The sequence below is a fragment of the Streptomyces sp. NPDC041205 genome (assembly GCF_055591765.1).
Genome location: NZ_JBVIZH010000014.1, coordinates 1 through 115343 on the forward strand (window position 1 = coordinate 1; position 115343 = coordinate 115343).

At 72.7% G+C, this 115343-nt stretch carries 86 protein-coding genes (1 of these 86 running past the window's edge); 34 read left to right on the forward strand and 52 right to left on the reverse strand.

What is annotated here, in order from left to right; genetic code table 11:
- Positions 1–3 precede the first annotated feature (3 nt).
- Positions 4–21093 (forward strand): non-ribosomal peptide synthase/polyketide synthase, encoded by a 21090-nt coding sequence (locus ACZ6BG_RS36525; RefSeq protein WP_469010239.1) that lies wholly within the window; start codon positions 4–6, stop codon positions 21091–21093.
- A 19-nt stretch (positions 21094–21112) separates the two neighbouring features.
- Here the strand turns inward: ACZ6BG_RS36525 and ACZ6BG_RS36530 are convergent, their stop codons facing one another.
- Positions 21113–21571 (reverse strand): SsgA family sporulation/cell division regulator, encoded by a 459-nt coding sequence (locus ACZ6BG_RS36530; RefSeq protein WP_469009967.1) that lies wholly within the window; start codon positions 21569–21571, stop codon positions 21113–21115.
- A 207-nt stretch (positions 21572–21778) separates the two neighbouring features.
- On the opposite strand from ACZ6BG_RS36530, the gene ACZ6BG_RS36535 reads away from it, so the two are divergent.
- A complete protein-coding gene (locus ACZ6BG_RS36535; protein WP_469009970.1) occupies positions 21779–23005 on the forward strand; it encodes a cytochrome P450 in 1227 nt (408 codons plus the stop codon).
- A 47-nt stretch (positions 23006–23052) separates the two neighbouring features.
- On the opposite strand, the gene ACZ6BG_RS36540 is transcribed toward ACZ6BG_RS36535, so the two are convergent.
- The 8 genes from ACZ6BG_RS36540 to ACZ6BG_RS36575 form a co-directional block, all read right to left on the reverse strand.
- Positions 23053–24330 carry a cytochrome P450 gene (locus ACZ6BG_RS36540; RefSeq protein ID WP_469009972.1) on the reverse strand — a complete coding sequence of 426 codons (1278 nt, stop codon included), beginning with the start codon at positions 24328–24330 and terminating at the stop codon, positions 23053–23055.
- On the reverse strand, positions 24327–24944 hold the full coding sequence (locus ACZ6BG_RS36545; RefSeq protein WP_469009973.1) for a GTP-binding protein: 618 nt from the start codon (positions 24942–24944) through the stop codon (positions 24327–24329). The genes ACZ6BG_RS36540 and ACZ6BG_RS36545 overlap by 4 nt, the downstream gene beginning before the upstream one ends.
- Positions 24925–25281 carry a DUF742 domain-containing protein gene (locus ACZ6BG_RS36550; RefSeq protein WP_469009975.1) on the reverse strand — a complete coding sequence of 119 codons (357 nt, stop codon included), beginning with the start codon at positions 25279–25281 and terminating at the stop codon, positions 24925–24927. Before ACZ6BG_RS36550 ends, ACZ6BG_RS36545 begins: the two co-directional genes overlap by 20 nt.
- Entirely contained in the window at positions 25278–25715 is a 438-nt protein-coding gene (locus tag ACZ6BG_RS36555; RefSeq protein ID WP_468454522.1) for a roadblock/LC7 domain-containing protein, read from the reverse strand. The genes ACZ6BG_RS36550 and ACZ6BG_RS36555 overlap by 4 nt, the downstream gene beginning before the upstream one ends.
- A gap of 188 nt (positions 25716–25903) precedes the next feature.
- The gene (locus tag ACZ6BG_RS36560) at positions 25904–28315 is read right to left on the reverse strand and encodes an ATP-binding protein (RefSeq protein WP_469009977.1); all 2412 of its coding nucleotides are present in this window, start codon (positions 28313–28315) and stop codon (positions 25904–25906) included.
- Between the two features lie 498 nt (positions 28316–28813).
- The gene (locus tag ACZ6BG_RS36565; protein ID WP_469009979.1) at positions 28814–29542 is read right to left on the reverse strand and encodes a DUF4232 domain-containing protein; all 729 of its coding nucleotides are present in this window, start codon (positions 29540–29542) and stop codon (positions 28814–28816) included.
- 66 nt (positions 29543–29608) lie between these two features.
- Complete coding sequence (locus ACZ6BG_RS36570; RefSeq protein ID WP_469009982.1) at positions 29609–30316, reverse strand: response regulator; 708 nt, start codon at positions 30314–30316, stop codon at positions 29609–29611.
- A complete protein-coding gene (locus ACZ6BG_RS36575; RefSeq protein WP_469010240.1) occupies positions 30313–31386 on the reverse strand; it encodes a sensor histidine kinase in 1074 nt (357 codons plus the stop codon). The genes ACZ6BG_RS36570 and ACZ6BG_RS36575 overlap by 4 nt, the downstream gene beginning before the upstream one ends.
- A gap of 348 nt (positions 31387–31734) precedes the next feature.
- Here ACZ6BG_RS36575 and ACZ6BG_RS36580 point away from each other — a divergent pair, with 348 nt between their 5' ends.
- The 4 genes from ACZ6BG_RS36580 to ACZ6BG_RS36595 all read left to right on the forward strand — a co-directional run bounded on the left by ACZ6BG_RS36580 (position 31735) and on the right by ACZ6BG_RS36595 (position 36937).
- Complete coding sequence (locus ACZ6BG_RS36580; protein ID WP_469009984.1) at positions 31735–32589, forward strand: class I SAM-dependent methyltransferase; 855 nt, start codon at positions 31735–31737, stop codon at positions 32587–32589.
- Between the two features lie 209 nt (positions 32590–32798).
- On the forward strand, positions 32799–33746 hold the full coding sequence (locus ACZ6BG_RS36585) for a dihydrodipicolinate synthase family protein (protein ID WP_469009987.1): 948 nt from the start codon (positions 32799–32801) through the stop codon (positions 33744–33746).
- Between the two features lie 162 nt (positions 33747–33908).
- On the forward strand, positions 33909–34628 hold the full coding sequence (locus ACZ6BG_RS36590; RefSeq protein WP_469009990.1) for a GntR family transcriptional regulator: 720 nt from the start codon (positions 33909–33911) through the stop codon (positions 34626–34628).
- Positions 34629–35050: 422 nt separating this feature from the next.
- Positions 35051–36937: a collagenase gene (locus ACZ6BG_RS36595; RefSeq protein WP_469009993.1), complete on the forward strand. Its 1887-nt coding sequence runs from the start codon at positions 35051–35053 to the stop codon at positions 36935–36937.
- 148 nt (positions 36938–37085) lie between these two features.
- On the opposite strand, the gene ACZ6BG_RS36600 is transcribed toward ACZ6BG_RS36595, so the two are convergent.
- From ACZ6BG_RS36600 to ACZ6BG_RS36620, 5 genes are all read right to left on the reverse strand, one after another.
- Positions 37086–38102 carry a TIGR03842 family LLM class F420-dependent oxidoreductase gene (locus ACZ6BG_RS36600; protein ID WP_469009996.1) on the reverse strand — a complete coding sequence of 339 codons (1017 nt, stop codon included), beginning with the start codon at positions 38100–38102 and terminating at the stop codon, positions 37086–37088.
- Positions 38103–38150: 48 nt separating this feature from the next.
- Positions 38151–39554 (reverse strand): dihydropyrimidinase, encoded by a 1404-nt coding sequence (hydA, locus tag ACZ6BG_RS36605; protein WP_469009998.1) that lies wholly within the window; start codon positions 39552–39554, stop codon positions 38151–38153.
- A gap of 88 nt (positions 39555–39642) precedes the next feature.
- Positions 39643–40926 (reverse strand): aspartate aminotransferase family protein, encoded by a 1284-nt coding sequence (locus ACZ6BG_RS36610; RefSeq protein ID WP_468454507.1) that lies wholly within the window; start codon positions 40924–40926, stop codon positions 39643–39645.
- Positions 40923–41765, reverse strand: coding sequence for a nitrilase-related carbon-nitrogen hydrolase (locus ACZ6BG_RS36615; RefSeq protein ID WP_030361840.1), 843 nt, complete (start codon positions 41763–41765; stop codon positions 40923–40925). The genes ACZ6BG_RS36610 and ACZ6BG_RS36615 overlap by 4 nt, the downstream gene beginning before the upstream one ends.
- Before the next feature lie 206 nt (positions 41766–41971).
- Positions 41972–43564, reverse strand: a complete 1593-nt coding sequence (locus ACZ6BG_RS36620; RefSeq protein WP_469010007.1) for a hypothetical protein — start codon at positions 43562–43564, stop codon at positions 41972–41974.
- A 469-nt stretch (positions 43565–44033) separates the two neighbouring features.
- On the opposite strand from ACZ6BG_RS36620, the gene ACZ6BG_RS36625 reads away from it, so the two are divergent.
- Positions 44034–45215 (forward strand): Cmx/CmrA family chloramphenicol efflux MFS transporter, encoded by a 1182-nt coding sequence (locus ACZ6BG_RS36625; RefSeq protein WP_469010011.1) that lies wholly within the window; start codon positions 44034–44036, stop codon positions 45213–45215.
- 22 nt (positions 45216–45237) lie between these two features.
- Here the strand turns inward: ACZ6BG_RS36625 and ACZ6BG_RS36630 are convergent, their stop codons facing one another.
- Positions 45238–45489 (reverse strand): helix-turn-helix domain-containing protein, encoded by a 252-nt coding sequence (locus ACZ6BG_RS36630; protein ID WP_468454501.1) that lies wholly within the window; start codon positions 45487–45489, stop codon positions 45238–45240.
- Positions 45490–45539: 50 nt separating this feature from the next.
- On the opposite strand from ACZ6BG_RS36630, the gene map reads away from it, so the two are divergent.
- Positions 45540–46307: a type I methionyl aminopeptidase gene (map, locus tag ACZ6BG_RS36635; protein ID WP_469010013.1), complete on the forward strand. Its 768-nt coding sequence runs from the start codon at positions 45540–45542 to the stop codon at positions 46305–46307.
- A 174-nt stretch (positions 46308–46481) separates the two neighbouring features.
- On the opposite strand, the gene ggt is transcribed toward map, so the two are convergent.
- Entirely contained in the window at positions 46482–48380 is a 1899-nt protein-coding gene (gene ggt / locus ACZ6BG_RS36640; RefSeq protein WP_469010018.1) for a gamma-glutamyltransferase, read from the reverse strand.
- A 104-nt stretch (positions 48381–48484) separates the two neighbouring features.
- Between ggt and ACZ6BG_RS36645 the strand changes: the two genes are divergently transcribed.
- The 3 genes from ACZ6BG_RS36645 (at position 48485) to ACZ6BG_RS36655 (ending at position 52321) form a co-directional block, all read left to right on the forward strand.
- Complete coding sequence (locus tag ACZ6BG_RS36645) at positions 48485–49246, forward strand: hypothetical protein (protein WP_469010020.1); 762 nt, start codon at positions 48485–48487, stop codon at positions 49244–49246.
- A gap of 150 nt (positions 49247–49396) precedes the next feature.
- Entirely contained in the window at positions 49397–50608 is a 1212-nt protein-coding gene (locus ACZ6BG_RS36650) for a L,D-transpeptidase (protein ID WP_469010022.1), read from the forward strand.
- A gap of 117 nt (positions 50609–50725) precedes the next feature.
- Positions 50726–52321: an alpha/beta fold hydrolase gene (locus ACZ6BG_RS36655; RefSeq protein ID WP_469010023.1), complete on the forward strand. Its 1596-nt coding sequence runs from the start codon at positions 50726–50728 to the stop codon at positions 52319–52321.
- 47 nt (positions 52322–52368) lie between these two features.
- Here the strand turns inward: ACZ6BG_RS36655 and ACZ6BG_RS36660 are convergent, their stop codons facing one another.
- The 6 genes from ACZ6BG_RS36660 to ACZ6BG_RS36685 all read right to left on the reverse strand — a co-directional run bounded on the left by ACZ6BG_RS36660 (position 52369) and on the right by ACZ6BG_RS36685 (position 56714).
- On the reverse strand, positions 52369–53265 hold the full coding sequence (locus tag ACZ6BG_RS36660) for an amino acid ABC transporter permease (RefSeq protein WP_469010025.1): 897 nt from the start codon (positions 53263–53265) through the stop codon (positions 52369–52371).
- Positions 53262–53906 carry an amino acid ABC transporter permease gene (locus tag ACZ6BG_RS36665; RefSeq protein WP_469010027.1) on the reverse strand — a complete coding sequence of 215 codons (645 nt, stop codon included), beginning with the start codon at positions 53904–53906 and terminating at the stop codon, positions 53262–53264. Before ACZ6BG_RS36665 ends, ACZ6BG_RS36660 begins: the two co-directional genes overlap by 4 nt.
- A gap of 9 nt (positions 53907–53915) precedes the next feature.
- A complete protein-coding gene (locus ACZ6BG_RS36670; protein WP_469010030.1) occupies positions 53916–54824 on the reverse strand; it encodes a glutamate ABC transporter substrate-binding protein in 909 nt (302 codons plus the stop codon).
- A 13-nt stretch (positions 54825–54837) separates the two neighbouring features.
- Positions 54838–55581, reverse strand: a complete 744-nt coding sequence (locus ACZ6BG_RS36675; protein WP_469010032.1) for an amino acid ABC transporter ATP-binding protein — start codon at positions 55579–55581, stop codon at positions 54838–54840.
- Positions 55582–55702: 121 nt separating this feature from the next.
- A complete protein-coding gene (locus ACZ6BG_RS36680) occupies positions 55703–56143 on the reverse strand; it encodes a DUF6278 family protein (RefSeq protein WP_469010035.1) in 441 nt (146 codons plus the stop codon).
- A 127-nt stretch (positions 56144–56270) separates the two neighbouring features.
- Positions 56271–56714: a DUF3093 domain-containing protein gene (locus ACZ6BG_RS36685; protein ID WP_469010037.1), complete on the reverse strand. Its 444-nt coding sequence runs from the start codon at positions 56712–56714 to the stop codon at positions 56271–56273.
- 258 nt (positions 56715–56972) lie between these two features.
- Between ACZ6BG_RS36685 and ACZ6BG_RS36690 the strand changes: the two genes are divergently transcribed.
- Entirely contained in the window at positions 56973–58787 is a 1815-nt protein-coding gene (locus tag ACZ6BG_RS36690; RefSeq protein ID WP_469010039.1) for an SGNH/GDSL hydrolase family protein, read from the forward strand.
- 186 nt (positions 58788–58973) lie between these two features.
- Here the strand turns inward: ACZ6BG_RS36690 and ACZ6BG_RS36695 are convergent, their stop codons facing one another.
- The 4 genes from ACZ6BG_RS36695 to ACZ6BG_RS36710 form a co-directional block, all read right to left on the reverse strand.
- The gene (locus ACZ6BG_RS36695; RefSeq protein ID WP_469010043.1) at positions 58974–59753 is read right to left on the reverse strand and encodes an exodeoxyribonuclease III; all 780 of its coding nucleotides are present in this window, start codon (positions 59751–59753) and stop codon (positions 58974–58976) included.
- An 84-nt stretch (positions 59754–59837) separates the two neighbouring features.
- A complete protein-coding gene (locus ACZ6BG_RS36700; RefSeq protein WP_469010244.1) occupies positions 59838–60470 on the reverse strand; it encodes an MBL fold metallo-hydrolase in 633 nt (210 codons plus the stop codon).
- 81 nt (positions 60471–60551) lie between these two features.
- Complete coding sequence (gene pcaDC, locus ACZ6BG_RS36705) at positions 60552–61847, reverse strand: bifunctional 3-oxoadipate enol-lactonase/4-carboxymuconolactone decarboxylase PcaDC (RefSeq protein ID WP_469010045.1); 1296 nt, start codon at positions 61845–61847, stop codon at positions 60552–60554.
- 96 nt (positions 61848–61943) lie between these two features.
- Positions 61944–65228 (reverse strand): AfsR/SARP family transcriptional regulator, encoded by a 3285-nt coding sequence (locus tag ACZ6BG_RS36710; RefSeq protein ID WP_469010049.1) that lies wholly within the window; start codon positions 65226–65228, stop codon positions 61944–61946.
- Between the two features lie 132 nt (positions 65229–65360).
- Here ACZ6BG_RS36710 and ACZ6BG_RS36715 point away from each other — a divergent pair, with 132 nt between their 5' ends.
- Positions 65361–66350: an ornithine cyclodeaminase family protein gene (locus ACZ6BG_RS36715; RefSeq protein ID WP_469010051.1), complete on the forward strand. Its 990-nt coding sequence runs from the start codon at positions 65361–65363 to the stop codon at positions 66348–66350.
- A gap of 16 nt (positions 66351–66366) precedes the next feature.
- On the opposite strand, the gene ACZ6BG_RS36720 is transcribed toward ACZ6BG_RS36715, so the two are convergent.
- The 8 genes from ACZ6BG_RS36720 to ACZ6BG_RS36755 form a co-directional block, all read right to left on the reverse strand.
- Positions 66367–67629 carry a sulfite oxidase gene (locus tag ACZ6BG_RS36720; protein ID WP_469010053.1) on the reverse strand — a complete coding sequence of 421 codons (1263 nt, stop codon included), beginning with the start codon at positions 67627–67629 and terminating at the stop codon, positions 66367–66369.
- A gap of 267 nt (positions 67630–67896) precedes the next feature.
- On the reverse strand, positions 67897–68505 hold the full coding sequence (locus ACZ6BG_RS36725; RefSeq protein WP_468454465.1) for a sugar kinase: 609 nt from the start codon (positions 68503–68505) through the stop codon (positions 67897–67899).
- Positions 68506–69663, reverse strand: coding sequence for an ROK family glucokinase (locus tag ACZ6BG_RS36730; RefSeq protein ID WP_030361870.1), 1158 nt, complete (start codon positions 69661–69663; stop codon positions 68506–68508). It abuts the gene before it with no gap.
- Positions 69664–69922: 259 nt separating this feature from the next.
- On the reverse strand, positions 69923–70765 hold the full coding sequence (locus ACZ6BG_RS36735) for an ATP-binding cassette domain-containing protein (RefSeq protein ID WP_469010057.1): 843 nt from the start codon (positions 70763–70765) through the stop codon (positions 69923–69925).
- Positions 70762–71832, reverse strand: a complete 1071-nt coding sequence (locus ACZ6BG_RS36740) for an ABC transporter permease (RefSeq protein WP_469010061.1) — start codon at positions 71830–71832, stop codon at positions 70762–70764. Before ACZ6BG_RS36740 ends, ACZ6BG_RS36735 begins: the two co-directional genes overlap by 4 nt.
- Positions 71829–72842 (reverse strand): sugar ABC transporter substrate-binding protein, encoded by a 1014-nt coding sequence (locus ACZ6BG_RS36745; protein WP_469010063.1) that lies wholly within the window; start codon positions 72840–72842, stop codon positions 71829–71831. Before ACZ6BG_RS36745 ends, ACZ6BG_RS36740 begins: the two co-directional genes overlap by 4 nt.
- Before the next feature lie 178 nt (positions 72843–73020).
- Positions 73021–74013, reverse strand: coding sequence for a sugar ABC transporter substrate-binding protein (locus ACZ6BG_RS36750; RefSeq protein ID WP_469010064.1), 993 nt, complete (start codon positions 74011–74013; stop codon positions 73021–73023).
- Positions 74014–74125: 112 nt separating this feature from the next.
- Entirely contained in the window at positions 74126–74875 is a 750-nt protein-coding gene (locus tag ACZ6BG_RS36755) for a GntR family transcriptional regulator (protein WP_469010249.1), read from the reverse strand.
- A 140-nt stretch (positions 74876–75015) separates the two neighbouring features.
- On the opposite strand from ACZ6BG_RS36755, the gene ACZ6BG_RS36760 reads away from it, so the two are divergent.
- Entirely contained in the window at positions 75016–76035 is a 1020-nt protein-coding gene (locus ACZ6BG_RS36760) for a Gfo/Idh/MocA family protein (protein WP_469010066.1), read from the forward strand.
- Between the two features lie 54 nt (positions 76036–76089).
- Here the strand turns inward: ACZ6BG_RS36760 and ACZ6BG_RS36765 are convergent, their stop codons facing one another.
- The 5 genes from ACZ6BG_RS36765 to ACZ6BG_RS36785 all read right to left on the reverse strand — a co-directional run bounded on the left by ACZ6BG_RS36765 (position 76090) and on the right by ACZ6BG_RS36785 (position 81406).
- Positions 76090–76554: a PaaI family thioesterase gene (locus ACZ6BG_RS36765; protein ID WP_469010068.1), complete on the reverse strand. Its 465-nt coding sequence runs from the start codon at positions 76552–76554 to the stop codon at positions 76090–76092.
- 47 nt (positions 76555–76601) lie between these two features.
- A complete protein-coding gene (locus ACZ6BG_RS36770; RefSeq protein ID WP_469010069.1) occupies positions 76602–77270 on the reverse strand; it encodes a response regulator in 669 nt (222 codons plus the stop codon).
- A gap of 50 nt (positions 77271–77320) precedes the next feature.
- The gene (locus tag ACZ6BG_RS36775; protein WP_469010072.1) at positions 77321–78736 is read right to left on the reverse strand and encodes a hypothetical protein; all 1416 of its coding nucleotides are present in this window, start codon (positions 78734–78736) and stop codon (positions 77321–77323) included.
- Positions 78733–79968: a hypothetical protein gene (locus ACZ6BG_RS36780; RefSeq protein ID WP_469010075.1), complete on the reverse strand. Its 1236-nt coding sequence runs from the start codon at positions 79966–79968 to the stop codon at positions 78733–78735. Before ACZ6BG_RS36780 ends, ACZ6BG_RS36775 begins: the two co-directional genes overlap by 4 nt.
- 163 nt (positions 79969–80131) lie before the next feature.
- On the reverse strand, positions 80132–81406 hold the full coding sequence (locus tag ACZ6BG_RS36785) for a sensor histidine kinase (protein ID WP_469010077.1): 1275 nt from the start codon (positions 81404–81406) through the stop codon (positions 80132–80134).
- 181 nt (positions 81407–81587) lie between these two features.
- On the opposite strand from ACZ6BG_RS36785, the gene ACZ6BG_RS36790 reads away from it, so the two are divergent.
- Positions 81588–81794 (forward strand): hypothetical protein, encoded by a 207-nt coding sequence (locus ACZ6BG_RS36790; RefSeq protein ID WP_469010079.1) that lies wholly within the window; start codon positions 81588–81590, stop codon positions 81792–81794.
- 44 nt (positions 81795–81838) lie between these two features.
- Here the strand turns inward: ACZ6BG_RS36790 and ACZ6BG_RS36795 are convergent, their stop codons facing one another.
- Positions 81839–82264 carry a guanyl-specific ribonuclease gene (locus tag ACZ6BG_RS36795; protein WP_469010081.1) on the reverse strand — a complete coding sequence of 142 codons (426 nt, stop codon included), beginning with the start codon at positions 82262–82264 and terminating at the stop codon, positions 81839–81841.
- 143 nt (positions 82265–82407) lie between these two features.
- Positions 82408–83016: a dihydrofolate reductase family protein gene (locus ACZ6BG_RS36800; protein WP_469010083.1), complete on the reverse strand. Its 609-nt coding sequence runs from the start codon at positions 83014–83016 to the stop codon at positions 82408–82410.
- Between the two features lie 244 nt (positions 83017–83260).
- Between ACZ6BG_RS36800 and ACZ6BG_RS36805 the strand changes: the two genes are divergently transcribed.
- Positions 83261–84001, forward strand: a complete 741-nt coding sequence (locus ACZ6BG_RS36805; RefSeq protein WP_469010085.1) for an SDR family oxidoreductase — start codon at positions 83261–83263, stop codon at positions 83999–84001.
- A gap of 233 nt (positions 84002–84234) precedes the next feature.
- On the opposite strand, the gene alc is transcribed toward ACZ6BG_RS36805, so the two are convergent.
- Positions 84235–85356: an allantoicase gene (alc, locus tag ACZ6BG_RS36810; RefSeq protein WP_469010087.1), complete on the reverse strand. Its 1122-nt coding sequence runs from the start codon at positions 85354–85356 to the stop codon at positions 84235–84237.
- A 5-nt stretch (positions 85357–85361) separates the two neighbouring features.
- Positions 85362–86699 (reverse strand): allantoinase AllB, encoded by a 1338-nt coding sequence (gene allB, locus ACZ6BG_RS36815; RefSeq protein ID WP_469010089.1) that lies wholly within the window; start codon positions 86697–86699, stop codon positions 85362–85364.
- 321 nt (positions 86700–87020) lie between these two features.
- Between allB and ACZ6BG_RS36820 the strand changes: the two genes are divergently transcribed.
- Complete coding sequence (locus ACZ6BG_RS36820) at positions 87021–87821, forward strand: IclR family transcriptional regulator (protein ID WP_469010091.1); 801 nt, start codon at positions 87021–87023, stop codon at positions 87819–87821.
- A 290-nt stretch (positions 87822–88111) separates the two neighbouring features.
- Positions 88112–88324: a hypothetical protein gene (locus tag ACZ6BG_RS36825; protein WP_469010093.1), complete on the forward strand. Its 213-nt coding sequence runs from the start codon at positions 88112–88114 to the stop codon at positions 88322–88324.
- Between the two features lie 118 nt (positions 88325–88442).
- Here ACZ6BG_RS36825 and ACZ6BG_RS36830 read toward each other — a convergent pair whose 3' ends face one another.
- Complete coding sequence (locus tag ACZ6BG_RS36830; RefSeq protein WP_469010095.1) at positions 88443–88760, reverse strand: DUF5955 family protein; 318 nt, start codon at positions 88758–88760, stop codon at positions 88443–88445.
- A 185-nt stretch (positions 88761–88945) separates the two neighbouring features.
- Between ACZ6BG_RS36830 and ACZ6BG_RS36835 the strand changes: the two genes are divergently transcribed.
- From ACZ6BG_RS36835 to ACZ6BG_RS36845, 3 genes are all read left to right on the forward strand, one after another.
- Positions 88946–89569, forward strand: coding sequence for a nucleotidyltransferase family protein (locus ACZ6BG_RS36835; protein ID WP_469010097.1), 624 nt, complete (start codon positions 88946–88948; stop codon positions 89567–89569).
- Positions 89570–89855: 286 nt separating this feature from the next.
- On the forward strand, positions 89856–91487 hold the full coding sequence (gene aceB, locus ACZ6BG_RS36840) for a malate synthase A (RefSeq protein ID WP_469010100.1): 1632 nt from the start codon (positions 89856–89858) through the stop codon (positions 91485–91487).
- Positions 91488–91670: 183 nt separating this feature from the next.
- Positions 91671–92819, forward strand: a complete 1149-nt coding sequence (locus tag ACZ6BG_RS36845) for a serine hydrolase domain-containing protein (RefSeq protein WP_469010103.1) — start codon at positions 91671–91673, stop codon at positions 92817–92819.
- Positions 92820–92855: 36 nt separating this feature from the next.
- Here the strand turns inward: ACZ6BG_RS36845 and ACZ6BG_RS36850 are convergent, their stop codons facing one another.
- Both ACZ6BG_RS36850 and ACZ6BG_RS36855 read right to left on the reverse strand, forming a co-directional pair.
- On the reverse strand, positions 92856–93170 hold the full coding sequence (locus ACZ6BG_RS36850) for an Rdx family protein (RefSeq protein WP_469010107.1): 315 nt from the start codon (positions 93168–93170) through the stop codon (positions 92856–92858).
- Positions 93167–94081, reverse strand: a complete 915-nt coding sequence (locus ACZ6BG_RS36855; protein ID WP_469010110.1) for a HipA family kinase — start codon at positions 94079–94081, stop codon at positions 93167–93169. The genes ACZ6BG_RS36850 and ACZ6BG_RS36855 overlap by 4 nt, the downstream gene beginning before the upstream one ends.
- A gap of 70 nt (positions 94082–94151) precedes the next feature.
- Here ACZ6BG_RS36855 and ACZ6BG_RS36860 point away from each other — a divergent pair, with 70 nt between their 5' ends.
- Together ACZ6BG_RS36860 and ACZ6BG_RS36865 are read left to right on the forward strand one after the other, a co-directional pair.
- The gene (locus ACZ6BG_RS36860; protein WP_469010114.1) at positions 94152–95441 is read left to right on the forward strand and encodes a VWA domain-containing protein; all 1290 of its coding nucleotides are present in this window, start codon (positions 94152–94154) and stop codon (positions 95439–95441) included.
- Positions 95441–96226: a hypothetical protein gene (locus ACZ6BG_RS36865; protein WP_469010119.1), complete on the forward strand. Its 786-nt coding sequence runs from the start codon at positions 95441–95443 to the stop codon at positions 96224–96226. Before ACZ6BG_RS36860 ends, ACZ6BG_RS36865 begins: the two co-directional genes overlap by 1 nt.
- 212 nt (positions 96227–96438) lie before the next feature.
- Here the strand turns inward: ACZ6BG_RS36865 and ACZ6BG_RS36870 are convergent, their stop codons facing one another.
- Positions 96439–97086: a winged helix-turn-helix transcriptional regulator gene (locus ACZ6BG_RS36870; protein WP_469010122.1), complete on the reverse strand. Its 648-nt coding sequence runs from the start codon at positions 97084–97086 to the stop codon at positions 96439–96441.
- Positions 97087–97170: 84 nt separating this feature from the next.
- Here ACZ6BG_RS36870 and ACZ6BG_RS36875 point away from each other — a divergent pair, with 84 nt between their 5' ends.
- From ACZ6BG_RS36875 to ACZ6BG_RS36885, 3 genes are read left to right on the forward strand one after another with little or no spacing between them, the layout of a single operon-like run.
- Positions 97171–98382 carry a pyridoxal phosphate-dependent aminotransferase gene (locus ACZ6BG_RS36875; RefSeq protein ID WP_469010125.1) on the forward strand — a complete coding sequence of 404 codons (1212 nt, stop codon included), beginning with the start codon at positions 97171–97173 and terminating at the stop codon, positions 98380–98382.
- Positions 98383–98403: 21 nt separating this feature from the next.
- Complete coding sequence (locus tag ACZ6BG_RS36880) at positions 98404–99045, forward strand: cysteine peptidase family C39 domain-containing protein (protein WP_469010127.1); 642 nt, start codon at positions 98404–98406, stop codon at positions 99043–99045.
- Between the two features lie 48 nt (positions 99046–99093).
- Entirely contained in the window at positions 99094–100311 is a 1218-nt protein-coding gene (locus ACZ6BG_RS36885; RefSeq protein ID WP_469010252.1) for an FAD-dependent monooxygenase, read from the forward strand.
- A 131-nt stretch (positions 100312–100442) separates the two neighbouring features.
- On the opposite strand, the gene ACZ6BG_RS36890 is transcribed toward ACZ6BG_RS36885, so the two are convergent.
- Positions 100443–102098, reverse strand: a complete 1656-nt coding sequence (locus ACZ6BG_RS36890) for a glycine/sarcosine N-methyltransferase (RefSeq protein ID WP_469010130.1) — start codon at positions 102096–102098, stop codon at positions 100443–100445.
- A 135-nt stretch (positions 102099–102233) separates the two neighbouring features.
- On the opposite strand from ACZ6BG_RS36890, the gene ACZ6BG_RS36895 reads away from it, so the two are divergent.
- The 3 genes from ACZ6BG_RS36895 to ACZ6BG_RS36905 all read left to right on the forward strand — a co-directional run bounded on the left by ACZ6BG_RS36895 (position 102234) and on the right by ACZ6BG_RS36905 (position 104410).
- A complete protein-coding gene (locus ACZ6BG_RS36895; protein WP_469010133.1) occupies positions 102234–102827 on the forward strand; it encodes a histidine phosphatase family protein in 594 nt (197 codons plus the stop codon).
- A gap of 350 nt (positions 102828–103177) precedes the next feature.
- Positions 103178–103828, forward strand: coding sequence for a hypothetical protein (locus ACZ6BG_RS36900; protein ID WP_469010136.1), 651 nt, complete (start codon positions 103178–103180; stop codon positions 103826–103828).
- 123 nt (positions 103829–103951) lie between these two features.
- Positions 103952–104410: an acyl-CoA thioesterase gene (locus ACZ6BG_RS36905; protein WP_469010139.1), complete on the forward strand. Its 459-nt coding sequence runs from the start codon at positions 103952–103954 to the stop codon at positions 104408–104410.
- Between the two features lie 122 nt (positions 104411–104532).
- On the opposite strand, the gene ACZ6BG_RS36910 is transcribed toward ACZ6BG_RS36905, so the two are convergent.
- Positions 104533–105213, reverse strand: coding sequence for a S1 family peptidase (locus tag ACZ6BG_RS36910; RefSeq protein ID WP_469010140.1), 681 nt, complete (start codon positions 105211–105213; stop codon positions 104533–104535).
- Between the two features lie 256 nt (positions 105214–105469).
- On the opposite strand from ACZ6BG_RS36910, the gene ACZ6BG_RS36915 reads away from it, so the two are divergent.
- Both ACZ6BG_RS36915 and ACZ6BG_RS36920 read left to right on the forward strand, forming a co-directional pair.
- Entirely contained in the window at positions 105470–106699 is a 1230-nt protein-coding gene (locus ACZ6BG_RS36915) for a Cmx/CmrA family chloramphenicol efflux MFS transporter (protein WP_469010143.1), read from the forward strand.
- 10 nt (positions 106700–106709) lie between these two features.
- Positions 106710–107291, forward strand: a complete 582-nt coding sequence (locus ACZ6BG_RS36920; RefSeq protein ID WP_469010145.1) for a TetR/AcrR family transcriptional regulator — start codon at positions 106710–106712, stop codon at positions 107289–107291.
- Between the two features lie 20 nt (positions 107292–107311).
- Here the strand turns inward: ACZ6BG_RS36920 and ACZ6BG_RS36925 are convergent, their stop codons facing one another.
- Positions 107312–109147, reverse strand: coding sequence for an alpha-L-fucosidase (locus tag ACZ6BG_RS36925; RefSeq protein ID WP_469010147.1), 1836 nt, complete (start codon positions 109145–109147; stop codon positions 107312–107314).
- Positions 109148–109398: 251 nt separating this feature from the next.
- Here ACZ6BG_RS36925 and ACZ6BG_RS36930 point away from each other — a divergent pair, with 251 nt between their 5' ends.
- Together ACZ6BG_RS36930 and ACZ6BG_RS36935 are read left to right on the forward strand one after the other, a co-directional pair.
- Positions 109399–110022: a hypothetical protein gene (locus ACZ6BG_RS36930; RefSeq protein ID WP_469010149.1), complete on the forward strand. Its 624-nt coding sequence runs from the start codon at positions 109399–109401 to the stop codon at positions 110020–110022.
- Between the two features lie 153 nt (positions 110023–110175).
- The gene (locus ACZ6BG_RS36935) at positions 110176–112410 is read left to right on the forward strand and encodes an alpha-N-acetylglucosaminidase (RefSeq protein WP_469010151.1); all 2235 of its coding nucleotides are present in this window, start codon (positions 110176–110178) and stop codon (positions 112408–112410) included.
- A 90-nt stretch (positions 112411–112500) separates the two neighbouring features.
- Here the strand turns inward: ACZ6BG_RS36935 and ACZ6BG_RS36940 are convergent, their stop codons facing one another.
- Entirely contained in the window at positions 112501–113142 is a 642-nt protein-coding gene (locus ACZ6BG_RS36940) for a DUF4360 domain-containing protein (protein ID WP_469010153.1), read from the reverse strand.
- Between the two features lie 374 nt (positions 113143–113516).
- Here ACZ6BG_RS36940 and ACZ6BG_RS36945 point away from each other — a divergent pair, with 374 nt between their 5' ends.
- Positions 113517–114386: a chitosanase gene (locus ACZ6BG_RS36945; RefSeq protein WP_469010155.1), complete on the forward strand. Its 870-nt coding sequence runs from the start codon at positions 113517–113519 to the stop codon at positions 114384–114386.
- A gap of 118 nt (positions 114387–114504) precedes the next feature.
- Here the strand turns inward: ACZ6BG_RS36945 and ACZ6BG_RS36950 are convergent, their stop codons facing one another.
- Positions 114505–115343, reverse strand: partial view of a nucleobase:cation symporter-2 family protein gene (locus ACZ6BG_RS36950; RefSeq protein WP_469010157.1) — the 3' portion only. Its footprint extends 649 nt past the window's final position; only the last 839 of its 1488 coding nucleotides appear in the window; its start codon lies off the right edge, out of view — the gene reads right to left on this strand; it ends in the stop codon at positions 114505–114507.

A 115343-nucleotide genomic window follows, 5' to 3' on the forward strand; every position in this document is an offset into this window, starting at 1 on the left:
GCGATGGTCCTGGACCTGCCCGAAGGCATCAGTGCCGAGCAGCTCACGGCCACCCTCTCGGCCGTGTTCGACCGGCATGACCTGCTGCGGGCGCGCCTGGTCGAGGACGGCGGGGGTGGTCTGGAGGTCGCCGCGGCCGGGAGTGCCGATGCCGCCTCGCTCCTTACGCGGGTGGAGTGTGACGGGGAGTGGGCGAGCGAGGCCTGGCACGCCTCTGTGATGGCCGAGCTCGACGCGGCTGCGGCCTCGCTGGACCCCGAGAGCGGGGTCGTCGCGAAGTTCGTGTGGTTCGCCCCCGCCGACGACGGCGCCGGGGCGGGCAGGCCGGGGCGGTTGCTGGTGGTGTTGCATCACCTGGTGGTGGACGGGGTGTCCTGGCGGATCCTGATGCCGGACCTGGCCGTGGCCTGGGAGCAGGTCCGTGGCGGGCGCACCCCGCGGCTCGCGCCGGTGGCGACCTCGATGCGGGCCTGGGCGCATGCCCTGGCCCAGGAAGCCGCCAGCGACAAACGGGCCGCGGAGCTGGAGTTGTGGCAGAAGATCGTGGAGGGCCCCGACCCGGTCCTGGGCACACGCCGTCTGGATCCGGCCGTGGATGTCATCGCGACGCTGACCAAGACCCGCGTCCAGCTTCCCGCTGCCCTGACCGAGGCGCTCCTCACGAGTGTTCCGGCGGCGTTCCACGGCGAGGTCAACGACGGCCTCCTGGCCGGTCTGGCTCTGGCGCTGGCCCAGTGGCGCCGCACCCGCGGCACCGAGGAGTCTTCTTCCCTGATCCGCCTGGAGGGCCACGGGCGTGAGGAGGCCGCCGCGCCGGGCGCGGACCTCTCCCAGACCGTGGGCTGGTTCACCAGTGTCTTCCCCGTCCGCCTCGACCTCGCCGGCGCCGACCTCGATGACGCCTTCCGTGGCGGCCCCGCCGCCGCCCGCGTCCTGAAAACCGTCAAGGAACAGCTGCGCGCGATCCCGGACAAGGGCATCGGCTACGGGCTGCTGCGCCACCTCAACCCCGACACCGCGCCGGTGCTGTCCGCGCACGGACACGGCCAGGTCGGCTTCAACTACCTCGGCCGTTTCTCCGCGCACAGCGACATGCCCGCCCACGCCCAGAACCTCGGCTTCACCCAAGCCACCGACGTGGAGGAACTCGCGGAACTCGACGCCGCGCAGGACCAGGCGATGCCTGCCCCGGCCGAGATCGACATCAACGCCTCCGTCACCGACACCCCCCAAGGCCCCCAGCTCACCGCCCTGTTCACCGCCCCCGCCGGCATCCTCACCCAGGAGGAAGTCCGCGAACTCGCCGGCCTGTGGTCCGCCGCCCTGGAAGGCCTAGCCCGACACGCCACCCAGCCCGGCGCGGGCGGCCTGACCCCCTCCGACATCCCCCTGGTCACAGCCACCCAGAGCGACATCGAAACCTGGGAAGAGCACTACCCCGGCCTCTCCGACGTCTGGCCCACCTCCCCCCTCCAATCCGGCCTCCTCTTCCACACACTCATGGCCGACGACACAGAGTCCTCCTTCGACGCCTACCAGGTGCAATACGCCCTCCAGCTCTCCGGCCGGATCGACCCGGCACGGATGCGCGCCGCCGGACAGGCCATGCTCGACCGCCACCCCGCCCTGCGCACCGCCTTCGTCAACGACGCATCCGGCGACCTCGTCCAACTCGTCGTCGACGGCATCGAGCTGCCCTGGCAGGAGGTCGACCTCAGCGGCCCCGACCAGACCTTGGAGGACTTCCTCGCCGAGGATCTGAAACACCACTTCGACCCGCTCCGACCGCCGATGCTGCGGCTCTCCCTCGCCAAACGGGACGAGGAGCGGCACGAGCTGGTCCTCACGGCGCACCACGCGCTGTTCGACGGCTGGTCCCTGCCCCTGCTCGTCCAGGACCTGCTCAGGTGTTACGCCGACGACGGCACCGGCCCGACGGAGCCGCCCGCACGGACGTACCGCGACTATCTCGCCTGGCTCGCCCAGCAGGACCCCGAGGTGTCCGCCGAAGCCTGGCGGCGCGAGCTGGACGGCGTCGACGAGCCGACCCTGCTGGCCCCCGGCGTCCGGGCAGGAGCCGACAGCGCCGGGATCGGCCAGGTCTCCGTACCGCTGTCCGCGCCGCGGGCCCGGGAGTTGGCGCGGCGGGCGGCCGAGGCGGGCGTCACCCTCAACACCGTGGTGCAAGGCGCCTGGGGCATCCTGCTCGGCCAGTTGACGAACCGTCAGGACGTGGTGCTCTCCGCCACGGTGGCGGGGCGGCCGCCCTCCATGCCGGGGGTGGACTCGATTGTCGGGATGTTCCTCAACACCCTTCCCGTACGCGTCCGTTGTGCCCCGGCCGACAGCTTCGCCGATCTCCTGACCGGCCTCCAGGACCGGCAGGCCGCCCTCCTGGACCACCACCACTACGGCCTCACCGAGATCCATGAGGCGACCGGCCTCAAGGCACTGTTCGACACCCTCGTCGGGTTCGAGTCCTTCCCGATGGACCGGGCGGGCATCGCCGAGGCGAGCGCGGCGGCGGGGATCACCGTCTCCGGAATCCGCGCGTTCACCGCGAGCCACTACCCGGTGGCCGTCTTCGTCTACCCGGACGGGGAGCACCCACGGCTCGACGTCCAGTACCAGCGGAGCGTCTTCGACCGGGAGACGGCCGACGACCTCGCCGCCCGCTTGGCCCGTGTCCTGCGGCAGTTCGCGGCGGACCCCGCCCTGCCGGTCGCCGCCGTGGACGTCCTGGAGCCCGCCGAGCGCCGCCGCGTGCTGGAGCGCGCCCGCGCGGCCACCGAGCCGGTGCCCGACCGCACGGTGCCGGGGCTCGTGTCCCGGCAGACGGCTCGTACGCCCGAAGCGGTGGCGGTGGCCTGCGGCGACGTGACGTACACGTACCGGGAACTGGACGCGCGGGCGGACCGGCTCGCGCGGGAGCTGATCGCCCGGGGCGCGGGCCCGGAGACCGTCGTGGGGCTGGCCCTGCCGCGCTCCGCGGACCTCGTCGTCGGCATGCTCGGCATCCTCAAGTCCGGCGCCGGATACCTGCCGATCGACCCCATGTACCCGAGCGCGCGCCTCGGCTTCGTCCTCGCGCAGGCGCGGCCGCGGCTGCTCCTGACCGACGCCGGGACCGCCGCTGCGCTGCCCGCCTCCGACGTACCGCGGCTGCGCCTCGACGAGCTGGCCCTCGACGGCACCCCGACAGCGCCGGTCACCGACGCCGACCGGCCCGCGCCGCTCGGCCCCGACCACATGGCGTACGTGATGTACACGTCGGGCTCCGCCGGTACCCCCAAGGGTGTCGTCATCACGCACGCCAACGTGGTCAACGGCGTGACGCAGTTGGCCGCGCGGGTGGGCTGCGGTGCGGGGGTGCGGGTGCTCGCGGGGACGTCCGTGAACTTCGACGTGTCGGTGTTCGAGACGTTCACGACGCTCGCCATCGGCGGCACCGTCGAGGTCGTCCGGGACGCCCTTGCCCTGGTCGAGCCCGGCGCGCCGGCGGTGGACGTGGTCAGTACCGTGCCGTCGGTCTTCGCCGAGATGGCCGACCGGATCGCCGAAGGGACGGTGGCCGGGGGCGCCTCCGACGGGCCGGGCGCGGGCGGGCGCGCCCCCCGCTCCGTGCCGGACACGCTGGTGTTCGCCGGTGAGTCGCTGCCCGCGTCCCTGGTGCGCCGGGTCCGCGAGGCCATGCCCGGCGTGACGGTCGTGAACGCCTATGGCCAGAGTGAGACCTTCTACGCCACCGTCTTCGTGCTCGCCGCCGACGCCGAGTGGCAGGGCGTGGGCGGCGCCCCGATCGGCACACCGCTCGGGAACATGCGCGCCTACGTCCTCGGGCCGACCCTCAGGCCCGTTCCGCCGGGTGTGGTGGGCGAGTTGTACGTGGCGGGCAACATCGGCCGCGGCTACCACGGCCGGGCCGCGCTCACCGCGGACCGCTTCGTCGCGGACCCGTACGGCCCGGCCGGTGACCGCATGTACCGCACCGGGGATCTGGCCCGCTGGAACGCCGACGGGCAACTGGAGTACCGGGGCCGCGGCGACACGCAGGTCAAGGTGCGCGGCTTCCGCATCGAGCCCGCCGAGGTCGAGGCGGCCCTCACGGCCCACCCGGAGGTGGCGCAGGCGGTCGTGGTCGCCCGCGACGACGGAGGTCCCGCGGGGCGGCGCCTGATGGCGTACGTGGTCCTCGACGGCGACGCGGCGTGCGCGAGGGACGGCGCGGCGGGGCTGCGGGACTTCGTGTCGGGCAGGCTGCCCGGCCATCTCGTGCCGTCGGCGTTCCTGGCCCTGGAGCGACTGCCGCTGGGCCCGAACGGGAAGGTGGACCGGGGCGCGCTGCCGGAACCCGAGTTCGCGGGTGCCGGGTACCGTGCGCCCCGCACCCCGCGCGAGGAGGCGCTGTGCGCCCTGTTCGCGGAGGTCCTCGGCGTACGCCGGGCCGGGATCGACGACGACTTCTTCGACCTCGGCGGGCATTCGCTGCTCGCCGCCAAGCTCATCAGCCGCATCCGCACGGTCCTCGGCGCCGAGGTGGCGCTGCGCACCCTCTTCGCCCACCCGTCGGTGGCGCGTCTCGCCCCGGCGCTCGCGGACGGGCCGGACGCACGGGTGCCACTGGTGCCCGCCGCGCGGCGGCCGGAGCTGCTGCCGCTGTCGTACGCCCAGCAGGGGCTGTGGTTCCTGCACAAGCTCCAGGGCCCTTCGGCGACGTACAACATGCCGTACGTCCTGCACCTCACCGGCGCGCTCGACGTCCCGGCCCTGGAGTCGGCGCTCGGTGACCTCGTCGCCCGCCACGAGCCGCTGCGCACCCTCTACCCGGCGATCGGCGGCAAGCCCCACCAGCGTGTCCTCGACCCGCGGGAGGCCAAGGCCGGCCTGCCGGTGGCGGAGGTCGGCGAGGAGGAACTGGCCGCGGCGGTCGCCGAGGCCGCGCGGCACACCTTCGACCTGTCCGGCGAAGTACCGCTGCGGGCGCGCCTGTTCACGCTCGGCGCGGAGCGGTCGGCGCTGGTGCTCGTGTTCCATCACATCGCCGTCGACGGCTGGTCCCTCGCGCCGCTCGCCCGGGATCTCAGCACCGCCTACACCGCCCGGCTCGCGGGCGCCGCGCCCGACTGGCCGCCGCTGCCAGTGCGGTACGCCGACCACACGCTGTGGCAGCGCGAACTCCTCGGTGACGCGGACGCCCCCGACAGCCTCCTCGCCCGGCGGCACGCCTACTGGGCGGAGCAGCTCGCGGACCTGCCCGAGCAGGTCACCCTGACCGGCGACCGCCCGCGCCCGGCCGCCCTCGCCCACACCGGCGACACGGCGACGTTCACCCTCGACGCCTCGCTGCACCGCGGGCTCGTCGACCTGGCCCGGTCGTCGGGCGCCACGCTCCACATGGTGCTCCAGGCCGCAACGGCGGCGCTGCTCACGCGGCTCGGCGCCGGTACGGACATCGCCGTCGGCAGCGGCAGCGCGGGCCGCGCCGACGACCAACTCACCGATGTGGTCGGCATGTTCGTCAACACGCTGGTGCTGCGCACGGACACTTCAGGCAACCCGGCGTTCGCGGACCTTCTCGCCCGGGTACGGGAGACGAGCCTGGCCGCGTACGCCCACGACGTGCCCTTCGAGACCCTGGTCGAGCGGCTGAACCCGCGGCGCTCGACGTCGCGGCACCCGCTGTTCCAGGTCGCGCTCACCTTGCAGAACAACGAGGAGGCTCGGTTCGAGCTGCCGGGGCTGCGGGTGCGCGCCGAGACCGTCGGCACGGGGACATCGCGGTACGACCTGCTCCTCAGTGTGTCCGAGGCCTTCGCGGGGGCGGGAGCGGGGGGCTCGGTGGCTTCGAGGGATTCGGGGGGCTTCGAGGGCCGCGGGACGCCCGCCGGGGTCACCGTGGACGTCGAGTACTCCACGGAGCTGTTCGACGCGGCGACCGTCGAGGCGTTCGTGGACCGGTGGCGGCGGTTCCTGACGGCCGTGGTCGCCGACCCCGGGGTGCGCGTCGGTGCGGTCGACCTGCTGACCGGGGCGGAGCGGCGCCTGCTGCTGCCGCCCGTGGAGGAGGGGCCGCACTCCGATGCGGCGGCCCAGGACGCGGCGACACCCGGCGTGATGACGCTGCCGGAGCTGTTCGAGGCGCGGGTCCTGGCCCACCCGGACGGCGCGGCGGCCATCGACGGCCAGCACTCACTGACGTACCGGGAGTTGAACGAGCGCGCCAATCGGATCGCGCACTGGCTCATCGGGCGGGGCGTCGGACCCGAGCAGGTGGTCGGGGTCGTCCTGCCCCGCTCCTGCGAGCAGTTGGCCGTCGTCCTGGGCATCGCGAAGGCGGGCGCCACGCACCTGCCGGTCGACCCCGCGTACCCGGCCGACCGCATCGCTTTCCTCGCCGAGGACGCGCGACCGGCGCTGATCCTGACGGACCGGGCCACGGCCGAGGAGCTGCCGCCGGGGCTGCACGGCACCCTCGGCGGCGCGGGGGGACCCGGTGAGCCCGGTCCACCCGGTGGGCCCGACGGCCTCGGTGGGCCCGACGGCCTCAGCAACCGTGGCGGCTTGGGCGGCCTCGTCACGATCGACGCGCCCGACGTCCGCACGGCCTGGCAGCAGGCGCCCGCCTCCGACCCCACGGACGCCGACCGCACCGCGCCCCTCACCCCCGCGCACGCCGCGTACCTCATCTACACGTCGGGCTCCACCGGCCACCCGAAAGGCGTCACCGCCACCCACACCGGCCTCGCCGGGCTCGGCGCCGCGCTGGCCGAGCGCGCCCGCGTGACCCCCGGCAGCCGCGTCCTCCAGCTGTCGTCGGTCAGCTTCGACGCGTCGGTCCTCGAACACGCGATGGCGTTCCGCGCCGGTGCCGCCCTGGTCATCCCCGTCCAACCGCGGCTGGTCGGCGATGAGTTGGCCCACGTTCTGGCCGACCAGCGCATCACCCACGCCTTCATACCGCCCTCCGTCCTCGCCACCCTCCCGCCCGAGGCCCCGGCCGCCCTCACCGATCTGCGCGACCTCGTCGTGGGCGCGGAGGCCTGCCCGCCGGACCTGGTGGCCCGCTGGTCGCCGGGGAGGCACCTCCTCAACGGCTACGGGCCGACCGAGATCACCGCCCTCGCCACGATCAGCCGCCCCATGACGGGCGACCGCGTCCCCATCGGCTCGCCGCTCCCCCGCACACGCCTGCACGTCCTCGACGAACACCTCGCCCCCACCCCGCCCGGCACCCCCGGAGAGCTGTACGTCGAGGGCGCCGGGCTGGCCCGCGGCTACCTCGGCCGGACCGCGCTCACCGCATCCCGCTTCGTCGCCAACCCTTATGGCGCCCCCGGATCCCGCCTCTACCGCACCGGCGACCTGGTCCGCCGCGCCCCCGACGGCCAGCTCGAACACCTCGGCCGCAGCGACGAACAGGTCAAGGTCCACGGCATCCGCATCGAACCCGGCGAGATCCAGGCCGCGCTGACGGCACATCCCGGGGTGGCCCAAGCGGTCGTGACCGTGCGGGAGGGCAACGGGAACCGGCAACTGGTGGGCTACGTGGTGCCGGTGGGGTCGTCTGGAGCGGCGGGATCGTCGGCATCTGTGGAGCACCAGTACCTCAGCGGCCTGGACGTCGACCTGGCCACCGTGGTCTCCAGTCGTGACCTGCGCCGCTTCCTCGCCGCACGGCTGCCGGAGTTCATGGTGCCCGCGGTGTTCGTGGTCCTCGACGGGCTGCCGCTGACTCCGAACGGCAAGGTGGACCATCGGGCCCTGCCCGAGCCGGAGTTCACCGGCGGCGACCACCGTGCGCCGCGCTCGACGGCGGAGAAGGTCATCGCCGGGGTCTTCGCCGAGGTCCTCGGCCTGGACCGGGTCGGCATCGACGACGACTTCTTCGCCGTCGGCGGCGACTCCATCCGTTCCATCCAGGCCGTCTCGCGGGCCCGCGCCCAGGGTGTCGAGATCACGCCGAGGCAGATCTTCGAGTGCCGCACGGTGGCCGAGCTGGCCGACGCCGCGGCGGCGCGTGAGGGCTCGGGCGTCGGTACGACCCCGGCGGACCTGGAAGTTCTGGAGAAGCTGGCGGAGCTGGAAGGGGGCGGTGTCGGCTGGATGCCGCTCCTGCCCGTCGCCCGCTACATGACGGCCGAACTCGGTTCCCACATCGGCCGGTTCTCCCAGTCCACCGTCCTCGACCTGCCCGCGGGCATCGACGAGGCGGGCCTCCTCGCGACCCTCACGGCCGTTGTCGACGCCCACGACGTGCTGCGCTCACGCTTGATCACCGAGGGCGAGGGGGGCCTAGTGGTCGCTGCGCCCGGTTCGGTCGACGTGGCGCCGCTGGTGCACCGGGTGGAGTGCGACGGCGAGTGGTCGGCGGAGGCCTGGCAGCGGCTCGCCGCCGCCGAACTCGACGCCGCCACGGGCCGGTTGAACCCGGCGGCGGGGGTGATGGCGCAGTTCGTGTGGTTCGACACCGCGGGTGTCGAGGCGGCCGGGCGGCTCATCGTCGTGCTGCACCACCTGGTGGTGGACGGTGTGTCCTGGCGCATCCTGGTGCCGGACCTGGCCGCGGCCTGGGAGCAGGTCAAGGCGGGCAGGGCGCCGGAGCTCGCACCCGTGGCGACCTCGCTGCGCCGCTGGGCGCACGCCCTGAAGGACGAGGCGCACAGCGAGACCCGGACCGCCGAACTCCCCTTCTGGCAGAGCGTGTTGGACGGCCCAGACCCCGACCTGGGCGCGCGCCCCTTCGACAGCGCCGTGGACACCGCGGCCACCGTGGACCACCTCTGGGTGGAGCTGCCGGTGGCGGTGACGGAGTCGCTCCTGACGACCGTCCCGGCCGCGTTCCACGGCGGCGTCAACGACGGCCTGCTCGCCGCGCTCGCCCTCGCGGTGTCGCGCTGGCGGGACGAGCGGGGCGTGTCGGAGTCCTCGACGCTGATCCGCCTCGAAGGCCACGGCCGCGAGGAGCACATCGTTCCCGGCGCGGATGTGTCCCGTACCGTCGGCTGGTTCACCAGCATGTTCCCGGTACGTCTGGACGTGGCGGGGCACGACGTGGCGGAGGCGTTCGCGGGCGGCAGGGCCGCGGGGTCGGTCGTCAAGGCGGTCAAGGAGCAGCTGCTGTCCGTACCGGACAAGGGCATCGGCTTCGGCCTCCTGCGCTACCTCAACCCGGACACGTCCCGCGTCCTGGAGGGGCGGCCGACGGGCCAGATCGCCTTCAACTACCTGGGCCGGTTCTCCGCCGACGACATGCCCGAGGAACTGCGCGGCCTCGGCTGGAGCATCGCCCCCGACACCGACGCGCTCATCGCCGACCTCGATGCGGAGATGCCCGCCCTCGCGACGGTCGAGCTGAACGCGTACGTCACGGACGGCGCGGGCGGCCCCCGCCTGCGTGCCCGGTTCGGCTTCCCTACCGGTCTGCTCGCCGAGGACGAGGTGCGCCGCCTGGCGGACCTGTGGTGCGAGGCCCTGGACGGCCTCACCCGCCACGCCGCCACCCCGGACGCGGGCGGCCTCACGCCGTCCGACGTGCCGCTGGTCGGTGTCGAGCAGTCCGACATCGAGGTCTGGGAGGCGGCGTACCCCGGCCTCACGGACGTATGGCCGCTGACCCCGACGCAGTCGGGCCTGCTCTACCACAGCATGCTCGGCGACACCGAGCACGACGCCTACCAGGTCCGCCTGGTGCTCCACCTGTCCGGGCAGGTGGACCCGCGGCGCATGCGCGCGGCGGGGCAGGCGCTGCTGGACCGGTACGCGAACCTGAGGTCGGCCTTCGTGCACGACTCGGCGGGCGAGCCGGTCCAGCTCATCGTCGACGGCGTCGAACTCCCCTGGAGCGAGGCCGACCTGAGCGGACTGCCCCCGCACGAACGCGAGGCCGCCCTCGAAAGGCTCCTCGCCGAGGACCAGGTCACCCACTTCGACCCGGCCACCGCGCCGCTGCTGCGGATGTGCCTGGTCAAGCTGGACGACAACCTCTCCGAGCTGGTCTTCAGCGCCCACCACGTGCTGTACGACGGCTGGTCCTTCCCCATGCTCATCCAGGACCTCCTGCGCCTGTACGGCTCCCACGGCGACCCCGCGGACCTGCCGCGCGTGCGCAGCTACCGCGAGTTCCTGGCCTGGCTCTCGCAGCAGGACCGGGGCGAGGCGGCCCGGGCCTGGGCCCAGGAGCTGGACGGGGTCGAGGAGCCGACGATGCTGGCTCCGGGCGCCTCGGAGGAGCAGGGCGGCCTGGACATGGTCGAGGTGCCGCTGCCCACCGAGGACGCCCGCACCCTCTCGCGGCGCGCCTCGGAGCTGGGCATCACCCTCAACACCCTGGTGCAGGGCGCCTGGGCACTGACCCTCGGCCAGTTGACGGGACGCCAGGACGTGACCTTCGGCGCCACCGTCTCCGGACGCCCTCCCTCGGTCACCGGCGTCGACACCATGGTCGGCCTGTTCATCAACACCCTGCCCGTCCGCGTCACGGCCGACCCCGGCCAGACCCTCGCCCAGCTCCTCACCGGCCTCCAGGACCGCCAGGCCGCCCTCCTCGACCACCACCACTACGGCCTGTCGGACATCCAGCAGGCCGTCGGCCTGGACTCCCTGTTCGACACCATGATCGGGTTCGACTCCTATCCGATCGACACCGTCTCCCTCGCCGACGCGTACTCGGCGGCGGGTGTCGCGGTCACGGGTCTCAGCGCGGTGAGCGGCACGCACTACCCGCTGACGGTGGTGGCCGACGCCGAGCCCCGGCTGCGCCTTCTCCTCCAGTACCAGCACCACGTGTTCGACCGTGCCGCCGTGGTCGCCGTCGCCGAGCGGTTCGCCCGGGTCCTGCGGCAGTGCGCCGACGACCCGCAGCTGCCGGTGGGGCGCCTGGACACGCTGTCGCCCGCCGAGCGGGAGCGGGTCCTGCACGAGTTCAACGACACCGGTCTGCCCGTACCGGAATTGACGCTGCCTCAGCTGTTCGACCGGCAGGCGGCGGCCACGCCGGACGCGGTCGCCGTCACGCACGGCGGCACGTCGTGGACGTACCGGACGCTCGCCGAGCACGCGAACCGTGTCGCGCACTGGCTGCTCGCCCAAGGTGTCCGCACCGATCAGCTCGTGGGGACCGCCCTGCCCCGCTCGGCCGAGCTGATCGCGGTGCTCCTCGGCATCGCCAAGGCGGGCGCCGCCCATCTGCCCCTCGACCCCGATTACCCGCCCGACCGCATCGCCCACCTGATCGCCGACGCCCGCCCGGCTCTCACCCTCACCACCCGCGCCACCGCACCCGGCCTGCCCGAGGGCCTGCCCACCCGGGTCGTCGCCGTGGACGCGCCGGACGTGCGGGCGGCGTGGGAGCGGGCGGCCGCGACGAGCCCCGGTGACGCCGACCGCAGCGCGCCCCTCACCACCGCCCACACCGCGTACGTCATCCACACGTCGGGCTCGACGGGGCGGCCGAAGGGTGTCGCCGTCACCCACGCCGGGCTCGCGGGCCTCGGTACGGCCCTGGCCGCGCGGGCGCGGGTCGCCCACGGCAGCCGGGTGCCGCAACTGGCGTCCGCCGCCTTCGACGCCTCCGTCCTGGAGTACACGATGGCGCTGTGCGGGGGCGCCACCCTGGTCGTACCCGAGCAACCCCGGCTCGTGGGCGAGGAGTTGGCGCGCTTCCTGGTCGAGCAGCGCGTCACGCACGCCTTCATCCCGCCCTCGGTCCTCGCCACCCTGCCCGCCGACGCCCCGCGTGCCCTCACCGAGCTGCGGGGGCTCATGGTCGGCGCCGAGGCGTGCCTGCCCGACCTCGTCGCCCGCTGGGCGCCCGGACGACGGCTCCTGAACGCCTACGGCCCCACCGAGGCCACTTCGGTGGCCTCCCTCAGCGAGCCCCTGACCGGCGAGAGCGCCCCCATCGGCACCCCACTGCCCCACACCCGTCTGTATGTGCTCGACCCTCGGCTGAACCTCACCCCGCCGGGAGCGCCCGGCGAGCTGTACATCGAGGGCGCCGGACTGGCCCGCGGCTACCTCGGCCAACCTGCCCTCACCGCAAGCCACTTCGCCGCCAACCCCTACGGACCACCCGGCTCACGCCTCTACCGCACCGGAGACCGCGTCCGCCTCGCTCCCGACGGACAACTCCACTACCTCGGCCGCACCGACGACCAGGTCAAGATCCGCGGCTTCCGCATCGAACCGGGCGAGATCCAAGCCGCCCTCACCGCCCAACCAGCGGTTGAACAAGCAGTCGTGACTACTCATCAGGCCGAAGCGGGCGACCTGCGGCTCGTCGCGTATGTAGTGCCCGCTCCGTCGGCGGATCTGTCCGTGGCCGCGCTGCGCGACGCGCTGACGGAGCGGCTTCCGGCACCCATGGTCCCGTCGGCGTTCGTCACGCTCGACGCGATCCCGCTGACGGTCGGCGGGAAGGTGGACCGGAGTGCGCTGCCCGCGCCCGAGCGGGCCTCGGGCGGTGCGGGGCGGGCGCCGCGCTCGCCGCGCGAGGAGACGTTGTGCGCGCTGTTTGCGGACGTCCTGGGCGCGGCGGCCGTGACCGTCGACGACAGCTTCTTCGACCTGGGCGGGCACTCCCTGCTCGCCACGAAGCTCATCAGCCGCATCCGGACGGCCCTCGGCGTCGAGGTGGCGCTGCGGACGCTGTTCGCGCACCCCACGGCCGCGGAGCTCGCCGCCGCGCTGGGCGACGGCGGTCCGTCCCCGGCGCAGCCGCCCCTGGCGCGTGCCGACCGGCGGCCCGCGCGGCTTCCGCTGTCGTTCGCGCAGCGGCGCCTGTGGTTCCTGCACCGGCTCGAAGGGCCGTCGGCGACGTACAACATGCCGTTCGTCCTGCGCCTCGGCGGTCAACTCGACGTCGCCGCGCTGGAGTCGGCGCTGCACGATGTCGTCGCCCGGCACGAGACGCTGCGCACCGTGTTCCCGATCGCCGACGGTGAGCCGTACCAGCACGTCCTGGACCCGGGAGAGGCGCGGCCGCCGCTGCGGACGCGGCGGGTGCCGGACGAGGAGTTGCCGGGCGCGCTCGACGAGTGCGCGCGGTACGCCTTCGACCTGGCCGCCGACCTGCCGCTGCGGGCCTGGCTGTTCGAGGTCGGTCCGGACGAGCACGTCCTTTCCGTGGTGGTCCATCACATCGCGGGCGACGGCTGGTCGCTCGCGCCGCTCGCGCGGGATCTCGCCGCCGCCTACACCGCGCGGCGTGCGGGCGGCGCGCCGGACTGGGCGCCGCTGCCGGTGCAGTACGCGGACTACACGCTGTGGCAGCACGGGCTCCTCGGTGACGCCGACGACCCGGGCAGCCGGTTCAGCGAGCAGTACGCGTACTGGGCCGGGCAGCTCGCCGGGCTGCCCGAACAGGTCACCCTCCCCGCCGACCGGCCGCGCCCCGCCGCCCTGTCCGGCCGCGGCGACCTGGTCCGGCTCTCCCTGGACGCCGGCCTCCACCAGGGCGTCACCGACCTGGCGCGCAGTGCCGGAGCCACGCCGTTCATGGTGCTCCAGGCCGCGATGGCCGCGCTGCTCACCCGGCTCGGCGCGGGCACGGACATCCCCATCGGCAGCGGTGTCGCGGGACGCACCGACGAGGGCCTGAAGGACCTGGTCGGCCTGTTCGTGAACACGCTGGTGCTGCGCACGGACACCTCCGGCGACCCGGCGTTCGCCGACCTGCTCGCGCGGGTGCGGGAGACGAGCCTCGCGGCCTACTCCCACCAGGACGTCCCCTTCGAAAGCCTGGTGGAGCGGCTCAACCCACAGCGCTCGCCCTCCCACCACCCGCTGTTCCAGGTCGTCCTGGTCCTGCAGAACAACGAGGAAGCGCGGTTCGACCTGCCGGGTCTGCGGGTGCGCACCGTGACCACCGGCACCGGCACGTCCCGCTACGACGTGCTGCTCAGCCTGTCCGAGACCTTCCGGGACCGGACCACGCCCGCCGGGGTCACCATCGACGTCGAGTACTCCACGGAGCTCTTCGACCCCGCCACCATCGAGGTGTTCGTCGCCCGCTGGGAGCGGCTGCTGCGGGCCGTGGTGGCCGATCCGGGGCTGCGGATCGGTGCCGCCGACCTGCTCACCGGTGCCGAGCGCGCGGAGCTGCTGGCGGCGCCGGGGCGGGCCGGGGTGGACGTGCCGCCCCCGGCGACCTGGCCCGAGCTGTTCGAGGCCGCGGTGCGGGCGGCGCCGCACGCCACGGCCGTGGAGTCGGGCAAACTCCTCTGGTCGTACGCGGAGTTGAACGAGCGGGCCAACCGGATCGCGCACTGGCTCATCGGGCAGGGCATCGGCCCCGAGGACCTGGTGGGGGTGGCCCTGCCCCGCTCGTGCGAGCAGGTCGCGGCCGTCCTCGGCATCACCAAGGCGGGCGCCGCCCACCTCCCGATCGACCCGGAACACCCGGCGGACCGCGTCGCCCACCTCGTCGAGGACGCGCGTCCCGCGCTCGTCCTCACCACCCGCGAGACCGCCCGCCGCCTGCCCTCCGACCTGCCCGCGCGCCTGGCCGCCGTGGACGCCCCGGAGACACGCGCGTCCTGGGCCCGGTCCACCGCGACCGACCCCACCGACGCCGACCGCACCACCGCGCTCACGCCCGCCCACCCCGCGTACGTCATCTACACCTCGGGCTCCACCGGCCGCCCCAAGGGCGTCGTCCTGACCCACGCGGGCCTGGCCCCGCTGCGCGCCACCCAACTGCGGGACCTGACGCCGGGCCCGGGCGCACGGGTGCTCCAGGCGGCGTCCACGGGCTTCGACGTGGCGGTGTGGGACCTGCTCACGGGCCTGACGACCGGCGCGACGCTGGTCCTGCCCGCGCAACCGCGGGTCGCCGGGGACGAGTTGGCGCTGACTCTGGCGGGCCGCCGCATCACACATGTCACGCTGCCGCCGTCCGTCGTCGCCACCCTGCCCGCCGACGCCCCCGAGACGCTCGGCGAGCTGCGGGTCCTGACAGTGGCAGGGGAGGCGTGCCCGCCGGACCTCGCGGCCCGGTGGGCGCCCGGCCGCCGCCTCCTGAACGGCTACGGCCCCACGGAGATCACCTGCGACGCCACCATGGCGCGGCTCACCCCCGGCCCCCGCGTGCCCATCGGCACCGCCGCCGTCGGCGCCCGCCTGTACGTCCTCGACGAGCGCCTCGGCCTCGCCCCGCCCGGCGTCCCGGGCGAGCTTTACGTGGCGGGTCCCGGCCTTGCGCGCGGCTATCTGGGGCGGACCGCGCTGACGGCGGAGCGGTTCGTCGCCGATCCGTACGGGCCCGCGGGCTCCCGCATGTACCGCACGGGCGACCTGGTCCGGCGGGCCGCCGACGGGCAGTTGGAGTATCTGGGCCGCGGCGACGAACAGCTCAAGATCCGCGGGTTCCGCGTCGAGCCCGGTGAGGTCCAGGCGGCCCTCGCCGAGCAGCCCGGCGTCGCCCGCGCGGTCGTCACCGCCCAGGACACGGACGCCGGTGACCGGCAGCTGATCGCGTACGTGGTGCCCGCCACCGACGACGACACCGGCGAGCGCCACCTCACGCAGTGGCGACGCGTCTACGACGCCGTGTACTCCGAGGCGCCCGACGTGCCGCTCGGCACCGGCTTCCACGGCTGGAACAGCACGTACACCGGCCGTCCGCTGCCCGTCGAGGAGATGCGGGAGTGGCGCGACGCCACCGTCGCCCTCGTCCGTGAGCACCGGCCGCGCCACGTCCTGGAGATCGGCGCGGGTTCGGGGCTGCTCGTGGGGCCGCTGGCGCCGGACGTGGAGTCGTACTGGGCGACGGACCTGTCCGCCGCGGCCGTGGACCGGCTCGCCGCGCTGACCGGGCACTGGGACCACGTGCGCGTACGCCGGCAGCCCGCGCACGACTTCTCGGGGCTGCCCGCCGGGCACTTCGACACGATCGTGCTGAACTCGGTGGTCCAGTACTTCCCCGGCCACCCCTATCTGACGGGTGTCCTGGACCAGGCCCTGAGGCACCTCGCGCCCGGCGGCCGCGTCATCGTCGGCGACGTCCGCCACCACGGGCTGCTGCCGGCCCTGCGGACCGCCGCGCACGCGCCGCGCGACGGGGTCACGACGACGCCGGGACTGTACGACGCCGTGCAGCGCTCCGTGCTCACGGAGGAGGAACTCCTCGTCCACCCCGGCTACTTCACCGCCTACGCGCGCCGCCACCCGGGCACCACGGGCGTCGACATCCGCCTCAAGCGGGCCGCCGCGCACAACGAACTGAGCCGCCACCGCTACGACGCCGTCCTGCACACCACGCCCCGCCCGGCCGACCTAGGCACCGCACCCGCCCGCCCCTGGCCCGTGGACGGCGGCCCCGCCGACGTCGCCGCCACCCTGTCCGCGCTCACGGCCGCCGTCGAAGGACCGCTGCGCGTCACCGGCATCCCCAACGCGCGCCTCACCCGCGAAGTCGCCGCGCACCGCGCCGCGTCGGGCCACACGCCGCTGGAGCACATCCGGCAGCTCCTCGCCCACGCCGACACCGGGGCCGTCGACCCCGAGGACGTCCACCGCTGGGCGCGGGAGCGGGGCCGCACGGTCCGCACCACGTGGAGCGGGCACGCCCTGGACGCCTTCGACGCGGTGATCCTGCCGCCGGGCGCCGACGGAGCGCACGTCGGCACGTACTCCTGCCCCGCCCCGCCCGCGGTGCCCGCCAACTCCCCGGCGGGCACGGCGGCGACGGCGGACCTGCTCGCCGCCGTGCGGCGGCGCCTGAAGGACCGGCTGCCCGCGCCGATGGTGCCGTCGGCGCTCGTCCCCATCACGGAGGTGCCGCTCACGCCCAACGGGAAGATCAACCACCGGGCGCTGCCGGGCCCCGACCACCGTTCCGCCGGGGACGGCCGGGCTCCGCGCACACCCCGTGAGGAGATCCTGTGCGCCCTGTTCGCCGAGGCCCTCGGGCTGCCCGCGCCCGTCACCGTCGACGACGACTTCTTCGACCTGGGCGGGCACTCGCTCCTCGCCACGAAGCTCATCAGCCGCATCCGCACGGCCCTCGACGCCGAGTTGCCGCTGCGGCTGCTCTTCGCCCACCCCACGGTCGCCGGGCTCGCCCCGCACCTGGACACGGCCCCGCACGCGCAGAACCCGCTGGCGCCCGCGGTGCGGGGGCCCGAGCGGCTTCCGCTGTCCTTCGCCCAGCAGCGCCTGTGGTTCCTGCACCAGTTGGAGGGCCCGTCGCCGACGTACAACATGCCGTTCGTCCTGCGTCTCACCGGTGACCTCGACGTCCCGGCCCTGACGGCGGCGCTCGGCGACGTGGTGGCGCGGCACGAGACCCTGCGCACCGTCTTCCCTGTCACCGACGGCAAGCCCCACCAGCACGTCCTCGACCCGCACGAGGCACCGCTGGACCTGCCCGTGCGGCAGGTCCGCGAGGACGAGCTGACGGCGGCCGTCGCGGCCGTGGCGCGGCACGCCTTCTCCCTGACCGACGAACCGCCCCTGCGCGCACGGCTGTTCACCCTCGGCCCGACGCGGTCGGTGCTCGTGCTCGTGCTCCATCACATCGCCGCCGACGGCTGGTCCCTGACCCCGCTCACCCGGGACCTCACCACCGCGTACACCGCGCGGCGCGCGGGCGGCGCGCCGGACTGGGCGCCGCTGCCGGTGCAGTACGCCGACTACACGCTGTGGCAGCACGACCTCCTCGGCGACGCCGACGACCCGGACAGCCGCTACGGCAGGCAGCACGCCTACTGGGCCGAGCGGCTCGCCGGGCTGCCCGAGGAGGTGACCCTGCCCGCCGACCGGCCGCGCCCGGCCAACTCGGCCCACACCGGTGAGTTCGCCCGGTTCACTGTGGACGCGCGCCTGCACCAGCGGGTGACGGAGCTGGCCCGATCCGCCGGCGCCACCGTGCAGATGGTGTTCCAGGCCGCGATGGCGGCGCTCCTGACCCGGCTCGGGGCGGGCGACGACATCGCGATCGGCACACCGGTCGCGGGGCGCGCCGACGCGGGCCTCGACGACCTCGTCGGGTTCTTCGTGAACACGCTGGTGCTGCGCACGGACACCTCGGGCAACCCGGCGTTCGCGGATCTCCTCGCGCGGGTGCGGGAGGCCAGCCTCGCCGCGTACACCCATCAGGACGTGCCGTTCGAGAGCCTCGTGGAGAAGCTGAACCCGCGGCGCTCGGCGTCCCGGCACCCGCTGTTCCAGGTCGCGCTCGCCCCGCAGAACAACGAGGAGGCCCAGTTCGACCTGCCCGGCCTGCGGGTGCGCACGGAGGGCGCGGCGACCGGCACGTCCCGGTACGACCTGCTGCTCACCCTGTCCGAGACGTTCGAGGGCCGGGCGACGCCCGCGGGTCTGGTGATCGGCGTCGAGTACTCCACGGAGCTGTTCGACGCGGCGACCATCGAGGCGTTCGTGGACCGCTGGCGGCGGCTCCTCTCAGCCGTGGTCGCCGACCCCGCGCTGCGCATCGGCGACGCCGATCTGCTCACGACGGCGGAGCGGGACCTGCTCCTGGCTCCTCGGGAGCAGCCGGACGAGGCCGGGGTGGAGCCCCTGACCCTGCCCGCGCTCTTCCAGGCCGGGGCGCAGGCGACGCCGGACGCGTCGGCGGTCGTGGACGGGCCGCGCACCTGGTCGTACGGGGAGTTGAACGAGCGGGCCAACCGGATCGCGCACTGGCTCATCGGGCAGGGCATCGGCCCCGAGGACCTCGTGGGCGTGGCCCTGCCCCGCTCCGGCGAGCAGATCGCCGCCGTCCTCGGCATCGCCAAGGCGGGCGCCGCGCATCTGCCCGTCGACCCGTCCTACCCCGCCGACCGCATCGCCTTCCTCACCGCCGACGCCCCTCCCGCGCTCGTCCTCACCGACCGCCCCACGGCCCGGGACCTCCCCCCGGAGCTGCCCGCGCGCCTGGTCCGCCTCGACGCGCCCGACGTGCGCGACGCCCTGGCGCAGGCGCCGACCGCCGACCCCACGGACGCCGACCGGGCGACGCCGCTCACTCCCGCGCACCTCGCGTACGTCATCCACACGTCGGGCTCGACGGGGCGGCCGAAGGGCGTCGCGGCCACGCACTCGGGTCTCGCGGGGCTCGGCACGGCGCTTGCCGTGCGGGCGGAGGTGACCGCCGACAGCAGGGTGCTTCAGCTGTCGTCGGCGAGCTTCGACGCGTCCGTCCTGGAGTACGCGATGGCCTTCCGCGCCGGGGCCGCCCTCGTCGTGCCCGGCCAACCCCGGCTCGTGGGCGAGGAGTTGGCGCGCTTCCTGGTCGAGCAGCGCGTCACGCACGCCTTCATCCCGCCCTCGGTCCTCGCCACCCTGCCCGCCGACGCCCCGCGTGCCCTCACCGAGCTGCGGGGGCTCATGGTCGGCGCCGAGGCGTGCCCGCCCGACCTCGTCGCCCGCTGGGCGCCCGGCCGACGGCTCCTCAACGGCTACGGCCCCACCGAGACGACGGCCCTCGCCACGATCAGCCGCCCCCTGGCGGATGGCCGCGCGCCCATCGGCGTACCGCTGCCGCGGACCCGTCCGCACGTCCTCGACGAGCATCTGGGCCTCACGCCGCCCGGCACCCCCGGCGAGCTGTACATCGAGGGCGCCGGACTGGCCCGCGGCTACCTCGGCCAACCCGCCCTCACCGCAAGCCACTTCACCGCCAACCCCTACGGACCACCCGGCTCACGCCTCTACCGCACCGGAGACCGCGTCCGCCTCACCCCCGACGGACAACTCGAATACCTCGGTCGCACCGACGACCAGGTCAAGATCCGCGGCTTCCGCGTCGAACCCGGCGAAGTCCAGGCAGCACTCACCGCCCATCCTGCCGTTGCTCAGGCCGTGGTGACGGCTCGTCAGGCCGAGGCGGGCGACCTGCGGCTCATCGCGTACGTCGTGCCCGCCGTGCCCGGCGAACTGCCCTTGGCCGACCTTGGCACCGCACTCCAGGAACAACTCCCTGCGCACCTGGTCCCGTCCGCGATCGTCCCCCTCGACGCCATCCCGCTCACCCCGAACGGGAAGGTCGACCGGCGTGCCCTGCCCGCGCCCGGGCTCCCCGCGACCGCCGGGGGGCGGGCGCCGCGCTCGCCGCGCGAGGAGATCCTGTGCACGCTGTTCGCCGAGGTCCTCGGCATCGGCGAGGTCGGCGTCGACGACAGCTTCTTCGACCTGGGCGGCCACTCGCTGCTCGCCACGACCCTCATCAGCCGCATCCGCACGACCCTCGGCGCCGAGGTGCCGCTGCGCGTCGTCTTCGTGCACGCGACGCCCGCCCGGCTCGCCGCCCACCTCGACGACGCCACGGACGGCGACAGCTCCCTGGACGTGCTGCTTCCGCTGCGCACCGGCGGGGCCATGCCGCCGCTGTTCTGTGTGCACCAGGGCGGCGGCGACAGCTGGAGCTACGCCCATCTGCTGCCGCTGCTCAGCGCCGACTTCCCCGTCTACGGCCTGCAGTCACGGCTGCTGCGGCACCCCGACGACGTGCCCGCGAGCATCGACGAGATCGCGGCGGACTGCGTCGCGCAGATGCGGCGCGTCCAGCCCACGGGCCCGTACCACCTGCTCGGGCACTCCTTCGGCGGCATCGTCTCGCACGCCATGGCCGCGCTCCTGGAGCGGTCCGGCGAACGCGTCGAGGTCATCGTCTGTCTGGACAGCGAACCCGCGCGGCCCGTCCCGGACCACGAGCTGGAGCGGATGGACGACACCGGCCGCATCTACGCGACGCTGCTCGAACTGATGGGCGCCGAGCCGGACACCGACCGCCTCACCTACGAACAGTTCACGGAGGCGGCGAGGACCACCGGCACGGCGCTCGGCTCGCTGTCCGAGGAGGAGGTGGCGGCGCTGGTGCGGCGGACCCGGCACTTCGTGCGGCTGGCCGGGCGGCACCGGCACGAACGGGTCGCCGCCGACATGCTCCTGTTCGCGGCCACCGACCGGGAGCCGCCGCTCGTCACCGCGGAGATGTGGCGCGGGTACGTCGCCGGGGACATCACCCGGCACCTCGTCCGCTCCAAGCACCACACCCTCGTACGGCCGGACGTCCTGCGCTCGCTCGTGCCGGTCATCGAGGAACGGCTGCGGCGGTCCGCCGGGGCGCCGGACGGGCCGCGGTCCGCGTGAACGCCGTCGCCGTCAGCGGCTACGCCGCGTGCTCCCCGAACGGGCTCTCGCTGTCCCCCAGGCAAGCCGCCACGAGTTCGTCCAGGCAGATCCGCTCCGCGCCCGGCGGCACGATCTCGTGGGTGCCCGCGAGGAAGGCGGTGATGTCGGCCGCGGCGGCGTGCAGCACGCCGTGGGAGCGGCCCGCGGGGCCCGGCATGCCGAACAGCTCGACGCGCACGCCGGGCCCTCGGCCCGGGTCCGCGGTCGGCTCGACGCGCACGTCGCCCTCACCGGCAGGGCCGCGGCAGCCGTCGCCGAGGAGCTGCCGGTCCAGGCGCCAGCGAGTCACCTCGCCGCCCTCGCAGTGGAACGTCATGGTGACCGCGAAGGGATCGGCGGCCGCGTAGGCGAGTTCGGCGGAGAGGGGGGCGCGGCCGCCGGGTGTGTCGGCCGTCTCCAGTTCCATGAACACCGTCACTCTGACCTCGGCCTCCACGGCGTGCCTCCAGGGGGTTGGGGGGGTGGTGGGATCCCGTATGCCCCGACGGGCTCGGGGAATGCGGGGAAAACACTTGATGGGTGACATGTGACAACTGGCAGATGACAACGAACAGCTGACAGATGACAGCTGACGCACTCTGTTGGTTCTTTTCCTTGATCAATAGGCTGTGCCGGCCAGGCAGTCGCCCTCCGAAGGAGCACCGTGTCCACTGCTCAGCCCATCCCGGACATTCTCTCGCCCGAGTTCGCGGCCGATCCCTACCCTGTCTATCGCGCCCTGCGGGAACAAGCCCCGCTGCTGTGGCACGAGCCCACCAAAAGCTACCTCGTCTCCCGCTACGAGGACGTGGCCCGCGTCTTCAAGGACAAGGAGGCACAGTTCACCACGGAGAACTACGACTGGCAGGTCGAACCCGTGCACGGCCGGACGATACTCCAGCTCAGCGGCCGTGAACACGCGGTGCGCCGGGCCCTGGTCGCCCCGGCCTTCCGCGGCACCGAACTGCGGGACGTGTTCCTGCCGGTCATCCGCCGCAACTCCGAGGAGCTGATCGACGCCTTCCGCGACCGCGGCTCCGCGGACCTGGTGGCCGACTACGCCACCCGCTTCCCGGTGAACGTGATCGCCGACATGCTCGGCCTGGACAAGGCCGACCACGCCCGGTTCCACGGCTGGTACACGACCGTCATCGCCTTCCTCGGCAATCTGGCGGGCGACCCCGAGGTGGCGGCCGCGGGCGAGCGGACCCGGGTGGAGTTCGCCGAGTACATGTTCCCGATCATCGCCGAGCGCAGGAAGAACCCGGGGACCGACCTGCTTTCGACGCTGTGCGCCGCCGAGGTCGACGGGGTGCGGATGAGCGACGAGGACATCAAGGCGTTCTGCAGCCTGCTGCTCGCCGCGGGCGGCGAGACCACCGACAAGGCCATCGCGGGCATCTTCGCGAACCTGCTCACGCACCCCGACCAGCTCGCCGCCGTGCGCGCGGACCGCACCCTGATCGACCGGGCGTTCGCGGAGACCCTGCGGCACAGCCCGCCCGTCCACATGATCATGCGGCAGAGCGCGGTCGACGTCGAGGTGGCCGGTGGCACCATTCCGGCCGGTGCCACCGTGACCTGCCTCATCGGCTCCGCCAACCGGGACGGCGAGCGCTACCGCGAGCCGGACCGGTTCGACATCTTCCGGGACGACCTGACCACCACCACCGCGTTCTCCGCGGCGGCCGACCATCTCGCGTTCGCCCTCGGCAGGCACTTCTGCGTGGGCGCGCTGCTCGCCCGCGCCGAGGTGGAGACGGGCGTCAACCAACTCCTCGACGCCATGCCGGACATCCGGCTCGCCGACGGCTTCGTACCGTCGGAGCAGGGCGTGTTCACGCGGGGCCCCGCCGCCCTGCCCGTGGTGTTCACGCCCGTGCCGCGCTGAGCGCCGTCCCGCCGCGTGCGGCGCGGAGCGTCTCCGCGCCGCCGCCGTCACTGCGCCACGGGCGTGAACTGGACCGGCAGCGCCGTCAGACCGCGCATCCAGATGGACGGCCGCCAGGTCAGCTCCGCCGGGTCGACGGCGAGCACCAGGTCCGGCAGCCGCTCCAGGAGCGTCTCGACCGCGGTGCGGGCGATGACGTCGGCGAGCAGCGGCGCCGGATAGGGGCAGCGGTGTTCGCCGTTGCTGAAGGACAGGTGCGCGGAGTTCTCGGAGCCCACCTGCGCGCCCGGCCAGATCTGCGGGTCGGCGTTGGCGGCGGCGAGGCCGAGGACCAGGCAGTCGCCGGCCCGGATGCGGCGCCCGCCGAGCTGGGTGTCACGGACCGCCCAGCGGCCGATGAAGTTCTGGGTGGGCGTGTCGAGCCACAGCACTTCGTTGAGGGCCTGACTGACGCTGAGGCGGCCGCCGGAGACGTTCAGGGCGAACCGCTCGTCGGTCAGGAGCAGCCGCAGCGCGTTGCAGATCCAGTTCGCGGTGGGCTGCTGGGCGGCCGCGATCACGGAGATCAGGTCCTGCACGATCTCCTCGTCGGACAGGCCCGCCGGGTGCTCCAGCATGCGCGATGTGACATCGGCTCCGGGGTTCTGCCGCCGCTCCTTGACCAGGCGGTGGACGCGCTCACCGACCCGGACGTACGCGGCGACCGGGTCGTCGCCCTCGGCGGCGTCCAGGGACATCCTCAGGTCCTCGACCAGGGCCTCGGTGTCGGCGGCGCCGGGCGGCATGCCGACCATGTGGACGGCGGCGCGCATGGCCAGCGGGTGGGTGTAGACGCTCATCAGCTCGGCGCTGCCGCGGCCGGAGAAGGACGCGATGAGCTGGTCGGCGATGTAGGCGCACTCGCGGCCGAGTTCGAACTGGTCGACGCCTTCGAGGGCCTCGGTGATGACGCCCGCGCGGCGGCGGTGCTCGGCGCCCTCGGTGAACAGGACGGAGGGCTGGTAGCCCACGAACGGCATCAGGGGCCAGTCGGCGGGGATGTTGTCCCACTGGTTCCAGCGCCGGGAGTCGCGGGCGAACAGCTCGTCGTGCGCGGTGACGTACGACACCTCGGAGTAGCCGAGGACGAGCCAGGCGGGCACGCCGCCGTCGAGGAGGACGGGCGCGACGGAGCCGTGCTTGCCGCGCAGGCTGCGATACAGGTCGAAGGGCGTCTGCTGGTACTCCAGGCCGCTCAGGGGCACCGCGTCGGGGTGGGCGGTGTGGGCGGGGCAGCCGGGCGGCGGGGTGTTCGGCGCGGCCGCGGGTCCACTCGCTTCGGTCATGCTGTCAGTTCCCGTTCCCGTGCCAGGTGGTGGAGGTGGTCGACGAGCGTGATCAGCACGTCCTTGCCGGACGAGCGGACCCGGGCGTCGCAGTCGATGAGGGGGACGTGGTCCGCAAGCGCGAGCGCGGTGCGTATGTCCTGGAGGGAGTGGCGCGCGGTGTCGTCGTCGAAGCGGTTCACGGCGACCACGAAGGGCGTGCCGTGGTGTTCGAGCCGGTCGATGGCGTACCAGGACTCGTCCATCCTGCGGGTGTCCACGAGGACCACCGCGCCGAGCGTCCCGGAGAACAGCCGGTCCCACAGGAACCAGAAGCGCTTCTGGCCGGGGGCGCCGAACAGATAGAGCACCAGGCGGTCGTTGAGGCTGATGCGGCCGAAGTCGAAGGCGACGGTGGTGGTGTTCTTGCCGGTCGACTCGGGCATCTTGTCGACTCCGGCGCCCGCCTGCGTCATCACCTCCTCGGTGTTGAGGGGGCGGATCTCGCTGACGGAGCGGACGAGGGTGGTCTTGCCGACGCCGAAGCCGCCCACCACGACGATCTTCAGTCCGTTTTCGGCCGTGTCGCGCAGCGGTGTCCGGGACGACGGCAGCTCAGAGGTTGCGGAGCCCATGGAGCACCTCCGTGAGAAGAGCGGAATCGGGCAGCGCGGCGGAGGCCGCCACGCGGGGGTGACGAGGGGTGATGCGGCCGGTCGCCAGCAGGTCCTCCAGGAGGATGCGGACGACGGTGATGGGCAGGGACAGCTCCGCGGCGATCTCGACGACGGCCGTGGGGTGGCGGCACAGTTCGAGGATGCGCGCGTGCTCCGACTGCTGGCCGACGGACGGCTCGCACTCGGCGACGATCAGCGTGACCAGGTCGAAGGAGCTGCCGTCGGAGCGGCTGCGGCCCCCGGTGACCGTGTAGAGCCGGTCGGGTTCGCCCACATCGACGGGCCGCCGCATCACGAGGCCGTGCTCCCGGGGCTCCCGGGCCGAGCGGTCCCCTGGGCGCGCGGCTCGGCCCGCAGGTGTTCGCCGATCTGGGAGACGAGCTGACTCATCTGATGGCCCACCACACCGGGGTCGGCGTCCTCGTCGGCGATGACGGCGAGGTGCGCGCCCTGTCCGGCCTCCACGACGAAGAGCAGTCCGCCGTGGAACTCGGTCATGGAGTGCCGCACGCCTCCGGTGCCGTCACCGAACTCCATGGAGGCGCCCTGGGCGAGCGCCTGGATGCCGGAACAGATCGCGGAGAGCTGGTCGGCCTGGTCGAGGCTGAGGCCGGGACTCCAGCAGAGCTTGAGGCCGTCCCGGGACAGCACGAGGGCGTGCCGGGTGCCGGGGGTGCCGTCGAGGAGGGTGTCCAGAAGCCAGTTCAGGCTGTTGTCGGTGGTCTGCATGGTGAATTGGGGGCGATCACCGGGTGCGCGAACGCCCGTGCCTCCCTTTCGGTGCGGGGCGGGGGTGGGGAAGGTGAGAACGGTGGGGCTCGTCGGTGCGGGCCCTGGGGCGGCGCCGGGCGCCGGGTGCGCGCGGCGCCCCGGGGACACGGTCCGGGCGGACCGGCCCCGGCGGCCGCGGGGGCCGGTCACTCGGCCCGCGGCGGCTCGCTCTCGTGGGCGGCGCGCGGCGGCTCGCTCGCGTGGGCGGCCCGGGGCGGCTCGCTCGCGTGGGCGGCCCGGGGCGGCTCGCTCGCGTGGGCGGCCCGGGGCGGCTCGCTCGCGTGGGCGGCTTGTGGTGGCTCACTCGCGCGCACGGCCTGCGGCGGCTCGCTCGCCTCAGCGGCCCGGGGCGAATCGCTCGCGCGGGCGGCCGGTAGCGGTTCGCTCACGCGGACGGCCTGCGCCGCCTCGCTCTCGTGGGCGGCCTGCGGCGGCTCGCTCTCGTGGGCGGCCTGCGGCGGCTCGCTCGCCTCGGCGGCCCGGGGCGACTCGCTGTCTCCGCCGAACCGGGACTGCTCGCTCTCCTCGGCGGCCCGCCGGGCGCGGTGGAACGCGCCGAACCGGGCGCCCAGGTCGCGGGGCGGGCGCTGCGCCCCGGCCGGGTCCGCGCCGTCCGCGGCGGGGGTGGTGCCGGGTGCGGCCGGGTCGGTGTGCCGGTGGGTGTCGGGGGCGCCGGAGGTGGTGCCCCGGCCTCCCGGGGTGGTGTCGGGGCCGCTCCGCGCGGCCTCCCGGGCGGCGGAGTTGGCGGCCTGGCGCTGCTGGAGCTCGGCGTGCGCGGCGGCCATGGTGCGGCCCGGCCGCCGCATCGGCAGTCCGCCGAGGGTGGCGCCCCTGCCGTCGGTGCCGTCGGTGCCGCCCGGGCCGTCCGTACGGATGCCCCGGCCGTCCGTGCCATCGGCGCCATCGGTGCCGCCCCGGCCGTCGGTGCGGATACCGCGGCCGTCCGTACCTCCGGAGCCGCCCAAGCCTTCCGTGCGGATACCCCGGCCGTCCGTGCCGTGGCCCGGCGCCCGCCCGTACTCGTCGGCCCCGTCGGCGGCGCGCTCGCGCACGGCGGCGCGCTCGCGCACGGCGGTGTGCTCGGGCACGGCGGTGTGCTCGGGCGTCTCGGCCCGCTCGCCGGGGGCGCCGCCGAGGCCCGCGTCGGCGGGTGCGGCCGGGGTCCCGACGGGGCCCTCCGCGGCGGGGCGCGGCGCGGGCACGGCTTCCGCGCCGGCCGCGGCTCCCGTATCGGTACCGGGCAGCGCGGGAGCGTCGAGTGCCGGGGCGCGCTCCGGCTGCGGCTGCTGGGCGATCAGCTGCGGGGGCAGCAGGACGACGACGCCGGTGCCGCCGCGCGCCGAGGGGCGGAAGCTGACGTTGATGCCGTACTTCACGGCGAGGCCGCCGACGACGGCGAGCCCGAGCCGGGTGCCCTGGAGGAGCGCGAGGTCCGTCATCCGCCCGGACACCGACTCCTCGGCCCGGCGCTGGGCGGCCTCGGACATCCTGAGGCCGCTGTCCTCGATGGTGATGACGATGCCGGTGCGGGACTCCTCCACGTACACGTGGACCTCGTCGGTGGGCGGCGAGAAGTTCGCAGCGTTGTCGGCGAGTTCGGCGAGCAGGTGCATCACGCCCTCGGCGGCGAAGCCGACGACGGCGACCCGGGTCGAGCAGTGCAGCCGCACCCGCTGGTAGGCGGCGATGCGGCCGACGGCGCCGCGCAGGATGGACTCCATCACGATGGGCTTGTTCCAGGCGCGGCTGGAGCGGCCGCCCATGAGCAGGGCGAGGCGGTCGGTCATGAGGCCGAGCTGCGAGGTGCTGTGGTCGAGCCGGAGCAGGTCGCCGAAGACCTCCTCGCCGTGCCGGTCCTGCATGTCGCGCAGGTCGGCCAGCATGCTCACGGACTTGGCCTGGACGCGGCTGAGGGCCTTGGCGCTCGCGGCCTGCGCGGCGGCCGCGCGCCGCTCGCTCAGGGCGAGTTCGCGGACGGCCGTCTCGGTCAGGGCGCGCAGCGCGGCGGCGTCGGGCCAGCGCGTGCTCGCGAGGGCGCGGTCGACGGAGGCGCCGCCGCGCAGGGTGGCGACCACGCCGGGGAGGGTCTCGTCGGCGAGGAGCCGGATGTCGTCGGTGACGCGGGCCAGGTCGTCGACGGCGCGGCGCTGGGTCGCGGCCGCGGTGGCGGCGCGCTGCTCGGCGTCGGCGAGGGCGCTCACGCACACCCGCAGCAGCTCGCGCTGGGAGGGCAGGGCGGGCGGCCGGGTCTGCCGCAGCACCTCGTCCGGGGCGACGCCCTCGCGCACGAGCCGCGCGACGCCCGGCAGGGTCACCTGCGCGAGGCCCATGTCCTCGGCGGTACGGGTGTCCAACTGACCGCGTACGGAGAGCAGTTCACCCTCGGCGTCGGCGGCCCGCGCGCGCAGCCTGTTCGCCGTCGCGAGGCCGACGAGGACGGCGACGGTGAGCAGGATCCAGCCCCCGGCGGCCGCGGCGCCCACCCAGGCGCGGGCCTCGCCCGGGGCGAGGGCGGCGACGGCGGCGCCCGCCGCCGCGGCGGCTATGAGGAGACACACGGGCAGCGTGTATGCCGTTCGCCGGCTGCTCGGGGTGCGGTCCGGACGACGATCGGCGGGCTGTGTCATTCCCTGGTCCCTCGGTGTCGGCACGGGTGCGCGGGCCGTCGGCCCGCCCTCGACTGCGTGCCGCCGCGAGGGAAGTCCGCCTGGTGGCGCTGTCTTCCGACGGCACTTGTGGTGGTCATGCTAGTCACAAGATCGCACAGTGGAAGCGGGCATTCAGCTCCGGGGGGCTCCGCCCGGAAGGTTCGTCGCGAAAGGACCCATCGGGGCCGCGCGCGTGCTACCGCCCCGCGGAACCCGACACCCCAGGCCGGACGGTGACGCACCGTCGGCCACGTACATACGTACGGTGCATGGGTCGGCCATCTATCGCGGGCAGGACTCTCCCCGCGGCTGAAACCACACCCCCACGATGTCGATTTCAAGCCAACTTGCCTTCTGTACGGCGCGTCCCATGGCGGAGGCGGCCCCGGGCCGTCTCACCCCTCGGTCTCACCCCCCGGTGCCGTCGGGCACGTACTTCTTCCAGGCCGTCGTCCCGATGCGGCCGGTGCTGCCGAGGTCGATGCCGCCGTCCGGCGTGACGCTCCTGGCCGGGGCTCCGGGGGCGGGGACGACGCGCAGCCGGGGCGCGTGCACGGCGGGATCGACCATGTCCGTGTGGGTGTTGCGCCACACCACGACCACCGTCGCCGACTCGCCCCGCCGCAGCGCCACGGGGTGCGGCCCCGGGTCGGGCACAGCGGTGGTGATCTTCCTGGTGCCCCGCAGGGTGCGTACGTCGAGGGGCTCCCCGTCGTCGCCGAGCGCGCGCAGGCCGGGGTAGCCGTCGAGCCGGTAGGTGCCGGTGCCGCAGTGCGTCAGGGTCACCCGCATCGCGCGCAGGCCCATCGCGGCGTCGACGGGGCCCGGTTCGACGAGGGCGCCGCGCCGGCCCGCGCAGTCCCGGGACGCCTGCCGGGGCTCGGGCGGCAGCGCGGCGTACGGGGGCGCGCTCTCGGCGCCGGAGGGGAGTTCGTCGGGGGTGACGCGGTAGGACGGGGCGGGCCCGGCGGCGGACGGGGTCCCGGCGGCGGTCGGGGGCAGGCCACCCTTGCCCGCGACGCGGGTCGCGGCGCCGTCCGCGCCGTCCTGCCCTGATCCCTTCGACTGCCCGCACCCGGCGACGAGTATCGCGAGGGCGCAGAGGGCGGTGGCGTGGCGGGGCGAGAGGAGAGTCACGCCGGGATCATGCCACGCGGCACCTCGCGCCGATCCCGGCCGGACCACCCCGCACTCCGGACACGGCTACGGCTCCCCCGCGCCCCCACCGCCCCCGGCCCCGGCCCCATCCCCCTCCACCCGCGCCCGCACCAGCCCCGACTCATAGGCGAACACCACGAGTTGGGCCCGGTCGCGCGCGCCCAGCTTCGTCATCGCCCGGCTCACATGCGTCTTGGCCGTGAACGGGCTGATGACCATGTGCGCGGCGATCTCCTCGTTGGTGAGGCCGCGAGCCGCGAGGGCCGTCACCTCGCGTTCGCGGCGCGTGAGGCCCTCCAGGCCCGGCGGGGTCGCGCGGTCCGGCGGCCGGGCCACGAACTCGCCGATCAGGCGCCGTGTCACGGCGGGCGACAGCAGCGCGTCACCGCGGGCCACGACCTCGATGGCCTGCAACAGGTCGGCGGGCTCGGTGTCCTTGAGCAGGAAGCCGCTGGCCCCCGCGCGCAGCGCCTCGAAGACGTACTCGTCCAGGCCGTAGTTGGTGAGGATGACGACGCGCACGTCCGCGAGGCGCGGGTCGGCGGCGATGCGGCGGGTCGCCTCGATGCCCGTCATCACCGGCATCTGTACGTCGATGAGCGCGACGTCGGGCACGAGTTCCCCCACGAGCGCCACTCCCTGGGCCCCGTCGGCGGCCTCGCCCACCACCTCGATCCCGTCCTCGGCGTCCATGAGCGCCCGGAACCCGGCCCGCATCAGGGCCTGGTCGTCGACGAGCACGACCCGGATCACCCGGCCGCCCCCAGCGGCAGCTCGGCCCGCACCGAGAAGCCGCCCTCGTCCCGCGCCCCGGCGCGCAGCGCGCCGCCCAGCGCCTCGACCCGCTCGCGCATCCCGGTGAGTCCGACCCCCGGTTCCACGGGCCGGTCCGGGTGAGCGGCCCCGTCGTCGTCCACGCGGACCACCACCTGCCGCTCCCCGTAGTCGAGATGGACGCCGACCTTCGCCGGGCCGCCCGCGTGCCGGGCCGCGTTGGTGAGGCACTCCTGGACGATGCGGTACACGCCCTGTTCCAGGGCCGTCGGCAGGGCCCGCTCGCGCCCGGTCACCGTCAGCTCGACGGGCAGGCCCGCCGACCGCGCGCGCTCGACGAGCAGGGCGGGGCTGCCGGTGGGCCCGTCGGTGCGCAGGACCTCCAGGGTGGCGCGCAGCTCCCGCATGGCCTCGCCGCCGGCCTCCTGGATGGCGAGCAGCGCGGGCGGCACCTCCTCGCCGCGCTTGCGCGCCAGGTGGACGGCCACGCCCGCCTGGAGCTTGACGATGGAGATCTGGTGGGTGAGGGAGTCGTGCAGTTCGCGGGCTATGCGCAGGCGTTCCTCCCCTGCCCTGCGCAGCGCCACCTCCTCGCGGGTCCGCTCGGCCTCCAGGGCGCGCTCCTCGGTCTGGCGCAGATACGCCTGCCAGGTCGTGGCCGCGATGCCGGTGGCGACGGCGCACACGAACCACCCGGTGAGCAGCAGGGTCCGCTCGACGGCGCCGTCGCGGCCCGGGTCGGCGCCGAGGAACACGGCGAGGAAGGCGAGTCCGGTGCCCGTGGCGAGCAGCCGGTGGCCGCTGTGCGCGGCGGCGTGCACGGCGCCGAGGACGGGGAACGCCGCCGCCGTGGCCGGTTCGGCGTGCAGCACGAAGGCGGCCATGGCGACCGCGCTGACGACGAGGACGACGCGCGGCGCCCGGCGGTACTCCGCGAGGGCGAGCGAGCCGACGCACACCAGGGCGTAGTCGACGGCGTCCGCGCCGCCCTCGTACACCGTCGCGACCACGACGACGGCGGCGACGATCACGGCGAACCCCACGACCATCGCCCTGGCCTTGCGCTCATCGAGGTGGCCGTGGCCGTCGAGCACGCCACGGCCACCTGGTCCTCCGCGTTCCCCCATCATGTCCCGCACCCTAGCCCGCGGTTCGGACCGCGACGTCCCCCGAGCGGACCGCTCCCGCGCTACTCCCCGCGTAGTAGTCGCGCGCCCGCCCGCCCCCGGCGCCGTAGATCCAACTGCCTTCGCCGGTACGACGACCCAAGGGCACCGGCGCGGCGACGATCGGCGGCACGAGCACCACGCAGCGGCACCGGCACCACCGCATCGGCGCCGCACCGCCGCATCGCGCAGCGCCATCCCATGGACGACCCCCGAGGCGAAGGAACCGCCATGACGACGCACACCCGGCCCGAAGCCCGCCCCAACGCCCGCCAGGAGGAGCTCTGGAACGGTCCCATCGGCCGGCACTGGGCCGAGCAGCAGGACCGCTACGACGCGATGAGCGGCGACCTCAACGGCCGGCTCTTCGCGGCCGCGCGGATCAGCGGCGGGGCCCGGGTCCTGGACATCGGCTGCGGCGCGGGCACCGTCACGCGGCTCGCGGCGCGGCTCGCCGGTCCCGACGGGCACGCGGTCGGCGTCGACATCTCCGCGCCGCTCCTGGAGCGGGCCCGGGCGCGCACGGCGGCCGAGGCGGTCACCAACGTCTCGTACGAACTGGGCGACGCCCAGACGCACGCCTTTCCCAGGGACCGCTACGACGTGGCGATCAGCAGGGGCGGCGTGATGTTCTTCGCCGACCACGCGGCCGCGTTCCGCAATGTGGCCCGCGCGCTGCGGCCCGGCGGGCGCCTGGTGTTCGTCTGCCCGCAGCCCGCGAGCCCCGACATAGAGGAGTCCCGCGCGCTCGGCCTGCTCGCGGGCCTGCTCGGCGCCCACGGGGCCGCCCCCTCCCCCGACCACACCGACGCCCGCGCCGCGATGGCCTCCCTCAGCGACCCCGCCCACATCCGCCGCTCCCTCGCGGCCTACACCGACGTGACCGTGGACTCGCTGCCCGTCGAGACGTACTGGGGCCGCGACCCGGCGGACGCCGTCGACTTCCTCCTCTCCCGCACGCCCGGCCGCGTGGTGCCGAGGGTCACCCGCAAGGCCCTGGAGGACACGCTCAGCCCGTACGCGGGCGGGCGCGGGGTCCGGATGAAGGCGCGGGTGTGGCTGGTGACGGCGACCCGCCCGGCCTGACGGAGCCCCCCCGTGCCTCACCCCGCGTCGCCCGGCGGCGGGGCCGTGGGGGCGTTCGCCCTCTTGGCAGCCTAGGTGCCATGTGAAATATTACCGAGATCCCCAGTGGAACTCCCGACGGAACTCCCCGTGGAATTCCCTGCGAAACCCCCGATGAGACCCCCAGGAGAACCGCTCGCGCGTAGCCCCCGCTCTCGTCTGGAGTCCCCATGAGCACCAGCACGACCGAAAGCTCCGACACCTCAGGCACCCCCGACGCCTCCTGGACCCCCGCCCGCCCCTGGCGCGGCATCATGGTCGCCACCGCCCTCCCGCTACGCGCCGACCGCACGGTCGACTACGACGCGTACGCCGAGCATGTGCGGTTCCTGATCGAGGGCGGCTGCGACGGCGTCGTCCCGAACGGTTCGCTCGGCGAGTACCAGACACTGACGCGCGAGGAGCGCGCCCTGGTGGTGCGCGTCGCAGTTGAGGCGGCGGGCGACGGGGCCCGCGTCATGGCCGGAGTCGGCGCGTACGGCAGCGCCGAGTCACGGCGCTGGGCCGAGCACGCGGCCGAAGTGGGCTGCGGAAGCGTCCTGTTGCTGCCGCCGAACGCCTACCGCGCCGACGCCGACGCCGTGCGCGCCCACTACGCCGAGGTCGCCTCGGCGGGCCTGCCGGTCGTCGCCTACAACAACCCGTTCGACACCAAGGTCGACCTGGTCCCCGCGCTGCTCGCCGAGTTGCGCGCGGCCGGGCACATCGTGGCCGTCAAGGAGTTCAGCGGCGATGTCCGCAGGGCCTACGAACTCGCCGAGCTGGCCCCGGACCTGGACCTCCTCGTCGGCGCCGACGACGTCCTGCTCGAACTGGCCCTCGCGGGCGCGGTCGGCTGGATCGCCGGATACCCGAACGCCTTCCCGGCCTCCTGCGCCGAGCTGTACCGCGCGGCGACGGCCGGCGACCTCGACCGCGCCCTGCCCCGGTACAAGTCCCTGCACTCGCTGCTGCGTTGGGACTCCCGGCCCGAGTTCGTCCAGGCGATCAAGCTGTCCATGGACCTCGCGGGGCGGTACGGCGGCCCGACCCGCCCACCACGGCTGCCCCTGCCGGGCGCGGCGGAACAGGCGGTACGCTCCGCCACCGAGAAGGCCGTCGCCGACGGCCACCACTGAGGGGCCGGGAGCCGCCCAAGGACCGGGCCGAGGAACTCCCGAGGGGCCCGGACCCGCTTCCTTTCCCGCCCGCTCAACTGCGAAAACAACGTGACATTGTACGCTGGTGATCCGCCCGGCCACGAAGGCGCGGGGCGCAGGCACGAAGGGATCACCACCGCCATGGGTCATCTGACGCAGCGCGACCTCATCACCACCCGCGAGCGCCTGCGCGACCAGGTGGCGAACGCGCTGCGCGCGGCCCTGATCTCCGGCGAGCTCAAGCCCGGCGAGGTCTACTCCGCGCCCGCCCTCGCCGAGGACTTCGGGGTCTCGGCGACGCCGGTGCGCGAGGCGATGCTGGACCTGGCCCGGGAGGGCATGGTCGAGCCGGTCCGCAACAAGGGCTTCCGCGTCACCGAGGTCAACGAACAGGACCTCGACCAGTACACGGAGATCCGCACCCTGATCGAGGTCCCCACGGTCGGCCGCATCACGCGCACCGCCGCCCGCGAGGACCTGGAGGCGCTGCGCGAGGTGGCCGAGGAGATCGTGCGCGCCGCCCGCGTCCACGACCTCATCGGCTATCTGGAGGCGGACCGGCGCTTCCATCTGTCGCTGCTCGCCCTGTCGGGCAACGACCGGCTCGTGGAAGCCGTCGGCGATCTGCGCAAGCGCTCCCGGCTGTACGGCCTGACGGGTCTGGACGAGCGCGGCGAGCTGCTCCCGTCGGCCGAGGAGCACATCGAGCTGCTCGACCTGATGCTGGCCGGTGACGCCAAGGGCGCCGAGAAGTGCATGACGCGCCACCTCGGGCACGTCCGGACCCTGTGGGCGAAGGGGCGTCAGCCCCAGGAGCCGGCCAAGCGCCCCCGCAGGGGCGGACTCGGCACCGCCCGCTGACGCCGGGCACCACCCGCCGACCCCGGCCCCGCGCCCACCTCACCAGACGCTCCCCACCGGGCCGCACCGGGCCGCACTATGTCGCGCGGACGGCGCGACGGCCGCATCACGATGAACAACACCTTCACCCCGCCCCAGATGTGACGCTGCGTCAATCCCTGCCCATGCCCGCAGAAGGCTTCCTCTGGCCATGTGATGTGTGCAATATTACATGTCACGCATTCTCCGTGAGCATGACAGATCAAGGGTTCATGCAGTTCAGCGCCCCGTACCCGTTGTCGCCACGGTTCGCGCACCCCCCACGGCCGTGCTCGGGCACGGCCGCCGACCGCCCGGAGGGCACTTTGAAACGCACCTCAAGACCACAGAACTCCCCCACACCAAGAACCTCCCTGGCCAAGCTCCTGATATCGGCCCTTGTCATGTGTCTGGGCCTCACCCTGGTCGCCTTCACCGGCCAGGCAGCCACGGCGGACGCCGGGGCCAAGGCACCTGCCCCACGCCCGGGCACCGCCCCCTCGCCCGCCACCCCCACCTCGACCGATGACCTGCGGGCCACCGAGGCCGAGCACGCGGCCAAGCCGACCAAGGACCCCTCGAAGCGCCCGCCGACGCACACCGTCAAGCAGGCCCCCAAGGCCTACCGCGGCGCCCCGAAGGCGGCCTGCAACGTCTCCGACTTCACGTCGAAGACCGGCGGCGCCCTGGTCCAGCAGATCAAGTCCTCGCAGACCAGCTGCATCAACACGCTGTTCGGCGTGACCGGTTCGGACGCCCGGGCCCTGTTCCGTGAGGAGCAGATGGTGACGGTGGCCCGCGCGCTGCGCGACACGGCCGCCAACTACCCCGGGAACAACAGCGGTTCGATCACGCAGGTGGTGCTGTACCTGCGCGCCGGCTACTACGTGCAGTGGGGCCAGCCGGACACCGTCGGCTCCTACGGCCCGGCGCTCAAGAGCGCCATCCAGGGCGGCCTCAACACCTTCTTCGGCTCGGCGCGCGCCTTCGACGTGACCGAGGCCAACGGCGAGACCCTCGCCGAGACGGTCACCCTGATCGACAGCTCGGGTGAGAACGCCCGCTTCCTGAACGTCGTCAAGCGGCTCCTCAACGGCTACAACTCCTCGTACAACGCCCACTGGTGGATGGTCGTGGCGGTCAACAACACCTACACGGTGCTGTTCCGCGGCCACCAGGTCCCGGAGTTCGTGGCCGCCGTGCAGGCCGACCGGAGCGTCCTGACCGTGCTGCGGGACTTCGCCGTCGCCCACGACGACCTGCTCGGCACCGACAAGTCGTACCTCACCGCCAACGCCGGACGCGAGCTGGGCCGATTCCTGCGGCACGAGCAATTCGCCGGCGTGGTCCCGCAGCTGGTCAAGCAGCTCCTCGACCGCACCCGGATCACCGGCCGCACTGCCCCGCTGTGGGTCGGCCTCGCCGAGATGACGGACGCGTACGACAAGGACAACTGCTCGTACTACAACACCTGTGACCTGCAGAACCGCGTACGTAACGCCGTCCTGACGGTCAAGCACACCTGCGCCCCGAGCCTGCGGATCGTGGCCCAGCAGATGACGTCCACCGAGCTGAGCTCCGCCTGCTCCAGCCTGCTCGCGCAGGACTCCTACTTCCACGGCGTGGCCAAGGACAACGGCCCCGTCGGCAACGACAAGAACACCACCCTCGAAGTCGTCGCGTTCGACTCCAGCAGCGACTACAAGACGTACGCGGGCATCGTCTTCGGCATCGACACCAACAACGGCGGCATGTACCTGGAGGGCAACCCGGCACAGGCGGGCAACCTGCCCCGGTTCATCGCGTACGAGGCGGAGTGGCTGCGCCCCGACTTCCAGATCTGGAACCTCAACCACGAGTACACGCACTACCTCGACGGCCGCTTCAACATGTACGGCGACTTCGCGGAGGGCATGAAGACGCCGACCGTGATGTGGGTGGAGGGCTTCGCCGAGTACATCTCTTACTCGTACCGCAATGTCACCTATGACGACGCGATCAAGCAGGCGGGCAAGAAGACGTACAGGCTCAGCACGCTCTTCGACACCACCTACGACAACGCCGACTCCACGCGCATCTACAACTGGGGCTACCTGGCGGTCCGTTACCTGCTCCAGTCGCACCCCCAGGACGTGGCGACCCTGCTCGGCCACTACCGCAAGGGCGACTGGGCGGCGGCCCGCAGCCTGCTGAAGAACACCATCGGCACCCGCTATGACGCCGACTTCGCCACCTGGCTGGACAAGTGCTCCGCGGGCAACTGCGGAACCCGTCCGAGCGCCCAAGGCTGACACTCCATCAGCTCTGGACGCAGTCAGCTCCGTATGAACTCAACTCTGCTTGAAGTCAGCTCTGTTTGAAGTCAGCTCCGCACGAACCGGCGCGCAGGCGGACAACGGCGTCCGCCTGCGCGTCGGTCTCATGGACGTCCGTGCGCGGCTACTCCCCCAGCGCCGGGATCACCGCGCTGCCGTAGCCGTCGATGACCTTCTCGCGGGCGTCGTGCATCGCGTACACCGCGAACTGATCGACCCCGAGGTCCCGCAACCGCTCCAGCTTCCGCCGGTGCTGCTCGGCGGTGCCGATGACGCAGAAGCGGTCCACGATCTCGTCGGGCACGAAGGCGGTGTCCGGATTGCCGGTCCGGCCGTGGTGGGCGTAGTCGTACCCCTCACGGGCCTTGATGTAGTCGGTCAGCGCCTCGGGCACCAGGCCCGAGTGCTCCCCGTACTTGGCGACCAGGTCGGCCACGTGGTTGCCGACCATGCCGCCGAACCACCGGCACTCGTCGCGGGCGTGCGCCAGGGCCTCGGGCGAGTCGTCGTCGGTGAGATAGGCGGGCGCCGCCACACAGATCTTCACCGCCGCCGGATCACGTCCTGCCTCCACCGCCGCGGCCCGCACCGCCTTGACCATCCACTCCGTCAGGAACGGGTCGGCGAGCTGGAGGATGAACCCGTCGGCCTTCTGCCCGGCGAGGGCAAGGGCCCTCGGGCCGTACGCGGCCATCCACACCGGCAGCCTGCCGTCGCGCACCCACGGGATGCGCAGGGTCCGCCCGTCGACGTCCGCCTCCCGGCCCTCGGCGAGGTCACGGACCGCGTCGATGCACGCGCCGAGGCGGGCCAGGGTGTTGGGCTTGCGGCCCGCGACCCGCATCGCCGAGTCGCCGCGGCCGATGCCGCACACGGTGCGGTTGCCGTACATGTCGTTGAGCGTGGCGAACGTGGAGGCCGTGACCTCCCAGGTCCTGGTGCCCGGGTTGGTCACCATCGGGCCGACCGTCAGGTGTTCGGTGTGCTCCAGGATCCGGCTGTAGATCACGAACGGTTCCTGCCACAGGACCGCCGAGTCGAACGTCCAGCCGTAGCGGAAGCCGCGCTGCTCGGCGCGGCGCATCAGGTCGACCACGGCGGACGCGGGCGGGTCGGTCTGCAGGACGAGTCCGAAATCCACGAGGGACCTCCTAGCTGGTTCAGGTGCGTGAGCGGCACGGGCGGCCGGTCAGCTCAGGTACTGGCAGGTGGCGCGCGGGGTGTACAGGCCGTGCCCGGCGCGTCCGGTGAACTCCCGCCGGTCGATGACCGGTTCGCCGCGCGACAGGACGGTCTCGACGCGGCCGGTGACCTGCTTTCCCTCGTACGCGGAGTAGTCGACGTTCATGTGGTGGGTGGCCGCGGAGATGGTCTGGGGCGCGCCGGGGTCGTAGATGACGACGTCCGCGTCGGCGCCGGGGGCGATGGTGCCCTTCTTCGGGTAGAGGCCGAACATGCGGGCCGGGGTGGCGCAGGCGATCTCGATCCAGCGGCGGCGGGTGATGTGCCCGTCGAGGACGGCCTGGTGCAGCAGGTCCATGCGGTTCTCGACGCCGGGGAGGCCGTTGGGGATCTTCGAGAAGTCGCCGCGGCCCAGCTCCTTCTGGCCGGTGAAGCAGAACGGGCAGTGGTCGGTGGAGACCACCTGGAGGTCGTTGGTCCTCAGGCCCCGCCAGAGCGCCGCCTGGTGCTCGCGGGGCCTGAGCGGCGTCGAGCAGACGTACTTGGCGCCCTCGAAGTCCGGCTCGGCGAGGTTGTCGGTGGACAGGAACAGATACTGCGGGCAGGTCTCCCCGAAGACGTCGAGTCCCTTGTCCCGCGCGGCCGCGAGCTCCGCGACGGCCTCCTCGGCGGAGACGTGCACGACGTACAGCGGGGCGCCCGCGACCCGGGCGAGCTGGATGGCGCGGTGCGTGGCCTCGGCCTCCAGGAGGACCTTCCTGACCTCGCCGTGGTAGCGCGGGTCCGTCTCGCCGCGCTGGAGGGCCTGCTCCACGAGCACGTCGATGGCGATGCCGTTCTCGGCGTGCATCATGATCAGCCCGCCGTTGGCGGCGGAGCCCTGCATGGCGCGCAGGATCTGCCCGTCGTCGCTGTAGAAGACGCCGGGGTAGGCCATGAAGAGCTTGAAGGAGGTGATGCCCTCCTCCACGAGCAGGTCCATCTCCTTCAGCGTCCGGTCGTTGACGTCGGAGAGGATCATGTGGAAGGCGTAGTCGATGGCGCACTTGCCGTCGGCCTTCGAGTACCACGCGTCCAGGCCCTCGCGCAGCGCCCGGCCGACGGTCTGGACGGCGAAGTCGACGATGGTGGTGGTGCCGCCCCAGGCGGCCGCGCGGGTACCGGTCTCGAAGGAGTCCGACGCGAAGGTGCCGCCGAACGGCAGCTCCATGTGGGTGTGCGCGTCGACGCCGCCCGGGATGACGTACTTGTCGCTCGCGTCGATGACGCGGTCCGCGCTCCAGGCCTCGGCGGCCTGGGTGCCGCGCGCGGCGAGCGCCGCGATCCGGCCGTCCTCGATCAGGACGTCGGCGTGCAACTCCTCGGCGGCGGTGACGACCAGACCGCCGCGGATCAGGGTGCGGGTACTCATGGTGGTGCGCTCCCTTTCGTACGTACGGGGGTACGCGAGTGCGGTGGGCGGGCACGGGGTGTGCCCGCGCACGGGGCGGGGCGGCGGCCTAGACGCTCCGCAGGGCCCGCTCCAGGATGGCGGCGCCCTCCTCGGCCTCGGCGACGGTCAGCGAGAGCGGCGGGGCGACGCGCAGCACGCTCGTGCTGTGCCCGCCTCCCTTGCCGATGAGCAGCCCACCCTCGCGGGCCGCCTCCAGGACGGCCGCGGCGGCCTGCGGATTCGCCTCGTCGGTGCCGGGCCTGACCAGCTCGATGCCGATCATCAGCCCCCGGCCGCGCACCTCGCGGACCACGGGGAGCTGGGCGCAGATGGCCCGCAGCCGCTCGATGAGCAGCCCGCCGACGCGGCGGGCGTTGCCCTGGAGGTCGTGTTCCAGGAGGTACGAGAGGTTGGCGAGGCCCGCGGCCATGGTGACGGGCGAGCCGCCGAAGGTGGAGATGGAGTTGGCGTCCAGGGAGTTCATGATCTCGGCGCGGCCGACGACGCCGCCGATGGACATGCCGTTGCCGATGCCCTTGGCGAAGGTGAGCAGGTCCGGCGGTCCGGCCGCGGCGTGCGCCTGCCAGCCCCAGAAGTGGTCGCCGGTGCGGCCCCAGCCGGTCTGCACCTCGTCGGCGATCCACAGGATGCCGTGCTCGGCGAGGACCTCGCGGAAGGCGGCGTACAGCCCGTCGGGCGGTGAGGTGAAGCCCCCGACACCCTGGACCGGCTCGGCGATGAGCGCGGCGACGCCGCCACGGGACTGGCCGAGCATGTCCCGCAGGTCCGCGACGCACGCCGCGGTGAACTCGGCGTCGCTCAGGGCGGCGTAGGGGCCGCGGGAGCGGACGCCGCCGTGGACGTACAGCGTCTGCAACGGCGACAGGCTCGTGGGCGACCAGGACTGGTTGCCGGTGATGCCGACCGCGGTGAAGGAGCGGCCGTGGTAGCTGTTGCGCATCGCCAGGATCTGGTTGGAGCGGCGGTGCGCGGTGGCGAGGAGCAGCGCCGTGTCGTTGGCCTCCGTGCCCGACGTCGTGAAGAACACGCGGGCGTCCGGGATGCCGGACAGGGCCGCGATCCGCTCCGCGAGGTCGACCATCGGCCGGTTCAGATAGAGCGTGGAGCTGTGGATGATCCGGCCGGCCTGCTCGGCGACGGCCTTGGTGACGTCGGGCAGCGCGTGCGCGGTCATGGTGGTGAGGATGCCGCCGAAGAAGTCGAGGTAGCGCCGTCCGGCGGCGTCCCAGACGTGGCGGCCCTCGCCGTGGGTCAGCTCGACGGGCTCGTCGTAGTAGAGCGCGAGCCAGTCCGGCAGGACGGCCCGGTGCCTGGCGTGGAGATCCTTCACGGGTTGACCAGCCCTTCGTACGCGTCCGGGCGGCGGTCCCGGTAGAACGCCCACTGTTCGCGGACCTCGTCGATCAGGTCGAAGTCGAGGTCGCGCACGACGAGTTCCTCCGCCTTGTCGCTCGCCGTCTCGCCGACGAACTGCCCGCGCGGGTCCACGAAGTAACTCGTGCCGTAGAAGTCGTTGTCGCCGTACTCCTCTTGGCCGACGCGGTTGATCGCGGCGATGAAGTACTCGTTGGCGACGGCCGCCGCGGGCTGTTCCAGCTGCCACAGATAGGCGGACAGGCCGCGGGAGGTGGCCGAGGGGTTGTAGACGAGCTGGGCGCCGTTCAGGCCCAACTGGCGCCAGCCCTCGGGGAAGTGGCGGTCGTAGCAGATGTAGACGCCGACACGGCCGACGGCGGTGTCGAAGACGGGCCAGCCGATGTTGCCCGGCCTGAAGTAGAACTTCTCCCAGAATCCCTTGACTTGGGGGATGTGGTGCTTGCGGTACTTGCCCAGGTAGCTGCCGTCGGCGTCGATCACCGCGGCGGTGTTGTAGTAGAAGCCGGCCTGCTCGACCTCGAAGACCGGCACGACGATCACCATGCCGGTCTCGCGCGCGAGGTCCTGCATGCGGCGCACGGTGGGCCCGTCCGGCACCGGCTCCGCCCAGCGGTAGTGCTCCTTCTCCTGGACCTGGCAGAAGTAGGGAGCGTTGAAGACCTCTTGGAAACCGATGACCTTCGCGCCCTGCCGTGCGGCTTCGCGGGCGTGCTCCTCATGCTTGGCGATCATGGATTCGGTGTCGCCTGTCCAGGTCGCCTGGACCAGTGCGGCGCGTACGACATTGGCCATGAGCTGCTCCTTCGACGGGACGTCAGAGAGCCTCTACGCCCGTAGACTTCTTGCGTAGACAGACGAACGTAAGCCTCATCGACGGCCTTGCCAAGACCATCGTCGTAACGCGGCGGAGTCGATCATGTTTCGCACCCGGGCGGGTGACGGAACGGCGCGGCGGGCGCGGGCGGCGCCGGGGCGCGTTCAGGTCGGCCGGGGCCGGCTCAGGTGGTGAAGCCCGCGACGCGCAAGGCGTGCACGAGGTCCCAGTGGCGGTCGTCCGACGCCGCCTTCGCGGCCTCCAGGAGCTGCGGGATGAGCCGGGGCGGGTCGGTGTGGGCGCAGGCCGCGACGTCCTCGGCGCTGCGGACCCGGACGAACGCGTCGAGCAGCGCCCTGGCCTCGCGGGTGCGCCCCGCGTCGGCGAGCGCGATCAGGGACTCGGCGATCTCCGGGGCGGGCCGGGCCACGCCCTGACGCAGCAACTTGCGGCAGTCCTCCGCGCGACCAGCCCCGGCGAGCGCGTCCGCGACGGCCACGAGCCGGTCGGGCGGCAGCGACGCGGCCTCCCACAGCAGGGTCGCCCAGTCGGCGGCGAGGCCCGCGTGGTGCAACTCCTCGGCGAACAGCGGGAGCCTGGCCGCGGGCCACCCCGCCGCTTCGACGAGCACGCCGTGCGCCTCGCCGCTGCGGCCCTCGCCGCGCAGCCGGATCAGGGCCCGCACGGCGTCGCCGGTGACGCGCTCGTCCGCGAGGTGCGCGTCGGCGGCGGCGCGCGCGTCGGCCGCCTCGCGGTCACCGGCGGCCTCCCGGTCCACGGACCTGGACCGCCTCGGGGCGCGCGGCGCGGCGTCCATGGCCTGGGCGTAGCGCGCGCCGCGGGGTGTCCCGGCGTCGGCGCGCGGCCCCTCCGCCACGGGTGCGACGACGGGTCCCGCTCCCTCCGCTTCGTCGGCGTCGAGCCCGGCGAACCCGGCGAAGCGGGCGCCCCGGGGGCGGCGGTGGGGGGTGGACTGGTGCGGGACGCGGGGGGTGCGGCCGGTCGGGTCGGCGTGGGTGTGCTCGTCGGGGGTGAGGGTGGGGGTGGGAACGGGGGCGCCGGTGCCGTACTCGGCGGGACGGGAGTCGTATTCGGCGGGGCGAGGCTCGTATTCGGCGGGGCGAGGCTCGTACTCGGCAGGGCGGGCGTCGTACTCGGCAGGGTGGGCGTCGTACTCGGCAGGCCGGGTGTCCGGAGAGTGGCCCGGTTCCGCCATCGGCAGCACGCCCTCCTGCCCCGGACCCCCGAAGTCCACCCACTGCGGCGCGCTCGCCCGGTCGAGGCGGTCGATGCGCGCACGCAGTTCCCCGCAGCGCGCGGCCGCGCGTTCGTGGTCGTCGCGCACCCACGCCAGGTCCAGGTGGATGCGGTCCACGTCGTCGGGCGTGGCGGCGACGGCGAGGGCGCGCGCCAGCTCCTGCTGCCGTTCCTGGGCGAACCGCTGCTCCTGGAGCATCAGGTCGAGCCGGTCGCTGAGGAGTTCGCGCGCGCCGGGCCGGTCGTCGTGCGCGGACACCGACGCCGCGTGCAGGGCCTGCGCCCGTGCCGTCTCGGCGTGCGCGACGCCCACCCCCGCGTCGGCCGCGAGGTCGTGGAGCAGCGCCTGCACGACGTCCCAGGGCGGCACCTCGGCGCCCTCCAGGCAGGCCCGCATGCCGTCGGGGTCGCGGGCGAGGAACACCCCGCACCACCCGCCGTCCCGATCGAGCCGGGCCAGGAGATCGTTCAAGTACTTTGCGAACTCCCGGATCTCGTCCGGGAGTTGTCCCACTGCCATCGTCGGGCACCGCCCCCTGGGAGACTGGAGTCTGCCGGTCCGGAAGATAACACCAGATGGGTTACGGGACGGCTACACGCGGTTTTCCGAAGGCTTCATTAATTACTTGGACGTGCGGCGACAGACGTGGCTAGTCTGCGCACATGTCCAGTCCCGAGGCGAACAGACGCTAGCCACCGGCGCTCCGGTGGCTGCTCCACGGACTCCTTGAGTCCTTCGCTGCCGCGTGGCAGCGACACCGACGTCGTGCCGCTGTCCGGTACGACGCCTTGTGTCGCTCCGCGGCCCCTCCGCCACAGGATCGCCGCAGTGCCGTAGTCGCGGACTGCTCAGTGCCGTAGTCACGGAACGCTTCTCACCCTCCTCTTCCCCGCGCGGCAGCCGCGCGGCGCCAGCGCGGCCCTTCGCCGCGCCGCCGAGGGCTGCCCGCGGGGCTCGCCGATCCTCTCAGCGCTCGCGGAGTCTCGCTGTGCCATTCGTCCTGTATCTGCTCGCTCTCGCCGTGTTCGCCCAGGGCACGTCCGAGTTCATGCTGTCCGGCCTGATGTCGGACATCGCCGCCGACATGGCGGTGTCGGTCCCGGCCGCCGGTTCCCTGACCTCGGCGTTCGCCGTCGGAATGATCGTGGGGGCGCCCCTGATGGCGGTGTTGAGCCTGCGCTGGCCGCGCCGCCGCGCGCTCCTCGGCTTCCTGATCACGTTTCTGCTCGCGCATGTGGTGGGCGCCCTCACCACCAGCTACGGCGTACTGCTCGCGACCCGCGTCGTCGGCGCGCTCGCGAACGCCGGTTTCCTCGCCGTGGCGCTGACCACCGCGACCAGCCTGGTCGCGCCGGACGCCAAGGGCCGGGCCACGTCGATCCTGCTCGGCGGCACCACGCTCGCCTGCGTGGTGGGCGTGCCGGGCGGCGCGCTGCTCGGCCACCTGTGGGGCTGGCGCGCCGCGTTCTGGGCGGTGGCGCTGATCTCGGTGCCCGCCGTCGTCGCCGTCGCCCGGGCCGTGCCGCCGTCGGCGCCCACCGCCGCGCGCACCGGGGCCCGCGCGGAGCTGCGGGCCCTGCGCTCCCCCAGGCTCCTGGTGACGCTGCTGCTCGGCGCGCTCGTCAACGGCGCCACGTTCTGCGTCTTCACGTACCTGGAACCGCTGGCCACGCATGTCTCCGGCATCGACGACGCGTGGGTGCCCGGGCTGCTCGCCCTGTTCGGGCTCGGCTCGTCGGTCGGGGTCGCGCTCGGCGGGCGGCTCGCCGACACGCGTCCGTTGCCGCTCCTGGCGGGCGGCACGGTGGCGCTGCTCGCGGGCTGGGTGGTGTTCGCACTCACGGCGGGCAGCCCGGTGGCGGCGGTCGTGCTCGCCTTCACCCAGGGGCTGCTGTCGTTCGCGGTCGGCTCCACTCTGATCTCGCAGGCGCTGTACGCGGCGACAGGGGCGCCGACGCTCGCGGGCGGCTTCGCCACGGCGGCCTTCAACTTGGGCGCGGCGGTGGGGCCTTGGGCGGGCGGCCGGGCCATCGCGTCGGGGCTCGGCTACCGCTCCCCGGTGTGGGTCGGCGCCCTGCTCGTGGCACTGGCGCCGGCGACTGCGGGCGCAGCGCTGCTGGCGCGGCGCAGGGCGGCGCGGCGGGAGGAGCCGTCACCGGCGAGGGCGTGACGAGCGCGGCCTGCGGCAGGGATCAGACCGGGACCAGCGCGCAGGCCCGCGCCACCTCGTCCATCGACAGCTCCAGCGTCACCGCGAGGGCCGCCACCGTGAAGAAGGCGGGCGTCGGTGCCCGCCCCGTCTCGATCTTGCGCAGCGTCTCCGCCGAGATCCCGGCGCTCGCGGCGACCTCCACCATGCTCCGCTCACCGCGCGCCGCGCGCAGCAGCCGGCCGAGCCGCTCGCCGCGTTCACGCTCTTCGGGGGTCAAGGGGGTGCGAACCATGGTGCCATCCTACCCCCGGACACCATTTAAATACCGGTATAGTAATTGGCATGGTCGAACTCAAGACAGACACATCCATCGAAGCGATGCGGGAGGCGGGGCGCGTGGTCGCGCGCGCCCTGACAGCGGTGCGCGAGGCGGCGGCCGTCGGCGTGGCCCTGCGGGACCTGGACGAGGTGGCGCACCAGGTCCTGAAGGACGCGGGCGCCACGTCACCGTTCCTGCACTACCACCCGGCGTTCGCCCCGGTCCCCTTCCCGGCCACGCTCATCACGTCGGTGAACGACGCGATCGTGCACGGCATCCCGGACGGGTATCGCCTGCGGGACGGCGACCTGGTCTCCGCGGACTTCGGCGCCAGTCTGGACGGCTGGGTGGGCGACTCGGCCATCAGCTTCATCGTCGGCACCCCGCGCCCCGAGGACGTCCTGCTCGTCAGGACCGCAGAGCAGGCCCTGGAGGCCGGCATCGCCGCGGCCGTCGTGGGCAATCGCATCGGGGACATCGCGCACGCGGTCGGCACGGTCTGCCGGGACGCCGGGTACGGCATTCCGGACGGCTTCGGCGGCCACGGCGTGGGCCGCAGCATGCACGAGGACCCCGGGGTGCCGAACGAGGGCCGCCCGGGCCGCGGCATGCCGCTGCGGCACGGCATGGTGCTCGCCATCGAGCCGATGCTGATCGCCAGCGGCAAGGACGGCTATCACGCCGCGCCGGACGGCTGGACCCTGCGCACGAACGACGGCAGCCGCGCGGCCCACGTGGAGCACACGGTGGCGATCACGGACGCGGGCCCGCGCATCCTCACGGCCCTGTGAGCCCGCCCCGCCCCGCGCGCCCCGGAGAGCGGGCCCACCCCTCGCGCCCCACGTGAGCGAAGAGGTCCGTGCCGCCCCGGTTCCGGGGCGGCACGGACCTCCGCGTACCCAAAGGTCACACGCGGGCCGGACCACCGACCGCGAGACCGACCGCTGGACCGACCGCTGGACCGACTACCGCCGCGGCTTCACCACCATCGCCGACCCGCCGCCCCTGCGCTCCTTCTCGGCCGCCGCGAGCCACTGCCCGCCCGCGAGCCGCTGCACGCCGGTCGCGGCGCCGATCTCCGGGTTCTGCCGGAAGGAGTGGCCGATCGCCTCCAGCCTGCGCCGGGTCTCGCTGTTCCACAGACCCGGTTCGAGCTCCGTCTGGGCGGCGTTGCGCTGGCTGGCGCGCGGCGCCGCGATCGCGTCGACGAGCGGCAGGCCCCGGTCGAGGAAGCCGGTCAGGGTCTGCAGGACGGTCGTGATGATGGTCGCGCCGCCGGGCGAGCCGAGCGCGACGACCGGCCGGTCCTGCCCGTCGAGGACGATGGTCGGCGAGAGCGACGAGCGCGGGCGCTTGCCGGGCCCCGGCAGGTTCGGGTCGTGCACGGCCGGGTTGGCGGGCGCGAAGGAGAAGTCGGTCAGCTCGTTGTTGAGCAGGAAGCCGCGCCCGGGCACGGTGATCCCGCTGCCGCCGGTCTGCTCGATGGTGAGGGTGTACGCGACGACGTTGCCCCACTTGTCGGCGGCCGTCAGATGCGTGGTGTTCTCACCCTCGTACGTCGTCGGGGCCGCCTTGTCCCCGGCGCGGCAGGGCACCGGGTCGCGCGGGTCACCGGGCGCGAGCGGGCTCTTGAGGACGGCGTCGTCCTTGATCAGGCAGGCGCGGGAGTCCGCGTACTTCTGCGACAGGAGTTCCTTCTTCGGCACGTCCTCGAAGGCCGGGTCGCCCACCCAGCGCCCCCGGTCGGCGAACGCGATGCGGCTGGCCTCGATGAAGCGGTGCAGATAGCGCGTGCGGGTGGCCTCGGAGAGGTCGGTGCGCTCCAGGATGTTCAGGGCCTCGCCGACGGTGGTGCCGCCGGAGGAGGACGGCGCCATGGAGTAGACGTCGAGGCCGCGGTAGGACGTCTTGGTGGGGGTGCGGCGCTTCACCGCGTAGTCGCGCAGGTCCTTCATGGACAGGTCGCCGGGGCGGGCGTTGCGCCCGGAGTCCGGGTCCACGGGCGGCTTGTTGACGGTGCGGACCAGATCACGGCCGAGCCTGCCGTCGTACAGCGTGTCGACGCCCTTGTCCCCCAGCTCCGCGTACGTGCGCGCGAGGTCGGGGTTCTTGAAGGTCGAGCCGACGACGGGCAGCTCACCGCCCGGCAGGAACAGCCGCGCGGTGTCGGGGAAGTCCGCGAACCGCGCCTGGTTCGACGCGGTCTGGGAGCGGAAGGTCTCATCGACGGTGAAGCCGTGCCGCGCCAGGCGCTCGGCGGGCTTCAGGACCGTGCCGAGCGACTCGCTGCCCCAGGCGTCCAGCGCCTCCTGCCAGGTGGCGGGCGTGCCGGGGGTGCCCACGGCCAGGCCGCTGGTGACGGCTTCCGCGAACGGCAGCGGCTTGCCGTTCTCCAGGAAGAGCCCGGAGTCGGCGGTGCGCGGCGCGGTCTCGCGGCCGTCGAGGGAGCGCACCGTACGGGACTTCGCGTCGTAGTACACGAAGTAACCGCCGCCGCCGATCCCCGCGGAGTAGGGCTCGCTGACGCCGAGCGCCGCGGCCGTGGCGACCGCCGCGTCCACGGCGTTGCCGCCCTTCTTCAGGACCTCGATGCCGGCGGCGGACGCGTCCTGGTCGACGCTCGCCACCGCACCGCCGTGGCCGACGGCCACCGGTGTCTTCTCCGGAGTCGTGGCACTCGAAGCGCCTGTTTTGGCCATAGTGGCCGATTCCGGTCTTGCGCCGGGTTCGGCCGCGCCGGCCGATTCGGCGCTCATGCCCGGTTGCGCCGAGCGCGAAGGCGAAGGGGGCGCCGCCGCACCGACCGTCACCAATACCCCGCCGACCGCGCATAGCGTCAGATTCCGTACGAGACCGCGCCGCATTCGTACCTCCAGTCAACAGCCGTCTGCGCAGCGTAACTTCGGTGTCCGCGCCTCGCCATGGGCTCTTCGAACGAGGCTCCGAATGGCCGCTAGCATGCGCCCCCATGACTGAAGACGTGCGCTATCTCGTCCTCGGCCTGCTCGCGGCCGTGCTCGGTGCCACCCTGGGCTGGCTCCTGCGTTCGCAGCTGTGGAAGCGCAGGCTCCGCCGCAAGCAGGCGTTCTTCGGGCTGCCCGCGAACGCCGAGTCGCTGCTCGTGGTCAACCGCGAGGCGAGCGGCCCGGAGCTGCTCGTGACCCGGCACGACGTGTTCTCGCTGCTCGAACTCGCCGCGCTGATCAAGGAATGCGGCGGGCACGCCCAGATCGTCGCGCACGACGCCGCCCAGCAGGGCTTCGGCGAGCGCACCGAGTTCTGCGTCGGCAACCCGGCGGTGCACCGCCGCATGGCCGCGCACATGCACTCACTGCTGCCCGGCGTGCGCGTCAACACCGACCCGGAGCCGGGCCCGGACCGGGGCGCCTTCCAGATCGGCTCCGAGCGCTACCGGATGGAGGGCGGCAGGACCGAGTACGTCATCCTGGCCCGCCTCACCGCCGGGCAGACGCCGGACGCGCGACCCGTCTTCCTCTTCTGCGGCCAGCGCGCCATCACCAACCAGGCCGCGACCCGCTATCTGGCACGCCACCACGAGCGCCTCGCCCGCAAGCACGGCAACCACTCCTTCGTGCTGCTCCTGAAGGTCGTGAACTCGCAGGCCTACGGACCGGACGTGGTCGAGCTCGTCGCGGACGTGACCCGCCCCGCCCAGGAGCCGATCCCGACCCCCGCCCCGGCCGCGCGCAACTCCCACCGCGCCAAGTGAGCGGCACGTGAGCGCGCCCCCACGGAACGTATGCCGCGAATAACGCCTCTATGACGTAGTCGGCAATTTCGGGGCGAGGGGCAACCGAAGCGGACCCCGCGCACTCTCACTCCGGGCAGGCAGTGAACATTCGCACGGAGGTACGTTTCCTTGAGGTCCCGGTCCCTGAGCCCGTCGCACCGCCGACGCTCCATACGCCCCCGCCACGCCGCCGTCGCGGGCGTCGCGGCCCTGGCGGCCACCCTGTCCGCCTGCTCGGACGGCGGCTCCGGCTCCGACGACGCCAAGGCCGTCAAGCCGAGGGTCTCCGTGAACCTCACCGGCGACCAGGCCAAGGCGGGCGCCCCCGTCACCGTGAAGCTGGCCACCAAGGACGCCAGGCTCAAGGACGTCGCGGTCGCCGACGCCGAGGGCACGAAGCTGGCGGGCAAGGTCGCCGCCGACGGCCGCAGCTGGACCTCGACGCGCAATGCCGCGCCCGGCACCAGCTACACCCTGCGGGCCACCACCGAGCAGGGCGGCGAGGCGACGAGGTCCTTCAAGACGGCCCCGCCCGAGAAGGTCAACAAGGTCACGATCACGCCGGGCAGCAACCTCAAGACCGTCGGCGTGGCCCAGCCGCTCTCGATCGTCTTCGACCACCCGGTCAAGAACAAGGCCGAGGTGGAGAAGCACCTCAAGGTCACCACGTCGAACGACACCACCGGATCCTGGGGCTGGATCAAGAACTACGACGGCAAGGACCGCGTCGACTGGCGCCCCGAGGAGTACTGGAAGCCCGGCACCAAGGTGGAGCTCGACGCCCAGCTCAACGGCGTCGACTCGGGCACGGACGGCGGCTGGTTCGTGCGCGACTACGACACCGCCGCCACCATCGGCAAGAACCAGGCCGTCAAGGTGAACCTGGACAGCAAGACGGCGACGCTGACGCGGGACGGCGAGACCGTCAAGCAGATCCCGATGTCGGCCGGCACCCCCGGCGGCGAGAAGGCGTCCTGGGGCGGTACGTCGGTCCTGATGGCCAAGGAGGGCACGATCAACATGCGCTCCGAGACCGTCGGCCTCGGCGACGCCTACGACAAGATGGTCGACTACTCGATGCGGCTGACCTGGTCGGGCATGTACGCGCACGCGGCGCCCTGGAACGCCTCGTACTTCGGCAACACCAACCACAGCTCCGGCTGCGTCGGCATGAGCACCTCCGACGCCTCCTGGCTGTACGGCCAGGTCCAGGTCGGCGACCCGTTCGAGGTCACGGGCTCGGGCTCCAAGGGCACGCCGGACCCGGGCAACGGTTACGGCCTGTGGAACCTGTCATGGGCGGACTGGCAGGCCAAGAGCGCGCTGAAGCAGACCTCTTGAGGTGACAGCCGCGTCAACAATCGTTACCGGGGCGTAACTTACCGATGGGTTACCCCCGGTAAAGAACCACGGCTACCGTTCGGTCACTTTGCACTTTCAACAAGTGAGGAGTGACCCGTGCGAGACCCCCACCAGTCCCCGCGGTCCACGACCGCGGGGGCCGTCTCCGCCGCCCTGATCGCGGGCGCCGCCTTCGGCCTGGCGCCCGCGGCCCAGGCCGCACCCGCCGAACGCCCCGCCGCGGCGGCCGCGGCGAGTGTGCGGTTCGTCGACATCCCCGGCGACGGCGGCACCGTCCTCAAGGCCAACGTCGTCGCGCCCGCGGGCGCGCGGGCGGACAGCTCGTACCCCGCGATCGTGCTGCCCACCAGCTGGGCCATGCCGCAGATCGAATACATCGCGCAGGCCAAGAAGCTCGCCGCCGCCGGGTACGTCGTCGTCAGCTACAACTCCCGCGGCTTCTGGCAGTCCGGCGGCGAGATCGAGGTCGGCGGCCCCGAGGACATCGCCGACGCCTCCAAGGTCATCGACTGGACGCTGAAGAACACCCCCACCGACCCCGACAAGGTCGGCATGGCGGGCGTCAGTTACGGCGCGGGCATCAGCCTGCTGGCCGCCGCCCACGACAAGCGGGTGAAGGCCGTCGGCGCGCTCAGCGGCTGGGGCGACCTCGTCGAGTCCATCTACAGCGGCCGCACCCAGCACGCCCAGGCGGGCGCGCTGCTCGGCGGCGCGGGCCGGCTCACCGGCCGCCCCAGCGCCGAACTCCAGCGCATCCTCAAGGACTTCCTCGGCTCGAACCTCGACAGCGAGGACGAGATGATCACGTGGGGCACCAAGCGCTCCCCCGCGACCTACCTGGACCGCCTCAACAAGAACGGCGCCGCGATCCTGCTCGCCAACGCCTGGGGCGACACCATCTTCCCGCCCAACCAGTACGCGTCCTTCTACGAGAAGCTGACGGGCCCCAAGCGCCTGGAGTTCCGCCCCGGCGACCACGCGACGGCCGAGGCGGCCGGCCTGCTCGGCCTGCCCAACGACACCTGGACGACCACCCAGCGCTGGTTCGACCACTACCTCAAGGGCGAGCGGAACGGCATCGAGAAGGAGCAGCCCGTCCAGCTCAAGTCCCGCTCCACAGGCGGCTACGAGGGCTACCCGGACTGGAAGTCGGTCGGCGCGACGAAGAGGAAGATCGACCTCGCGGGCTCCACCACGATCCGCGCGAACGTCGACTCCGGGGCCAACGGCGGCATCGTGATGCTCTCCAACACCCTGGACCAGTTCCTGAAGTTGCCGCCGGTGGCGTCGATGCCGCTGCTGCCGCGCCGGTACGCGGCGGTGTGGCAGTCGGAGCGGGCCGAGCGGGAACAGCGCGTGCGCGGTACCGCGAAGCTGCACACCACGCTCACCAGCACCAAGGAGAGCGGAACCCTCGTCGCGTACCTCTACGACGTGGGCCCGCTCGGCCTCGGCAAGCTGGTCAGCAACGCGCCGTACACCTTCCACGGCAAGACCCCGGGCAAGCCGTTCGCCGTCGACCTGGAGCTGTTCTCCACGGCCTACGACGTCCCGGCGGGGCACCGGCTCGCCCTGGTCGTCGACACGGTCGACCCGCTCTATGTCGAGCACAACCCGTCCGGCGCGCAGCTGACCTTCTCCTCGCCCGGAACCGACCCGTCGTACGTGTCGGTCCCCCTGCGCGAGCAGTGATCTCCGGCTGCTGCCGGGCGGGCCTGGCCCTCCAGCTGCTGCTCCCGTCAAGGGCCGGGGGCCCTGGGGGGACCCCCGCCCGGCAGCAGCGTCCCTGGTTCAGCCGGGGCGACATCCACGGCCTCTGTCTTGGGACTGCGCTGCTGGCGCTTGGACACCCAGTAGGCGAACCACGAAAGCAGCATGCACATCCCGATGTAGATCGGTGAGATCACCATGACCACGGGGATGAAAGGCAAATCGTAGTCGAGATTCGACGCGATGAGCTTCCCGGCATGGAGGAACTCCTCATAGGTGATCAGATAGCCGAGTGAGGTGTCCTTCAGGGCCACGACCAGCTGGCTGATGATGGCGGGCAGCATGGCCCGCACCGCCTGCGGCACCAGGACGTACGACATGACCTGGGTCTTTCTCATGCCAAGCGCGTAAGCGGCCTCCCTCTGGCCGCGCTCGACCGAGTTGACGCCGGAGCGGAACACCTCGGCGAGCACGGAACCGTTGTAGAGCGTGAGCCCGGCGACCAGCGCCGGCAGCGGCTGGACCTTCAGCGCCACGAAGACGAAGAAGATCATCACGAGCACGGGCATGGCCCGGAAGAACTCCACCAGGAGCGTGGCCACCCAGCGCACCGGCCGGTGGTCCGAGAGCCGCCCGGTGGCGAGCAGTCCGCCGAGGGCGAGCGAGAGCACGGCGGCGATGGCGAACGCCTTCAGCGTGTTGCCGAGCCCGCGGAGCAGCAGCTCCTGGATGCCCTTGTACTCGAACGGCGTCCACTTGGTGGCGGTGAACTGGTCGGTGTCGAACAGCAGATACAGGATCCAGCCGACGAGCCCGACGATCAGGGCGGTGGAGAGGATGCCGTAGATCAGGTGTCTGCGGCGGGTCCGCGGGCCCGGGATGTCGTAGAGCGCGGTGGCTTCGGGAGCGTGGGTGGTGGTGGTCATCGGGCGACTCCCCAGCGCTTCTCGAGGACGTTGAAGACGGCGCTGATGGCGAGGGTGATGATCAGGTAGCCGAGGGCGATCCAGACGAAGGTCCAGATGATGCTGTAGCCGAGTTCGCTGAGGGTCTTGTAGGTGCCGAGCAGTTCGGTGACGCTGAACGCCCCGGCGATGGCGGAGTTCTTGGCGAGCGCGATCAGCGTGGAGCCGACCGGCGGGATGACCGAACGGAAGGCCTGCGGGAGCACCACCGCGGACAGGGTCTGACTGAAGGTCATGCCGAGACTGCGAGCCGCCTCGCCCTGCCCCTTGGGCACGGTGTTGATGCCGGAGCGCAGCGCCTCGCAGACGAACGCCGAGGTGTAGCAGCCGAGCGCGAGCACGGCGAACACCTTGAAGGGCAGCACGAGCCCGAACCGCGGCAGCCCGAGGAGCACCGCGAAGAACAGCAGCGTCAGCGGCGTGTTCCGCAGGACCGCCACCCACACCGCGCCGAACACCCGGAAGGACCCGACGGGCGCCACCCGGAACGAGGCCATCACGAACCCGAGCGCGAGCGCGAGCAGCGAGGCGTACACGGTGAGTTCGACGGTGCCGAGGAAGCCGTCCCCGAACGTGGAGAAGTTGTCTGTCAGTACGTCCACGACGCCTCCTCAGCTCGCCGGGTAGCGGTCGATGGCGGGCGGCTTCGGCGCCGGGACGCCGGAGAGCCCGAGGGTGGCCTCGTACGCCTTCTTCCAGTCGCCGTTCTTCTCCCGGGCGGCCAGGGCGTCGTCGATGGCGAAGCGCAGCGTGGTGTCGCCGCGGGGCACGCCGATGCCGTAGGGCTCCTTGGAGAACGGCTTGCCGACCAGCTTGAGTTCGTCGGGCACCTTGGCCGCGTACCCGATGAGGATCGCGTCGTCGGTGGTGACCGCGTCGACCTGATAGGTCAGCAGATTGTCGACACACACGGAGTACGTGTCGTACGCGACGAGCGTCGCCTTCGGGTAGTCCTGCTTGATGCGCTGGTACGGCGTGGACCCCGCGGCGGAGCACACGCGCTTGCCGTTCAGGTCCTGGGGGCCCTTGATGTCGTCCTCGTCGTGCCGCACGAGCAGGCCCTGCCCGGCCATGTAGTAGGGGCCGGCGAAGCCGACGAGCTTCTTGCGGAGGTCGTTGATGGTGTAGGTGCCGACGTAGTAGTCGATCTGCCCGTTCTGCAGGGCGGTCTCGCGGTTGGCGGAGGCGATCGTCCGGAAGGAGATCTCCCCGGGGTCGAGGCCGAGGGAGGCCGAGACCATCTTGGCGATCTCGATGTCGAAGCCCGAGTACCTGCCGGTCGCCGGGTCCTTCTCGCCGAGGTAGGGCTGGTCCTCCTTGGCACCCACGACGAAGCGGCCGCGGCTCTTCGCCTTCCGCCAGGTGCCGGACTCGGTCAGCTCGAAGCCCTTGGCCACCTGGTACTTCGGCAGCTCACCGGCCGCGGGGCCCTTGGTCGGGGGGCTGCCCTCCTTGCCGCAGGCTGCGGTGGCCAGCGCGGTGAGGGCGAGCGCGGCGAACAGACGTGTCGTACGGAGCATGCTCAGCCCCCCGTCAGTGCTTGAGGATCTTGGAGAGGAAGTCCTTGGCGCGCTCGCTCTCCGGGTGGGTGAAGAAGTCCTCGGGGGCCCGGTCCTCGACGATGCGGCCGTCGGCCATGAAGACCACGCGGTTGGCGGCCGAGCGGGCGAAGCCCATCTCGTGGGTGACGACGACCATGGTCATGCCGTCGCTCGCCAGTTGCTGCATGACTTCGAGGACCTCGTTGATCATCTCCGGGTCGAGGGCCGAGGTCGGCTCGTCGAAGAGCATCACTTTGGGGTCCATGGCCAGCGCGCGGGCGATGGCCACGCGCTGCTGCTGGCCGCCGGAGAGCTGCGCCGGGTACTTCGCGGCGTGTGCGCCGAGGCCGACGCGTTCGAGCAGCTCACGGGAGCGCTGGTCCGCCTCGTCCTTCTTGCGGCCCCTGACCTTCACCTGGCCCATGGAGACGTTCTGCAGCACGGTCTTGTGCGCGAAGAGGTTGAACGACTGGAAGACCATGCCCACTTCGGCGCGGAGCCGCGCGAGCGCCTTGCCCTCCTCGGGCAGCGGCTGCCCGTCGAGGCTGATGCGGCCCGACTGGATGGTCTCAAGACGGTTGATCGTCCGGCAGAGCGTTGATTTGCCCGACCCCGAAGGGCCGATGACCACGACCACCTCCCCCTTGCCGACGGTGAGATCGATGTCCTGGAGGACATGCAGCTCTCCGTAGTACTTGTTCACATCACGCAGCTCGATCAACGGATCGACGGCCATGCCCAGACCTGCCCACTCATCGCGGTGTCGGTCAGCGCAAACTATCTACGCGAAAACGGGACTTATTGGACGACACGCACTTATGGGCATTAACCGTATTTGAGGCTACGTTGCCTGGCGGCTACGCCTCGGACGCCTCCGCGTACACCTGAGACAACTCGGGCGTCCCCTGAACCGCCCAGTCGAGCCCCGCCGCGACCACGTCGAACTCCCGCCCCGACACCAGGCGCACCACCGGGGTGCCACCCGGAAGGACCTGCCAGACCGCGCCCGGCACGGTCCGCACGATCACCGTGCCCAGATACAGCCCCGCGTCGTTGCCGAGCCACGGCAGCGTCTCCGCGTCGTCGCGCCAGCGCGGCGGCAACTGGTCCAGGGCGGCCAACGACGCCGGGGAGTCGTCGAGTTCAAGGCCGGCCGCGCCCGCCTGCGAGCGCAGCAGCTCGCACTCGGACAGCAGTTCGCCCACGCCGACCGGATCGTCCTCGAAGGCGGCCGCGAGCCGCAGCCCCGGCTCGCTCGGGTGCCGCTTGCGCCATTTGTCCAGGAACGGAATGTTCATGACCGGCCTCTCCGTGGGGTGCCCGGGGCGGCCTCCCCGGGCGGGCCGGGGCGGCCGGACGACGGATCCGCGCTCCAAGGAATGTATCTTGCGGCAGTTGATCTCGGAATGAGCGGAATCAGGCGAATCAGCGGCGGGTGAAGGCCAGGATCGTCGCCAGGTTCATCGGGCGGCGGGTGGAGAGGTAGAGGTAGGGCGCGGTGTGGTGCGGGCCCCGCAGTTCGACGCGGAGCGCCGTGGGGACGTAGGCGCGCAGCAGGAGCAGGGCGTAGGCGTTCGCCTTGCACGTGCGCCACTCGAAGGCCTCACCCGCGTCGAGGATCTCCGTGCCGCCGAGGTCGTCGATCGGGATGACCCGGTCGCCCACGACGAGCGTGCCGGGCGTCACGACGATGCGGGCCGAGCCGTAGCGGTGGACCAGCGGGCCGAACACCCCGCCGACGAGGAGCACGCCGAACACGGCGGCCACGGGCCCGAACGGCAGCAGGAACCCGCCGAAGAGACAGCCCGCGAGCACGACGAGGAACCACCACACGGCCGGGACGCTCAGGCGCTCATCGTAAAGGTGCATGCCGCCATCCTGGCACTGGCGTACGGGCGGGGCTGAGGGGGCCGCCCCTGGCCGGTGCACGCCGGCCCCCGCGCGCCGACCCCGTGCGCGTGACCTTGGCCGGATCGGGTGCCGGTGTCCGCGCCGCGTTCATTGACGGGCTTCTGACTGCTCCTTAGTTTCATCACGCACCGTCTGTCGTCCGTAGCCGCATGACGCGTCAGCAGCCCGTCGTGCGAGTCGTGTCCGCCGTGCACCACGTCGTGGGAGGGGTCCGTCGTGCGAAGACGCATCTTGCGAGGACGCATCTGGGGAGCCGCCGCCGTACTCGCCCTGCTCACGGGTCTCGCCCCGGTGGCCGCCGCCGAGGCCGCGCCGGAGCAGGCCCGGCGGTCGCCTTCCGCGAAGAGCACCCGACCGCTCCCCCTGGAGCGGCTGTTCGACAATCGGGCCGTCAGCGACGACGCGCGCCCCGGCGACGCGGACTTCGACGGCGCCGGGGCCTCGCTGTCCGCGCGGGACCTGGCGGCGGCCGGCTGGACCCCCGGCCGGGCGCTCGGCGTCGACGGCGCCCGTGTCACCTGGCCGGACACGGCGGCGGGCGAGCCGGACAACGTACGGGCGGACGGTCAGGCCGTACGGGTGCGCGGGCGCGGGGACGCGCTGGCGTTCCTGGTCGCGGGCACGGGTGGCGACGCGAGCGGGACGGGCAGCGTGCGCTACCGGGACGGCTCACGCGGCAGCTACCGCCTGACGGCGCCGGACTGGCGCGGCGGCCCCCTCGCCACCAAGTCCGTCGCCCTGCCCCACATCAACACACCCGGCGGCCAGCTCACCGAGCGCGCCCGGCTGTACGTCGTCACGGTGCCGGTCGCCCGCGGGCGCGAGGTGACCTCCGTGGTGCTGCCCCGGGACCCCGGCACGGGGACCGACCTGCATGTCTTCGCGCTGTCGGTGCGGGGCGAGGCCAAGGGGTGGACGGGCAGCTGGGCGGCCTCGACGGCCGGGTACACCGCGGTCGGGCCCTGGCAGGACCGGACCGTGCGGCTCGTGGTGCACACCAGCGCCGGGGGGCCGCGGGTGCGGATCCGCCTCGACAACACCTTCGCGGGTACGCCGGTACGGATCGGGAGTGCCACGGTCGCCGTGCGCGCGGCGGGCGCCGGGGCCCGGGGGGAGCCGGTGGCGCTGCGGTTCGGCGGGCGTTCGGGGGCCGAGATTCCCGCCGGGGCGCAGGTGTTCAGCGATCCGCTGCGGTTCGCGGTGCCGTCGGACGCGCACCTCCTCGTCAGCTTCCACCTGCCCGGGCCGGTGGCCTCCGCGCCCGTGCACAGCCAGGCCCTGCAGACCTCGTACGTCAGCGGGCCCGGCGACCACACGGCCGACGGCTCCGGGCTCGCGTACACCTCGACGCTGCGGACCTGGCCGCTGCTCACCGGCGTCGACGTCGGGGGCGGGCCCGGGTCCGTGGTGCTGCTCGGCGACTCCATCACGGACGGCGTCGGCTCCACGCCCGACACCGACCGACGCTGGCCCGACGAGCTGGCCCGGCGCCTCCTGGCCCAGGACGACGTGCCGCGCTACGGCGTCCTGAACCAGGGCATCTCCGCCAACCGCGTCCTCACCGACCGCTACCCCGGTGACGGCGTGTCCACCGACACCGGTGGCGTCAGCGCCCTGCACCGCCTCGACCGGGACGTCTTCGCCCAGACCTCCGCGCGGACGCTCGTCGTCTTCGAGGGCGTCAACGACGTACGGGCCGGGGCGGCCGCCGAGGACGTCGTCGCCGGGCTGCGCGAGATCGCCCTGCGGGCGCGGGAGCGGGGGATGCGGGTGGTCGCGGCGACCGTGGTGCCCTGTGAGGGGGAGGCTCGGTGCACTGCCGCGGTGGACGCGGAGCGGGTGAAGGTCAACTCCTACCTGCGGGGTGGTGGCGACTTCGACGCCGTCCTCGACTTCGACGCCGTCCTGCGCGATCCTGCCCGTCCCTCGCGGATGCTGCCCGCCTACGACAGCGGGGACCATCTCCACCCGGGCGACGCGGGGCTCGCCGCGCTCGGGCGGTCGGTGCGGTTGGGGGCGCTGGTGCCGTAGCCCTGCCGAGGGCTCCCCAACCCCGCCCCTTCCCGTAACTGGGGGCTCCGCCCCCAGACCCCCGCTCCTCAAACGCCGGAGGGGCTGTCCATAGCCCGTCCGGCCTTCGAGGACGAGGCGCGAAGCGCCGACAACGGGGTCCGGGGCGGAGCCCCGGTTTCGGGAGGGGGCGGGGTCGGGGAAAGGTCACAGATCCAGGTCGACCACCACGGGCGCGTGGTCCGAGGCGCCCTTGCCCTTGCGTTCCTCACGGTCGACGTAGGAGTCGGACACCGCCTTGGCGAAGGCCTCGTTGCCATAGACGAGGTCGATGCGCATGCCCTTGTTCTTGGGGAAGGCGAGCTGGCGGTAGTCCCAGTACGTGTAGGGGCGGTCGTACTTGAGGGGCCGGGGGACGACGTCCGTGAGGCCGGTCTCGCGGAGGGCGGCGAGGGCACCGCGCTCGGCGGGCGTGACGTGGGTGGCGCCTTCGAAGAGGGCGGGGTCCCAGACGTCGTCGTCGGTCGGCGCGACGTTGAAGTCACCGAGGACGGCGAAGGGCCGGGACCCGGCCGCGTCCTCGGCGACGGCGGCCTTGAGGGCGTCGAACCAGGCGAGCTTGTAGGCGTAGTGGGCGTGGTCGACCTCGCGGCCGTTGGGCACGTAGACCGACCAGACGCGGGCGGGGCCGCAGGTCGCGGAGATGGCGCGGGGCTCCTGCGCGTCGTCGTAGTCGGGGCCGCCGGGCAGGCCCGTGGTGACGTCGGCGAGGCCGACGCGGGAGATCAGCGCGACGCCGTTCCACCGGCCCGTGGCGTTCACCGCGGACTCGTACCCCAGCTCGCGCAGGGCCTCGGCGGGGAACTGCTCCGCGCCGCACTTGGTCTCCTGGACGCACAGCACGTCCGTGCCGGTCTTCTCCAGCCAGGCCAGGAGCCGGGGAAGGCGGGCGGTGATCGAGTTCACGTTCCAGGTCGCGATGCGCATGGGAAACAACCTACCCGCCGCCACTGACAGTCCCGGATCCCCCGCCCCCGACGCCGCCCGGCCCCGCCGCCCCGCCCCGCGCGGTCACACCTCGGCCGACTCCCCCGGCGCGAGCCGCACATGGTCCGTGCCGCCGAGCCGCCCGATGTGACCGCCGTAGATCGGCAGCGCCAGGTCGGTGAGGAGGGCGTCGTGGATGTCGTGGGCGCGCCGCGGCTTGACCTCCCGTACGTAGTCGATGACTTCGGAGATCTTGTTCCAGGGGGCCATCACCGGGACCATCAGCGTGTCCACGGGGTGCTCGGGCACCGTGAACGCGTCGCCGGGGTGGAAGACGGTGCCGTCGACGAGGTAGCCGACGTTGGTGACGCGGGGCAGGTCCGGGTGGATCACGGCGTGCAGCTCGCCGTGGACCTGGATGTCGAACCCGGCGGCCGTGAACGTGTCGCCGTGGCCGACGGTGTGCACCCGCCCCGGGAAGGCCGCCGCGAGCTGGTCGGCGACGGACGCGAGGGTCCACAGCTCGGTGGCCGGGTCGGCCTCCAGGGCGGCGCGCAGATGGCGCTCGTCGAAGTGATCGGGGTGCTCGTGCGTGACCAGGAGGGCGTCGGCCCCGGCAGCGGCGTCGTCCTCGCTGAAGCCGCCGGGGTCGATGACGAGGAGGCGGCCGTCCTTCTCCAGGCGCACACACGCGTGGGACTTCTTGGTGAGCTTGATGTGAGACGTCGTCATGCCCCCATCCTGCTCCTCGGGGCCGACCGGAGCCGACCGGGGCGGCCCCGAGGAGGACATGCCCCGCTACTCCTGCGGAGTGGTCTCCTCGCGGATCACCTGCTGGGCGACCCGGAACGCGCTGTTGGCCGCCGGGACCCCGCAGTACACCGCGGCCTGCAGCAGCACTTCCTTGATCTCTGCCGGGGTGAGGCCGTTGCGGAGCGCGGCGCGGGTGTGGAACGCCAGCTCGTCCAGGTGGCCGCCCGCGACGAGGGCCGTGAGGGTGACGCAGCTGCGGGTGCGGCGGTCCAGGCCCTGGCGGTTCCAGATCTCGCCCCAGGCGTAGCGGGTGACGAGGTCCTGGAAGTCCGCGGAGAACTCGTCGGCGGCGGCCATGGCCCGGTCGACGTGCGCGTCGCCGAGTACCTCGCGGCGGACCTTCATCCCCTGCGCGTAGGCGTCGGGGCGGGCGTCCGTCGCCACGGGCTGCTCGACCGCGGCGATCTCGGCGACCGGCGCGGCCGGGGGCGGCGCGAGCACGGGCTTGACGGGGGGCGCGGTGATGGCGTGCTGGCCGGTGCCGTGGGTGTCGGGGGCGGCCTGCCAGGCGCTGGAGAAGTGGCGTACGAGCAGGTCGGTGACCGCGCCGGGCTGTTCCACGGGGGCCAGGTGGGAGGCGCCGGGCACCACGGCGAGGCGGGCGTCGGGGATGCCCGCGACGAGGGTGCGGGCCTCGCCCTGGCCGGTCACCTGGTCCTCGGAGCCGACCAGGACGAGGGTGGGCACTCCTATGCTGGCCAGCTCCGCGCGGATGTCGAAGGCGGCGAGCGCCTCGCAGGCGGCGATGTAGCAGCCGGGGTCGGTGGTGCGCACCATCTGCACGGCCCAGTCGGTGATGGCGGGCTGGGCGGCGGCGAAGCCGGGCGTGAACCAGCGCTCCGGGGAGCTGCGGGCGATGGGGTCGAGGCCGTTGGTGCGGACGATCACACCGCGCTGGCGGAACTCGTCGGCGGTGCCGAACCGCGGCGAGGTGGCGATGAGTGCGAGCGAGGCGACGCGGTGCGGGTTGCGCAGCGCCAGTTCGGCCCCGATGGCGCCGCCGAGGGCGCAGCCCGCGAACCCGAAGCGCTGCACGCCGAGTTCGTCGAGCGTGGCGAGCACGCGGCGGGCGAGTTCACCGACGGAGTCCACGGGGTGGGCGGGGGCGCCGCCGTGTCCGGGCATGTCGAAGCGGATGATCCGCCAGTTCTTGCTGAGTTCGGGCACCTGCCGGTCCCACATGTGCCATGTGGTGCCGAGGGAGGGGCCGAGGACCAGGACAGGGGCGTCCTCCGGCCCGTCAAAGCGGTATTGCAGGGCTGCAGTGTTCGTCTCGCTCACCCGCTCCACGCTGCCACATCGCACACATGCGCACCGACGGGGGTGGGCGCCTCCACCAAACCGCCGCAGACCTTCACGGCCGCGGCCGTGACGGGTTCACCCCGCGAGGACGGCCTCGGCCAGCTCGCGCCAGTCCCCCGCCCCGCCTGCCCGGGTCGCCTCGGCGAACGCCGGTTCGCCGAGGTGGGCGCGGGCCTGTGCGGTGATCCGGTCGACGTCCGGCTGTGAGCGGTCCGGTGTGCCCCGCACGCTGTCACCGGCCGCGAGCAGCGCCGCGGCCCGCTCGTGCTGACCCTGGCGCAGCGCGAGCTGCGCGAGGCCGACGAGCACGTGCGCGAGCAGCGGCAGGTGCCCCAGCTTCACCGCCTCGCGGAAGGCCTCGGCCCAGTGGCCGCGAGCCTCCTCGATGTCCTCGGCGAGGTAGCCGTACAAGTCCTGGGTCACGACCCGGAGGTAGCCCCTGGTCCCGGTGACGCGCAGCGGCCGGGCCGCGTCCAGTTGCGCGTACGCCTCCTCCCGCCGCCCGCGCCAACGGGCCAGCTGCGCCTTCGCGAGGACGAGCCCGGCCAGCGCGTCCGGCCAGGCGACCCGGTCCACGCAGGCCTGCGCCTGTGCCATGGCGGCCGCGCTCGCCGCCTCGTCGCCGAGCAGCCAGTACAGCTGGGCCTGGCGCGCCCGCAGACCGATCGCGTCCTCGATCGCGCCCAGTTCGGTCAGGGCCGTGATCCCCTGTTCGTAGTGCTCGCAGGCCTCGGCGAACGCGCCGCGCTGGGCGAGCCGGTCGGCCAGGGACATCAGCGCGAGCGACATCCCCCACCGGTCGCCGAGGGCCCGGAACTCGGCCAGGGCGATCTCCATGTCCGTGTCCGTGTCCGGCTCGACGCGGCCGATGGTGAGCCGCAGCCGGCTGCGGTTGAGCCGGGCCTGGGCGCGCACCCACGAGTCCTCGTCGGTGAGCATGGGCTCGAACGCGGCCAGGAACTCCAGCGGCTCCGCCAGCATCCGCTCCATCAGGTCGACCATGACCATCAGCGGGTGGCGGCTCGTCCCGCGCCGGGCGTACCGGTATGCCTTGTGGATCCATTCCTGCGCCGCGTACTGGTCACCCTGGCCCGAGGTCAGGAACAGCGTCACGACGGCGTACGCCATGGCGCGCACGTCGTCGGGCACGGGACCGTCCAGGGAAGCCGCGGCGACGCTCAGTTCGGTGCCCTCGGCCTTGCGTCCGCTCAGGAACCAGTACCAGCCCGCGGGTCCGACGAGCCGCATCGCCTCGTGGGCCCAGCCGTCCGCGATGGCGCCGCGCAGGGCGGCGTTGATGTTGTCGTGCTCGGCCTCGAGGACGGCGAGCCACTCCAGTTGCTCGGTCCGGCGCAGGTGCGGTTCGGCCGTCGCGGCGAGGTCGGTGAAGTGCGCGAGGTGCGCCCGGCGGGCCGACTCGGTCTCCCCGGCCTCGGCCAGGCGGTGCGCCGCGTACTCCCTGATGGTGTCCAGCATCCGGTAGCGCGGCACGGCCGTGTCGTCGGCGAGCAGCAGGGACTTCTCGATCAGCGCGGTGAGCACGTCGAGGACCTGCTCCCCGCCCGGGGCCTCGCCCCCGCACACCCGCTCGGCCGCGTCGAGCGTCGCGCCGCCGGAGAACACCGAGAGGCGTCGCAGCACGCTCCGCTCGGCCTCGGTGAGCAGGTCCCAGCTCCAGTCCACGACCGCGCGCAGGGTCTTGTGCCGGGGCAGTGCCGTGCGGCTGCCGCTGCTGAGCAGCCGGAAGCGGTCGTCGAGCCGGAGGGCAAGCTGCTCGACGGACATCGTGCGCAGCCGTGCCGCGGCCAGTTCGATGGCGAGGGGAATGCCGTCGAGCGCCCGGCAGATGCGGGCCATGGCGGCCAGGGTCGGCTCGTCGAAGACGATGTCCTTGCGCACCGCGCCGGCCCGGTCCCGCAGCAGCAGCACCGCGGGCGAGGCCCCGACCGCGGCCGGGTCCGCGCTTGCGCCGGGCAGGGCGAGCGGCTCCACCTGCCACAGCGCCTCGCCGGTGATGCCGAGCGGCTCCCGGCTCGTGGCCAGGATCCGCAGGCCCCGGCACTCCCCGAGCAGCCGGTCCGCGAAGGTCGCGGCCGCCTCGATCATGTGCTCGCAGTTGTCGAGGACCAGCAGGTGCGCGCGGTCCCGGACCGCCGTGACGAGCCGGTCCATCGAGTCCCCGCCCGGGTCCCCGCCTCCGTCGCCGCCCGCGCCGCCGCCGACCAGCGCCTGGTCGCGCAGGCCGATCGCGGTGAGCACGACCTGGGCCAGCTCCCCGCCCGCCCGCACCGAGGCCAGCTCGACCAGCCAGGCCCCGTCCGGGAGGTCTTCGAGCATCCGCCGCGCGGTCTCCGTGGCGAGGCGCGTCTTGCCCGAGCCGCCGGGTCCGGTCAGGGTGACGAGGCGGTGCTCGGTGACGAGGTCGGCGACCGCGGCGACGTCCTCGTCCTTGCCGACGAAGCTGGTCAGCCCGGCGCGCAGGTTGGTGCGGGGCCGCTCCGGCTCCGTCCGGCCGCCGCGCCGGTCGTGCTGCTCGCCCTGCTCGCGGCGCTCGGCACGGTCGGTGCGGTCTGTGCGGTCGGTGGACCCGGCGCGCTCGCCGTGCCGGCGTCGGGCGCCGCCACGCTCGCCCAGGTCCCCGCGCAGCAACGCGGTGTGCAGTGCGGAGAGTTCGGCCGAGGGCTCCACGCCCAGCGCGTCGACGAGCCGCTCGCGCAGCTTCTGATACGCCATCAGGGCCTCGCTGCCCCGGCCCGCCTCGGCGAGCGCCCGCATCAGCGCGGCGACGAGGCCTTCCCGCAGCGGGTGCGTGGCGACCAGCTCGGTCAGTTCGGAGACGAGGTCCGCGCCGCGGCCGAGGCGGAGGTCCGCGTCCACCCGGTCGGCGAGCGCGGCGAGGCGGAGTTCGTCGAGGCGGGTTGCCGCGGCGACGAAGGCGTCGCTGCCGTGCGGCGCGATGTCCGCGAGCGCCGTGCCGCGCCACAGTTCCAGGGCCGAGCGCAGCAGCTCCGCCCGCCGCGGCACGTCGTCGGCGGCGCGCGCCCGGCCGAGCAGCTGCTCGAACCGGCTCACGTCCACGGCGTCGGGCGCCACGGCCAGCCGGTACCCGCCGGACTCCGCCTCGACCGACCCGTCCGGCAGCACCCTGCGCAGCCGGGACACGAGCACCTGCAGGGCGTTCGCCTCGTCCGCGGGCGGCCGGTCCCCCCAGATCCAGTCCACGAGCCTCGGCCGGGTGACGACCCGGCCGGGTTCGAGGGCGAGCGCGGACAGCAGGGCGCGCAAACGAGTGCCCGGCACTTCCACCGCCGCCCCGGTGGCGGTCCGGACCTCGAAGGGCCCGAGCATCATGATGTGCACCTGGCCATAGTGCCGCACGGCTCCGACGCCTGACCAACCGCTCCCGCGCTGGTCACGACCGCCGTTCCCGCGGTCCCACGGGCCCGGCTCGCCCCGGTGTTTCGGTGCGGCGTCCGCGGTGAGGATCACCGAATGACCCCGCACCTCGAATCCCCCGCGCCACAGAACCCCCTCCCGCCCCACCCGGCCCTTCCGCATCTCGACGCCGCCACGCTCGACCGCCTGGTCCCGATGGGGGCCGCCGTCGACGCCGTCGAGGACGTGCTCGCGAGCGGCGGGCTCGACCCCGAGGCGGAACCCGCGCGGTCCGTCGTCGGTGTGACGGGCGGTCAGCTGCTGCTCATGCCGTCGTCGACGGCCTCGTACGCGGGCGTGAAGGTGGCGACCGTGACCCCCGCCAACCCCGAACGCGGGCTGCCCCGCATCCAGGGCCTGTACCTCCTGCTCGACGGCGTGACCCACCAGCCGCTCGCCCTGCTCGACGGCATCGCCCTCACCTCGCGGCGCACGCCCGCGGTGTCCGGCGCCGCGATCCGGCGCCTGGCCGCGCCGGAGGTCCGGCGGCTGCTCGTGTTCGGGACGGGGCCGCAGGCGTGGGGGCATGTGGAGGCGGTACGGGCGGTGCGTCCCGGCCTCGCGCACGTGGACGTCGTCGGGCGCGACCAGGGGCGGGTGGCCGCGTTCGTGGAGCGGTGCCGGGCGGCGGGACTCGCGGCGGCGGCCGCGGCGCCGAAGGACGTCGCCCACGCCGACGTGGTGTGCTGCTGCACCACGGCGCGCGAGCCGCTGTTCGACAGCTCGCTGCTCGCCCCGCACGCGACCGTCGCCGCGGTCGGCTCGCACGAGCCCGACGCCCGCGAGGTCGACGAACGCCTCCTCGGCCGGGCCACGGTCGTCGCCGAGTCCCGGTCCGTGGCGATGCGGGAGTGCGGCGACATCGTGCAGGCGGTCGCCACCGCCGCGTTCGACCTGCGGCGGCTGCGCACCCTGCGCGAGCTGGCCCGCGGCGAGGTGCCCGTCGAGGAGGCCCGCCCGCGCCTGTTCAAGTCGGCGGGCATGGCCTGGGAGGACCTCGCGGTGGCGGTGGCGGCGTACGAGAGATGGCGGGGCGCCGACGCCTGAGCGCCCCGCCCCGGCCTCACGTCACCGTCACGGGATGCCGCACCACCGCGTCGAACAGATACCCCTGGGTGTTGTGGACCGTCGTCGGCGGCTGGCTGCGCCCGGTCGTGTCCGTGGCGCGGGCGAGGAGTGTCGCGGGGCCGGGCGTGCGCGGCCGCCACTCGGTGGACCAGCGCACCCAGGAGCCGCGCCGGGGTATGTCGTGGAGGCGGGCGCGGTGCCAGGTACCGCCGTGGTCGGTGCTGATGTCGACGCGGGCGACGGCGCCGTCGCCCGACCAGGAGCGGCCCGTGAGGCGGTGCCGGGCTCCGGCCTGGAGCGTGGCGTTCCAGGGGAGTTCGAAGGCCGACTTCAGGGTCTGGCGGGTGAGCGGCGGTGAGCCCTCGGCCGGGAAGTGCGGGCCGAACAGGCGGTAGAAGTCGGTGTTCCAGGGCGAGTAGAGCGGTGTCGTCGAGACCTCGATGTCGCCGACCCACTTGATGGACGCGATGCCGGTCCAGGAGGGCACGACGACGCGCACGGGGTGGCCGTGGTCGGGCGGCAGCGGCTCGCCGTTCATCTCGTACGCGAGGAGGACGTCGTCCAGGGCCTTGGCGAGGGGCAGTGGGCGCCGCACCCGGCCGAGGTTCGTGCCGTCGGCCGTGACGTAGTCGTCGTCCAGGCCGCGGGGCATGACGTCCACGGCCCGGCACGAGAGGCCCGCGCGGCGCAGGACGTCGGCGAGCCGGACCCCGCGCCAGCGTGCGGTGCCGATGGCGCCGAGCGTCCAGGCCGTGCCCGACACCGGCTGGCCCTGCTGGGTCTGGAACAGGCTCCGGCCGTTGCCCGCGCACTCCACGAACGCCGTGCGCGCCGTCGACGGCAGCCGCTTCAGGTCGGCGAGCGTGAACTCCCGTGCGCCACCGGTGAGTCCGTCGCCCCACACGGTGAGCCGCCACGCGGCGGCGTCCGGGCGGGGCGTGGTGGTGTGGTTGCGTACGAAGAAGTGCGAGGCGGGGGTCAGATGGCCGGTGTCGGCGAGTGCTTCGAAGCGGGTCTCGGCATTCGTGCCGCGCACCGTGAACACGTCGTCGGGCAGCGGTTTGACGATGCCCGGCGCGGTCGCGGCCCGTGCGCGCGGGGCGGGCCAGGCGACGGGCACGGCTGCCGCGAGACCGGCGGCGGCGAGGCGCAGCACGTCGCGGCGGGCCACCCCGGCGGCGCGGGCCTCGCCCGCGAGCCACTGGCGCAGTCGACGACGGTCGTAGGCGGCTTCGGTGATCGGTTCCGTGGGCGTCATGAGGGCAGCCTTCCGCGGCGGGCGTGACGGTCTTTTCCGAGTGCGCGAAGCGCCGTACGCCGTCAGGGAAGCGAGCGGCGCGCGGGACGAGGAGCGCCGTACCGAGAGGAAAGAGAGGAGAGCGCGGATCAACAACAGGCGTGCGACGGCAGTGCGCGGACCCGGAGGCTTCCGGTGGCACAGGTGCTGCGGCTGAGGATCATCCCGACATGCTACGAGGCCGTGACGTGTCCCGTCACGGCCTCGGCCCGTTCGTGCGCGGCGCCGCTACGGCGTCGTCGTCGACACGACGTACACCATGGGGTGCTTCGGGTCGGAGCGGTTCACGACGATGTCCTGGGTGGGAGTGGGGTTCTTCATCTTGTGGGTGAGGCCCCACCAGGGCCCGGGGTCGGTGAACTCCCAGCCGACGACCTTGCGGTCGCGCTTGCTGATGGTGATGTCGTTCTTCTTCAGGGCGCTGACGCCCTTGCCGGTGCCGGTGGCCCTGAGGAACTTGTCGAGGCCCTCGTTGCTGGTGAGGAACTGGACGTACAGGCGGCTGGTGCGCCAGTTGTTGGTCTCGTAGTAGGCGACCTCCGCGGAGTACGGCGGGATCGGCACGTCGTAGAGGCGGCGCTGGACCTTGGAGGGCCAGCCCGCGGTGAGGCCGGTCGCGGAGTACTTCTTCTCCTTGTCGCGGCCGCTGTCGCGGCTCTGGTTCGCGGAGATCAGCAGATACACGGCGGGGACGCCGATGAGCAGCACGATGATCGTCGCGGTGAGCCAGCGACGGCGGAGCATGTGGCGGCGGTCTTCCGGAGGGCGCTGCTCCGCGTCACCCGGTCCGGGCGGGCCCGGCAGGTCCGGGGACGAGGGCTGGCGGGGCACGGTCATCTACTGGGTCCCCTGGGCGGTGCGGTCGTTGGAGCGGCGGGCCTCGGCGTAGCGCTCGTACCGCTCGTAGCGTTCGACGCGGCGGCGGTTGGCGCGCCGGAAGCGGCGGGCGACGAGCCGGGCCAGGTCGGCGGCGCCCACCATGCCCGCCTCGGGGCCGAGCTGGGCGCGGGCGATGCGGGCCTCGGGGCGGTAGCCGCGGCCGGTGAGGTGGCGGCGGAAGGCGTCCCTGGCCGGGCCGATCAGGAGGTCGTCGGCCGCGCTGACGCCGCCGCCGATGACGAAGCAGGACGGGTCGAGGGCGGCGGCGAGGTTGGCGATGCCGACGCCGAGCCACTGGCCGATGTCCTGGAGCAGCTCGACGCACATGGCGTCGCCCTCACGGGCCAGCTCGGTGATGAGGGGCCCGGTGATGTCGGGGACGTTGCCCTTGACGCGCTCGATGATGCCGTACGCCACCGGGGAGTCCGCGGCCGCCAGCTCGCGGGCCTCGCGCACCAGGGCGTTGCCGGAGCTGTACTGCTCCCAGCAGCCGCGGTTGCCGCACGGGCAGCGGTGACCGCCGGGCACGACCTGCATATGGCCGAACTCGCCCGCGACCCCGAACTTGCCGCGCTTGACCTGGCCGTCCTCCAGGATCGCGCCCCCGATGCCGGTGCCGAGCGTGATCATGACCAGGTGGTCCTCGCCGCGGGCCGCGCCGAAGCGCCACTCGGCCCACGCGGCGGTGTTCGCGTCGTTGTCGACGAGCACGGGCACCGCGAGGCGGCCGGAGATGCGGTCGCGCAGGGGTTCGTTGCGCCAGGACAGGTGCGGGGCGAACAGGACGCGGTTGCGGTCCGCGTCCACCCAGCCCGCGGCGCCGATGCCGACGGCGTGCACGTCGTGCCGGTCGGACAGGTCCAGGACCAGCTCGACGATGGTGTCCTCGACCACCTTCGGGCTCTTGGACTTGTCCGGCGTCTCGGTGCGCAGCGTCTCCAGGATGTTGCCGTCGGCGTCCACGACGCCCGCCATCACCTTCGTGCCGCCGATGTCGATGCCGACGGTGGGGACGCGGGGCGCCGTCAGATGGGATCGGCGCTCACGCGTGCCCACGGTCCGCAGAACGGTGGCTCGTGCGGAGCCGCGGTGCGTGAGGTCGCGGTAGGTGCTCATCGGGCCGATTCTGCCTCACGCTCGCGGGGGCGCGCACAACGGGACCGGGGTGGTGAGGCGCCCCGGTCGGCCCCCGGGTGGTGAGGCGCCCCGCACTTCCGGGGTGCGGGCACCCGGGCTTCCCCAGGGGCGCGGGGAACTGCGCGCTCAGCCAGAGAAGAGCCGCAGACGCGTCTGCTCGGTCATCGGCAGACGCGTCTGCGGCTTTGTCGGGGCTGGTCGCGCAGTTCCCCGCGCCCCTTACGAGGCCCGCCCCGGCCTACGGGGCGCCGAGGTCGGGCTCGGGAGCCCGTTCCAGTTCATGACGGAGGTCGTCCAGCTCGGAGCCGCCCGCCATCTGGCGGGTCAGCTCGTCCAACGTGATCTCGTCCCGGGAATGGCTGCCCGACATCGCACCGCGCTTGAGGAGGACGAAGCGGTTGCCGACCAGGTAGGCGTGGTGCGGGTTGTGGGTGATCAGGACCACACCGAGGCCCGCGTCACGGGCGGCCGCGACGTACTTGAGGACGACCCCGGACTGCTTCACGCCGAGCGCGGCGGTGGGCTCGTCCAGGACGAGGACCTTCGCGCCGAAGTACACGGCGCGGGCGATCGCCACGCACTGGCGCTCACCGCCGGAGAGGGTGCCGATCGGCTGGTCCACGTCGCGCAGGTCGATGCCCATGCGGAGCAGCTCCGCGTGCGTCGTCCGGCGCATCAGGTCGACGTCGAGGCGCTTGAACGGGCCCGTGCCCTTCGTCGGCTCGGAGCCGAGGAAGAAGTTCCGCCAGACCGGCATCAGCGGGACGACGGCCAGGTCCTGGTAGACGGTGGCGATGCCGCGGTCCAGGGCCTCGCGGGGGCTGGAGAGCTTGGTCTCCTCGCCCTCGACGCGCAGGCTGCCCGCGTCGTGCTGGTGCAGACCCGCGATGATCTTGATGAGGGTGGACTTGCCCGCGCCGTTGTCGCCGAGCACGCAGGAGATCTCCCCGGCGTGCACTTCGAGGGAGACGCCCTCGAGGGCCCGGATGTTGCCGTAGTACTTGCTGACGGCGTCGAGCTCGACCAGCGGCGTACGGTCCGCGGGGGCCGTCTCTTCCCTGGCCACGGCCTCAGTGGTCATTTCGTCGCCTCCGCGCGCTTGCGGACCCAGGCGTTGAGCAGGGTCGCGAGGAGCAGCATCGCTCCGAGGAAGAACTTGAACCAGTCCGGGTTCCACTCGGCGTACACGATGCCCTTGCTGGTCATGCCGAAGATCAGGGCGCCGACCGCGGCGCCGACCGCCGAGCCGTAGCCGCCGGTGATCAGGCAGCCGCCGATGACGGCCGCGATGATGTAGATCAGTTCGTTGCCGACACCCTCGCCGGACTGCACGACGTCGTAGTTGAAGAGCAGGTGCTGGCCGGAGACCCAGGCGCCGAAGGCGACGCCCATGTACAGGCCGATCTTGGTCCTGCCGACGGGCACGCCGACCGCGCGGGCGGCCTGCTCACCGCCGCCGACCGCGAAGATCCAGTTGCCGGCGCGGGTGCGCAGCAGGATCCAGGTGGCGACCGCGATCATCGCGAGCCACCACACGATGGTGATCTTGAAGTCGACGCCGCCGATGGTGATCGTGGAGGCGAACACGTCCTTCGCGGACGAGAAGCCCTCCATGTCGGAGATCGACTTGGTGGAGACGGTGTCGCTGATCAGCTTGGTGAAGCCCAGGTTCGCGCCGGTCAGCATCAGGAACGTACCGAGCGTGATGATGAAGCTCGGCGGGTCCGTGCGGATCAGCATCACGCCGTTGAAGACGCCGATGGCGAGGGTGGCGAGCAGGGACACGCCCACGCCGACCCAGACGTTCGCCGTCATCTGGTAGCTGAACATCGACGAGATCAGCGCGGACGTCGTCACCATGACGCCCGCCGACAGGTCGAACTCACCGCCGATCATCAGCAGCGCCACCGGCACCGCCATGATGCCGATCGTGGAGGCCGCGTACAGGACGGTGGCGAGGCTCGCCGCGCGCAGGAAGCTGTCGGCGACGACCGCGAAGAACAGGAACACCGCCACGGCGCCCACGACGGAGCCCAGCTCTGGCCGGCCCAGGAACTTCTTCAGCGGCGAGGTCTTCAGAAGCCGCTCGTCGACCGCCTTCTCGGGCCGCTGCGGTGACGGTGCGGGTGCAGGTGCGGTCGCGCTCATCGGGTCCCCCGCTTCGCGTATTCCTCCAGCTCGGCGGCCTGGTCCTTGGTGATGATCTGCGGTCCGGTGAGGACCGGCTTGCCGCCGCCGAGCACATCGGCGTTGTACTTGTAGAGCCAGAGCAGGTCCACGGCCTCGTAGCCCTGAAGGTAGGGCTGCTGGTCCACGGCGAAGCCGAGCGTGCCGGACTTCAGGCCGCCCGCGACCTTCTCGTTGAGGTCGAACGTGTCGATCTCGGCCTTGCTGCCCGCGCCGTCCTTGGCCTTCACGGCCGTGTCGGCGAAGGGCGCGCCGAGGGTGACCACGGCGTCGATGTCCTTGTCGGACTGGAGCTTGGCCTCGATGGAGGACTGCACGTCGGGCATGTTGGTGCCCTCGACGTACAGGTTCTGCATATCGCCGTCGAACGTCTTCTTGGCGCCCTCGCAGCGCTGCTCGTGGCCGACGTTGCCCTGCTCGTGCAGGACGCACAGGGCCTTCTTCTTGCCGCGCTTGTTCAGCTCCTCGCCGACGGCCTCGCCCGCGATCGTCTCGTCCTGGCCGATGTGGGTCAGGGCGCCGAACTTCTTGGACTCCGCCGAGCCCGAGTTCACCGTGATCACCGGGATCCCGGCCTTGGTCGCGCGGGCCACGGCGGCCTTCATCGCGTCCGGCTTGGCCAGCGTGACGATGATGCCGTCGACCTTCTTGTCGATCGCGGCGTCCACGAGCTGTGCCTGCTGCTGCGCCTCGTCGTGGTGCGAGTACAGGAACTTGATGTTGTCCTTCACGGCAGCCTGCTTGGCGCCGCTCTGCACGATGTCCCAGAACGTGTCGCCGTCGCCCGAGTGCGTGATCATCGCGAACGTCCAGCGCGGCGTGTTCACCGCCGCCCTGCCCTGTGCCTGCTGCGCCTTGCGGGCGTCCTCGGCGCGCTTGCCGCCGGTGCTGCTGCATCCCGCCAGGGACACCCCGAGCACCGCCACAAGCACGGCACCCACCGCACGTACTCCAGTCCGAACCCTTGCCACGACGTCGTGCCCTTCTTGCTGTCCAGTGTCTGCTGTGCCTGCGGTGCGCACGGAGCCGTCCACATTTGCGTTCGCGGCGCCGATTCGGTTTGCAGTGCTTGCTGTGTTCTTCGGTGCGGCCGGGCCCGCTGCCCGGACCCGGCCGCCCAAGTATCGGTCACACGGATCAGCCGTGTGGTCATCGGGTACCGCGGGCGGTGTACTTCTCCAGCTTCGGTACGTCCTTCTTGGTCACCACGGCCGGACCGGTCAGGACCGGTTTGCCGCCGCCGATCACGTTCGCGTTGGACTTGTACAGCCACAGCTCGTCGATCGCGAGGTAGCCCTGGAGGTAGGGCTGCTGATCGACGGCGAAGCCGACCTCGCCCGCCTTGAGCCGCTTGACCACCTCGGCGTTGAGGTCGAAGGTGTCGACCTCCGCCTCGCTGTCCGCGTCCTCCTTCGCCTTCACGGACACGGCCGCGATCGGCGCGCCCAGGGTGACGACCGCGTCGATGTCCTTGGCGGCCTGGAGCTTGGCGCTGACGGACGACTGGGCGCCGGGCGCGTTGGTGCCGTCGACGTTGAGGTTCTGCACCGTGCCGTCGAAGGTCTTCTTCACACCCGCACAGCGCTGCTCCAGCGAGACGTTGCCCTGTTCGTGGATCACGCACAGGGCCTTCTTCCTCCCTCGCCGGTCCAGTTCGTCGCCGACGGCCTCGCCCGCCACGGACTCGTCCTGGCCGATGTGGCCGAGCGCGCCGAAGCGGGTGGAGAACTCCCCGCCGGAGTTGATCGTGACGACCGGGATCCCGGCCACGCGGGCCTTGCCGAGCACGGCCTTCATCGCCTCCGGCTTGGCGAGCGTCACCACGATCCCGTCGACCTTCTTGTCGATCGCGGTCTGGACGAGTTCCGCCTGGCCCTTGCCCTCCTTGTCGTTGGAGTACAGGAACTCGACGTTGTCCTTCTTGGCGGCCTCCTTGGCGCCGTTCTGGACGATGTCCCAGAAGGTGTCGCCCTCGCCGGAGTGCGTCACCATCGCGATCTTCAGGCGTGGGGTCCCGGCGGCCTGGCCACCGGAGCCCCCGGACTTCCCGGAGTCCTCGGAGTCCTTGCCTCCGGAGCCGCTGCACCCTGCCGCGAGTGCGATGACCGCTAGGAGCGCTGCTGCCGTGCGGGCTGTACGCATGAGGGGTCCGCCCTTCTCCCGGCCGCGGATCGCGGCTTCGGCCGCGCCGATGCGGCTTGAGGAGTTCTAACGGCGGGAGCGGGCCAGCGTCAATGACTTTGTCAGAACATTCTTACGGCCGCACCAGAAGTTGAAACTCGAAGGAGTACCGCGAGGCCCGGTAGATGTGGGAGCCGAACTCGACCGCGCGGCCGGTGTCGTCGAAGGTCGTGCGGCGCATCGTGAGCAGCGGCGCGCCCTCCGGCTCGGCGAGCAGGTCGGCCTCCTCGGCCCCGGCGGCGCGGGCGCCGACGGACTGGCGGGCGCTGTGCAGCGTGATGCCGGCGGCACGCATCAGGCGGTACAGCCCGGTGGCCTCCAGACGCTCCGTGTCGAGCGGGAGCAGTCCGGCCGGGATGTGGTTCCGCAGGTACGCCATCGGCTCGCCGTGGGCCAGGCGCAGGCGCTCCACCAGGTGGATGTCGCTGCCCTCGGCGACCCCGAGGGCGGCGGCGGTCTCGGCGGTCGCGGGCTCGACGACGTTGCGCAGGACCCGGGTCTCGGGCCGCTGCCCGGCCGCCTCCAGGTCGTCGTAGAGGCTGCTCAGCTCCAGCGGGCGCTTGACCTGGCTGTGCACGACCTGGGTGCCGACGCCCCTGCGGCGCACCAGGAGGCCCTTGTCGACGAGCGACTGGATGGCCTGGCGGACGGTGGGCCGGGACAGGCCGAGGCGGCCCGCGAGCTCGATCTCGTTGCCGAGGAGACTGCCGGGGGTCAGGGCGCCGCGCTCGATCGCCGCCTCCAACTGCTGCGACAGCTGGAAGTACAGCGGGACCGGGCTGCTGCGGTCGACGCCGAGGTGCAGGGCCACCGTGGGGTCCACGGCCGGTTTGGCGGCTTTGGCCGCGGCTGGATCGGTCACGGGGTGAGCGTAGTCCGGGGAGATGATGACGGGAAGTTCGGAAGTTCTGTTGTCAGGACAAAGCATTGACAGGAGCGCGGGTGCCTCGCGAAGGTGTGCCCATGCGCATCGGACTGATCGGAACGGGACGTATCGGCACTTTCCACTCGGCTGCCCTGGTCGGCCATCCAGGGGTGGACTCACTCGTCGTCGCGGACGTGGACGCCGCCCGGGCGGCGGACCTCGCGGCCCGGGTGGGCGCGGAGGCGGCGCCCTCGGTGGACGCGCTCTTCGCGGTGGGGACGGCGGGCTCCGGCGTGGACGCCCTGGTCGTCACGGCGGCGACCTCGGCGCACGCGGAGCTGATCGGCAGGGCGGCGCGGGCCGGTCTGCCGGTGTTCTGCGAGAAGCCGATCGCCCTCGACCTGCCCGGCACCCTCGCCGCGCTCGCGGAGGTCGAGGCGGCGGGCACGGTGCTCCAGCTCGGCTTCCAGCGGCGCTTCGACGCCGGGTACGCGGCGGCCCGCGACGCCGTGCGGGCCGGGCGCCTCGGCCGGCTGCACACGGTGCGGGCCATGACGTCGGACCCGGCGCCGCCGCCCGCCGCGTATCTGCCGCTCTCCGGCGGCCTGTACCGCGACTGCCTGGTGCACGACTTCGACATCCTGCGCTGGGTGACGGGCCGTGAGGTGGTGGAGGTGTACGCCACCGGCTCCGACGCCGGACCCGCGATGTTCCGCGAGGCGGGCGACGTCGACACGGCCGCGGTGCTGCTCACCCTCGACGACGGCACGCTGGCCACGGCCACGGCGACGCGCTGCAACGGAGCGGGCTACGACGTCCGCATGGAACTCGCGGGCGAGGCCGACCAGGTGGCGGTCGGCGTCAACGACCGCACCCCGCTCACCTCGGCCGAGCCGGACGGCCCGCCCGCTCCCGACAAGCCGTGGCCCGGCTTCCTGGAGCGCTTCGCGCCCGCGTACGAGGCGGAGCTGGCCGCGTTCGTGGAGGTCGTGCGCGGCGAGCGGGCCAACCCCTGCGACGGTCGTGAGGCGCTGCACGCGCTGCGGATCGCGGAAGCGTGCGAGCGGTCGCGGGCCGAGCGGCGGCCGGTGCGGCTCGCGGAGGTCGACGGGGGCTGAGGGGCCGGCCGGGCCTGGCCTCAGGGGCGGGCGCGGCTCAGGGGCGGGCGCGGCTCAGGTCGACGTGGCGCGGACCGTGCCCTGGGCCAGCGCGCACAGCGACTCGGCGCCGTCGTCGGCCACGGCGAACACGTCGCAGCGGACGACGGCCTGACGGCGGGTCGCCTCCGCCACCGTCGCGCGGGCCACCAGACGGGCGCCGGTCGCGGGGCGCACGTACTGGATGGTGAAGCCGGACGTCAGGACCGCGGGGCCGAGCGCTGTCCCGGCCGCGAACGTGATGCTGTTGTCGGCCGCGTACGCCAGCACGCCGCCGTGCGCGAAGCCGTTCTGCTGGCGGAGTTCACCGCGCATGGGGATCTCCAGGGTGGCCGCGCCGTCCCCGAACGCGGTGATCTCGGCGCGCACCAGGCGGCTGAAGGGCTGGGCGTCCAGGGTCTTGCGAGCGAGGTCCAGGTCGAGCACGGGCACTCCCGCCCCGTCGTGGGCCACGGCCGTCCGCCCCTTGTCATCCGTCATGGCCGCCAACGTACCCGCGCCCGCGGGCCGTTGACGGGCGGGGCCGGTCAGTCGTCGTTGAGGAGGCCCGCGTCGTGGACCAACAGGGCGATCTGGACGCGGTTGTTCAGGTCGAGCTTGGTCAGAACGCGGGAGACATGGGCCTTCACGGTGGCCACGCTCAGGTACAGCTCGGCGGCGATGTCCGCGTTGGACGCGCCCTTGCCCACGGCGACGGCGACCTCCCGCTCCCGGTCGCCGAGCACGTCGAGCCGGTCGAGGGCGCGCCGCCGCCGGTCGAGTTCGGGGCCGCCCCCGGCCACCTGCGAGATCAACTGCTGTGTCACGCTGGGCGAGAGGACCGGCTCGCCCGCGGCCACCGCCCGTACCGCCGCGACGATCTCGGCGGGCGCGGTGTCCTTCAGGACGAACCCGGCGGCCCCCGCCCGCAGCGCCCGCAGCACCTGCTCGTCGGCGTGGAAGGTGGTGAGCACGACGACCTCGGGGGCGTCGGGCCGCTTGCGCAGGGCCTCGGTGGCGGCGAGCCCGTCCATCGTGGGCATCCGGATGTCCATCAGGACGACGTCGGGCCGGACCTCCGCGACGAGCGCGGCGACCTCGCTGCCGTCGCCCGCCTCCCCCACGATCTCGATGTCGTCGGCGCCGCCGAGCATGAAGGAAAGACCGGCGCGGACCAGCGGGTCGTCGTCGACGAGCAGCAGCCTGATCGGTGTCATGCGCCTACCGTAACCAGCCTCGCGTGCCCCCTCGGCACGCCCGGGCCCCCTCACGCCGGGAGCCTCAGGCGCAGCGGCCCGCAGCCGATCCGGTCGGCCTCCGCGGCGACGTAGCGCGGCATGAGCCTGCGGATGTCCGCGGCCCGGCCGCCGTCGTCCGAACGGATCAGGAAGGTGACGTCGCCGGTCTGGCAGGAGGCCTGGTAGAGCGCCATGTCCTCGCGCAGGAAACCGCGCCCCCGCGTCTCGTCCTTGGTGTCCCCTTCGGCCGTGATCCGGCGGCCGCCCTCGAAGGAGAGCCCGTGGTAAAGCGCCGAGAGCCGGGAGCTCTCGACCGTCATCAGGCGCAGCTTCGGGTGGCCGAACAGGACGTCCCGGTCGCAGGTCCGCACCGGGCCACCGCCGCCGCTCACCAGCGGGCGTTCGTACCGGCTGCTCTCGCCTGAGCCGGGCAGCCTGAGGCCCTTGACGCCGCAGAACGCGCCGGGCTTCTCGTCGATGAACCGCGCGGGGGCGGCCAGGCGGTCCGTGGGGTCGGGGAGGTCGCTGTCGCACCCCTGGTCGTCCATGTAGTGGTTGACGAGCTTGACGACGGCGCGGGCGAGCCGGGCGCGTTCGTCGGTGTCGACGGGGTCGCGGTACGTCGTCCAGCCCGCCTCCATGTCGACGACGAGCGGTCCGTCCCGGTCGGGGGCGCGGCCGACGCAGCCCTCCGGTACGGCGAGCCACGCGCGCGTGTCCGACACCATGCCGAGCAGCCCGCCGCCCAGGGGTGTCATGCGCGCGGACAGGTACTCGTCGGCCCACACGTCGCGGTCGCCGCCGAACCGGGTGTCGAGCCGGTGCAGTTGGGCACGGACGCGGTGGCCGCGCGGTGACCGCAGCTCGCACCGGCCGGAGGGCCCGTCCGAGGCGATGCGGTCGTAACCGATGTCCATCTGGGAGTACGCGATGTCCCGCTTGCCGTGGAACAGGTCCGCGACGTCGTCCTCGTCGAGCGCGCCCCAGCACGCCCGCTCCCGCTCGAACGGCCCCGCATCGGCCTGCCAGGCCACGACGGTCCCGCCGAGCAGCGCCCCCGCGAGCGCGGCGGCGACGGCACGCCTCCGGCGCCCACGGGTGAGACGGCGCAAGCTGCGCCAGTGCCACCAGGGGGCAGGGGCGGCGGCGATGGCGGCGGCGACGACGCCCAGCGGCTTGTCCGCCGGGGCGGGAGTCACCTCCCCCTCGGCCTTGCCCGCCGAGCCGGGAGTCACCTCACTGTCGGACTTCCCCGCCGAGCCCGGACGCACGTCACCGCCGGACTTCCCCGCCGAACCCGAACGCACGTCGCCGTCAGGCCTGTCCACCGAGCCCGGACGCACGTCACCACCGGGCTTCGCCCCGCTCGCTCCGCCCTCGGCTGCCCCCTCACCCACAGTGCCCTCGCCCTGCCCCACCTTCTCGTCCTTCTCCATGTCGCTCATCGACGGTTCCCCTCCGCGTCGGTGGTCGGCGCGACGGGTGCGCAGCCGAGGCGCCGCGCCACCGCGTTGGTGAACGTGGCGAAGTAGTCGGACGTGGCTCCCGTAGGCGTACCGAGCAGCAGGAACGCCGTCGGGCGGCCCGCGCACCCGGCGCGGACGAACCGCCGGTCGGCGGCGAAGTCGCCGGTGCCCCGCCAGCCCTTGGCGGGCGCCCTGGTCCCGGCCGCGCCGTCGAGGAGCCGGGTGAGCCGGGGCTCGCGCACCATCACGGCGTCGAACAGCGGCTGGTCGGTGCGCTCCCCGAGCCGCAGGGAGCGGCCGATCCGCGCCGAGCAGGACTGCATGTCCCGGTTGACCGCGCCGACCTGGTACTCCAGGCGCATCGCGGTCTCCTTGGTGAGGTCGGCGGCGACGTCGAGGCCGGGGATGCGGCAGACGGGGCCGCGGGAGAAGGTGTCCGCGCGCTCCGGCAGCTCCGGCACCGCCGAGCTGACGCGCAGCGGCTCGGACCCGGCGCAACCGGCGGCCTTCATCCCCTTGTTGGCGGCGGCGACGAGGAGTTCGGCGACGGCCTGGGAGCCGCCGAGGTCGGGGATGTCGGGCACCGTGTCGCCGGCGTCCGTCTCCTCGTGGGCGTCGAGGGTGACGGCGGTCGGGCGGCCGTCGCGGGTGTCGCAGCGCTCGGGCAGGACGAGGATGCCGTGGTTGCCGTCGGCGGTGCCGGGCAGGCCGCCCGGCAGGGGCATGGCGCGGTCGGCGAGATAGCCGCCGAGCCAGCTGACACGTTCGCCCGCGGGCTTGGGCGCGGGGCCGTACCGCACCCGGACGGTGGTGCGTTGCCGCTCCTTGTCGCCGTCGCTGTACGTGTGGCTGGAGCTGACGGTGAGTCGGCACTCGCCGCGCGGCGAGCCGGGCGTCGGCGCGGTCCCCGTGGACGTACGGCTGCGGCCGTCCTCGCCCGTGAAGCCCTCGTCGCCGAGGACGCCGGGCCCGCTGTCCTGCTCCCAGGCGCCCCAGCAGTACTGGTCCCGGCCGTCGAAGGGCCAGGTGTCCGTGGCCCAGGTGCCGAGGCCGCCCGCGAGCAGCGCGACGGCGAGGCCGGTGGCGACGGCACCGCGCCGCGTCCTGACGAACCGCCGGACCCGTGCGAGCCGTTGGGCGTCCGCGCCGTGCGTCCGGTCCGCCCCGCTGTCCCCCGGTATGTCCCCCGGCGCACCGCCGGACGACCCCACTGGGCTCTCCCCCGTCACGATCTCCGCCCTCCGACTCTCCGTTGTGTGGCGGCTGATCGTACAGAAGGTGTGCGGAAGCGAAGCCACCAGGTCGTCAGGTCCACGACAGTCCGGCCGTCAGGCCGACAGCAGCCGGGCCGCCGCCCTGACGACAGCCCGGCCGTCAGGCCCAGGGCAGCCAGGCCTCGACCGCGAAGCTCCCGCCGGGGCCGCCGCCGTGGGTGAGGCGTCCGCCGGCGAGCGCGGCGCGTTCGGTGAGGCCGATGAGGCCCTGACCGGAGCCGGGCACCTGCGGCACCTCGCCGGGGGGCGGCGGATTGCGCACGGACAGGGTGAGGCCCTCGCCGGGCGCGCCCGCGACGACGACGGTGACCTCGGCGCCGGGCGCGTGTTTGCGGGCGTTGGTCAGGCCCTCCTGGGCGATGCGGTACGCGGTGCGGCCGATCGCGGCGGGCACCGACTCCGGGGCGGGGACGCGCACGTCGAGGGCGACCTTCATGCCGGCTTCCCGGGACTCGGCGACGAGCGTGTCGAGGGCGGCGAGGGTGGGCTGCGGCCGTCCCGACGCGTCCGCGTCGCCGCCGCGCAGGACGCCGATGACCTGCCGCAGGTCCTGCAGCGCCTCGTGCGAGCTCTCCCGGATGACCCCGGCCGCGCGTGCGATCTCCTCGCGGGGCGCGTCGGGCCGGAACTCCAGGGCGCCCGCGTGCACGCTGAGCAGGGTGAGCCGGTGGGCGAGGACGTCGTGCATCTCGCGGGCGATGGCCTCGCGGGCGAGCTGCTGGGCCTTCTCGGCGCGCAGCGCGGCCTCGTTCTCGGCGCGCCGGGCGCGGTCGCGCAGGGCGAGCAGGAGCTGGCGCCGGGAGCGCACGAACATGCCCCAGGCGACGGTGGTCGCGGCGAACAGCGAGGTGAGGACGATCGAGAGGACGTAGGGCAGGTCCGGGTCGGGCCGCCACCAGTAGAAGGGCACCATCAGCACCACGGCGGCGCCGACGAGCCAGGCGGAGTACTTCCAGGGCCGGTGCACGGCGAGCGTGAAGTAGGCGACGAGGGCGGCGCCGCCCGCGGTGTTGGACAGCAGGCTGACGGCGACCATCGCGACGGCGAACCCCACCGGCCAGCGCCTGCGCAGCCACACCCCGGCGCAGGCGAGCGCGCCGAGCAGATGGTCGAGCGCGGCCCAGCCGTCGGAGACGGTGGGGTTGTGCTGCACCTCGTCGCTGATGACGAGGCCGAGGAAGACGGCGATCAGGAAGCAGGCGAAGTCGACCATCCAGTCGCGCACGGTCCGCTTGTACCGCCCGGTCCTGCCGGTGGCCCGGTCCGGATCGAGCTCGGCGGCGACCGCCGACGGCAGGAACCACTGCCTGCGGGCCACGGGCTCCGCCCCGGTCCCGACGTCTGCGGTGCCCGCGGGCTGCGTACGACTCTTCACACTCGACAAATCTACGCACCGCACGGCGCCGCACCCGGCCCCCGAACGTGATCATCGACGAAAGTCGGAGCGTCCGAGACTTTGGGCGAACGGGGCGCGCGCCGGGGTGCGCCTTGCGACGGGCGAGGCCTCGCCCCGCGGCCGATGTGTGCGCGGGGCCGCGGGACGAGGCTGTCGAGCCATGAAACAGCTGCTGGAGTTTGTCGGTGTGATCCTGCTGATCCAGGGCGCGGTGGGCCTGTTGAACGAGCTCACCGGCTGGCTGGGCGGGTGGGGCGCGGTACAGCACCTGGCTTTCGTCGACGGCTACGAGCTGTATCTGAGCATCGCGATGATCGTGCTCGCGTGCGCGCTGTTCGCCGCGGCGGAGAGCCGCAGGTTCGGCTGAGCCGGGGCGCGCCCCGGCTCAGCCGAACCCCGCCCCGGACGCGGTCAGCAGCCGCGGTCGACGAGGTCGAACGAACGGTAGTGGTCGGCGGTGTAGTAGTCCTCCTGCTGGGACTCACCGGTGACGATGCGGCGCGCGCCCCGGTTCGGGGAGCCGGGGGTCTTGACGGTGTACTCGTGGTAGTAGCCGTTGCTCTGCTTGGGCAGGATGCCTTCCCTGTTCTGGAAGACGGTGCCGTCCTGCGGGTACGGGAACGGGCCGCCCCGCTCGATCAGGTCGAGCGTGTCGTGCGCCTGGGACGGCAGGTCGGAGTAGCAGATCTCGCCGACGGCGGCGGCCGAGAACCCGGCGGGCGCGACGGCGGCGACCGTGTGGGGGGCCGCGGCGTTCGCGGTGCCGGTGACGGAGCCGCCGACGAGCAGGGCGGCGGCGAGGGCAGTGACACTGAGGATCCGTGGGGGGATTCGCATGCCCCCAGGATGACGCGCGTAGAGGTTGATGTGTCAACGTCAAGTACATCGAATTTTCCGGAAGTTAACCACCTCCCCGGGGCCCTCACGTTCACGAACCTCTCCCCACACCGCGTTCACCCCACGGTCGCTCTCCCTTCGCGCTAGTAACTCCCGTACTCCGGGCGGCCGTCGCGCTCGTACGTGTGGATGGCGACGCCCTTGGACGTCGTACGCGCCCCGGCGTGCCGGAACGCGGTCGGCAGGCCGCCCTCCGCGAACAGGCGCTTCCCGGTGCCGAGAGTCACGGGGAACGTCAGCAGGTGGAGCGTGTCGATCAACTCGTGCTCCATGAGGGACCGCGCGAGCCCCGCGCTGCCGTGCAGTTGCAGTTCGCGGCCCGGCCGCTCCTTGAGCGCGGTGACGTCCTTGACCAGGTCCTCGCGCCCGATGATCTCGGTGCCCTGCCAGTCGGCACCGGTCAGCGTGGTGCTGGCGACGTACTTCGGCAGGGCGTTCAGACGGGAGGCGATCGGGTCGGCGGGGTCGGTCATCTTCGGCCAGTACGAAGCGAAGATGTCGTACGTCCTGCGCCCGAGCAGGAAGGCGTCCGCCCGGTCGAAGACCTCCGTGACGAACCGGATGAAGTCCTCGTCCCCGTACGGGAACGACCAGCCGCCGTGCGGGAAGCCGCCGCTGGTGTCCTCCTGTGGGCCGCCGGGGGCCTGGATGACGCCGTCGAGGGTGAGGAACTGGGTGAGCGTGATCTTCATGGTGTGACCTCTCCGGGGTGGCCGCCGCGCCCGTGGCGCGGTCTTGCCTGTCTCACCCACTCAGACCGCCGCCCGCGCCGGAACTCATCGGCTCGCACCGGGTGGCCCCCGGCATCCCCGTCCGTTTACCGCCAGCCGTCTCCCGTGCCCACGGCTTTGATGGAACTCGTTGAAGCGGTTGAACCCGCAAGCACTTTCCGAGAACGAATTCCGCGATGAATTCCGAGAACGAAGAGGTACGGACATGTCTTCTCTGACCGGCAGGACGGCTCTGGTCACCGGCGGCAGCCGCGGTATCGGCGCGGCGACGGCCCTGCGGCTCGCCCAGGAGGGCGCCGACGTGGCCGTCACCTACGTCCAGGGCGAGGACGCCGCCCGCGAAGTCGTCGCCAAGATCGAGTCGATGGGGCGGCGCGGGTTCGCGATCCGGGCCGACGCGGCCGACGCCGGGGACGCCGCGGGCGCCGTGGAGCGGGCCGCCGATGACCTGGGCGGCCTGGACATCCTCGTCAACAACGCCGGCGCGGGGCTGCTCGGGCCCATCGGGGACCTCGCCCTCGCCGATGTCGACCGGGTGCTCGCCGTGAACGTGCGCGGGGTGTTCCTCGCCTCCCAGGCCGCGGCCGGGCGGATGCGGCGTGGTGGGCGCATCGTGTCCATCGGCTCCTGCATCGTGCAGCATGTGCCCGGGGCCGGGGCCACGTTGTACGCCACCAGCAAGGCCGCGCTCGTCGGGCTCACCAAGGCGCTCGCCCGTGAGCTCGGTGAGCGCGGCATCACCGTGAACCTCGTGCACCCCGGGCCCATCGACACCGACATGAACCCCGCCGACGGGCCCTACGCCTCGGCCCAAGCGGCCGGGACGGCGCTCGGCCGCTACGGCTCCGCCGGGGAAGTCGCCTCCGCCGTGGCCTACTTGGCCGGGGAGGAGGCGTCGTACGTGACGGGGGCCGAGTGGGCTGTGGACGGGGGACACGCGGCGTAGGCCTCGCGGGAGCGCCCCGGTCCCGCCCCTTCACCGAAACTGGGGCTCCGCCCCAGACCCCGCTCCTCAAACTCCCCCAAGCTCTTAAGGAGCAGGGGGGACCCCCACGAGGGGCTATGGACAGCCCGTCCGGCGATTGAGGACGAGGCGCGAAGCGCCGATACGGGGTCTGGGGCGGAGCCCCGGTTTCGGTGAAGGGGCGGGACTGGGGAGCCCCCGGCAGGGCCCCGACCTCAGCCCCCGAGCTCCCGATACCGCGCGGCCAACGCGTCCGCCCCACCCGCCGTAGGCGCCCCGTACAGCCGCAGCCGCGAAATCCCCCCGTCGGGGAAGATGTCGACGCGAGCGTGCGTCCCGACGGCGGCCGCGGGCAGAGTGAAGCGATGGTTGGTGTCGGGCTGAAGCCGCGTACGCGCAAGGACCTCGACCCAGTCGCCGGACTCCCCGTCCCGGACGGAGACGGAGGCCCACCCGGCGGAGTTCCCCTTGAGGTAGGCGGTGTCGATCTCGAGGGCGCGGACCTCGGACTGGGCGGCGAGGCGATAGCGGATCCAGTCGTGCCCCTGGTCGCGCCGCCGCCGCGTCTCCCACCCGTCGTCCATCTTCCGGGACCGTCCGGGCTGAATGGTGTTGGTGGCGGGCGAGTAGAACCGGTCGGAGGCGTCCTCGACCTGGCCGCCGTTCTCGAGGGCGACGACGTCGAAGGTGCCGAGGGCGGCGAGCCAGGCGGGATCGGCGACGACTTCGCCGTACACGCGCAGGCGGGCGATGCCCCCGTCGGGGTGCTGGTTGACGCGCAGGTGTGTGAAGCGCTGGGGGGCGTCGACGGCGAAGCCGTTCGCGGCGTGACCGCCGACGGCCGTACGCGGCACGAGGGTCGTCCACTTCACGCCGTCGGCGAGAAGTTCGTCGGGGGTGGGCGAGCCCTCGACGTTGGCGCCCTCGACCGACACGGCCTGCGGGTAGTTGCCGCGGAAGTGCGCGGTGTCGACGACGATGCCGTGGATGACGCCGGGCGCGCCGAGCCGGACGAGCGCCCAGTCGTGGTCGTCGGCGGTGGGCCAGGGGTGCTCGGCGGAGGCGCCGCGCCGCCGCCGGGTCTCCCAGCCGTCCATGATCTTGCCCTTGTGGCCGAAGTGCTCGGGGTCGAACTCGGCGTCGTTCGGCAGCAGCAGGTTCTCGCGCATGGCGAAGAACTCGTCGTTGGCGGCAATGACACCGGCCCCGAGCTGGCGGTCCGCGAGGTTGGCGTACTGGGTGAAGGGGAAGTCGGCGGTGCGGTAGTCGGCGTAGGGCTCGCCGCCGCCGTAGGGGTTCGCGTCGCCGGTGAAGCGGGGGATCGGTGTCGCCGTCACGGTGATCAGTTCTTCCTTTCCAGAAGTCGGCCCGACGGCGCGCTGAACTCGCCGTCGGACACGATGCGTTGGCCGCGCAGCCAGGTGGACTTCACAACACCGCGGAGAGCCTTGCCCGCGTAGGCGGTGACTCGGTTGCGGTGCTGGAGGCGCGCGGGGTCCACGGTGAAGGTCTCGTCGGGCGCGAGGACCGCGAAGTCGGCGTCGCGGCCGACCTCGATGGCGCCCTTGCGGTCGAGGCCGACCAGCTCGGCGGTGCGCGTCGACATCCAGCGCACGACGTCCTCCAGGCCGTACCCCCGCGCCCGGGCCGCCGTCCACACGGCGGGCAGGCTGAGCTGGAGGCCGGAGATGCCGCCCCAGGCGGTGGCGAAGTCGGCCGTCTTGAGGTCGGCGGTGGACGGGGAGTGGTCGGTCACGACGCAGTCGATGGTGCCGTCGGCGAGCGCCTGCCACAGCAGGTCCTGGTTGGCGGCCTCTCGGATCGGCGGGCAGCACTTGAACTCGCTGGCCCCGTCGGGCACTTCCTCGGCCGTCAGGGTGAGGTAGTGCGGGCAGGTCTCGACGGTGAGGCGGACGCCCTCGCGCTTGGCGGCGGCGATCAGCGGCAGCGCGTCGGAGGACGACAGGTGCAGGATGTGGACGCGGGCGCCGATGCGCTTCGCGACGGCGATGAGGCCCTCGATCGCGGTGTCCTCGCTGACGCGCGGGCGGGAGTCCAGGAAGTCCGTGTAGCGCGGGCCGCTCCTCGCGGGGGCCGCGGCCAGCTCGTGCGGGTCCTCCGCGTGCACGATGAGAAGACCGCCGAACCCGGCGATCTCCCCCATCGACACGGCGAGTTGATCCTGCGTCAGCTCGGGGAACTCGTCGACGCCCGAGGGCGACAGGAAGCACTTGAAGCCGAAGACGCCCGCGTCGTGCAGGGGCCGCAGGTCCTTGACGTTGTCGGGCAGCGCGCCGCCCCAGAACCCGACGTCGATGTGCGCCTTGGCCGCCGCCACGTCCTTCTTCGTACGGAGGTTCGCGACCGTGGTCGTCGGCGGCAGGGAGTTCAGCGGCATGTCGACGAGGGTGGTGATGCCACCGGCGGCCGCGGCACGCGTGGCCGTCCAGAAGCCCTCCCACTCGGTGCGGCCCGGGTCGTTGACGTGGACGTGGGTGTCGACGAGGCCGGGCAGCAGCGCGTCGTCGCCGAAGTCCTCCACGCGGGCGTGCGTCGACACGGCGGCGTCATGCGCGCGCACCGCCACGATCGTGCCGTCCGAGACGACGACGGACGCGGCGCGCGTCCCCTCCGGGGTGATGACGCGCGTCGAGCGCAGCACCAGTTCCTCGCCGGACACCGCGGCCCCTCTCTGTTCGTCTGGGCGCCTCCGCCGACCTTCCGGCCAGCGGAATTCAACGTTCTGTTGAAGAAGTCTTCGCCTCGGGCCGGGATCCGTCAAGGGCCTATACGTTTCCACAAAGTGGAAATAGAATTCCGCACACCAGAACGTAGCTATCTACAACGCGGACCGTCAAGGGAGGTCCCCGCCCGCCTCGAAGACCGGACAAACGCCCACTGACCGGCACTGACGTGACGACGGCACCGGGGCTGTCCGGGAAAGCGCCCGGTAGGCTGCTGCCTTGCCTGCCCTCCCGTAAGGCCCCGAAAGGAACGCGCCGTGCCGACGTCCAGCGCCAGCACCACCGACGCCGCGAAGCCCCCCGCGAGCGGAGGCGTACAGTCCCTCGAGCGCGCCTTCGACCTGCTCGAGCGAATGGCGGACGCGGGCGGCGAGGTCGGCCTGAGCGAGCTGTCCGCCAGCAGCGGGCTGCCGCTGCCGACGATCCACCGGCTGATGCGCACGCTCGTCGCCTGTGGCTACGTCCGCCAGCAGCCCAACCGCCGCTACGCCCTCGGGCCGCGCCTGATCCGCCTCGGCGAGTCCGCGTCCCGGCTGCTCGGCACCTGGGCGCGGCCCTATCTCGCCCGCCTCGTCGAGGAGACCGGCGAGACCGCGAACATGGCGCTGCTCGACGGGGACGAGATCGTGTACGTCGCGCAGGTGCCGTCCAAGCACTCCATGCGCATGTTCACGGAGGTGGGGCGGCGGGTTCTTCCGCACTCCACCGGTGTCGGCAAGGCTCTGCTCGCGCACACCCCCGCGGAGGAGGTGCGGGCGCTGCTCGCCCGTACGGGCATGCCCGCCGCCACCGAGAAGACCATCACCACGGCCGATGGTTTTCTCGACGCCCTCGAAGAGGTGCGGCGGGCGGGGTACGCCGTCGACGACAACGAGCAGGAGATCGGGGTGCGGTGTCTTGCCGTGTCCGTGCCCGACTCCCCTACGGCGGCGGCCATCTCGATCTCCGGCCCCGCCGGCCGCGTCACCGAGGAAGCCACCGAGAAGATCGTCCCCGTCCTGCAGCAGGTCGCGGCGGAACTCTCGGAGGCCCTGGCCACGTCGACCCCGTCGACCTGACCGCCCGGCCCTCGCGGGGCGCCCCAGTCCCGCCCCTTCTCCGAAACCGGGGCTCCGCCTCTGGACCCCGGGGGCGGGTGTCCCGTGCGGGTGGGACAGCCCTCGCCCGATCGGCGCTTCGCGCCTCGTTCTCAAACTCCCCCAACGCCCTTAAGGAGCAGGGGGCACCCCCATGACGGGCTGAAAACTTCGCCGGGGCGGGCCGGAGAACCGCTGCGAGGCGAGGTGAAGCGGTGCCGCGGGGCGGGCCGGTTCGGGCTGATGGTGCCGGGCTGTCGCCCAGTCGGTGAATGGCTCGGGCGGGCGGGTGGGAAAAAGCCCGTCCGACGCCTGAGGACGAGGCGCGGAGCGCCGATCCGGGCATCCACGAGCACCGGCTGCGCGTCCCGTTCACGCTGGCGCCCGACCTGTACGAGGACGCGGCCGTCCGGCTCGCGGCGGCGCTCGGCGGCAAGCTGCGGCCGACGGGCGCGGAGCCGGAGCGCATGGAATGGGTGGCGTGACGCGGCTCCGTGGGCGTAGCGCGGCGGGACCCGGCTGGGGGAACGGGGCACCGCCGCGTTCAGCACACGGCTCGCGCACACGGCTCAGCGCACGCGTCCACGCACGAGAGCCGCCGCATCACCTCGGACGCGGCGGCTCCCCGAACAGCTCAACGGCTCCCCTGACGCCCGTCAGAGCACCGGTCAGGGCACTGACCGAGCCGATCGAACTCGCGACGAGCAGCAGCGAACGACGCAGCCTGCGGGCCTCTGGCGCGCCGGTCGCGGCCATGGCGGCCAGGGCCGCTAACTCGTCCTCCGCTATCGCCCGGTCCGGGAACTCGCCCGGGTAGGCGGCCAGTTCGCGGCGCAGCCGCGACACGGCCGCCCGCAGTTCCGTCACCCGCGGATCCTCGAAGTTTCCCCTCACGGCTCTCTGCCCCACGCTCCGCAACACAGCTCTCCCCCTCGCACGTCGTTGTGCGCCTGTACGCGCGCGGGCCCGGGCGGACCCGCCGCGGCGGCCGGACACCGAAGGGGCGCGGCGCGGGCCGATGAGGCCACGGCGCGACGCAGGCGTCACTTTCGGCCACGCCCCCGGCCGGAACAGGGTCCCCAGAACCCATGCGGTAAGCAAGAGTCATGACCGAATCACTGTCACCTTCCGCCCCCACCGCCCCCGCCGAGGTCGTCGGCCTGCTGTTGGCGGCGGGCGGTGGACGGCGCCTCGGCGGCTGCCCGAAGGCCCTCCTCGAGCATCGCGGCGAGCTGTTCGTGGAGCGTGCGGCACGGGCGCTGCGGGACGGCGGCTGCGCCCGCGTGCACGTGGTGCTCGGCGCCACCGCCGATGTCGTACGGGAGCGGGCGGACCTGCCCGGGTGCGTCCTGGTGGACAACCCGGACTGGCGCGAGGGGATGGGGTCCTCGCTGCGGGCAGGCCTCGCCTCGCTGGGCGCGACCGGCGCGGGGGCGGCGCTGGTGTGCCTGGTGGACCAGCCGGGCATCGGGGCGACGGCGGTGGCCCGGGTGCGGGCCGCGTACCGCTCCCCGGGGACGCTCGCGGCGGCGACGTACGCGGGTGAGCGCGGCCATCCCGTGCTGTTCGGCGCGGACCACTGGGACGGTGTCGCGGCGAGCGCGACGGGCGACCGGGGCGCCCGCGCCTATCTGAAGGTGCACGCCGGGGCCGTCACGGCGGTCGAGTGCGGGGACGTGGCCGAGCCGTCCGACATCGACACGCTCTCCGACTTGGAGCGGCTGGAGTGAGCCGGTCAACTTGGAGTGACGGGCATGGCACCCAGCGCCATGTTCTGTCGACGGAGAGAATCTCGACGTCAACAAACCATTGAACTTCCACCATGAGGAAACTAGTATCCACTGCTCAGAAGCGCCCGACCTGGTGGACGGCGCCCGCAGCCGTATCCCGACCCCGCGGCACTGAGTGCCGCGACCTGCCGCCGCGGACCGACGGCCGCGAGGGCACCGCACCCGCCCGCCCGGCCAGGGCACCGCACCGCCCGTGAAGCAAGCTCGCTGAAGGAAGTGACAGCTCATGTCCGCACCAGCGCCGTCCCCGCTGGCCATCGTCGACGCCGAGCCCCTGCCCCGACAGGAAGAGGTCCTCACGCCCGCGGCCCTCGCCTTCGTGGCCGAGCTGCACCGGAGGTTCACGCCCCGGCGTGACGAGCTCCTCGCCCGCCGCGCGGAGCGCCGCACTGAATTTTCGGCGAGTGCCCGCACCTCGACCCTGGACTTCCTCCCGGAGACCGCCGCGATCCGCGCGGACGACTCCTGGAAGGTGGCCCCGGCCCCGGCCGCCCTCAACGACCGCCGGGTGGAGATCACCGGCCCCACCGACCGCAAGATGACCATCAACGCGCTCAACTCCGGCGCGAAGGTCTGGCTCGCCGACTTCGAGGACGCCTCCGCTCCCACCTGGGAGAACGTGATCCTCGGCCAACTGAACATGAGCGACGCCTATGAGCGCCGCATCGACTTCACGGACGAGCGCACCGGCAAGTCGTACGCCCTGAAGGACGCGGGCGAACTCGCCACCGTCGTGATGCGCCCCCGCGGCTGGCACCTGAACGAGCGGCACCTCACGGACGCGGACGGCACGCCGGTCCCGGGCGCCCTCGTCGACTTCGGCCTGTACTTCTTCCACAACGCCCAGCGCCTGATCGACCTCGGCAAGGGCCCGTACTTCTACCTCCCGAAGACCGAGTCACACCTGGAGGCCCGCCTCTGGAACGAGATCTTCGTCTTCGCGCAGGACTACGTCGGCGTCCCGCAGGGCACCGTCCGCGCCACCGTCCTCATCGAGACGATCACGGCCGCGTACGAGATGGAGGAGATCCTCTACGAACTGCGCGACCACGCCTCCGGACTGAACGCCGGGCGCTGGGACTACCTCTTCTCGATCGTCAAGAACTTCCGTGACGGCGGCCAGAAGTTCGTCCTTCCGGACCGCAACCTGGTCACGATGACGGCCCCGTTCATGCGCGCCTACACCGAACTCCTCGTCCGCACCTGCCACAAGCGCGGCGCGCACGCCATCGGCGGCATGGCGGCCTTCATCCCGTCCCGCAAGGACGCCGAGGTCAACAAGGTCGCCTTCGAGAAGGTCCGCGCCGACAAGGACCGCGAGGCGGGCGACGGCTTCGACGGCTCCTGGGTCGCCCACCCCGACCTGGTCCCGATCGCCCTGGAGTCCTTCGACAAGGTCCTCGGCGACAAGCCGAACCAGAAGGACCGCCTGCGCGAGGACGTCTCCGTGGCCCCCGGCGACCTGATCGCCATCGACTCCCTCGACGCCAAGCCCACCTACGACGGCCTGGTCAACGCCGTCCAGGTCGGCATCCGCTACATCGAGGCCTGGCTGCGCGGACTCGGCGCCGTCGCCATCTTCAACCTCATGGAGGACGCGGCCACCGCCGAGATCTCCCGCTCCCAGATCTGGCAGTGGATCAACGCGGGCGTGGTCTTCGCGGACGGTACGCCCGCGACGGCCGAGCTGGCCCGTGAGGTCGCCGCCGCCGAACTGGCCGCGATCCGCGCCGAGATCGGCGAGGAGGCCTTCGCGGCCGGCACGTGGCAGCAGGCCCACGACCTGCTGCTCCAGGTCTCCCTGGACGCCGACTACGCGGACTTCCTGACGCTGCCCGCGTACGAGCAGCTCCGCTGAGCCCGAGCGCTCCCGTACGGTACGCGCGCTGCCGCCCCCGCACTCCTCGGTGCCGGGGGCGGCAGTCTGCGTACCGCCTGTCCCGTCGACGGGCAGATCTTCGCCTCCGCTCGCCCCTGTGACATAACATCCCCGCCCAGCACGGCAGTTGACGGTTCAACACGGGTGCGACGGAGGATGGGCATGAACCTGCGCAGACGGCTGACGGCCGCGGCGATATCGGCGGTGGCGCTGACGACGATGGCCGCCACCGCCACCGCCGCACCCCGCCAGGAGCATGGCCCCGGCCACAGGGCGACCCGCGCGGCCATGGACGCCGTCGTCGCGGGCGGAGCCCCCGGCGTGACCGCGCGGGTCACGGACGCGGACGGCGTCTGGAAGGCCGCGGCGGGCCTCGGCGACCTGAAGCGCGGCACCCCACGCGGCGAGCGGGACCACTACCGGGTCGGCAGCATCACCAAGACCTTCGTGGCCACCGTCGTGCTCCAACTGGAGGCCGAGGGCAGGCTGGACCTCGACGACACCGTGGGCTCCTGGCTGCCGGGCGTGGTCGAGGGCAACGGCCACGACGGCGACCGCGTCACCATCCGGCAGCTCCTGAACCACTCCAGCGGGATCTACGACGTCAACGCGGACCCCGAGTACGCGCGCAAGGTCTTCTCCAAGGACTTCCTCAAGCACCGCTACGACACCTGGACCCCGGCCCGGATGATCGCCATGGCGATGCGCCACGCACCGCACAACCAGCCCGGCGAGGGCGTGCTCTACTCCAAGACCAACTTCCTGCTCGCGGGCCTCATCATCGAGAAGGCCACGGGCCGCCCCTACGGCGACGAGATCCGCCGCCGCGTCATCAACCCCCTGCACCTGCGCGGCACCCGGGTACCCGGCACGTCCCCGGCCCTCCCCCGCCCCAGCAGCCGCGCCTACGACCTGCTGTCCGGCGCGCCCGGCGGCACCCTCCACGACACGACGGAGCTGAACCCGTCCTACGCCGGGGCCGCGGGCGAGATGATCTCCAACGGCGCGGACCTGAACCGCTTCTACGCCGCGCTCCTCGGCGGCGAACTCCTCCCGAAGCGCCAGTTGGACGCGATGAAGACGACCATCCCCGTCCACCCCGACGTCCCCGGGATCCGCTTCGGCCTCGGCCTCGGCTCCTACCGGCTCTCCTGCGGCATCACCGTCTGGGGCCACACCGGCAGCGCGCTCGGCTCGTCGTCGGTGGCGGTCGCGTCGGCGGACGGCCGCCACGCGCTGGCAGCCAACGCGAACGGCGACCGGTACACCTCGACCATGGCGCTGGTGGACGCCGAGTACTGCGGGAGCTGACCTTCGGTGAGCGGCCGACGGGCACTCCGTGCGCGGCTATCGTTCCGAGTGCCCGAGGCTCCGGCCCGGTGCCACGATGTCCCTCACCAGCCGCTTCACGGCGGTCGGCTCGGGGAAGCCCTGTTCCCGGCGGTCCCAGACCACCGCGCCGCCGACGCGGACGACGAAGACGCCGCCCGTGCCCGGCTTCAGCGCCAGCTCGGTCAGTTCGGCCTCGAAGGTCGTGAGGAGTTCCTGCGCGAGCCAGGCCGCGCGCGGCAGCCAGCGGCACTGCGTGCAGTACTCGATCTCGACGCGGCGGGGCTCGGCGCGATCGGCCTCGGCGCGGCGGGGCTCGACTCGGTCGCTCATGGGTACCTCTTCGCGGGACGCGGATCGGGCTTGCCGTGCAGGTTCGGGACGCGTCGCAGCCAGGCCGGGCGGCCCGCCTCCGTGGCCCGGGCGCGCAGCACGTCCTCGGCGGCCAGCTCGGCGCGGGAGGGGAAGTCGGTGGGGAGCCAGGCGGCGGAGGCGCGGGCGCGGGCGGTGAGGTAGGTGACGTAGGCGTCCCGCAGGGCGTCGGCCGTGGCGAAGCCCGGCTCGTCGGCGAGCCACGCGTCCGGGACCTCGGCCACGATGTGGCGGAGGAGTTCCTCGGTGACGCGCGGCGCGAGTTCCGCGTCGGCGGCCGCGGTGTCCGGGCCGTAGCGGCCGAGGGCGTGCTGGCGGAAGTCGTACGTCTTCTCGGCGGTGGCGAGGACGGTGGCCGCGTCCCAGCGGTGGTGGAAGACGAGGGCCGCGCCGTGGTCGATGAGCCACAGGTGCGGCTCGCGGGTGCCGAAGGCAGGCCAGACCATGAGGTTCGAGCTGTGCACCGTGCGGTCGACGTTCGCGGTGAGGGCGTCCAACCACACGACCTTGCCCGCCTCCAGCGGGTCGACGTCCAGGTCGGTGTCGGGGGTGAAGTCGCGGGCTCCCGGCAGATAGTCCATGCCCAGGTTCAGGCCCGCGCTGGCGCGCAGCAGGTCCTGCACCTCCTGGTGCGGTTCGTGCGCGCCGACGGCCGGGTCGAAGTGGGCGAGGACCAGCTCGGGCACGCGCAGGCCGAGGCGGCGCCCCAGCTCGCCGACGACGATCTCGGCGACCAGCGCCTTGCGGCCCTGCGCGGAGCCGGTGAACTTCAGGACGTAGGTCCCGAGGTCGTCGGCCTCGACGAGCCCGGGCACGGAGCCGCCGGCCCGCAGGGGTTCCAGATACCGGACAGCCGTCACTTCTCGCAGCACACCAGCCACCCTAACCGGCGGCCGCAAGCCATTTTTGGAGCGGACGGTCCTTGATCCATAAGATCCTCCGATGATCACTGGAAAGCGGTTCGCGGCGGGCTTCTGCGCCCTGTTCGCGGCCCTGAGCATGGGGCTCTCGCCCACGTCCGCGTTCGCGGACGACGAACCGGACGGCTCCGGCGGGTCGGGGCCCGTCCCGAAGGTCGAGTTGCTGCTCGACGCGAGCGGGTCGATGCGGGCCCGCGACATCGACGGCAAGAGCCGCATGGTCGCGGCGAAGCAGGCGTTCAACGAGGTGCTCGACGCCACCCCCGAGGACGTCGAGCTCGGCATCCGCACCCTCGGTGCCAACTACCGCGGCGACGACCGCAAGACGGGCTGCAAGGACACCGAGCAGCTCTACCCGGTGGGCCCGCTGGACCGCAGGGACGCCAAGACGGCGGTCGCCACGCTGGCGCCCACCGGCTGGACCCCGATCGGCCCGGCCCTGCTGAAGGCCGCCGACGATCTGAAGGGCGGCGAGGGCTCGCGTCGCATCGTCCTCATCAGCGACGGCGAGGACACCTGCCAGCCCCTGGACCCGTGCGAGGTGGCGCGGGACATCGCCGCCAAGGGCATCCACCTCACCATCGACACGCTCGGCCTGGTCCCGAACACCAAGATGCGCGCGCAGCTGAGCTGCATCGCCGAGGCCACCGGAGGTACCTACACCTCCATCCGGCACACCGACGAACTCACCGACCGCGTCGGCCAGTTGGTGGACCGCGCGGCCGACCCCGTCGTCACCCCCGTGGCGGTCGAGGGCGCCGGAAGCTGCGCCGCAGCGCCGCGGCTCAAGCCCGGCCTGTACACCGACCGCACGGGGTTCGGCGAGCACCGCTGGTACCGCGTGGACGTCGAGCCGGGTCAGGAGCTGCGCGCCTCGGTGAGCGTGGCGGCCGACCGGGCCGTGACCAACGACTACGGCGTGCTGATGCGGGCCGTCACCAAGCACGGCCGTGAGATCGTACGCGGCTCGGAGGCGGGCGACGGGCGCACGGACGCCATCTCGACGGGCCTGCGCTACCCGAAGCCGGACCAGGACGACGAAGACACCGAGACGGAGGCGGTCTGCCTCCAGGTGTCCCACTCCTACGCGCCCGCTTCCGGTGGGGCGGCCGCCGCGAAGGGCAAGCCGGGTCTGCCCGTGGAGCTGGCCGTCGACATCGTGGACGCCCCGGACGACGCCTCCGACGTGGCGGCGTTCGGACTCGGCCGTGGCTGGTGGCTGCTCGGCGCGCTGGTGCTGACCGGCTTCGTCGGCGGATTGGTGTGGGGCTGGGTGGCGCGGTGGCGCGTCGCTGTCTGGAGGACGAACTGATGCGTACGACACGTCTGTCGGCGGCAGCGGGCCTGGCGGCCCTCGTCGCGCTCCTCACGCCGGGCGCGGCGCTCGCCGCCCCCGGCGACGACGATGACAAGTCGCGCTCCGACGCGGGCACGTCCTTCCGCACGGCCACGGAGATCGAGCAGGGCCACCGGGCCACGGCGAGCGCGTCGACCGGCGACTACCTGTACTGGTCCTTCCCGGCGGACGCCGGCCAGCGGCCCACGGTCAAGGCGACCGTGAAGCTCCCCGACGCGGCGCGCCGGTCCGAGGCGCGGTGGCGCGTCGACGTGTACGACGGCCTGAGGCGCCGTCAGTCCTGCATGTACGGCATGCAGTCGAGGCCCGCGGACGCGGCGACGGTCGACCTGGCCTGCGTCCTGCGCCCGGTCCGCGCCTGGTCGGACCCCTGGTCCAACGACCCGCTCCCGGGCACGTACTACATCCGCCTGACGGCCACCGGCCTGAGGACGGCCGACCTGGGCGCCCCCGTCACGGCCGAGGTCGAAGTGACGTCGAAGGACATCGGCGGCGCGGCAGCGGTGGACGGCACCCTGGCGAAGCCCCTGGTGCCGGGCGCGTCGGTCGACTCCGACGACACAGCCGACTCGGGCACCCGGGCGGCCCTGTCGACGGCGGAGCCGGAGGACGGCTGGGCGTCGGGCTGGTGGACGGACCGCTGGATCTGGACGGGCGCGGGCGGAGTGCTCGCGGCGCTGGCGGGCATCGGAGGCTACGCGTTGACGCGGGGCAACGGAAGGCCCACGTCGGGAAACTGAGGACCTTCAGCCCGTCGGCCACCTGATGGCCTTCAGCCGATCGGCCGCCTGAGGATCTTCGGCCCGCCCGGCGTTTGAGGACGAGGCGCGAAGCGCCGATTCGAGGGCGCCCCCGTCCCACCCGAAGGGAACACCCACCCCCGGGTTCCAGGGGCGAAGCCCATGGTTTCGGGAAGGGGTGGGACTGGGGCGCCCCGCGAGGGCACCCCACCTCACCCCTCCCGCAACACCTTCGCCAGCACCCCTTCCCCCTCCACCACGGCGTCCCCACCCCGCACAGCATCCCCCCACCCCAACTCCCCCCGCGCAAGCGCAACACACACATCCGCCCCCACCACGACCCGAGCGTCGACCCCAACGTCCCCACCCCCGTCGGCGTACACGGCCCGCCCCTCGGCCGCATCCCCGAGCCACAGCAGGAACTCCCCCTCATCAAGCCGCACGTGAACAACCCCGTGCCCACCGAGCGCCTCCAACACCCCCCGCAACGGCAGGGCGAACCAGTGCGCACGCACCGCGTCGGTAACCCTGCGCTCACCGAGCTCGAAGGCCCCCCACTCCCCCAGCGCCTGCAGCACGGGCAGCAACGCCCGCCCGCGCGGGGTGAGTTCGTAGACGTACGCGGAGACGGGCGCGGCCATCCGGCGCCGCGAGGCGATCCCGCCCTGCTCCATGTCCTTGAGCCGCGAGGCGAGCACGTCCGTGCTGACGCCGGGCAGATCGGCGTGCAGATCGGTGTACCGGCGAGGCCCCGCGAGCAGTTCGCGGACGATCAGCAGGGTCCAGCGATCACCGACGGCGTCGAGAGCGCGGGCGGACGCGCAGTACTGGTCATAGCTTCGGCGTGATCGAGGTGGCATGCGTCGCAGTCTAGACAAGTTGTTGGACTTTCCAAGCGGCAGCTTGGTAAAACCAAGTAACGCACGCCAAGGGAGGCACAGCACATGGAGTTCCGGCAGTCGAGCAAGCTCAGCGAGGTCTGTTACGAGATCCGGGGCCCGGTCATCGAGCACGCCAACGCCCTGGAGGAGGCGGGCCACAGCGTCCTGCGCCTCAACACCGGCAACCCCGCGCTCTTCGGCTTCGAGGCGCCCGAGGAGATCGTCCAGGACATGATCCGGATGCTGCCGGGCGCGCACGGCTACACGGACTCGCGGGGCGTCCTCTCGGCCCGCCGGGCGGTGGTGCAGCGCTATGAGGCGCTCGGCCTGGACGACATCGACGTCGACGACGTCTTCCTCGGCAACGGCGTGTCCGAACTGGTGACGATGGCCGTACAGGCACTCCTTGAGGACGGCGACGAAGTCCTCGTCCCCGCACCGGACTTCCCCCTCTGGACGGCCGTGACGACGCTCTCCGGGGGCAAGGCCGTGCACTACCTGTGCGACGAGCGGGCCGACTGGTATCCGGACCTCGACGACCTGGCGTCGAAGATCACCGACCGCACCAAGGCCCTGGTGATCATCAACCCGAACAACCCGACGGGCGCGGTCTATCCGCGCGAGATCCTCGAAGGCATGCTCGACCTCGCCCGCCGCCACGGCCTGATGGTCTTCGCCGACGAGATCTACGACCAGATCCTGTACGACGACGCGGTGCACCACAGCGTCGCCTCCCTGGCCCCGGACCTGGTGGTCCTGACCTTCTGCGGCCTCTCCAAGACGTACCGGGTCGCGGGCTTCCGCTCCGGCTGGCTGGTGGTGACGGGCCCGAAGCAGCACGCGCGGAACTACCTGGAGGGCCTGACGATGCTGGCCTCCATGCGCCTGTGCCCCAACGCCCCCGCCCAGTACGCGATCCAGGCCGCGCTCGGCGGCCGCCAGTCCATCCACGACCTGACCGCGCCCGGCGGCAGGCTGTACGAACAGCGCGACCGGGCCTGGCAGAAGCTGAACGAGATCCCCGGCGTCTCCTGCGTGAAACCGCGCGGCGCGCTGTACGCCTTCGCGCGCCTCGACCCGAAGGTGCACGCCATCCACGACGACGAGAAGTTCGTCCTGGACCTGCTGCTCCAGGAGAAGATCCAGGTGGTCCAGGGCACCGGCTTCAACTGGCCGCGCCCCGACCACTTCCGCATCCTCACCCTCCCGTACGCTGACGATCTGGACGCGGCGATCAGCCGTATCGGCCGCTTCCTGAGCGGCTATCGCCAGTAGCCACAAGCCCGCGACAGGAGCGTGCCGGTGACCCTCTGCACCAGCTGCCAGAAACCGTCCCTCACCCAGTTCGCCTCGCCGGAGCTGGTCGGAAAGATCGTGTACGAGGGCCACGACGCCACGGACGACCCGGCCTGGCGGACGTCGGGCGCCGCCACCCTCGCGGACTACGGACGCTGGTGCAGGCACCTGTGCGGGATCGCCTGCCTGCGGATGGCGCTCGGCCCGGACGCGCCGTCGCTGTTCGAGCTGCGCGACGGCGCGCTGAAGTACGGCGGGTACACGGAGGACGCCGAGGGCACGATCCGGGGGCTGATCTACGCGCCGTTCGCCGAATACGTGCGCGACGTGCACGGCATGGAGGCGACCGTGCACCGCCATCTCGCGCTCGACGAGATCCCCGCGCTCCTGGACGCGGGGCGCACGGTGATGGTGTCCGCGCACTTCGAGATCCGGCGGCCCGAGCGCCCCGCGCCGGGCCGGGGCGGGCATCTGGTCCTGATCACGGGGCGCACGGCGGACGGCGCACTGCACTTCCACAACCCCTCGGGCCTCGACGCGCGCACCCGCACGGCCGAGTTGCCCATGTCCCAATTCGAGCCCTTCTTCGCAGGCCGGGGCGTATCGCTCGGCCCGCGCGCGGACGTGTCGACCACGCGCTGACAGGCACTCATGACAGAACGTCACCTTCCCTGCCAGGATGGCGCGATGATGCATTCAGGCAGGGTCGCCGTCGTCGGCGGCAGCGTCGCGGGGTGCGCCATGGCGCTGGCGGCGCACCGTGGCGGAGCCGACGAGATCACGGTGTACGAGCGGGCGGGCGGCCGCCTCGCGGAGCGGGGCGTGGGCCTCGCCGTGCACAACTCCCGGTACGCGGAGCTGGAGTCGGCCGGGTACATGGACGCCGACATGCCGTGGGTGCAGTTGGTCAGACGCCGCTGGTACGTACGGGACGAGTGGTCGTCGGGCCCGCTCGGGCACCCGATCGGCACGATGCCCTTTCCCTTCCGCACCTACAACTGGGGCCCGCTGTGGGGCGAGTTGCGGCGCCGGGTGCCCGAGTCCGTGGAGTTCCGCACCGCCACGTCGGTGGAGGCCGTGCGCACCGGGGCGGTCGGCGCGGAGGTGGACACCGCCGAGGGCACCGAGCGGTTCGACGTCGTGGTCGGCGCGGACGGCTACCGCTCGGTGGTGCGCGCCGCCGCCCACCCGGGCCTGCGCGCCGAGTACGCCGGATATCTGGCCTGGCGCGGCGCCTACCCCGCCGGCCGCCTGGCCGACGCGCACCTGTGGGACGAGGAGGACTGCGTGTACGCGGTCTTCGACGGCGGGCACCTGATCGTCTACCGCATCCCGGACGGCGCCGGCGGCCACCGCGTCAACTGGGTCCTCTACACCGCCCCGCCCCCGGGCCTGGACGCCGACCTGGGCTTCACCCGCACCACGAGCCTGCCGCCCGTCGGCCTCACCGACGCGCTCGACGCCCATCTCGCGCACGTGGCCGACGCGCTGCTGCCGCCGTACTGGGGCGCCGTGGTCCGCGCGACCCGGCCCGACGAGCTGTTCCTCCAGCCCCTGTACGACTTCACGGCGCCCCGCTACGCCCTGGACCGGGTGCTCCTCGCGGGCGACGCGGCCACGGTCGCGCGGCCGCACACCGGCGCGGGCGCGGTGAAGGCGCTGCAGGACGCCACGGTCCTTGAGTCCGCCATCGCCACGGCGACGACCTGGCCGGAGGCCCTGGAGTCCTACGACACCGACCGCACCGTGGCGGGCCGCACGATGGTCGCCCTGGGGCGGCGGCTCGGCCGGGCCCTGGTCGAGCGGACCCCGCGCTGGCGCGACCTGGACCAGGCGGGCCTGGAGTCGTGGTGGAAGCAGGCGGACGGGACGGGGGCGTTCGGGGGACGCGAGCTGCGTCCCCGGTGAGGACGGCCGGGCCGGAGCACCGAGGCCCGTCGGCGCTGCGACGCCGCTCCGGCCCGGTCCCCGCCCTCACGCCTGCTGCTCCCGCCACCAGCCGGAGCCACAGGAGTCGCACGTACTACAGGAGCCGGAACCTACGCACCGTTCGCACCGTTCCTGAAGTGCAGGATGCCCCAGGTGATGTGCCCGTCGCGGCCTGCGGCGACCCAGCGGGCGAGGCCGATCTTCATCTGCGTGAGGTAGTCGTGGCTGACCTGGCCGGCCAGTCCTTCCGCCTCCTGGCGCTCGGTCTCCTCAAGGACGCGCGCGTAGTGCGTCACCAGTTGCTCGCGGTGCTCCTCGAACCCGCCCGGCGAGGCGACGAACCCGAGCCGGGCCAGCTCTCGCGCGTAGAAGCCGGGTGAGCCCATGTCGTCGAGGTGGATGCGGTCGAGGATCGGCTGCAGCACTCCCGGTGGACAGTTGTCGACGGCCATCGGGTCGGTGAAGATGAGCTGCCCGCCGGGCCGCAGGACCCGGGATATCTCCTCAAGGACCCGGACGCGGTTGCCGCTGTGCAGGAAGGCGTCCTGCGACCACACCACGTCGACCTGGTCGTCCGGGTAGGGGATGTCCTCGAAGGACCCGTCGACGACCTCGATCAGGCCGGACAGCGAGCGGGCCGCGTTGAGTTCCTTGTGGCGCTGGTTCTCCACCTCGCTGAGGTTGAGGGCGAGCACGCGGCAGCCGTACGTCGACGCCAGGTACCGCGCGGAGCCGCCGTAGCCGGAGCCCAGGTCGAGGACCACGGACTGCTCGGTGAGGCCGAGCTTCGCCGCCATCCGCTCGACGGTGCGGCGGCTGGCGTCGGCGATGGGCTCGCCGGAGTGGTCGTACAGGCCGATGTGGATGTCCTCGCCGCCCCAGACGCGGGCGTAGAAGTTGTCCGCGTCGGTGGAGTTGTAGTAGCTGCGGGCGACGCCGACCGCGCCGCTGTACCGCTCGTCCTGCTCGTCGTCCGCGCGGTACTCCTTCTCCGCGACGTGCACGAAGAAGTCGGGCTGCTCGCCCCGGTAGGTGTGCTGGAAGTCCCCGTACGTCTCGATGTTCTGGAACCCCACCTCCGACATGAGCCGCCGGGTGTAGTCCTTGCGCAGCGGGAACATGTTGAGGTGGTACACGGAGTCGTCCGGGAAGCTGTACCGCATCCGCACGAGGCCCTCGTCGACGTACTCGGGCTCCACGGAGACGTCTTCGCCGCAGTAGTAGTACGTGTGCTTGCTGGTGTAGCCGTCGTCGAGGATCGCGTCGTAGTTGCGCTGGTCGAGGACGAGGATGCCGTCGTGCTTGAGCATCGCGTAGAACTCGGCGAGCGCCCTGCGGCGGTCGCGTTCCGAGAACAGGTGGGTGAAGGAGTTGCCGAGGCAGACGATGGCGTCGTACGCCCCGTGCACGTCGCGGTTGAGCCAGCGCCAGTCCGCCTGGACGACCCGCATCACATGGCCGTCCTTCATGCCGTTGGAGAAGGCCGCCGACAGCATCTCCGCGCTGCCGTCCGCGCTGACCGTCTCGAACCCGGCGGCCAGCAGTTGCACGGAGTGGAAGCCGGTGCCGGTCGCGACGTCCAGCACGCTCTTCACACCGCGTTTGCGCAGCAGATCGATGAAGAAGTCTCCTTCGCTCTGCGCCCTCCTCTCCCAATCTATGAGCGAGTCCCATTTCTCCACGAAGCTGGGCACATACTCCTCGGTGTAGTGGCCGGTTTCTCGTACTTCGACAGGGTTGTCGCCGAACTTCTGAGCCGGATGCACGATGAACACCCTTCGACTTCAATGGGGGATGGCCTGGGCACATCGCTATCCCAAGGCGGGTACCCCCATGCGTCCGCGCTTTGTATACATACGCTGGGCTGACAATTCGCCGACAAGAACAGGACCGTCAACGCCATGGGTGATCTTCTCCTCGTACGTCACGGCGAGACCGAATGGTCCCTGTCGGGGCAGCACACCAGCTGGTCGGAGATCCCTCTCACCGAAAACGGACGCGCCCAGGCTCGGGCCGTCGCGCCGCTCCTCGGCAAGTACCGCGTTGACGCGGCCTTCACGAGCCCGCGCGTGCGCGCGCGTGAGACGGCCGAGCTCGCGGGGTTCGGTCACGCGCGCGTGGATCCCGACCTCTCCGAGTGGGACTACGGCGCGTACGAAGGCGTCACCACCGTCGAGATCCACCGCACCCGGCCCGACTGGTTCCTCTTCACCGACGGGGTCGCGCCCGGGCCCGCCGAGCACCCCGGCGAGACCCCCGAGCAGGTCGGTGAGCGGGCCGACCGGATGCTCGCCAAGGTCGACGCGGCCCTCGCCAACACGGAGGGCAGCGTCGTCCTCTTCGCCCACGGCCACTTCCTCCGCGCCCTCACCGCCCGCCGCCTCGGCTTCCCCCCTGCGGCGGGCGCCCGCTTCCAACTGGCCACCGGCACGGTGAGCCGCCTCAGCTACGAACACGGCCGCCCGGTCCTGGCCACGTGGAACGTGCGGCCCTGAAGGGGTGGGGCCCTGCCGGGGGCTCCCCGACCCCGCCCCTTCCCGAACCTGGGGCTCCGCCCCAGACCCCGCTCCTCAAACGCCGGAGGGGCTGAGATGCAGCCGCACATTCCCAGCCCGCTCCGGCAACGTCTAAGCCCGTCCGGCGATTGAGGACGAGGCGCGAAGCGCCGATTCGGCGGCGGACTGTCCCACCCGCCCCTGGACCCCCACCCCCGGGGTCCAGGGGCGGAGCCCCGGTTTCGGGAAGGGGCGGGATTGGGGAGAGCCCCGCAGGGCCGCTGTCAGTGGCACGAGGCACTATCGGGACCAGGACCCCCTGGGCGATCCGGAGACGAGGTGGTGCCCCCATGGCCAGGCCGACCACAGCCGCACAGCGCCGCGTCATCGCGGCGGCCGACCCGGTCACCGGCCGCCTGACCGGCACAGAGGCCCAGCTGACCGCCCTCGTACGGCTACAGCTGGCCTTCCGCCACCCCCGCCCCCCACACGCGTACTTCCTGACCCCGGCGGGCCACCGCGTCAGGGAGGAACCCGAGCGGGCCGCCCCGGAGACGGCCCCGGTGGAGCGGGTCCCCGGCGTCTTCGCCGCCCGCACGGGCACGGAGGAGGCAAGGGGCGTGGAGGACGGCCCCGCCCGGCAGCGCGAGGTGCGCGGCGCCTGGCTCGGCCTCGTCGAGATGCGCCGCATGACCAACCCGGACGCCGACCGCGACCGCCCCTGCGCCTGGGAACGCACCCACCTGGTGCAGGCGGCCGCGATAGCCCTGGAGGCAGCGGGCCGCACGCCCGCGGGCCCGGACCGCGAGGGCTACCGCGTCACGGCGACCCCGCAGCCGGACGCGGTGGCGGTGCGCGAACCGACACCGGAGGGCGTCCGGGCCTGTGCCACGGCCCTGGAGCGCGCGGGCTGGCAGGTCAGCGAGCACAGCGAGCGGGGGGCGCCGGGAGCGGCCGGGGCGGCGGGGCGGTATGTGCTGGTGTCGCCCCGGAGGGGATGAGTTTCGGCGGTGGCCGGAATGCCGTACGTCGGGAAGGTGTTGGTGTTCAACCTGATGACTTGTTGTTGCATCCGTCGAAGTTGAGCCGAAGGCCAGTCGAAGGTGAGAGGTGAAGGGGAAGCCGTGTCGCAGCCATTGCCCGGGACCAGTACGGATTCGTCGTCCAAGCCGTTCTCCGTGGACATCAGCGTCCGTGGGTACGAGACCGACTCGCAGGGGCACCTCAATCAGTCCGTGTACTTGCAGTACGCGGAGCACGCGCGCTGGTCGGCACTGCGGGCGGCCGGTATCGAGCAGCGCGACCTCCTCGGGAAGGGGGTCGGCCCGGTCGCCCTGGAGAACACGGTGCGGTATCGGAGCGAGCTGCGGGCGGGCGACGAGGTCGAGGTGACCTGCCAGTTCGTGTGGGGTGAGCGGAAGACGTTCCGGATCGAGCAGACCGTCGTGCGGGCGGACGGGCAGGTGGCCGCGACGGTCTCCGCTCTCGGCGGCCTGCTCGACCTCAAGGAGCGCAGGATGGTGGAGGACCCGAAGGAGTACTTCAGGGCGCTGGCGTCGGACCCGCGGGTGCTCGGCCTCTGAGGGGCCCGACGCGTACGGGGCCGTCAGCCGACCGCCGGTCGGTCGGCCGCCGGTTCCGCGAGGTCGGCCGCGTCCAGCCGCAGCCCGGCAGCGGCGACGACCCGGCCGTCTGGGGGACTTCCTCACGTACGCGCGTACCCGACCCGGAGGCCGTGCGCGCTGAGGATCGGCGGGAGCGGCTGGAAGAACGTCGTGCCGCCGGACGCGCAGTTGCCGCTGCCGCCCACGACGATGCCGAGCGCCGCGTCACCGGCGAAGCCGGGGCCACCCGCGTCGCCGGGCTCGGCGCAGACGTTCGTGCGGATGAGGCCGTACACGGCGCCCTCGGGGAAGGTGACCGTGGCGTTCAGGGACTGGACGGTCCCGCAGTGCAGGCCGGTCGTGGGTCCGGTACGGCAGATCCGCTGGCCGACGACGGGCTGCGGGGCGCGGTTGACGCGGATGATCTGGCTCCCCGCCTTGATCTCGCTGGGGTAGGCCAGGCCGGTGTTGGTGTACCGCACGAGGGCGTAGCTGCTGCGGGGGAAGACGACGGTTTCGGTGACGCCGACCGGGACGGTGAGGCGAGGGTCGGCGTACCACTGGGTGCCGACGGTGCCGCAGTGGCCGCCCATGATTCCGTGGAAGCGCGTGCCGCTGGTGACGTTGAAGGCGACCGCGCAGCGGCCGCTCGCGGAGTACAGGACGTCGCCGCCGCGGACCGCCGTCTGGGCGGGGGCGGCGGTGGCCGTGGGGGCGGCGAGCAGGCCGAGGGCCGCGAGGGCCGCGCACAGTAACTGGGCGATGATCAGCCGGAGTCTCATGGGGTCTCCTGTGGGGGCGGGGATGCGCGCTCGGACGAGCGTGGGCATTGTCGCGAAGTCCGGGGTGCTCGTCACGGGGCCCGACTCGTTTTGAAGCACTCGATTCAGAACATGCTAGGGTCCGTGCGGTCGACGTTTTGAAGCGAGTGATTCAAAACGAGTCGCACCCCCCAACGCGCTTCCACCAGGCCCCCATCGGGCCCGTCACACCCCGCCGCACTCACCAGTCACCAGTCACCACCAAGGAGGGACCTCCATGCCGCTCGCGGTCTACGTGTTGGCGCTCGGCATCTTCACCCAGGGCACATCGGAGTTCATGCTGTCGGGGCTGCTCCCCGGAATGTCCGACGACCTGGGTGTTTCCATACCGGACGCCGGACTGCTCATCTCGGCGTTCGCGATCGGCATGGTCGTCGGGGCACCGCTGCTCGCGGTGGCGACGTTGCGGTGGCCGCGCCGCACGGCGCTCGTGCTGCTTCAGGCCGTGTTCATCGCGGGGCACGTCGTGGGCGCGCTCGCGCCGGGGTACGGCGTGCTGTTCGCGACCCGGATCGTCAGCGCGCTCGCGTACGCGGGGTTCTGGGGCGTGGCCGTCGCCACGGCCGTGGCGCTCGTCCCGAGCGAGGCCAAGAGCAAGGCGGTCGGCCTCGTCGCGGGCGGCCTGACGCTCGCGACCATCGTCGGCGTCCCCGCGGGGACCGTCCTCAGCCAGTCCGCGAGCTGGCGCGCCGCCTTCTGGGCGGTGGCCGCGGCGACCGCCGTCAGCCTGGCCGCGACCATGTTCGCCGTGCCGGGCGGCCGGGGCTCGCGCGAGGCGCCGTCCGTGCGCGCCGAGTTGCGGGGCATGAGGCGGCCGCAGCTGTGGCTGTCGTACGCCATCACCGGCTTCGCCTTCGGCGCGGTCATCGTCACCTTCTCCTACCTCGCCTCCCTCCTCACCGACGAGAGCGGACTGAGCGAGGGCTGGGTACCCGCCGTGCTCGCGCTGTTCGGGGCGGGCGGCATGCTCGGCCTGCTCATCGGCAGCCGCACCGCGCAGGCGCACGCCGTCGGCACGCTCGGGTGGGGGCTCGGCGGGCTCGCCGTGATCTCGGCCGCGCTCGCGCTCACCGCGCACACCGCCATCGCCGTCGTGCTCGTCCTCGTCTTCCTGCTCGGCACGGCGGGGTACGTCACCAACCCGCCCCTCCAGTCACGGGTGTTCACCCTCGCGCCGGACGCGCCCACCCTCGTCGGCGCGACCAACACCGCCGCGTTCAACGTCGGCAACACACTCGCCCCGATGCTCGGCGGGCTCACCATCGACGCCGGGTACGGGTACACGTCGGTGGCCTGGGTCGGGGCGGGGCTCGCGGTGCTCGGGTGCGTGGGGGCGCTGTGGGCGGGACGGCTTGAGCGGGCGACGGCACGGGCCGCACAGGGGAGGACGCCCCTGGTCACCCCGGCCGACCCCGCCGGTTTTGAAAAGGTATTCCAAAACCGTTAGGCTCCGGCCCATGGCCAGGCCACGACAGTTCGACGAGGACCGCGTCATCACCGCCGCAATGGAGACCTTCTGGCGCCACGGGTACGAGGGCACCTCCACCCGCGACCTGTGCGACAGCACGGGCCTCGGTCCGTCGAGCCTCTACAACACCTTCGGCGGCAAGCGCGAACTGTATCTGCGCGCCCTTGAGCGGTACTACGAGACGGTCACCGCCGAGCAGGTCGCGCGCCTGAACGAGCCCGGCTCCGCGAAGGAGCGGCTGCGCGCCATGATGCTGCACTCCCTCGACAGCGACCTCGACGACGCCGAGGGGCGGCGCGGCTGCTTCGCCATGAACGCCGCTGTCGAGGTCGCCGCCCTCGACCCGGACGTCAAGAGCGCCGTGCGGCGCTGCTTCGACCGGGTCGAGGACGAGCTGTGCGCGGTCGTGGGCACGGGCCAGGCCGCAGGGGAGATCGCCCCCGGACGCGACGCCCGCACCCTGGCCCGCCTGGTGCAGAGCACGTACTACGGCCTGCGCGTGCTGAGCCGGGTCCAGGACGACCGGAAGGCTCTCCTGGCCACCGTGGACAGCACCCTCGCGCATCTCTGAACAGCTCCAAAACGAACGTTCTACCGCGTGAACAGCTGTGTGCTGGGAACGACCTGCTGGGGCTGGCCAGGGCTCGACCACAGCAGCTTCATGTGCGCCTCGCCGGTGTTCTCCGCGTAGTCGACGCGGACGCTGTGGCGCTTGCCTGCCGTCAGCGGGACCTGGGCCTTGTCGATCTTCGGCTCGTGCGGGTTCCAGGAGTCGATGACGAGCTTCCCGTCGATCCAGACGCGCACCACGTCGTCGGAGACCGTCGTGAGGGTGTACGTCTCCGTGCGGCGCGGCTCGACCGAGCCGGTCCAGCGGACGCCGAAGCGATCGGAGGGGATGGACGCGGCCGGTGAACCCCCGAACTTCCAGGCGTGGTTGACCGTCGGGTCGGTGCGGGTGATCTTCGGGGCGCCGGACAGCTCCGGGTTGTCGAAGACCTCCTGCTTGAGGCCCCTGCCCTTGCCGGGGCGGGCCGTGCGGCCGGGGTCCACGGTCAGTTCGATCACGGTTGCGGTCGGGTTCGTCGCGGCGCCGGAGGGGGTCAGGTCGAAGCCGTCGCCGGACTTGGTGACGGTGACCTGCTGAGAGCTGCCGAGCACGCGGGCCGACGTGACCTCGAAGTCGGTGCGCGCGGTCAGGTGCAGGGGCTTGCCCGCCCCGGGCCACCGCGTGACCGCCGCGTACAGCTTGTTGCCCTTGCGGCTCACCGCGCCCCACTTCGGCTCCTCGACCAGGCCGCCGTAGCGCGCTCCGTGCACCGCCTCGCCCTGGCCCGCCGTGCGCAGCCAGGTGCCCATCTCCCTGAGGCGGTCGACGGACGGCTGCGGGATGCGGCCGCGCGCGTCGGGGCCGACGTTCAGGAGGTAGTTGCCGCTGCGGGACGTGGTGGCGAGCAGGTTGTGGACGAGGCTCGTGCCCGACTTCCAGTTCTGGTCGTAGCGGGCGAAGCCCCAGTTGTCGTTCAGCGTCATGCAGGACTCCCACAGCTGGCCGTCCACCGGGGCGTCGGGGATCTCCTGCTCGGGGGTGCCGTAGTCGCCGTCCGTGACACGGCGCTTGCCGACCCGGTTGTTGATGACGAGGTCCGGGTTCAGACCGCGCAGGTAGGACTCCAGGCGCTCGCCGTCCTTCGCGGTCCACGGGTTGTGCGGGTCCTCGGTGTCCCACTCGCCGTCGAACCAGAGCAGCGCCGGGTCATAGGTGTCCACCAGCTCCTTGAGCTGGGCGTACATGCGCTTCTCGTACTTCGGGAAGGTCGCCGGGCCGGGGAAGTCCGGGTCGTGCCAGTCCCAGATCGAGTAGTAGAAGCCGAGCTTGATGCCCGCCCCGTCGGAGGCCTCCTTCAGCTCCGCGAGGATGTCGCGGTTCTTGTCGAACGACGAATGGTCCCGCAGATTCCAGGAGTTGACCTTCGTCGGCCACATCGCGTAGCCCTCGTGGTGCTTGGACGTGATGACGATGTACTTCATCCCGGCGTCCTTGGCCGCCCTCACCACCGCCTTCGCGTCGAAGTCCGCGGGGTCGAAGGCCTTGGCCTGCTTCTCGTACGCGTCCTTGGGGATCTTGCACTGGCGCTGGATCCACTCGGCGTTGCGGCAGAGCGTGCCGTCGGGGCGCTTGTACTCGCCCTCCAGGTTCGAGTACGCGCCGAAGTGGATGAACATGCCGAAGCGGTCCTGGCGGAACCAGTTGGTGCGGTCGGCGGTGAAGGGGTCGTCGGCGGCGTGGTCGGTTCCGGGGCCCGCGGCGGGGCCGGCGGGCGGGGCGGGGGCGCGGGGCGCGGGCGCGGCGCCGGCCGTCGGGAGGGCCGTGGCCGAGAGGGCCGCGGTGAGGAGCAGGGCGAGCGCGGGGACTCTTCTACGCATGTGCGGGCTCCTGTTCGTTGACGGAACGCTGGGGAACGTAGGAGCAGATACATCCGATGTCAATGCGAGGAACGAGACCTTCCTGGGGATCAGTTGGGGCGTACGGCACTCGTTGATCCGATGAATCCTGGTGGTCCATGGTGCAGTCGAACTGATCCCAGGAACATGTTTGGCGGCCCTGGATCTCGCGCTCAGGCGTGTGGCAGGCTCCTCCAAGTCCCCCCACCAGACCCGGAATTCAGGACTTCTCCGTGCGCCGAATACCTGCCGTTGCCACCTGCGTCGCCGCCGCGCTCTCCCTCGCTCTGACCGGATGCGGAGGTGACGGCAAGAAGAGCGGCAAGGGCGCGTCGGGTTCCACGGCGTCCGTGGAGGAGGCCGGGAAGACCGACGGCGAGAACTCCACGCACGACAAGAACGACAAGAACGACAAGGGCGATAAGAAGGGCGGCGCCGAGAAGACCGCGTCCCCCACCCCCAGTCGTACGAAGAAGGCGACCGCCACGCCGACGCGCCCCGGCACCCCCACCGCCGCGGCCGCCCCCACCAGGCCCCGCGCCAGCGCCCCCGCCGTCCCCCCGACGAAGACCACGCGCCCCGCCTCCGGGCCGCGGTCCGTGCAGGGCACCTGGTACCACGTGCGGCGCGGCAGCGGCGGGCGGCTGATCGTCCTGACGATCAACGGCACCTCGATGAACATGGCGTCCGGCGGCAAGTCCTGCCCCGGCACCATCACCTCGGCCATGGTGATCCGGGCGACCTGCATGGGCGAGTCGGCGGCCGGGACGGCCCGGCTCAACGGCGGGCAACTCACGTTCGCCTGGCCGGACGGCAGTGGCAACGACTACTTCCGACGGACCCAGCCCGCGGCCTGAACGGCGTCCCCGTCCCAAGGCGTGCGGCCTGAACGGCGTCCGACCGGACAGTGAAGGACAGCGCAACCTCCCGCCCGAGGGTTACGCGACGGGGCAGGGCCGGGCAAGAGTCACCTCGGTACTCTCCGCCCGCCCCGACCCCCGGAGCCCCGTATGCCGCACCCGCCCCGCCGCCGCACCGTCCTGACCGCGTTCGCCGGCACGGCCGGTGCCGCCGTGGCCTGTTCGCCCGCCTCGTCACGGGGCGCGGGCGGCCCGGCACCCGGCACGTCGGTCCGTACGCGCAGCGGGTCCGGGCCCGCCGCGGCGGCCACCGCGGCCGCACGGCGGCTGCTCCCCGACCACTGGGAACAGGTCACGTTCAAGACGGTCGCGAGCGACGACGACGTCTTCCGGGTGTCCGGAAAGCGCGGCCACATCGTCGTGTCGGGACCCACCGCCGGCGTCCAACTCACCGGCCTGCGGCACTACTTGCAGCACACCGCGCACGCCTCGATCACCTGGGCGGGCGACCAGCTCGACCTGCCCGCGACGCTCCCCGCCCCGGGCGCCCCCGTCACCCGGCGCGCCGACGTCCCGCACCGCTTCGTGCTCAACGACACCAACGACGGCTACGTGAACGCCTACGCCGACTGGACCTACTGGGAGCACGAACTAGACGTACTCGCCCTGCACGGCTACAACGAAGTCCTGGTGTACGCCGGGGCCGACGCCGTCTATCACCGGATGTTTCAGGAGTTCGGGTACGACGACGAGGAGCTGCGGGCCTGGGTGCCGGGCCCCGCGCACCAGCCGTGGTGGCTGCTGCAGAACATGTCGTCCTTCCCGCACCCCGTGTCACGGCAGTTGCTCGCCAAGCGCGCCCGCCTCGGCCGCCGCATCGCCGACCGGGCCCGTGAGCTGGGCATGACGCCCGTGCTTCCCGGCTACTTCGGCACCGTCCCGCCCGGTTTCGAGGGCCGCAACCCGGGGGCCCGGACCGTTCCGCAGGGCGACTGGGTGGGATTCGCGCGGCCCGACTGGCTGGACCCGCGCACCGACGCGTTCGCGCGCGTGGCCGCCGCGTTCTACCGGGTGCAGGACGAGCTGTTCGGTCCTTCGACGATGTACAAGATGGATCTGCTGCACGAGGGCGGCAAGCCCGGTGACGTGCCGGTCGGCGAGGCCGCGAAGAGCGTCGAGAAGGCGCTGCGCAGAGCCCACCCGGACGCGCTCTGGGTGATCCTGGGCTGGCAGCACAATCCGCCGAAGGCCCTCACGGACGCCGTCGACAAGTCCCGCATGCTCGTCGTCGACGGCCTCTCCGACCGCTTCCCCACGGTCACCGACCGCGAGTCCGACTGGGGCTCCACGCCGTACGCCTTCGGCTCGATCTGGAACTTCGGCGGGCACACGGTCCTCGGCGCGAACACGCCGGACTGGGCGGAGCTGTACGAGAAGTGGCGCACCGAGGACGGCAGCGCCCTGCGCGGCATCGCGTTGATGCCGGAGGCCGCCGACAACAACCCGGCCGCGTTCGCTCTGTTCTCCGAACTGCCTTGGCTGGATGGCGACTTGGACCTCAAGGCGTGGTTCGACGCGTGGTCGGTGGCGCGCTACGGAGCAGCCGATCCGCACGCGCGGGCCGCCTGGGACGTGCTGCGCCGCACCGCCTACGGCACCACACGGGCCGACAAATGGGCCGAGGGCGCCGACGGCCTGTTCGGCGCGCGCCCCGGGCTCACGGTGACGTCGGCGGCCTCCTGGTCACCGAAGGCACTGCGGTACGAGGCGGCGGACTTCGAGCCCGCACTCGATGAACTGCTCGCGGTGCGCAGGGAGTTGCGCGGGTCGTCCGCGTACCGCCGTGATCTGCTCGACGTGGCCCGGCAGGCCCTTTCCAACCGCAGCCGGGTGCTGCTGCCGCGCGTCAAGGACGCGTACGACCGGCGGGACACCGCCCGCTTCGACGAGCTGACCCGCGCCTGGCTCGGCCTGATCGACCTCCTCGACCGGCTGGTGGCCACCGACGCCCGGCATCTGCTCGGCCGCGCGCTCGCCGACGCCAGGGGCTGGGGCGCCGACGCCCGCGAACGGGACCGACTCGCCTACGACCAGCTGTCGTTGCTGACCGTGTGGGGCACCCGCGCCGGGGCCGACGCGGGCCTGAGGGACTACGCCAACCGGGAGTGGGCGGGCCTGGTCGGCGGGTTGTACCGGCTGCGCTGGAAGACGTACTTCGGAGAGCTGCGCGCCGCGCTCGACGAGGGCCGCGCGCCCAAGGACATCGACTGGTTCGCGCTGGAGGACCGCTGGACCCGGCAGCCGGGCCGGCTCGCGGTCCGCCCCACCGGGGACACGTACGCGATCGCGAAGCAGGTGCGCGCCGCGCTCGCCGGTTCCGAGTGAGTCGCCGCGCCCGCGGACGGACGGAAGCAGCATTCCGCCGCGGGCGCGACCCCCTCACCAGGAACTGGTCAGTGCCTCACCCGGGCGCGATCAGGGGCACTCCTTCCACTTCACGCGGTAGATGGTGCTGATGTCCCCGTCGGTGGAGTCCATCGTCATGAAGCTGGTCTTGGTGCGGTCCGAGGTGCCGAGGTCGACGCGCAGCTCGGTGTTGATGTTGAAGTTGCGCTGTTTGCCGCAGGGCGCCCACACCAGCTGGGTGACCTCGGTCTCGTCGGTGGCCTGCCAGTTGTCGGCGACCGGGCCGTTGAAGGAGTGCGTCTTGGTTCCCGTGTCCGGGGAACCCTGGAAGTAGTACGACGCCTTCTCGGTGCCCTTGGCGCCCCTCTCCAGTGCCGCGAAGCCGCGGTAGTCGGCGCTCGCGATCGCGTAGGTGAAGCCGTGGGGGACGTGAACGACCAGGCTGAGCTGGCAGTTCTTGCGGAACGCCGTGGGGGCGGAATTGCCGCCCGCTTGGGCGAGGTAGTCGCTGTAGGTGACGGTGAAGGCCGTGTTGTCCTCGGAGACGGCGACGGCGGCGGTCCCTCTGGGGCAGCCCGAGCCGTTCACGGTAGCGACGTCGATCACGATCTTGTCCGGCGGCGGGTCGGAGAAACCCGACGGATCCTGCGCGGGCAGACCCGCGCCGATCAGGGCGGCGAGTGCGCCCCCGGCGAGCAGTGCAACGGACATGGTTCTCCCATTCTTGCTTCGGCCCACGGCGGCACGCGCGCAGGGCGCGGCGCCGTGAGGTGGGGGATGTAGCCGTGCTGGGAGGAACTGACTCAGCCCTCGCACGGGGGCCACGAGCGGCCCGCGAGCGATGAGCGGAGGCTGAGGGTGCTGGGATAGTACGGACCAGGGTGAGCAGCGGCTAGGTCGATGACCGGCCATGTATGGGCGAAGTCGCGCGGCCCGTGGGGCGTCCGGGGCGCGGGTCGCGGGCCCGGGAGGGCGCCACACCTCCGACGACTCTCGCTTGACGGGTATACGTCACCTTCAAACTCTGGTAGGAAACCTTCCTAACAGAACAGCGGAACGCTGAACTCCCCCACCTGGAGGACCCGTTGCACGCTCACCGCTCCCCCCACCGGCGCACCACGCGACGTGCCGTGATCGGCCTGGTCGGCGCCACCCTGGTCGCCGGTTCCCTGGCCCTGACCCAGACCGCGGGCGCCGCCCCGGCCCCGGCGCCCGCGAGCGCCGCTCCCTCGGTCTCCGCCGCCGCCGGGCTCGACGACCCGGCGAAGAAGGAGATCGCGATGAAGCTGGTCTCCAGCGCGGAGAACTCCTCGCTCGACTGGAAGGCGCAGTACGGCTACATCGAGGACATCGACGACGGCCGCGGCTACACGGCGGGCATCATCGGCTTCTGTTCCGGCACCGGCGACATGCTCGACCTCGTCGAGCTGTACACCCAGCGCAAGCCCGGCAACGTCCTGGCGAAGTACCTGCCCGCGCTGCGCGAGGTCGACGGCAGCGACTCGCACGAGGGCCTGGACCCGAACTTCACCAAGGACTGGAAGAAGGCCGCGCAGGACTCCGCGTTCCAGAAGGCCCAGAACGACGAGCGCGACCGGGTCTACTTCAACCCTGCGGTCAAGCAGGGCAAGGCCGACGGCATCGGCGCGCTCGGCCAGTTCGCCTACTACGACGCGATCGTCATGCACGGCGACGGCGGCGACAGCACCAGCTTCAGCAACATACGCAAGCGCGCCCTCACCAAGGCCAAGCCCCCGGCGCAGGGCGGCGACGAGATCAAGTACCTGCACGCGTTCCTCGACGCCCGGGTCTGGGCGATGAAGCAGGAGGCTGCCCACGAGGACACCAGCCGCGTGGACACCGCGCAGCGCGTGTTCCTCAACAAGAAGAACCTGAACCTGAACCCGCCGCTCGACTGGAAGGTCTACGGCGATTCCTTCCACATCGGCGGCTAGCCGCCACCGACGCGGGCGGGGCGGTGACCTCGACGGAGCTGTGCCGCTGACGTCCTGTCGGGTGCGGTGCCCGCGGCACGCACGCCTGAGCGCGTGCCGCGGGCGCCACGGCGCTTCGTCAGTGCACCCCGGCGGCGGAGGACCCCGCGGACGAGGAGTGTGTGCGCTGTTCGGCGATCTCCCCGCCGGGCTCCATGGGCGCGGTGACCTCGTCGTCCTCGCTGCCCTTGCCGGTGTGGTTGAACAGCAGGTTCAGGACGACCGCGGCGACGCAGCCGGTGGAGATGCCGGAGTCCAGGATGATCTTCGCGGTCTCCGGGAACGCGTGGTAGAACTCCGGCGCGGAGATGGGGATCAGGCCCACCGCGAGGGAGACGGCGACGATCAGGACGTTGTTGTCCTTCTCCAGGCCCGCCTTGACGAGGGTCTGGATGCCGCTCGCGGCGACCGAGCCGAACAGGACGACGCCCGCGCCGCCGAGCACCGGACGGGGCACGACCGCGATCAGCGAGGCGGCCATCGGGCACAGGCCCATCAGGACGAGGAAGCCGCCGCCGGTCGCGACGACGTACCGGCTGCGGATCTTCGTCATCGCGACGAGGCCGATGTTCTGCGCGAAGGCGCTGCACATGAAGCCGTTGAAGAGCGGGCTGACGGCGGAGCCGAGGGTGTCGGCCCGCAGGCCCGCGGCGATGGTCTTCTCGTCGGCGGGGCGGTCCACGATCTCACCGAGGGCGAGCATGTCGGCCGTCGACTCGGTCATGGAGACGACCATGACGACACAGAGCGAGACGATCGCGGCGGCGGCGAACTGCGGGGCGCCGAAGTGGAACGGCGTCGGGAAGCCGACCACGTCCGCGTCGGCGACCGGCCCGAAGTCCGTGACGTCGAAGGGGATCGCGACGAGCGTGCCGATCACGAGGCCGAGCAGCACCGCGATCTGCTTGACGAAGCCGC

What these genes read in the sequence shown, in the direction of transcription:
- ACZ6BG_RS36525 (WP_469010239.1), top strand. Translation starts at nt 4, where the DNA reads ATGGTCCTGGACCTGCCCGAAGGCATCAGTGCCGAGCAGCTCACGGCC.
- ACZ6BG_RS36540 (WP_469009972.1), bottom strand. Translation starts at nt 24,330, where the DNA reads ATGACCGAAGCGAGTGGACCCGCGGCCGCGCCGAACACCCCGCCGCCC.
- ACZ6BG_RS36545 (WP_469009973.1), bottom strand. Translation starts at nt 24,944, where the DNA reads ATGGGCTCCGCAACCTCTGAGCTGCCGTCGTCCCGGACACCGCTGCGC.
- ACZ6BG_RS36555 (WP_468454522.1), bottom strand. Translation starts at nt 25,715, where the DNA reads ATGCAGACCACCGACAACAGCCTGAACTGGCTTCTGGACACCCTCCTC.
- ACZ6BG_RS36575 (WP_469010240.1), bottom strand. Translation starts at nt 31,386, where the DNA reads ATGGTCGTGGGGTTCGCCGTGATCGTCGCCGCCGTCGTCGTGGTCGCG.
- ACZ6BG_RS36580 (WP_469009984.1), top strand. Translation starts at nt 31,735, where the DNA reads ATGACGACGCACACCCGGCCCGAAGCCCGCCCCAACGCCCGCCAGGAG.
- ACZ6BG_RS36585 (WP_469009987.1), top strand. Translation starts at nt 32,799, where the DNA reads ATGAGCACCAGCACGACCGAAAGCTCCGACACCTCAGGCACCCCCGAC.
- ACZ6BG_RS36590 (WP_469009990.1), top strand. Translation starts at nt 33,909, where the DNA reads ATGGGTCATCTGACGCAGCGCGACCTCATCACCACCCGCGAGCGCCTG.
- ACZ6BG_RS36595 (WP_469009993.1), top strand. Translation starts at nt 35,051, where the DNA reads ATGTGTCTGGGCCTCACCCTGGTCGCCTTCACCGGCCAGGCAGCCACG.
- hydA (WP_469009998.1), bottom strand. Translation starts at nt 39,554, where the DNA reads ATGAGTACCCGCACCCTGATCCGCGGCGGTCTGGTCGTCACCGCCGCC.
- ACZ6BG_RS36615 (WP_030361840.1), bottom strand. Translation starts at nt 41,765, where the DNA reads ATGGCCAATGTCGTACGCGCCGCACTGGTCCAGGCGACCTGGACAGGC.
- ACZ6BG_RS36620 (WP_469010007.1), bottom strand. Translation starts at nt 43,564, where the DNA reads ATGGCAGTGGGACAACTCCCGGACGAGATCCGGGAGTTCGCAAAGTAC.
- ACZ6BG_RS36630 (WP_468454501.1), bottom strand. Translation starts at nt 45,489, where the DNA reads ATGGTTCGCACCCCCTTGACCCCCGAAGAGCGTGAACGCGGCGAGCGG.
- map (WP_469010013.1), top strand. Translation starts at nt 45,540, where the DNA reads ATGGTCGAACTCAAGACAGACACATCCATCGAAGCGATGCGGGAGGCG.
- ggt (WP_469010018.1), bottom strand. Translation starts at nt 48,380, where the DNA reads ATGCGGCGCGGTCTCGTACGGAATCTGACGCTATGCGCGGTCGGCGGG.
- ACZ6BG_RS36645 (WP_469010020.1), top strand. Translation starts at nt 48,485, where the DNA reads ATGACTGAAGACGTGCGCTATCTCGTCCTCGGCCTGCTCGCGGCCGTG.
- ACZ6BG_RS36660 (WP_469010025.1), bottom strand. Translation starts at nt 53,265, where the DNA reads ATGACCACCACCACCCACGCTCCCGAAGCCACCGCGCTCTACGACATC.
- ACZ6BG_RS36670 (WP_469010030.1), bottom strand. Translation starts at nt 54,824, where the DNA reads ATGCTCCGTACGACACGTCTGTTCGCCGCGCTCGCCCTCACCGCGCTG.
- ACZ6BG_RS36675 (WP_469010032.1), bottom strand. Translation starts at nt 55,581, where the DNA reads ATGGCCGTCGATCCGTTGATCGAGCTGCGTGATGTGAACAAGTACTAC.
- ACZ6BG_RS36680 (WP_469010035.1), bottom strand. Translation starts at nt 56,143, where the DNA reads ATGAACATTCCGTTCCTGGACAAATGGCGCAAGCGGCACCCGAGCGAG.
- ACZ6BG_RS36685 (WP_469010037.1), bottom strand. Translation starts at nt 56,714, where the DNA reads ATGCACCTTTACGATGAGCGCCTGAGCGTCCCGGCCGTGTGGTGGTTC.
- ACZ6BG_RS36695 (WP_469010043.1), bottom strand. Translation starts at nt 59,753, where the DNA reads ATGCGCATCGCGACCTGGAACGTGAACTCGATCACCGCCCGCCTTCCC.
- ACZ6BG_RS36715 (WP_469010051.1), top strand. Translation starts at nt 65,361, where the DNA reads ATGACCCCGCACCTCGAATCCCCCGCGCCACAGAACCCCCTCCCGCCC.
- ACZ6BG_RS36720 (WP_469010053.1), bottom strand. Translation starts at nt 67,629, where the DNA reads ATGACGCCCACGGAACCGATCACCGAAGCCGCCTACGACCGTCGTCGA.
- ACZ6BG_RS36725 (WP_468454465.1), bottom strand. Translation starts at nt 68,505, where the DNA reads ATGACCGTGCCCCGCCAGCCCTCGTCCCCGGACCTGCCGGGCCCGCCC.
- ACZ6BG_RS36730 (WP_030361870.1), bottom strand. Translation starts at nt 69,663, where the DNA reads ATGAGCACCTACCGCGACCTCACGCACCGCGGCTCCGCACGAGCCACC.
- ACZ6BG_RS36735 (WP_469010057.1), bottom strand. Translation starts at nt 70,765, where the DNA reads ATGACCACTGAGGCCGTGGCCAGGGAAGAGACGGCCCCCGCGGACCGT.
- ACZ6BG_RS36740 (WP_469010061.1), bottom strand. Translation starts at nt 71,832, where the DNA reads ATGAGCGCGACCGCACCTGCACCCGCACCGTCACCGCAGCGGCCCGAG.
- ACZ6BG_RS36750 (WP_469010064.1), bottom strand. Translation starts at nt 74,013, where the DNA reads ATGCGTACAGCCCGCACGGCAGCAGCGCTCCTAGCGGTCATCGCACTC.
- ACZ6BG_RS36760 (WP_469010066.1), top strand. Translation starts at nt 75,016, where the DNA reads ATGCGCATCGGACTGATCGGAACGGGACGTATCGGCACTTTCCACTCG.
- ACZ6BG_RS36765 (WP_469010068.1), bottom strand. Translation starts at nt 76,554, where the DNA reads ATGACGGATGACAAGGGGCGGACGGCCGTGGCCCACGACGGGGCGGGA.
- ACZ6BG_RS36770 (WP_469010069.1), bottom strand. Translation starts at nt 77,270, where the DNA reads ATGACACCGATCAGGCTGCTGCTCGTCGACGACGACCCGCTGGTCCGC.
- ACZ6BG_RS36775 (WP_469010072.1), bottom strand. Translation starts at nt 78,736, where the DNA reads ATGAGCGACATGGAGAAGGACGAGAAGGTGGGGCAGGGCGAGGGCACT.
- ACZ6BG_RS36790 (WP_469010079.1), top strand. Translation starts at nt 81,588, where the DNA reads ATGAAACAGCTGCTGGAGTTTGTCGGTGTGATCCTGCTGATCCAGGGC.
- ACZ6BG_RS36795 (WP_469010081.1), bottom strand. Translation starts at nt 82,264, where the DNA reads ATGCGAATCCCCCCACGGATCCTCAGTGTCACTGCCCTCGCCGCCGCC.
- ACZ6BG_RS36800 (WP_469010083.1), bottom strand. Translation starts at nt 83,016, where the DNA reads ATGAAGATCACGCTCACCCAGTTCCTCACCCTCGACGGCGTCATCCAG.
- ACZ6BG_RS36805 (WP_469010085.1), top strand. Translation starts at nt 83,261, where the DNA reads ATGTCTTCTCTGACCGGCAGGACGGCTCTGGTCACCGGCGGCAGCCGC.
- ACZ6BG_RS36825 (WP_469010093.1), top strand. Translation starts at nt 88,112, where the DNA reads ATGGCTCGGGCGGGCGGGTGGGAAAAAGCCCGTCCGACGCCTGAGGAC.
- ACZ6BG_RS36835 (WP_469010097.1), top strand. Translation starts at nt 88,946, where the DNA reads ATGACCGAATCACTGTCACCTTCCGCCCCCACCGCCCCCGCCGAGGTC.
- aceB (WP_469010100.1), top strand. Translation starts at nt 89,856, where the DNA reads ATGTCCGCACCAGCGCCGTCCCCGCTGGCCATCGTCGACGCCGAGCCC.
- ACZ6BG_RS36845 (WP_469010103.1), top strand. Translation starts at nt 91,671, where the DNA reads ATGAACCTGCGCAGACGGCTGACGGCCGCGGCGATATCGGCGGTGGCG.
- ACZ6BG_RS36850 (WP_469010107.1), bottom strand. Translation starts at nt 93,170, where the DNA reads ATGAGCGACCGAGTCGAGCCCCGCCGCGCCGAGGCCGATCGCGCCGAG.
- ACZ6BG_RS36860 (WP_469010114.1), top strand. Translation starts at nt 94,152, where the DNA reads ATGATCACTGGAAAGCGGTTCGCGGCGGGCTTCTGCGCCCTGTTCGCG.
- ACZ6BG_RS36865 (WP_469010119.1), top strand. Translation starts at nt 95,441, where the DNA reads ATGCGTACGACACGTCTGTCGGCGGCAGCGGGCCTGGCGGCCCTCGTC.
- ACZ6BG_RS36870 (WP_469010122.1), bottom strand. Translation starts at nt 97,086, where the DNA reads ATGCCACCTCGATCACGCCGAAGCTATGACCAGTACTGCGCGTCCGCC.
- ACZ6BG_RS36875 (WP_469010125.1), top strand. Translation starts at nt 97,171, where the DNA reads ATGGAGTTCCGGCAGTCGAGCAAGCTCAGCGAGGTCTGTTACGAGATC.
- ACZ6BG_RS36885 (WP_469010252.1), top strand. Translation starts at nt 99,094, where the DNA reads ATGCATTCAGGCAGGGTCGCCGTCGTCGGCGGCAGCGTCGCGGGGTGC.
- ACZ6BG_RS36895 (WP_469010133.1), top strand. Translation starts at nt 102,234, where the DNA reads ATGGGTGATCTTCTCCTCGTACGTCACGGCGAGACCGAATGGTCCCTG.
- ACZ6BG_RS36900 (WP_469010136.1), top strand. Translation starts at nt 103,178, where the DNA reads ATGGCCAGGCCGACCACAGCCGCACAGCGCCGCGTCATCGCGGCGGCC.
- ACZ6BG_RS36910 (WP_469010140.1), bottom strand. Translation starts at nt 105,213, where the DNA reads ATGAGACTCCGGCTGATCATCGCCCAGTTACTGTGCGCGGCCCTCGCG.
- ACZ6BG_RS36915 (WP_469010143.1), top strand. Translation starts at nt 105,470, where the DNA reads ATGCCGCTCGCGGTCTACGTGTTGGCGCTCGGCATCTTCACCCAGGGC.
- ACZ6BG_RS36920 (WP_469010145.1), top strand. Translation starts at nt 106,710, where the DNA reads ATGGCCAGGCCACGACAGTTCGACGAGGACCGCGTCATCACCGCCGCA.
- ACZ6BG_RS36925 (WP_469010147.1), bottom strand. Translation starts at nt 109,147, where the DNA reads ATGCGTAGAAGAGTCCCCGCGCTCGCCCTGCTCCTCACCGCGGCCCTC.
- ACZ6BG_RS36935 (WP_469010151.1), top strand. Translation starts at nt 110,176, where the DNA reads ATGCCGCACCCGCCCCGCCGCCGCACCGTCCTGACCGCGTTCGCCGGC.
- ACZ6BG_RS36940 (WP_469010153.1), bottom strand. Translation starts at nt 113,142, where the DNA reads ATGTCCGTTGCACTGCTCGCCGGGGGCGCACTCGCCGCCCTGATCGGC.